The sequence below is a fragment of the Gemmatimonadaceae bacterium genome (assembly GCA_037721215.1).
In the GTDB taxonomy this organism is placed as follows: domain Bacteria; phylum Gemmatimonadota; class Gemmatimonadetes; order Gemmatimonadales; family Gemmatimonadaceae; genus UBA4720.
In genome coordinates this window covers 57,672-152,468 of sequence record JBBJNV010000005.1, presented here as the reverse complement: position 1 = coordinate 152,468, position 94,797 = coordinate 57,672, and the positions used below count along the sequence as shown (strand labels likewise).

The following is a 94,797-nucleotide window of genomic DNA, read 5'->3' as shown; positions in this document are numbered from 1 at the left end:
TCAGCGGACGGCGTGTCCTCAGCCTGGCTTTTGGCCCCATACCTGACCCACTACCAAATCGGGTTGCGGGACACATGGATTGTGAAGACCATGGGACGCTGCCGGGCAGGACCGCGATTCACGGACTCGGATCCAGGACCAAATGCCGATCGTTGATGGCCGCTAGTCCTGGATCCGGAAGAGCGTTGCAATGAAGCGCACCTCGGATCACTTTTCATTTTGCCCGTATCGCAACGCTGTGGGCCACGCAGTTGCGGCTGCCACAATTATCAAGGGAAACAGCATGAGAGATTACAAAGTGAAACCAGTCGTTTTTGCGGTCATGACAGCCGCCGCTGTTGCAGTGGCGGCAGGTTGCAACAGCGGCAACTCGACCGGCGGGTTCGACGTCGATCGAAGCTTCAACATCCCGTTGACAACCACCGAGGAAGTCCCGACTCCCAAGCCAAGTCCGGCGACCGGAACCGCTGAGGTCGTCATCTATCCGCAGGAAATTCAGTACCGCCTGAGCGCCACCAGCATGATGAACGTCACCGCGGCGCACATTCATGTTGGAGCCCCTGGAGTCGCGGGCCCGATTGTAGCCGGCCTCTTTTTATCGGCGGCGGGTGGAACAGGGCCGATCAACGGCCAGTTTGCACGGGGTACCATCACTGCTGGCAGCCTCACTCCGTCGGTATCCCTCGATTCTCTGAAGAATCTTCTCAAGAGTGGCAATGGCTATGTAAACGTGCATACCATCGCAAATCCGGCTGGCGAAATTCGCGGTCAGGTGCGGTAGGCGTTATTGAACGACGCGTCTGGCCCCGCGGACGCGGCGGCCAGGCGATGCAGTTTGCACGGACCTCAGTAACTGCGAACCTCAGCAGCCACCAACTCGAGCAGCCCCCAATCCGGAGCCCTGAATCATGAAGACGCGTTTCCTGATCGTATTTGCCCTGCTGCTGGGTGTCACTGGCGCGCTGCAGGCGCACGATCTCTTCCTTCGCCTCGATAGTTTCTTCATCGAGCCAGGGGCATCCGCCCGCATCCGCGTGCTGAACGGCACGTTCAGCAAGAGTGAGAATTCGGTTACGCGGGCGCGTCTGCGGGATCTCAGCGTGGTTGGCCCTGCCGGGATCACCCATCCCGATACGACGACGTGGATGGACAAGGGCGACACGAGCATCTTCACCGTAGCTACCGGGGCGCCAGGGACGTACGTGATTGGAGCGTCGCTGCGTCCGAGTCAGATCACGCTCAAGGCGAAGGACTTCAACGAATATCTGGCGAGCGATGGTATCCCGGATGTTCTGGCGGCAAGGCGTCGCGCCGGGGAGCTTGGCACGGATGCTACCGAGAAGTACGCGAAGCACGTCAAGGCTCTGATACAGGTGGGCGCGGAGCGGACGCCGGGATTCGATACTGTGCTGGGCTACCCGGCCGAGCTCGTTCCTCTCAACAATCCCTACTCGTCGCGACCGGGGGGATGGCTCCGTGTTCGAGCCATTGTGGACGGCAAGCCAATGGCGAATCAGCTCGTGGTGTCGGGCGGGAGGCCGACGCGGGGCGGGCGGATGGCCGTTCGCAGCGTCAGAACAGACACTGACGGCGTTGCCCGTATACGCGTCAGCGAGCGGGGACAGATGTACGTGAAGTTCATTCACATGGCGCCAGTCAGCGGTGACCCCGCGCTGAACTACGAGTCCAAATGGGCGACGCTTACATTCCAGGTGCGTTGACCAGCCACCAGGTAAAACGTAAGGGAGCCCATGTAAATTGGTGTAACGCATGGGAACTTTATAATCGCTGATCGCCCGAATGTGAGTGTGGGGGCGTTCGCCGGCAACGGTGATAATGACCGCTGTCGGTTTACACGTTGAATCTGAACAGCAGTACGTCTCCATCGGCAACGACGTATTCCTTGCCTTCGGATCTCACTGCTCCTTTCTCGCGTGCGCCCTTCCATCCGGAGTGTGCAATGAAATCGTCGTACGCGACCGTTTCGGCGCGAATGAAGCCGCGTTCAAAATCGGTGTGGATGACCGCCGCGGCTTTTGGCGCGCTGTCCCCGCGGTGAATGGTCCACGCCCGTACTTCCTGTTCACCGGCGGTGAAGTACGTCTCGAGCCCAAGCAGTTTGTAGCCCGCATGGATGAGGCGGTCGAGGCCGGCTGATTCGAGACCCAGAGATTCGAGAAATTCAGTCCGATCCTCCGGTGGAAGCTCTGCCAGCTCGGCCTCGATCTTTGCGGAGAAGGGAACTATCTCCGCGTGCTCGCCACTCGCGTTCACGGCCTGGCGAAGTGCGGTGAGATGAGTACCCTCATCGCCCGTCAACTCCGCATCGCTCACGTTGGCGGCGTAGAGCACGGGCTTGCTCGTCATCAGCGTCAGCGGCGCCAGCACGCCCAGTTCCTGGATGCTCAGATTGGCTTCCCACAATCCGCGGCCATCTTTCAGAAAACCGTGCGCTCGCTCCAGCACGGGGAGCTCAGCGAGAGATTCCTTGTCATTGGTCCGGGCTGCCCGCCGCGTCTTGTCGAGCCGTTTCTCGACTGCGGCTAAATCCGCCAGCGCGAGCTCGAATTCGATCACCTCCCGGTCGCGCACCGGGTCCACGTCGCCCATAACGTGCGTGACGTCTTCATCCTCGAAGCAGCGAACCACATGGACGATCGCGTCCGTCTCGCGGATGTTGGCGAGGAACTTGTTGCCGAGGCCTTCGCCATCAGCCGCACCTTTCACCAGGCCGGCGATATCGACGAACTGCACCACTGCCGGCACCGTGCGTTTCGGCTGCACTATCTCCCGCAGCCGGTCGAGTCGCACATCCGGCACCTCGACCATTCCCACATTTGGCTCGACGGTGCAGAAGGGGTAGTTCGCCGCCTCGGCTTTAGCCGACGTGAGGGCGTTGAAGAGAGTGGACTTGCCGACGTTCGGCAGTCCGACGATTCCAAGCTTGAGCATCCGTTCGGCCCTGAGAAACGTTAGTTGTGCGCGTTCATCGCGCTCTCGATTCCATCGCGGCGCCAGCTTTCGACTGCCGACTCCACCTTCGGCATCAGCCCGATGATGTCATCGCGCTCATCTCGCGCAAATGGTGCGAGGACGAAATCGGCCAGATTGCCATAAACATTGCGCCGCTCTTCGTCGGGACCGACACCGATCCGAAGCCGTGAATACACCTGGCTCCCGAGCGCGGCTTCGACACTGCGCAGCCCGTTGTGCCCGCCTGCACTGCCCCGCGACCGCAGTCTGAACCGACCGACCGGCAATGCAACATCATCAACGACAACGAGCAACTCATTGGCCGCCGACCAGAAGGGACGCCGGGTATAATTTTTCAGCACCTGTCCGCTGAGATTCATGAATGTCTGCGGTTTGATCAGCCGCACGCGCGCTCCGTCCATGACCAGCGTCGACACAATGGCCTCGCCATCGCGCTTCCAGCCATTGAAATGCCAAACGTCGGCCAGGTAGTCGAGTACCCACCAGCCGACGTTGTGACGTGTCGCTTCATAACTGCGCCCGGGATTCCCCAGGCCGAGTATGACCTTCAGCAATTTGAAGGGCTACTTCTTGGCGCCGGCGCCCTCGTCCTCATCGTCTTTCGCCTTGCCGATCACTTCCGGCTCATCGCCAGTCTCGCCTTCGGCGGCGGCAACAGTTTCGATCGCCGCGCGCGGGGCAGCGACGACGCATACCGACGCATCAGCTTCACCAACGACCTCCACACCATCGGGAAGCACGATGTCGCTGACGTGGAGCGAGCTGCCGATGATCAGGGCACTGACATCGACTTCGACGTGATTCGGAATGTTCGCGGGATCGACTTCGACTTCGAGATCGCGAAGCGTCTGATCCAGCACACCACCGTCCATCCGCACTCCTTCAGGTACGCCCATGAGGATGATTGGGAGGCGAACGATGACTTTCTCGCCCGCCACCAGTTCCTGGAAGTCCACGTGCAGAATCTGCTTTTTGAACGGATGACGCTGTATTTCACGGATCAGCGTCCGCGAATTTCTGCCGTCGAGAGACAACTCGATGACAGTGTTTTCAGCGGAAATGTGCTCGAGCAGCTTCTCGAGCTCGCGGGTATTTATCGCCAGCGACTGCGGCGCGCGCTTGTGGCCGTAGATCACCGCTGGGACCTGCCCGTCGCGGCGCACCGAGCGTGCAGCGCCTTTGCCCCTGCCGGAGCGAACCACGCCTGAAAGTTGTGCAATTGCCATCGTTGTAGTCTCCCTTTGCTACTGTTCGAAAAGCGAGCTGACAGATTGCTCGCTGTGGATATATCTAACCGCTTTCGACAACAGATCGCCGACGGACAAAACGTGGAGCTGCGGAAACCGCTTGGCCTCCGGAATGTTCACCGTGTCTGTAACCGTCACTTCTACTATCGGCGCCTCGCTCAATCGCTCCACGGCGGGGCCGGAAAGCAATGCGTGCGTGGCGCAAACGTAAACATCTTTCGCACCCAGACTCTTGAGCGCGTGAGCCGCTTCAGAGACTGTACCGGCTGTATCGATCATATCGTCGGTAAGGAGACAATCGCGCCCCTCGACCTCTCCGACGACGTTCACTATCTCACTTTCATTCGGCCGCGGGCGCCGCTTGTCGATGATGGCCAGCGAACCGTTGAGACGTTTCGCGAACCCGCGTGCCATCTTCGCCGACCCCACATCGGGGGCGACGACGACGAGGTCGTGCAGATGTTTCTTTCGGTAATGCGAAACAAAAACCGGCGCCGCATACAGATGGTCAACCGGAACGTCAAAGAACCCCTGCAGCTGATGCTGGTGAAAATCGAGCCCCAAGACGCGGTCGGCACCAGCTGTTACGATCATGTTGGCGACCAGCTTCGCGCCAATCGCCACCCGCGGCTGATCCTTCCGGTCCTGCCTCGAATAACCGTAGTACGGCATGACGCACGTGATTCGGGCAGCCGAAGCCCGTCTCGCCGCGTCTATCAGGAGCAGCAGCTCCATCAGGTTGTCGGCCGGGGGGTTGGTCGGCTGCAGAATGAAAACGTCGTTGCCGCGGACGTTTTCATCTATGCGGACAAAAATCTCACCGTCGGCGAACCTGCTGATGGTGAGCCTGGCCGGTTCTACGCCGAGACCGCTTGCGATTTCCTTTGACAGCCCGGGGTTGCCGGTACCGCAGAGAAGTTTGAAGCCGTGACTCGGTACGGAAAGTCCGTCCATTGCCGCTATAGCCCTGTAAGGTAAGTGAGCAGCATAATCAGCCGCAATTGCCCCCGGTGGATTCGAACCACCATTCTCGGATCCAAAGACCGATGTCCTGCCATTGGACGAGGGGGCAGGTGAGCGTAAGCTACTCGATACGAATGGGCTGAACAACATCGATGGCAGACATCGTGCTGCGCGCCCGATGGCGATGCTCCGCCGGCACCTTGGCGAAGTCGGCCGGTCCGTCGAGGATCCCAAAAATGGTCGAACCCGAACCAGTCATCCCGGAAAAGATCGCACGCGAGTGCCGCAGGCGGCTCAGCATCTCGCCGAGCTCAGGGTGCCGGGCGACTATCACCGGCTCGAAATCGTTACTCGCCCAGGTTGCCAGTTTCTCCCAGCTCTGGAGCTGCGGATTCTCGACGGCAAACGCGGTTTCGAAATGATCCGCGGCGACAGGCGGCAATCCCGATCGGTATAGAGCCTGCATCGATCCCAGCGCGGACACATCGAAGTCTCTCGCGAGGAGCGTGTCCGCTTCCGTTCGGTCATCATCCAGCCAGCTATATGCTTCTGCGGTGGCAACCGAAAACCCGGGAGTCATCAGCAGAATATCCCGGCGCGGGAGGGCGGGGAGCGCGACCAGTCGCTCGCCACGCCCCGTTCCAAGCGCCATGACGGCATTTCCTGCGAGAAAGGGAACGTCAGATCCCAGCGCCCCCGCGATCCCGGCAAGTATATGGGCTCCCATAGGATTCGGCGCCAGCGAATCGAGCGCCCGCAGAACCGCTGCGGCGTCAGCACTGCCACCACCCATACCCGATCCAACTGGAATCCGTTTCGTCAGTTCGATATCAAAGCCGAGCGGCCAGCCGGATCGATCAGCATACGCCGCGGCTGCGCGAAAGGCGAGGTTAGCTTCCCGCGGTCCAGTGTCGGATCCTTCGACATCGATAGAGCGCCTGCCATCGGTGGCCCGAATCAGAATGTCATCGCCCAGATCGATGCGATGAAAGATGGTCTGGATGCCGTGAAATCCCGACGGTTCCCGCGCAAGAACGCGGAGGTGAAGGTTAAGCTTGGCCTGCGCTACGATGCGAGCGGCGGGCCCGCCGCTCAAGAGGCGGGCTGAGCTGCCGCGGAATTGCCGGCGTTTCCGATCTCTCTGAACCGGAGCCCGAGGCGGGTGAAATAATAGAGGCCGATGACGGTAATCGGTATGAAACTCAGGATGTGAAATCCTATCGCCCAGCTCGTCGCCTGATTCGCGCCGATCCCGTAGATACCGAGGCCGACGGTTGCGAGCTTCTCGAAGAATCCGAAGAATCCGGGTGCCGATGGCACCGCCACGCCGATTGCAATCAGCGTCTGGAGAAACACCGCCGCCGAGAATGGCAGCTCGATTCCCACGGCTTTGAATCCGAGCCAGAACGCGAATGCATTCAACAGCCAGTGAGCCAGCGTCCACGCGAACACCGCTCCAAACCGACGGGGGCTTTTGAGAACCGAGAGTCCCTCGCTGAAGCGAACGAGCGCCGCCTTGCCGCGCTCCTCGATTTTCGGCGAGACTTTTCGCGCAAATACTTCGAAAGCACTTACAAGGCGGGACGGGAAGAACGCAAGGCAATAAAGCGCCCCGATCAGAAGTGCGACAAGTACGATCGATCCCTGCGCCAGGTTGCCAATCGACTGTCCGCCGATCTCTGCCGAGCGCGGAAATGCGGGGTCGAGAAACGCTGCGACCGCCATCAATAGCAGAACCAGCATGTCGAAAAGCCTGTCCACCGCCAGCGACGCGATTGAGGTCGCAAGCGGCACTGCCGTCTCGCGCGTGAGAGCATAGGCCCTGGCGATCTCGCCGGCGCGGGCAGGGACGAGATTGTTCACCATCATCCCGATCGCGGTCGAGCGCCATAACGGTCCGAACGGCAGATCTTTCGCGACGGGCTGCAGGATTGTCCTCCACCGGCGTGCCCGGAGCGGGAAGATCAGCGTCGCGCATACCGCCGAAGCCAGAAACAGGGGAGCACTCGACCGCGACAACTCGTGAACCACCGTCGACAGCGATACATCGCGCAACGTCCACCATAGCAGTATCGCGCTCAGCGCGATACCGATCGTGCTCTTAACCCCTGTCTTCACTGTTGCTCTGATATCGCCAGACCGATGAGGTCCAACAGCTCGTCGACCGTTTCGGGCGACGCCGCAATGCCGCTGGACCGGACGTCGTTACGGATCTCGAACGCGCGCTCGAGTGCGCCGCTTCCGGAGTAGAGAAGCGTCTGGATGTCGACGGGCGTCGGCCGGGGGGGCGTCTTCCGTTTCGTATCGCCCGACACGCCGCCCAGCTGCGCGATGCTTGCGTTCAGCAGGTCGTGCAGGTCCTGACCGCGCGCCGGCGTAAAAGTGCCCGCAGGCCTGACTGGATCCTTGCGCCCGGGGCTCACGATATGCGGACCGGCATCGTCGTAAAAGAGCCGGGAGATGGGAATTATCTCATCGCTTTGAGCGTTCATACCGCAATCTCCCCTGTTTGGCGCGCAGCGTCCAATTTCGCCCGGATCTCACGCACGGCGTTTGCCATGCCGATCATCACTGCCCGACTGACGATTGAGTGGCCGATATTCAACTCCTCGATCTCCGGAATCGCCGCCACGGCCGCCACATTCGCGAGTGTGAGCCCGTGGCCTGCGTGCACGCCGAGCCCCAGAGCCGCGGCGCGCCGGGCTGCTGACTGCAGGTTCTGGAGCGCGCTGATATCGTGGGGGTTGCGGGCGTATTCGCCGGTGTGAAGCTCCACCGCATCGGCGCCAAGCGCCTTCGAGTCCTCCACCGCCTCAACAGTCGGATCGATGAACAGGCTCACCCGGATACCGGCCGCCCGAAGCTGCCTCACGGCGTGTGATACCCGTTTGCGCTCGCCTGCGATGTCGAGTCCGCCTTCCGTCGTGACTTCCTCACGTTTTTCGGGAACGAGCGTGACCTGCTGAGGGTGGATGCGGATTGCGATGTCGATCATCTCGTCAGCGCATGCTGCCTCGAGATTGAAGTACGTCCGCACACTGGTTGCGAGCTCGTCAACGTCGGCGTCCTGAACATGTCGGCGATCTTCGCGCAGATGTGCGGTGATCCCATCGGCGCCCGCGGCTTCGCACAATGCCGCTGCTTCCGCCGGACTGGGCTCCAGTCCCCTGCGGGCCTGCCTTATCGTGGCGACGTGGTCTATGTTCACATACAGCCGCTGATGTTTCGATGGCATTGGTCTCGCCGTTCAGGTTCGCGTCAAACTTCGTGGAGAATCCGGTGAAGAAATTCCTGCTCGCCCTCGTGCTGCTTTCGGGATGCGCCCGCGCTTCGACCACTCCCGTTCCAAACACACCAGGCCCAAGGGGTGCGGCCGGAAACCCCCAGCTCAATGGCGCGGTTACGCCTCGTCTGGCCGTCGAGCAGTTTCTAACCGCGGTCCGTGCACAGGATATCCAGGCGATGGGAGCGAATTTCGGAACATCGCGCGGCCCGGCCCGCGAAAATATCGAGCGCGAAGAGCTCGAGAAGCGGCTCATCGTACTTCAGTGTTTCTTCAACCACGACAAATTTCGCATTGTCAACGAGAATCCGGGAGAAGGCGGCCACCGTGTACTGGGGGTGGAGCTCACCCTCGGGTCACAGACGCGCGTTCCCAAATTCTACACCATCCGCGGCCCTGCAAATCGGTGGTACGTGGACAACATGGAGATCGCAGCCGTAAATGACTTCTGCCGGAAGGTCCCCGGCAGGTGAGCTGGATTGGCGACTTGAATTGTAACTGGCCAACGGCCCTCAGTTCGGGGTCCTGAAACAAAAGTCACCCGGAACCGGCGTCGTGCTCCGTTAGTTCGATAAGCACGCCGCCCGTCGACCCTGGATGGATGAACGCAATCCGCTTCCCCTCAGCGCCAATCCGCGGTACCTCATCGATCAGCCTCAATCCCGCGGCGCGGCACCGCTCCAGCATTGCATCCAGGTCGTCGACAGTGAAGCAGACGTGATGGATTGCCGGACCACGGCGGGCGATGAATTTTCCAACGGGACTGTCAGGCGTTTCCGCCTCGAGCAGCTCGACCAGCGACTCGCCCGCCTCAAATCCAGCGATGCTTGCGCCATCCGAGTTGTCCAGCACTGCCTCGCTCATCCCCAGGACATCCCGATAGAATGGCACCAGCTCGGCAATCGAGCGGACGGCGATGCCAATGTGCGCAATGCGCGTGCCTCTGGGGCTTGGTGTTTGCATTAGATTTCAATCCTGAAATGAGAACAAACTCGTCTCGCTGAGTCGGACGGGTTTTCCAGCCAGAAAGGAGCTTGAATGTCTAATGCGGTCGATGTGACGGACAGCGATTTCGAGACCGAAATCGAGAATCACCCGGGTCTGGCAGTGGTTGATTTCTGGGCGACCTGGTGCGGACCATGCCGGGCGGTTGCGCCCGTTCTGGATCAGCTCGCGGGTGAGTATGCTGGCAAGGCCAAGGTAGCAAAACTCGACGTCGATACCAATAACGCGACGGCGATGCGGTTCAATGTACGCTCGATTCCGACCATCCTTTTCTTTAAGGACGGCAAGCTCGTCGATCAGATCATCGGTCCTTCGAAATCGATCCTCGACGCAAAATTCCGACAGCACGCCGCTTAACGTCTAGCCGCTGAGGAGTAAGTGAGCGCCGCCGCGATTTCCGGCGCTCTTTACGTCGTGAGTACTCCCATTGGAAATATGGGAGATATGTCTTTCCGCGCGGTCGAGGTGCTTTCCTCGGCCGCGCTTGTCGTTGCCGAAGACACTCGCCATTCCCGCCGGTTACTCGATCACTACCAGATCAAGACGAAGTGCTCCTCGTACCACGAGCACAACGAAGCACGCGAGACACCTCGACTCGTCAAGCGGCTGGAGGACGGAGAGTCCATTGCGCTGATTACCGACGCGGGGACACCGCTCGTGTCGGACCCGGGGGCGCGGCTGGTGACCGCGGCGATCGAGGCAGGCATCGCGGTGGTGCCGATTCCCGGCGCGTCGGCGCTGCTCGCGGCGCTCGTGGCGTCGGGCGTTGCGGGAGAAAAGTTTACTTTTTTCGGCTTCCTCCCACGGAAGGGAAAAGAACGACTGCTCGCACTAACCGAGATCATGCGGATGAACCACACCGCAGTGATTTATGAAGCGCCCTCGCGGGTGGGCTCTACCCTTTGCGAGCTGGCCGAATCCGGTGCCTCGAAACGCACTGCCGTCGTCGCACGCGAGCTGACGAAGCGATTTGAGGAGTTCGCCCGCGGAACCATCGATGAGCTCGCAGAGCGGTTCACAACCGCGAGTGCGCGAGGCGAAGTCGTCATTCTGGTGTGCGGTGCGGAACGTGATGAAGTCACTGAAGATTCATTGCGCGAACACGCACGCCAGATGCGCATGGACGAAATGACTCCGCGGGCAATCATCGATCGGCTGATAGACGAGCACGGGGCTCCCCGCAACATTGCTTACCGCCTGGCACACGAGGCGTGATCGCGTTTCCCGAAGTAGCGATTACGATGGATGCCGCAGAGCCCAGGCTCGATCCAGACGCGCTGAACGACGATCTGGGCCCCCACGGCCCGGTGGCGGTTGCGATGCGCCTCTACGAAGACAGGCCAGCGCAGCGTGACATGGCTCGCGCAATCACTGAACTCTACAATGACGGGGGCGTGGGACTGATCGAAGCAGGAACGGGCGTCGGCAAGTCGCTCGGCTACCTGATGCCTGCCTTGCGCTGGGCAGCGTTGACCGGCGAGCGAACGGTGGTGTCGACCAACACCATCAATCTGCAGGAGCAGCTGGTACGAAAGGATCTCCCGTTCCTGGCCGGTGCGCTTGCGGATGAGCAGGACGTGCGCTTTGCGCTTCTCAAAGGCTGGCGGAATTATTTGTGCATGCTACGCCTGGAACAGGCGAAAATCATCGGTCCCACTCTGCTCGACGATCCAGACCAAGGCCTCGACAGCGTGGCGCGCTGGGCAACTCACACGAGCGAAGGCTCGCTCAGCGATCTGCCGTTTCAGCCGAGCGCTGAGCTGTGGGACGAAGTGGCGGCTGAACCTGACCTTTGCACACGATCTGCATGCCCTCATTTCGAGCCCTGCTTCCTCTTCCGCGCCAGGCGGAATGCAGCGAAGGCACATGTGGTAGTGGTGAATCACCACCTGCTCATGTCCGACATTGCAGTGCGACGGGCGCAACAGAACTGGGATGATGCGGCGGTAATCCCGGCGTATTCACGGCTGGTGGTGGACGAAGGCCATCACCTCGAAGACGCCGCTGCGGCCCACCTCGGTGCATCCGCCACCCGGCGCGGAATGCAACGCCTCATGGCGCGACTGGTTCGCGGGTCAGCTGGCCGTCGCGGTGGCCGCGGCCTTCTTGCCGCGCTTGAAGTACGGCTTCGCGTCGGTGAGAATGACATTTTCAACAAGGCAAGTCTCGACCTGCTCCACACGCGAGTCATTCCCGCCCTCGATGCAGCGCGCGAAAAGGGAGGGGCGGTTTTCGATCTGCTCGAGGTGTTTCTGAAGCAACATGCCCAACCGGTTGTGCGGCTCACCGACGATTTCGCGACTCATGAAATCTGGCGCGGCGGTCTGACAGCGGCGCTCGCTGATTTCCTCAACGAGACGTCGGTTCTGAGTACGAGCGTGGCGGTGATTCGGGAACGGATGGAATTGGAAGCAACGCGCGACGACGCTGTCGCGCTGATCGTGAACGAGTTGCGTGGTGTGGGGAGGCGCCTCGAGGCGCTCGCCGATGCGCTAAGCGGTGCGCTTGACGCAGGCCCGGATGCGCACAAGCGCGTCAGATGGGTAGAGTCACGCGGACGCGAAGGCAATATCGGAGTGACATGGGTTCCCTTGGATCTTGCACCCGTGCTTCGGGACGATCTGTTCGGAAGGGTACGCACGACGATCGTGACCAGCGCAACACTTTCAAGCGACGGCCGGTTTGGTTTCGTGAGTGGCCGGCTTGGCGTTGATTACCTGCGCATCCCGGCAGTCATGGAGTCATTTCCATCACCCTTCGACTTCAATCGACAGGCGATTCTCGCCGTTCCAACAGACATCCCGGCGCCAAATGCCGATGCGCCGGGACACTTCAACGCGCTGATGCGGATAGCTCAGGACTTCACCGAGGCATCCGATGGCGGCATTTTCGTCCTGTTCACCAGCCATCGCGATGTCAGGGAAGCCGCGATCGTTCTAAGGGCGCGGGGAGTGGCTGCCGAGCGACCGCTGCTGGTGCACGGCGAAGATTCGCGGGATTCGCTGCTCGCAAGGTTCAGGGAATCCGGCAGGGCAGTTCTGCTCGGAACTTCGTCGTACTGGGAAGGTGTCGATGTTGCCGGCCACGCTCTTCGCGGGCTCCTAATTGCGAAGCTGCCATTCCGCGTTCCAACCGAGCCCCTCACTGCTGCACATTGCGAAGCAATCATCGAGCGCGGCGGCGATCCATTTGCCGAGTACATGGTTCCGCACGCGGCCCTCAGATTGAAGCAGGGTTTCGGCCGATTGATCAGATCTGGCACCGACAGGGGCGCAATCGTGATCGCCGATCCACGGCTGGTAACGAAGTCCTACGGGGCAACGCTGATGCGCGCCCTCCCTTCCGCCCGGCGCATTTTTGCGGGATGGAACGAGACTGCCCGGCAACTGCGCGAGTTCTACGCTGTGTCCGAATGAAGTGAAACGCCCAACGAACGAGGCTTGTGGTGGCTGACCTTACAACCGACGATCCGCTCACCGGCGGCGGTATTCCGCTGCACGAGTCGAGCGCCCGCGTCTCACGTCCGGGAAAGATCGTATGCATTGGCCGCAATTATCGCGAGCATGCAAAGGAGCTTGGTAACGATGTTCCGGTCGAGCCGCTCTTGTTTCTCAAACCGTCTACCAGCGTGATCGGTGATGGCGCCTCAATCATTCTGCCGTCCCAGTCGGCGCGCGTTGAATTCGAAGGAGAGATTGGCATTATCATTGGTCGGCGGCTGAAGAAGGCAGCGGAATCTGAATGCATTGCCGCCGTGAGTGGCGTCGTTGCCGCGAACGATGTCACAGCGCGGGATCTCCAGCGGAAAGACAGTCAGTGGACGCGAGCGAAGGGGTTCGACACGTTCTGCCCGCTGGGAAATATCGCCGAAGGCTCGCACGATCTAACGAGGCTGACCGTCATCAGCCGGGTGAATGGCGAGGAGCGTCAGCGGGCATCTTCGGCCGAGATGGTATTTCCGATATCGATGCTTCTTTCGTATGTCTCGCATGTCATGTCCCTGGAACCGGGCGACATTGTGTTGACTGGAACACCGGCGGGCGTCGGCCCACTCACCGCGGCTGACATCGTTGAAGTCGAGATAGAGGGCTTGAGCAGGGTCAGCAATCCGGTGCGGGGCGAAGACTAGTGCCGCGTCCCTCCGCCCGGGTGCTTGCACTCCCGGATTATCCACTTGGGAAACTGCCGGAACGAAAGCGCGAGCTGATCGCGCGGGGAGTCGATGTTATCGATCTTGGAGCCGGTGATGCAGACCTTGCTCCTCCCGACGTGGCTGTAAGGCGTCTTGCCGAAGCGGCCGCCATGTCGCCGATGAGCCGGTACGGTTTCGGCACCGGACTTGTCGAATATCGCCAGGCAGTGACGCGCTTTATGCTGCGCCGATTCGGAATTGCCTTTGATGCAATGCGCGAAGTTGTGCCGCTTATCGGATCGAAAGAAGGAATCTCCCACCTTGCGCTCGCATACGCGGAGGAGGGCGATACTACAATCATTCCGGAGCCCGGGTATCTCGCGTACCTCGGCGGCACGCAGCTCGGAGGCGCCGAGCCTTACCGCTATGCGCTGAAGCCCGGCAACGGCTTCCTTGTTGACCTCGATGAGATTCCTCGGGAAGTTCTTGACCGGACCAGGATACTGTACCTGAATTATCCGAATAACCCGACTGCCGCCATCGCTCCAATCAGCTACCTCGAAGAAATGGTTCAGCGATGCAGGGAACTGGACATCCTCCTGGTGTATGACAATGCGTACTCGGAGATGGCCTTCGATGGCTACATGCCGCCAAGCATTTTCGAGGTGGATGGTGCCCGCCACGTGGCGATCGAGTTTCACTCCATGTCCAAGACCTTCAACATGACCGGCTGGCGTTGCGGCTGGGCTGTTGGCAGCGCCGATCTTATCGCGCCGCTCGTGAGAGTCAAGTCATTCATCGACACTGGCGCGTTCATGGCTGTACAGGCCGCAGCCGCGGCGGCTCTCGACGATGCGGAGAGTTTTGTCGCGGGCAATGTATCGGTGTTCAAGGAACGGAGAGACGCCGCTGTGACGGCGTTCCGGGACAACGGCTTTGCATGCAGCACGCCGATGGCGACGATGTATCTCTGGATTGCGCTTCCCGGGAATATTCCCAGCGCTGCGTTCGCCGAGTCACTGATGGAGGAGGAAGGAGTGATCGTATTGCCAGGCTCGTCGCTGGGTGTCGGCGGTGAAGGCTTTTTTCGCGTGTCGTTCGTGACTTCGCCTGACAGAATTCGCGAAGCTGCGTTGCGCGCGGGAAAGGTGCTCGCGCGAATGGGTGCTGCCGCTAAGTGACTATACGTGACGGGCTTCTGTGAACACGCTCCGGGGGTCAAGAGCGCCAGCGCATGATGCTGTCGGGAGTCCACGGCCGTCGCGGTCATTCGTGGTATCCCTTGCTGTACATATCTTTCTGGCAATTGTGCTTGTCAAGTTCCTGATCTCGCCGAATGCATTTTCGATGGTCTTCGGGCGGACTGCCTCGCCTGCAGTGCCGGCGGAGAGGATCGGATTCCTGGCATTGCCCAGAGCCGCGGGCCCCGCGGTCGAGGGCAGAAGTGGAGGCGATGGCCGGCCGGCAAGCGTTACCCCGCGCCGGCCTCTTGTCGCGCCGACGTCTGTCCCGTCGATGATCCCTGAGTCGCCACCTGGTGCCCGCCCCGAGACCGACGGGGGAACGGGGCCTCTGGTTGGCGGTGGTGGCCCCACGCGCGGCATCCGGCCCCGATACTCCGACCCCAGGCTATGGGCTGCCCCGGGCGATATCATTGCCGCCCCGAAAACGGCCACCCAACGTCTCGACAGCGTGATTGCGACAATTATCCAGCCGTTCAACGACTCAGTGAGAATTGCCTCGGGCCAGAAGAAACCCGGCGACTGGACATTCGAAAAGGGCGGCCGCAAATACGGAATCGATCAGCAGTACATCCGGCTTGGCAAGGTGTCGATCCCGACCGCTTTGCTCGCAATGCTGCCGATCAACACAACAGGAAATCCAACGGTCAATGACCGGAACCGGCTCCAGAACCAGCTTCACTCGGACATTTTCTCGCAAGCTCAGCGAGGGATGAACGAAGCTGATTTCAAGAAAGCGGTAAAGAGCATCCGGGAGAGGAAGGAGAGAGAGCGTGCCATGGCGCTGAACTCACCGGATAAAAAAACGGGACCAGCTGAGCAGCCGGTCCCGGGAAGCCCGCCGCCGCGCGACTAAGCGGTGCGGGGGATAGCCGCGGCCGCCATTACTTCCATGGTGCCGAGCGGCCTGAAGACACCGCAGATCACGCCGAGGATGCTGAAGTCATCGTCGGGCTTGATGACAATCTCTCGTTCGGATGGATTTGCAGGCTCAAGCACGACTGCCCCGTCCTGATGTGTCAGCGTCTTGACAGTTGCTTCTTCGCCGATTCTTGCCGCGATGATGTCATTGTCCTTAGAGCTGGCGGACGGGTTGACCATGACGAAATCGCCGTCGTTGATCGAACGGCCGATCATGCTGTCGCCTTTCACCTTCAGGAAATACACTTCCTCGGCCGGAATGAACCGGCGATCCATCGTGATGTAACCGTCTTTGTGCTCCGGCAGAAGCGTAGGCTCTCCGGCGTGAATCCGCCCGTAGTATGGAACCGGATTGGTCTTGCTTCCTCCGGTGAACCCCAGTAATCGCACCCCGCGCGAACGGGTGGGGTCGCGCTCGATATATCCTTTTTTGGCGAGGGACTGAAGCAGGTCGGAAACTGTTTTCGTCGACTTGATGTGAAACTGCCTGCCGATGTCGCGAATGCTCGGCTGGTATGTGTTTTCAGCGGTGAAGTCGAGCAGATACGTGTAGACCGAGCTCTCGATGGGGGTCAATGTCTCAGCCATTGTGACTCCGGAAATTGCGATGCGAGGGACTGTGAAACGGCCGTTTGGCCATCGCAAATCTGCAATGGACGGGTGGCAGCGTCAACATCATGAATGCGATCGGGCTGTGTCAACCGGGAGTGCTGGTCAACCATGCTTCAGCGTCGGCAAGGCGGCTAAGCGAGAGCCCACGGCCCATCATCACGAGCACCTCAAACATCCCGGGGCTCACGCTCATACCTGTCAGCGCGGTTCGCAACGGTTGAAAAACCTTGCCTGCGGATATCCCCCGTGACTCCGCAAGATCACGCAGTGCCGCCTCAAGCGTGCCGGCTTCCCAGCTCTCGATTGACGCTAGTGATTCGCGGGCTGATCGGATGATGCCGGCCGATGCCTCAGAGTCTTTCCAGCTTTTCGCGATCGACTCTGCGTCGTATTCGATCGGCTCCGGAAAGTAGGGCCTTGCCTGTCGCACGATGTCGTCGATGGTTCGCGCACGAACGCGAAGCAAATCGAGGAGTGACAGGTACCAATCGCGGCGATGCGCGATGGTGTTCTCGTTCACCAGCCCGGCACTCATCATCGCCACTGTGACGCGCGGTTCGAGCTCAGCAAGAGGAATGCGCGACAGATGCTGGCCGTTCATCCAGTCCAGCTTCTGCGGGTCGAAGATGGCGGCCTTACGCTGCAAGCCCCGCGGCGTGAACAGCAAGATCATCTCCTCCATTGTCATCACTTCGCGGTCGCCGCCGGGAGACCAGCCGAGGAGCGCGAGAAAATTGAGCATGGCGCCGGGCAGCAGGCCCAGGTGCTGGTAGTCTCCAACTGCGGTTGCACCGTGCCGCTTGCTCAGCTTTTTACCATCGGTGCCATGGATCATGGGCAGATGCGCGAACTGTGGTTCCCCGGCGCCGAGTGCGCGGTAGAGCAGAATCTGTTTGGGCGTGTTGGAGATGTGGTCATCGCCGCGCATCACCAGGGTGATGCCCATCGCTATATCGTCGGAGACAACAGCGAGGTTGTAGATGGGCGTTGCGTTGGAGCGGAGGATCACAAAGTCGTCGAGATCCTTGTTGGGGAATGAGATGGTTTCGTGGACGAGGTCGTCCCAGTGAGTGGTGCCTTCCGGAATGCGGAAGCGCACGACATGGGATTCGCCGTCCGCCACCCGCCTCTCCACTTCGTCTTCGGCGAGACGATCACAGCGCCTGTCGTACTTGAAACTCTCCTTCCGTCCATCGGATTCCTTGCGCCTTTCATCCAACTCTCCGGGAGTGCAGAAGCAACGGTAGGCAGCGCCGTTGTCGAGCATGGTCAGCGCATCGCGGCGATGGCGCTCGAGGTTCGCGCCCTGATAGACTACTTCCTCATCCCAGGCGAGACCGAGCCATTCGAGCCCGTCGAAGATCGCGCGGGTGCTTTCATCGGTGCTGCGGGCTTTGTCGGTATCCTCGATACGGAGCAGGAAGTCGCCGTTGTTGTGGCGGGCATACAGCATGTTGAACAGCGCCGTCCGTGCGCCCCCGACATGCAGGTAGCCGGTGGGCGAGGGTGCGAAGCGCAGACGTGGGCGGCGTGCAGTATCGTTCATTTCGCGGGGAGTGCGCGGGTTCCGGGTAACAAAACGGGTCCGCCTTCCCGATGCGGACCCGCATTCAAAACGGAGAGAGAGGGATTCGAACCCTCGATACGCGTTTCCACGTATGCCGGTTTAGCAAACCGGTGCCTTCAGCCTCTCGGCCATCTCTCCGGGAGGTGTCGCAACGTATTGAAACAGCAGGGCTTTCTCAACCCCGGCGTCGGCACGAATCTGGCCTGTGCGACTACCAATGAGTCGACTATCGCGGAACTCTGTCATACTCGCGGCCGTGATGCTGTCGCTTGCCTGCGCACCCCGTGGCTCATCGCGCGTGTCGCCGGCAGTGCCGGACCAGTTCTGGAGCTCGCTTACCGAACTCTGCGGCAAAGCCTACACGGGACGGCTGGTGCAATCCGTTCCCCGGGATACGACATTCGAAGGGAAGTCGCTCGTGATGCATGTGCGTCGCTGTACAGGGACGGAAATTCGGATTCCATTCCACATCGGATCAAACCGTTCGCGCACTTGGGTGATTACGCGGACCGGCACTGGATTGCGACTGAAACACGATCACCGCCATACCGACGGATCAGAGGACCGGATAACGCAGTATGGTGGTGACACTCGACACCCGGGCGTCCCAGGCGTTCAGGAGTTTCATGCGGATTCGCTGACCGCATCGCTCATTCCCGCCGCGATCACGAATGTCTGGACGCTCGAGATCAGAGGCGGCGAAACATTTGCTTACGCTCTTCGACGAGAGGGAACCGAGCGGCAATTCCGCGTGGAATTCGATCTCACCCGCAGTGTGCCGCTACCGCCGGCGCCGTGGGGCGCCAGCCCCGATTGAGGCAGAGGTTGAGAAACAAATTAGTTCAGGCCTGAATAAAAGATGGCATTCACCGGGCGCGTAAAATTGCTATCGGCCCGGTATCCGGCTGCGTTGCCTGAATGCGATCAAATTCCGAATGCCGCTACTTACCCGCAGAAAAAATCTGCAGAGCGGCGATCTGACTCCAATGCAGCATGATCTCGTTTCCGGGCACCAGCTCTATCCGACGAAATGCATCGGGCTTCGTCTCGAGGAGCTCGATCAGCTCGTCAATCGGCTGCGACCCGAGCTGGAGTTGATGCCCTCCGACGAGATACAGCTTTGCACCGGTAATCTGTTTTGCCATTGCGCTACCCAACAGGCATTTTTGTGGCCACTGATTGGCTGGGCTGGCTTGAGTGATGGACCGATAAGCCGCCAGTCGTACCTCAGCGGCCCTGCCCCGCCCCGATATGTGAGCTCTCCGGCTCTTTCTCTGCGCTCTATCCGGTCTACCCACTCGGCGTCCTGAGCCACTGCGTGATCCATGTTACTCACGTCCAGGGCAAATAGGCGAACCTGGCGACTGGCTGATGGTGCATATTTGTGCATATAAGATGTAGTCGGGGATCAGGTGCTGCCGCGGTAATGGTCCGCGGTGGCGCATCGTACATGCATCTTCCACAAGTTATATCGGCCCCGATGGACTGCGATGCGTGCTCATCCGCGCATGTGCATGCTGTCCTGAAACAGGCGGTTTGGACCATGAGCAGATGTTGAAAAAGTCCGAAATAGTTCCCGGGAATGCCCCGCTCCACGAGGCAATTGTTGCTCTCGAAGCAATGCTGAGGGAAATGCGGCTTTGTGACGAGATATCGGTAAAACTGTTTGGAGTCACTGCGGCGCAGTTGCGATTGCTATGCGAGCTGGCGGTCACGGATGAGCAATCGGTGACGATGCTGAGTGCGGCGCTCAATTCGAACCAGAGCACGGTTTCCGAACTGCTGACAGCTCTGACCAGGAAAGGCCTGACCCTCAAGCGTCCGGTCGCAACCGACGATCGCGCTGTGGCAGTCAAACTCAGCGGGCGGGGCAGGAAGATCGCCCTGAAAGCTCAGGGGGTGGGGCGGCCTCTTCTGATGGGGGCGTTATCTGAAATGCCTGTCAGCGGCGTCGCGACTCTGGTTGCATCGGTGAGGCGGCTGACCAACGAAATGGAAGCGCAACGGGACCGGCTGGCCCGCCCATAGCTGCAAAGTTCAGAGCGGCGCCCCGACACGCGTAAGGCTCCGCGCGGTCGTAGCGTCAGTCGCATGAGAGGAGCGGCGGGGGATTGCTCGAACGGAATGTTGGCGTAATCCGATGCCGACAGTTATATATCGGCGCCGATGCAAAATCTTTCTTCTGGCCTCCACAGCGATGCGGCAGGTAAACGCAGGAACGAAGCGCTGCGGGCCGATGTCGCCCGACGGCTCCGCAACGTCTGCCGTGACTGGCCGGACGAAGATTTTGCAAGGATCGTAGACAAGATCACGCGCACGGCGATCAAGTATGCAGCGCCATTGCGGCTTGACGAGTAGCTGCATTGCGGCGAGCGTTGTCGGCGTCTTGTTATCCTCATGCTGCGTTCCGCTGGCGATGACAGGGCGCCGAGGCAGAGCCCCGGCTGATCAAGTACAGCGAGTCAGGAACCGGCGGTCACATGCTTCTTCTGTGCATCGAACGCAGCCAGTGCCTCCTCATCACCGCTTCTTGTATTCCTCCGTGTGCCATTGCTTTAGCTCAGCGATGGCATTAACGACCAGCGGATTTCAAGAATCCGGTCGCTGAACCGGTCGACCACCGCTTGCGATGGCGTACACTCCGCCAAGCCGTTCGTAAAGGGCTTGCTCTGGCATCGTTTCATTCTCCCTGAATCACGAGCTGAGTTGATCAACTGAGCTTCGGCGCTGCGTGCGCTAGTTCACGGCAATCCTGCCAGAGATGGACGTGCCGTGAATCCGGCAGTGGTAAGGGTACGTGCCAACCGCCGCGAAAGTCCGTACACAAGTACCATTCGCCTGCACGCCTGAGGCAATCCCGTGGTCAAAAACCACCTCGTGCTCCAGCCATCGGGGATCGGAGTGGTCTCGAGTGCGCGCCCTGTGCATGATGATGCGGGGCGTTGAGAAACAGAACTTGAGGACGATCACTTCGGCGCTGCGCGGAGTGTTTCGCGACGATCCAGCACGCGTGCCGAGTTCCTGCGTCTGGCGCACGCATCGTCCGAGAGTTGTTGAGTACGCCGATTACCGCAAGACGCGCCAGCTGGCGCCGGGCGCGTAATGGCACGCTCGTGTGCATCGTCGCTTCGGCGCAGATTGGTTGCTTACCGCGGGCAACCACCCAGGCGGTGACGATCCGGGCTTTTGCATTTTCGCCGTCGGCAGATACGGTGCGGGTGGGCGACACACTCGTATGGCGAAACCGGGACCTCGTGCCGCATACCGCAACGGCGCGAGATGAGACGTTCGACTCCGGAAGTCTCGAGGCTGATGCTTGGTGGCGCCTCATCGCGCGTACCCCGGGGGTGTATCCGTACATCTGCACTTTTCACCCGGCCATGGCTGAACGATCGTCGTACGCTGACGCGTCGTCCGCACTATCCCCCTAAACACGTTATCGACAGGAAACTCTCATGACGAAACTCTTGCTGCCAGCTTCCCATCATCCTCGCTCTGGCCGCCTGCAGCGGCACTGAAACTGACCGGACACAGAGCGGGGAAATTGATACTGCGTTGGCCCCGGCCTCAGCGCCTGAGACCGCCCCGCGGCATCCACCTCGGTTCCGGCCGTTACCGATCCCCAGATCGCCGCGATCGTTGTGGCGGCCAATAATGTGGCCATCGAAGCCAGCAGCTCGCGGGGTCGAAGCATCCGATCAAAGGTCAGGTCGTTCGCCCGGCAAATGGTCACCGACCATTCCGCGGTGAACAAGGCGGCCACGGCACTTGTTACGAAACTCGGCGTCACGCCCGAGGAAAACGCGACGAGCCGTCAGCTCATCGAGGCGGGTACGCAGAACCTCAAGACGCTGGAGGGAAAGTCAGGCAAGGACTTCGTTCAGGCGTACATCGACAACGAAGTCTCGTACTACCAGACCGTGCTGGACGCGCTCGACAACACGCTCATTCCGAATGCGCAGAACGCGGAGGTCAAAGCCCTGCTCGTGCAGACTGGGCCGGCGTTCGTCGCGCACCACAAGCTTGCTCAGGACATCCAGAACTCGCTTAAGCGCTGATAGATGGCTTGTATCATTGTACAAGGCGATGTGCGGGCGGTGAGCTTGGAACGGGCCTCCGCATTGCCGCCTCGTGGCTCACCTCGAAGCGACCCCCTTGGCGCTGTGAGAAAAATTGTATGGTCGAGACGCAATCGGTTTGGGTGCCGTAGCCTTGACAAAATTGTTTTTTTGTATAGCCTAATCCACGCTCGGTTGGCGGACCAAGGCTACTCGCTTTTCAGGCGCTGAGGAAAACAGCTGAGCGGCGGCCTCAAGATTGCAACCCGGCTCGAAATTAACCGACCCGGGCATCGACCCGTGGGCTCTTAAAGAGAGGTCAGAGTTGGCGAGTGATGACGGTGGAGACGCGAAGGTAGCGGCCGCAGTCGCGGTGACGGCTGCAATATTTTCGCCGCGCGTGCGTGAGCTGCTGCGCCGAGGTGCCGTTCAGGGGCTTGCCGGCGCGCTCAAGGCGGGTGACGCGCTTGCCTCGTTTGCGCGCGGAGTGAGTCATGGTATTCAGGAGTCCACCGAGCCACCCCGTCCGGCCGTCAATTCGTCTGCTGCGACTGGAGAAGGGGTACCCGTGGGCGTACCCATTGCCCGAGCTCCCACACCACCTGTCGGGGCAACGGCCACCGGTGCGGGAGATAACTCTGCGCCGGGGGTTCCCATGCGTCCGCCCATCAAGGTGCGGCGTCGTGGAGCGAAGACCGCGAAATCTGCCGCGAAATCAAGGGCCGCGCCGACGGATCAAGGAAACCCACGAAGTGGCGGATGACTGAGCGCGGGCCTGCTGCTGAGAGTGTAGCTTCACCAGTTCCTCCAGCTGCTGCCTCATCCGGGGATGCCGCGCGGGAGCTTGGAGAAAACGTCGGTCGTTTGGCCGCCCTCACGCTGCGGCGGTTCCGGTCATTGGCTGTCGCCGGTCTGGCAACTGCCAGGGCGCCGACCGCGTCCGGAGCCTCCGAACCAGCCGGTTCTCCCGAAAGCGGGCCCGCAAGCGCCCCGACGCCTGCCGCGACAGCACGTGCAGAGGAGATCATAAGCCGCGCTGCTGCTCAGTTCAGTGCGGTCGCAGCTACTGGCGCCGACCGTTTGAACAGGGCGGCGGCACTTGCCCGCGAGGAGGCGGAGGACATCTGGGTCGACGCAGAAGAGCTTCGGCGGCGCTCTTCCCGCACCGATGCCAGCGACATGCCGTGAGCTCGATCCACCGGTGAGGCCAATCCCGCGACCCGAAGCTCTGGGTGCCGCATCAATTCATAGGTAAGACCGCTGTCGCGACGTAGACCGCTGTCGCGGCACGTGAAATGACCGCCAGCGCAGTTGCGGCCGATCCGCGTCTGGTGCATCGCGCCTGCGGTCGGGTGCGGGTGCATCTTCCCGGATGGACAGGAGCTGCTCAGGCGACGCTGGAAGCTCGTGTGTGTCGCGAGCCTGGTATTCGCAAAGTCCGGGCGAACTCGCTCACCGGCAATATCCTCGTGCACTTCGATCCCGAGCTGACCGACGACCTGCGCGTACTTTCAATGCTGCGCAGCACCCGCCTGTTCGCCGAGGCCCACCCTGCACGGGCCAGCGATGACGGGCATAGGGATGTTGCGGTGCTTGCCGGGCGCCAGCGATCCAGCCGCCGGGTTCGCGCCGATGTCGTTAGTGAGGCTGCGAGAACGACTCCGCACGCTGCTAAGAGCGAGATGGTGCCTCCTGGTGCACTTCGCACTGACGATCTTCGTCGGAGCGCGACGCGCACTGCCGGGGCGGCGCTCGGACTTGCGATGCTGTTCGGACGACGGCTGGCCGGGGCCGGCGGGCCCCCGGTCACGTCGGGCGCACCCGCCGTAGTCGCTGGCACTATAAGCCTGATCCAGAGCTTCCCCGCGCTACGCGAAAAGGCTCACGAGCGGCTCGGTCCCGAGGCTGCCGAAGTGCTCTTCGACGTTGCAAGCATCGTAAGTCTCACGCTCGCCGGCGGCACCTTTGGGCTACTGCTCAACGGCCTCACGGCCGGACGACTTCTCAGTACTGCTATTGCCGGCCGCGCTGCCCGGCGGCGTTTCGAGGAGAAGCTGGAGCAAGGGCCCGCACCCGTTCCAGGCGCCATAATCCGGCTCGAAACCGGCGAGCGGCTCCCGCTCCCCGGTACCATCGCGGACGGCGTGACGACCTGGATCGGCGTGGACGGCCTGCCGGTTGCCGTGGAACCCGGCGGCCGCATTCCCGCTGGCCAACTGCTCCTTAGTGGACCGTGCGCGGTGACGTTAGCCCGCCCGCTACGCAATGCTCTGCCTGCGCCGCGCCCCTTGCCCCCCCCAGAGCCGCGCTATGACCGCTATCGGCGAACATCGGGGTGGGTGTCGCTGGCCTATGGGGGCGTCACCGCGGTGGCGTCTCGCTCACTTGAGCGCACGTTTGCGGCGCTTCTCCTGGTCAACCCCCGCGCAGCACTTACCGGCGAGGATGCGGCAGATAGCGGAGCGCTGGCTCGCGTCCTGCGCGCCGGCGTGACAGTTGTCGACCCCGGAGCGAAGCACCTCATGCGGCTTCCTGACGCCATCGTCCTTGGCAGCCCGCGTTTGCTGGCGAGCGGGATTGAGCTTCACGCCGCCGTGCCGGTCTCGGGCACCGATGCCGCCGAAGTCACTGCCCTCGCTGCTGCCGTTGCCGCAGCCGCGGAGGCGCCTTGGAGCGCCGCTTTTCGAAATGTCGCCAGGACAGCGGTGTCGGTGGAAGACGGTCACTTTGACGGGGTGGTTGGCAGCGCTACGCGCGACGGCGTGCGGTATACGCTTCGAGCCGCTCGCGAGAGCGATCGAATTGCTGCATCAATCCGCCTGCAGCATCGCGAAGATCAACTGCTGGTCCTCCGGCGGGTAGGGCAGCGGCGACCACTTGGTGTGCTGGCAATTCGTCCCAGAATCTCCGAGCGCGCCACGGACCTTGTGCGGACATGTGGCGAGCGCGGAGTCCAGCTAGCCCTGCTCGCCGCAGGGGACTCTGCGGCGGCGCAGGGGGTTGCGGCGCGGGCAGGAATTGCTTTGGCCCCAGATCCGGATGCAGTGTCCGTGATCTGTCGGTGGCAGGCGGAGGGGCAGCGAGTAGCGTTTGTTGCGGACACGCCCGACGCGGCTCCCGCGTTTGCCGCCGCTGATCTCGCGATTGCGGTAAACAGGGGGCGGTCACCGTTCGCTGCCGGCGTCGACCTGTTGGCGCCCGATCTCGGTGCCGTTGCATGCATTGTCGAGGCGGCGGCACGGCGCGACCTGGCGGCGCGCGACTCGGTGGGTCTCTCTGCCCTGGCCAACGTAGTCGGTGCTGTGTGGGGACTTCGCGGCCAACCCCCCATGGCACTGGCGACGCTGCCCGTCAACACCGCGGCGCTCACTGCGCTTGCGGCAGGATGGGCACGCCTGCGCGGAGGCGAGCGAGCCACGTCCGTTGTGGGGGAGACGGCCGATCCCCGTCCGGAGAGATGGGGACGGCAGAGCGCCGAGGAAGTACTCCGCGTATTCGAGACCACGGACATGGGATTGTCCAGCGTAAGCGCCGCGGCGCGGCTAAAGGTGATACCGTTGGCCCGCCGCCCAAATCCGCTCCTCGTTGCCGCCCTCGACCAGATCAAATCGCCCCTAACGGCCATCCTTGCGGCCGGCGCCGGACTCTCACTCTTCCTCGGCTCCCCTGCAGACGCGGTCATGATTGCAGCAATGCTCGTGGCCAATGCAGCCGCAGGAGTCTGGCAGGAGCTGCGCACGGGTCAGGCGGCAGATGCCCTGGAGCAAATGAGCGCACCAACAGCGCGCGTGTTGCGTGATGGTCACCCCAGCTCGCTCCCTGCCGGCGAGATCGTTCCGGGCGACGCGCTGCTCCTCGCCCGCGGCGACCGTGTGGCAGCCGACGCGCGCCTCATCGCTGCGCACCGGCTGGAGGTGGATGAGGCGTCGCTGACCGGCGAGTCGTTGCCAGTTTCCAAGACACTCGTGGGCGCTCGGGAGGCAGACCGGGTAGTGCTCGCTGGGAGCGACGTCACTCTCGGCACCGGGCAGGCCGTGGTCACCGCCGTAGGGCCGGATACGCTAATGGGCGCAGCTATCGCCGCGATGGCCGCTGGCAGCCCCTCCCGGCAAACGCCGCTAACGACGCGGCTGCACCAGATGCTTCGCCAGGTGCTGCCGATCGCAGGGGCGGGTGGCGGCATCGTCGCTGTGTCGGGCCTGTTGCGCCGCGAGCCGGCCCTCCCAAGCCTAGCCCTCGGCGCCACCGCCGCACTCGCGGCGGTGCCGGAGGGACTACCGCTCCTGGCGTCGCTTGGCGAGGCTGCGGTGGCCCGGCGTCTCGCGGCTCGCAATGCGATCGTCCGACGCCCCTCCGCAGTCGAGGCACTGGGGCGTGTCGACACCGTTTGCGCCGACAAGACCGGAACCATGACCGAGGGACGGCTCGCGCTCGCGCTCATCGCAGACGCGGAGCGTGAGCTTCGCCTGCCTGGCGACCTCCCGCCGGAACTGCAACTGGTACTCGTCACGGCCGCCCTTGCTGGCCCGCACCCAGACGCGCCGGATGCCGATGTCGACCCAACAGACGCTGTTGTCGCCAGAGCTGCGGACACCGCCGGACTTGGCGACGCCGTGAGGGCAGCCCGCGCTGCGGATCTGCCTTTCGAGTCGGCGCGCCTTTTTCACGCGTCCATCGTCGAGAATAGACTCTGCGCCGAGGGCGCCGCTGAAGCTCTTGCTCCTCTATGTGACCGCGTGCGACGCGGCGGTGTCGACCACTTCCTCGACGACGCGGGCAGGGAGGCGCTGCTCGATCGGGCGCAGCAGCTCGCCGCACAGGGGCTGCGGGTGCTCATGGTTGCCGAGGGCGCGGCGCAGGTTCCGCTCCAGGAGCCACACAGCCTGGTCGCGCTCGGCTTTCTGGGGCTGGCAGACCCATTGCGCGCCGGTGTCCTGAACGCCGTGCGGCGCTGCCACGCGGCAGGTATCCGCGTAATCATGATCACCGGCGATCACCCGGCAACGGCCCGCGCGATTGGGCGCGACGCGGGGCTCGTTGACGACGAGGGACTCGTTCTTACCGGTGCCGACATCGTCAACCTCGAGGAGCGCGAGCTTGACATGATGCTCGAGCAGGCGACGATCATTGCGCGCGCTACCCCGGTTGACAAGGTACGTATTGTCGAGAGCCTTCAGCGACGCGGGCACACCGTAGCCATGACGGGCGATGGTGTAAACGACGCGCCGGCGCTGCGCTTGGCGGACGTGGGCGTCGCCATGGGGCGGGGCGGGACTGAGGTCGCACGCCAGGCCGCTGATGTGGTGCTCACTGACGACGACTTCGCTACGCTGGTTGAAGCGTTCGTCGAGGGGCGCACATTCTGGCGCAATATCCGCCGGTCGCTCGGGCTTCTCCTCGGGGGGAACCTGGGCGAGCTCGGCTTGGTTGTGGGGGCCAGCCTCCTCCGACTCGCATCGCCGCTGACGGGTCGCCAGATCCTGATGATGAACCTCATGACCGATGTGCTCCCGGCGCTTGCTGTCGTGCTCGCGCGGCCGAAGCACCATGACCTTGCAGCGCTCGCTCGCGAGGGCGCATCGGCGCTCGGCAAACCGCTTCGGAACGAGGTGTTCGCCCGCGGCGGCGCGACGGCTGTGCCATCTTTGGTGATCTATCTCATTGCGCTCCGCGCCAAGGGTGCTGCAGTTGCCCAGACCGTCGCCTTCGCGAGCATCGTCTCCACCCAGCTCGCCCAGACGCTCGACGCCGGTTCCAAGGAAGGGGACGCGGGCCCGTCGATCCACCGCGTAGTCGCGGGTACGGCTGGCGTACTTGCGGCGATGCTCATTCTGCCGGCCTTCCGCGCCTTTGCGGGTCTCGTCGCGCCGACTCCGCTCGGATGGGGGCTGATCGGTGCAAGCACTCTCACGTCGGTGATGCTCGCCCGCACGTTCGCTGTAGACCCTGTTTTCAATGCGGTCGGTCCCACCCCGCTGAAGGAGATGGCCGAATCCGTTCCAGGAAGGGGCGCGGACGGGCCCACGCGAACAGAGGCGAAAAATCTGTGACTTCGATCAGCACCCTCGAGTGCTTTTGCATGAACTTTGGAGCGAACCAGGACAGCTTCGGGCTTGCATGACGGAGGGTGAGGGACTCGAACCCCCAAGCGGTTGCCCGCGCCAGTTTTCAAGACTGGTGCAATAGCCATTCTGCCAACCCTCCCGTACTGCAATCCAGACTCGCGGAAGCTATGCGCGATACACTGGATTCTCAACCTTGCAGGCCGTCAGGGAAACTGTATGGGAGCCCATAGATTTCCGGCCAGCAGCCCGCGGTGCTCTAATGCCGGAACTGCCGCTGGCCCGTAAACACCATCGCAATGTTCTTTTCATCGGCCGCTCCTATCACCTCCGCATCCCGCACCGAGCCGCCCGGCTGAACGATGGCCGTGATGCCGGCTTCCGCCGCCTGGTCGACGCCGTCACGGAACGGAAAGAAAGCGTCCGACCCCAGCACGGCTCCAATGGTCTCATGGCCGGCAATCCGGGCTTTGTGAACCGAAAGAAATGCCGCGTCCACTCGCGACATCTGCCCCGCGCCAATACCGATCGTCGCGCCGTCCCGTGCAAGCAGGATTGCATTTGACTTAACGCTGGCCACCGCCCGCCACGCGAAGCGCAGATCCACCTGCTCATCTTCGGTCGGTTGCCGCTTCGTGACGACGGTCCACTCAGCGGTCGACGTCTTTGTATTCGCACGCTCCTGAACAAGGAATCCCCCGCGTACGCGCTTGTAGTCGAGCGCATGGTCCTTCCACACCGCCCTGCCTTCAAGCACACGCAGATTCTTCTTCCGGCCCAGGATCTCGAGCGCTTCGACGCTGAACTCGGGCGCGACAATGCACTCGACAAATAGACTCGATACAGCCTCCGCCGTTTCAGCGTCAACCGCTACGGTGAGTGAAATTACCGACCCAAACGCCGACAGTGGATCGCAGGCAAGGGCCTTACGGTATGCGTCAATCGCGGTCGATCCCGTTGCAAGTCCACAGGGAGTGGTATGCTTGATGATTGCGCAGCAGATCTCACCCTCGAAGGAATCTGTCGTCAACAGCGCCCCTTCGAGGTCGAGGAGATTGTTGAATGACAACTCCTTGCCGCCCTTCTGCGTCAGACCGGCAAGGCCGTTGCCGCTCGGTTCGATGTAAAAAGCGGCCCGTTGCCCTGGATTCTCGCCGTAACGGAGCGTCTGCGCACGATGGAGTGATACAGTCGTCCGATCTGGAAACTCCTCCGCGCGCTCACACGCGAACCACCTCGAAATCGCCGCGTCATATCCGGCAGTGTGCGCAAAAACCTTCTCGGCCAGCAATCGGCGCAGGTCAACGTCGTCGTCATTGGCGGAAAAGGTTGCGAGGACACGGCCATAATCGGCAGGGTCTACAACGACGGTCACCGAGGCGAAATTTTTTGCTGCCGATCGCAGCATTGACGGTCCGCCAATATCGATGTTCTCGATAACAGTCTCGGCCTTCACACCCGGCTTCGAAGCGGTCGCTTGAAACGGATAGAGATTCACCGCCACCAGATCGATCGGCGAGATACCATGTTCCTCGGCCGCGGCCACATGTGCGGGGATGTCCCGCCGGGCAAGCAATCCGCCATGAACCAGTGGATGAAGCGTTTTCAACCGGCCATCGAGAATCTCGGGGAATCCGGTAAGCTCGCTCACATCCCTCACTGACATTCCCGCCGCCCGCAGCGCCTTGGCGGTCCCGCCCGTGGAAACCAGCTCCCACCCCATACCGGTCAGTCCCTGCGCGAAATCGACGAGACCGGTTTTGTCGGAAACAGAAAGAAGGGCAAGCGGCATGTCAGAAGTCGGCAGAATATTCGGAATCATTGAGCGCGGCCACCATATCGACCACGCGAGGATATACGAGATGTTCGATAGCAAGCACGCGCCTGGCCAGTGACTCGGCCGTGTCATCAATCCGCACGCGCATCTGCCATTGAGCAATTACAGGCCCCTGATCAAACTCATCGTCAACGAGATGAACCGTGACCCCTGTCATGGTCGCACCAGATGCGAGAACGGCTGCATGCACCCTCGCGCCGTACATGCCGGCACCGCCGAAATCAGGGAGCAATCCCGGATGGATGTTCACGACGCGCCCGTGAAACGCGGCTATCACAGAAGGAGGGATTCGTTTGAGGTAGCCCGCCAGTACCACCAGGCCGATAGAGAAACGTTCGAGCAGATTCAGGAGCGCACCACCGTCATCGGTTGCGTCAAAAATCTCCGCCGGAATGCCGGCGGCCCGGGCGCGGAGTAACGCTCCGGCCGAGTCACGGTTTGCCGCGACGAGAGCCACTTCGGCGGTCGCTGACGGTCGTTGGGCATAAAAGTCGAGAATGGCCTGGAGGTTCGTGCCCCCGCCAGACGCGAGCACTGCGATACGAACTGACATGCCGCGATTCTACCGCGCCGAAGCGGTCCCAGTAAGAGTCAGACCGGGCCCGATACACGAACTTGACAACCCGTGTCCCGAGAGTAGCGAGGGCCCGCGCCACACATCACGCGTTGGACCCGCTATTCATCAGCGGGCGGCAAGATACCAGTCGAGGACCTGGCCCATTGATTTCGCCACGCATGCTGTTTCACCGGCAAGATCGATCTCACTGCGAGGAGTCTCCGGGCTCGGCACCAGCACGCCAGTGCCGCCAAACGCAATGCCCGGCGCGATGTCACGCCAGCGATCCCCGATGTAAAGCGAGCAGCCCAGGTCGATGCCAGGCCGCTCCCTGGCTGCCTGCTCGAACAAGGCTCCTCCCGGCTTTCTGCAATTGCACAAGTCGTCCGGCGCATGAGGGCAGTAATACGACGCATCGAGATGAGCGCCATGTACCGCAAGCATTTCTTCAAGATGTATCACCAGCCGCTCGTAGTCAGCGATGGTGAAAAATCCTCTGCCGATTCCTGACTGATTAGTGACGACGATTACCGGAATCGAGGCTGCATTGATGCGGGCAATTGCAATGGCGGCACCATCGATGAGCCGGACCTGATTGAGCCGCGAGATGTAATGACCATCCTCGATGATGGTCCCGTCACGATCGAGGAATACGGCGCTGGGCGGTTTGTTCAGAACTCTTCTGTGCCGAGCGCGGAGACCACCGCGCGAGTGAAGGCTGCATCGTCGCTGACGGGAACGGTGCGCATGTCGAGAAGGACTCTGTCATCGGCGATGCGCGCGATGACCGGAGTGGCGCCGCTTCTGAGTGCAAGCTCGATCGCTTTCACGTCACCGGCGAGTGAAACTCCGGCCGAAGGGATTGCAGCCGTCGGAAAAGCTCCGGCGCCGACACTGGCAACCGTGTCGACAACCGCGCCGCATACACCCGCGCCGGTCAGCGCCGTGACCAGTTTCGAGCAGCGCGACCGAACGCTCGCGACGCTGGCGGTGATCATCGCCAACGCTGGAATCTGGCTAATGGCGAGCTGAGGTTCACGATACAACGCGAGTGTGGCGCCGAGGGCGGCGATCGTCAGCTTGTCGACCCGCATTGCCCGCGCGAACGGATCCTGCCGCAGTCGGTCAATAGCACGCGCTCGGCCGACGACGATCCCCGCCTGCGGACCACCCAGCAGCTTGTCACCGCTCATGAGAACGAGCGTTGCGCCAGCCGCCAGAGCCATTCGTGCCGTCGGCTCGCCGCTGAGGCCGTATTCCCCGAGGTCCAGCAGCAGCCCGCTGCCAAGGTCATGAATGATGGGGATATCGTGCTCGCGCGCGATCGGCGCCAGCGATTGCACGCTGGTGTCGGCGACGAAGCCGGAAAGCGCGAAGTTGCTGCGATGAATTTTCGCGATGGCACCGGTTCGCGGCGTGAGAGCGCGGCGATAGTCGTCAACGTGAGTGCGGTTGGTCGTGCCGACTTCGACGAGCGCGGTGCCGCTCCGCTGCATGATGTCGGGCACGCGAAAACTACCGCCGATCTCCACCAGCTCACCTCGCGAAACGATCGTTTCACGCCCGCGGGCGAGCGCACTCAGTGACAGCACCAGTGCCGATGCACAATTGTTCACCACAATTGCGTCTTCGGCGCCCGTCAGTTCGCGCAGCAGCGATACACAGTGCACGTAGCGAGAGCCTCGCCGCGCTTCAGCAAGATCGTATTCAAGATTCGTGAACCCGGCGGCTGTTTCCACAATCGCGGAAATCGCGCATTCGGCCAGGGGAGCGCGACCAAGGTTGGTGTGCAGGACGACGCCAGTGGCGTTGAATACCCGTCGAAGTGATGAGCGCGTGGATGTCTCGACCTGGCGGTCAATCGCGCTGTCCCAATCGGTGCCTGATTGATGGCCCCCCGGCGCGTCGCGAACCAGCTGCACGGTCTGCCTGACAGCGTTTACAATGAGACTCCGCGGATGGCGTTCGAGCAGAGAGCGAACATGCGCTGTTTCGAGCAGGGAAGTCACGCTCGGTAGCGCCCGCCGCGCATCAGTCATCTTCGGACGGGCGTCGGCTTCGGTATTTCGCGGACTGGCGCCGGCGGCTTCGCCGCAGGCGGCGAAACGGCAGGAGGCAAGGGAATCGTGGCGGTGCGCTCGCTCGATCTCGCTACTCCGACAAGGCTCCTGATGTCGATTGCGCGAACGCGATAATCGATGCCAGCGCGGAGGGGAGCACCGAGTGCAACGACGAGTGTTCGCGGGGGCACCGGTTTCGATGGCCGTGTCGTTTCTACAATAACGCCGGGGGTCTCGAACACAGAGTCACGCGCCTCCGCAGCCGACCTCACGCTCACCACCGGCAACCGGGTGGAGTCGGGTGCAGTCACAGTCACAGACGCGGCAGTGAAAGCCGCCGGGACAAGAATCGGCCCGTCGAAATTCAATACCAGCGTCACCGAATCGCGAATTGAAACTTCAGAAATGCGCGGTCCGACTGAATCGTGGACAAACGCCAGCAGCTCGACACTCGCGGAGTCGGCAAGGCTGATGGCAACTGAATCCCACAGTTCACGCTGGTCGAGACCGCGGTTGGCGTTCTCGTCGAGAAAGCCCCGCACTGTGTACAGGCCCGACGGAAGGTGTGGAAACAGGAACCGTCCGAGGGAGTCTGTAGTGGTCACATAGATGAAACTTGTGTCGGGTTGCGACACTGCCTCCACGACGGCGCGAGGTGCAACCGCGCCCGCCGGCCAGTTGAACAATCGTCCCGTAAGCCGTGTCTGCGGTATCGAGCGGCCGGTCGAAAAAATCGTCACTGCGCCTGTGTTCCTGACATTGCCGCGGATGTCGGACATTCCCGGTAACAACGTTACGGTGTAGGTGGTGTTTCTCCGCCAGCCTTTCTGCGGTCGAACGGCCACCTCGTCCCGATTCCAGTCCACTTCAGGGGTTCCCTGACGTGGGGAAATCAGAAAGAGTGCTGCGAGAGAGGCTGCGCCGACGGGTCGCTCATTGACTACCTCGTCAAATCGAAAGATCACGTCCCGCGGAGTGACGCCGGTACGCCCGCTATCGGGGGCAATCCGTACTACCTGAGGCGCGACGGTGTCAGGAGGCCCCCCGGGCGGCACGCCTGGGGACGCGCAACCGCCTATCGCTACGAGCGCGGCGATCGCGCCTGAGATCACTCGCACAGTGACTTCACTTTCAGGACCAGCTTTTCGCGCCGTGCCATCCAGTCCGCCGCCTTGTGTCGCTCGGCGGCGACTACATCGGCGGGTGCACGCTCGGTAAACCCAGGGTTTTCCAGCCGGGCCGTGAGTGAATCGAGCTGTTTCTGAAGCTGGGCCAGCTCTCTGGTCGCCTTTGCGGATTCCTTCGGAATGTCGATGAGGCCGGCCAGCGGCACGAGAATCTGCGACCCGCTGCCAAGCAACAGTGATGCGCCCGAAGTCGGGGACGCGCCCTCCCCGGATTCAGTTTCAGCCAGGGATAGATCGCACCGGGCGAGCCGTCGTATGAATGCTGCCTCCTCCGAGAAAATCTTGCGGTCGAGCTCTGCGTTAGCGTTACCGGCGGTTACCAGCGATGCCGCAATCACATCACCTGGAGTAACCGCATAATCAGAGCGCAGCTGCCTGATGGCATTGATTGCCTCGCGAACGAGCTCGAACTCCGGTTCAGCGCCAAAGACAGAATTCTGTACGGGCCATGCAGCTTTCGCGAGCCATTTCTCCCGCGTTCCATTTCCGCCAGGCAACCTGCGCCAAAGTGTTTCGGTAATAAACGGAACTATCGGCTGGAGCAGCCGAAGCGCCGCGTCGAACGCGTGGATGAGAACAGCGCGTGCCACGTCTCGATCAGCGCCTGGCGTGGCAAGCCGGACTTTGGTCGATTCGAGATACCAGTCGGCGAGATCGTTCCAGACAAATCTTCGGGCGCTCTCAGCGTAGTCGCTGAGTCGCAGGCCGGCGCGAAGCTCGGCTTCAGTCCAATGGCCATCGCGCGGCCGCACGGGTCCGAGTGCGGCATCGCATTCGGAGATCGCGACGTTGAGGCGGCCAAGTATCCACCGGTCAGCACGTGCGAAGCACGAGACATCGATCGATTCGACATCATCGACGGCATCATCGCCGACATTTGCAAGCAGGAACCTCCCAATATTCCAGAGCTTGGTCGCGAAGTTTCTCCCCGGGCCGAACGATCTTGCGAGGTCGTTCGGATCGAGCATCAGATCGGCGCCAACACCAAGGCCCGAGATCACCGTATAACGCAACGCATCGGCGCCGTACAGGGCTACAACGTCCAGCGGATCGATGCCGTTGCCGAGTGACTTCGACATCTTGAGGTGGTTCATGTCCCGCACGGTTCCGTGCAGGTAGATCGTGTGAAAGGGCGCATCTCCCATGAACGCGTAGCCGCCCATGATCATTCGGGCTACCCAGAAAAAAAGGATCTCGGGCGCCGTGACGAGATCATCGGTAGGATAGAACGCCTTGAGATCGGCGGAATCCCTGTCCGGCCAACCGAGTGTCGAAAACGGCCACAGCCACGACGAAAACCAGGTGTCGAGGACGTCCTCATCCTGGCGCGTTGTTCCCCCGCAGTGAGGGCACGCGTCGACGTCATCCCGGCTCACAGTGGTCTCGCCACAGCCGTCGCAGTACCACACCGGAATGCGGTGGCCCCACCACAGCTGCCGCGAAATGTTCCAGTCGCGAATGCTCTCGAGCCAGTTGATGTAAACGGCCTCGTGCCTTTCTGGCAGAATGCGTATCCGCCCGGATCGCACAGCTTCGAGCGCAGGTTCAGCGAGCGGTTTCATCTTCACGAACCACTGGTCCGACAGCCGCGGCTCGACAACCGTGTCGCAACGATAACAGTGTCTCACCGCGTGCGAATGCGGCTCTGTCTTTTCGAGCTGGCCTGCTTCGCGCAGCAGCGAGACAATCCGCGTCCGCGCCTCGAAGCGGTCGGCGCCGAGAAGCGATGCAGGCACCCGTCCACCGGCGTCGGCACCATTCATCATGGTGGCATCGGGTGAAATCACGACGGGCATCGGCAGAGAATGACGTTTGCCCATCTCGAAATCGTTGAGGTCGTGGGCAGGCGTGATCTTGACCGCGCCGGTTCCGAACGAAGGGTCAACACCCTCGGCGTCGGCGATTATCGGGATCTCGATGTTGGCGATTGGCAGCAGCAGCGTGCGCCCGATGAGGTGCTGGTAGCGATCATCATCCGGATGGACGGCCACCGCAACATCGCCAAGCATGGTTTCAGGCCGCGTAGTTGCGATCGTTATGCCATCTGTCTCGCTGCCGGGAGTGGAATACCTTATGTGATAAAGGTGGCCCATTTCATCTACGTGCTCCGCTTCTTCATCGCTCAGCGAAGTAAGACAGCGCGGACACCAGTGAATCACGCGGTGTCCGCGGTAGATCAGTCCCCGCTCGTGTAACTGAACGAAGGCCTCGCGCACCGCGAGCGACAGTTCCGGTGACAGCGTGTAAGCCGTGCGCGTCCAGTCACATGAAGCTCCGATAGCTCGCAGCTGATCGAGAATCGTACCACCGGTGGCTTCGACAAAAGCGGTGGTTCTTTCAACGAAAGCCTCGCGGCCGAGGTCGAAGCGCGTGCGTCCCTCGGCGGCGAGCTGCTTCTCGATCACATTCTGGGTTGCGATGCCGGCGTGATCTGTTCCCGGCAGCCAGAGGCACTCGTCACCCTGCATCCGCCGCCATCGTGCCAGTACATCCTGGACGGAATTATTGAGGCCGTGCCCCATGTGCAGAACCGCCGTCACATTGGGCGGCGGCATCACGATCACGAATGGGTTGCGACTGCCGCCCGAACCTCGCGACCGGCTGGGCTGTGCCGTGAAAACGCCGGCGTCCTCCCACTCCCGAGAGAGCGCAGCCTCGACGGCGGCCGGATCATACTGTGCCGGCAGATCGCTGCGCGGAGGATTATGGGTCATCTCATGCGCAAGTTAACCGCCGCATTTTCCTGCTGTAAGACCGCGGCGGCCAACTGTCAGCGACAACTGCTGGCGCCGCTACTCGTCGGGAACCACGTCGGTTGGCGCGTCGAGCGGGTTGGCAACGTGGTCGCTCTTGGGAACCCCGCCCGGTGCCAGTGGCGATCCGTCTGAGCGCCCGCGTTTTGGCGACTGCTTCGTTCGCGCACGTCGTTCCGCTTTCGTTTCGCCTTCATCATCGGTATCGAGAAATACCTGGTCGAGTACAGATTCCTCGAGCTCGACGCGAGGATCATCATGCCGGTCGATGTCGGCCGACGATCCCTGCCGGCTGCGGCCGGTCCCGATGTTCTGTCCTTCCCAGTGGCCTTCGGTTAGGGCGGCATCGCCGTTCTCGTAACGATCAGCGGTTTCCTGAAGCAGTTCTTCCTCCGACCGAATGGCGAGCCGGTTGACGACCGTCTCCACGCCCGGCGTTCCGCGTGTGACGACAACCGCGTGATCTGCTTCACTTTCCGAATTCACCCATCCCGTCAGTTCAACGATTCCGTCGTCGATCGCGCCAATATCCACTGCACGCTCGCTGAGAACCGGATCGTTGCGGAACGCCTCGAGCACGCGCTCTTCCAGCTCTTCCGTTGGCTCGAGGGGTTCATCGTCTGCCTCGTCGTCGTAGCCATCGTCGAACGCATGAGCATCAAGAGACGGCTCGGAATCACCCATTGCAGCATCGCCGGTAATTCCGCCCAGCCGATCCTTGAGTCTGGATGTTAAACCCGACAAACCGCCGTACTGTTGCGCAACGACTACACCTGCCGCAAAACCGGCAAGCGCGCCGAGTGCTACGTAAAGTGCGCCTGTGGCAGAAGATTCTTCGTCGCGATATCGAAAGGGAGACATGTCAGCAAACCCTGTGGCTAATGGTATTCTCGAAGGATAGCTTAACGGGGAGCAAGATAAAGGCCACCCAGGATACAGAACTTTCGATGTCTGCAATGCTGACACTCACCCTCCCCGACGGCGCGACGCGCCAGGTAGAGGAGGGAACTTTGCCGCGCGATGTGGTAGGCTCGATTGGCCAGCGGCTGTTGCGTGATGCCCTCGCGGTCGAAATCGATGGCGAGGTACAGGATCTCGTCACGCCCATAAGAAGGGGAGGTGGCTTCAAGGTTCTGACGTCGAGGGACCAGCGGGCACTCGACGTACTCAGGCATTCGGGTGCGCATATTCTCGCGACAGCCGTTCGACGTCTGCGCCCCGACGCCAGGATTGGCTTTGGCCCGTCGATCGAAGATGGCTTTTACTATGACTTCGAAGTCGCGCAACCGTTCACTCCGGAAGACCTCGACAGGTTCGAGGCCGAGATGCGGAAGGTCATCGCCGAAAAGTTTCCATTTGTCCGCGAAGAGGTGGGCCAGGAGCGCGCGAGGGACAGGTTCGCCGACGATCCGCTCAAGCTCGAGCGATTGTCGGAGTTCCCGGAAGACGAAGTTATCTCGACATATACCGACGGACCCTTCATCGATCTCTGTCGCGGCCCTCATGTACCCGACACTTCGTATCTGAAGCATTTCAAGCTGCTGCACACCGCTGGCGCGTACTGGCGCGGCGACGAGAAGCGGCAGATGCTACAGCGAATTTACGCGACCGCGTGGTTCAACAAGGAGGATCTGGAGGCGTACCTCCACCGGCTGGAAGAAGCCAAACGGCGCGACCACCGAACGCTCGGACAACAGCTTGACTTGTATTCGACTGATCAGCGCGTTGGCCCCGGGCTCATCCTCTGGCACCCGCGTGGCGCAATCATCCGCAACGAGATAGAAGCCTACGAGCGCGATCTCATTCTGCGTCACGGATACGATCTCGTCTACACACCGCATATTGTGAACGAGAAACTTTTCGAGATCTCAGGGCATCTCGAGAATTTCAAGGACGGCATGTTCAGCGCGATGGACATCGAGGGGTCGGCATACCGTCCCAAGCCCATGAACTGCCCCGGCCACATCTGCATTTTCCAATCGCGCCCCCGCTCCTATCGAGACCTTCCGATACGGTACGCGGAGTTTGGAACTGTCTACCGGTATGAACGAAGCGGAGTTCTGCACGGAATGCTGCGGGTACGCGGCTTCACGCAGGACGATGCACACGTGTTTTGTACCCAGGAGCAGGTGCCATCCGAGATCGAGCGGCTGCTCGATCTGGTCGATGAGATGTTGCAGGCGTTTGGTTATCCCTACACCATTGAGCTTGCAACCCGCCCCGAAAAGGCCCTCGGCAGCCCTGAGTTCTGGGAGCGCGCGCAGGACACGCTTGCCGGGGTTTTGAAAAAGCGCGGCAAGGATTACGAAGTCGACGAGGGCGGAGGCGCGTTCTACGGGCCGAAACTGGACTTCAAGCTGATCGATGCCATCGGGCGGAAGTGGCAAGGCCCGACGGTGCAGCTCGACTTCAATCTTCCCGAGAGATTCGAGCTCGAATACACTGGTGCCGACAACTCGCCACACCGCCCGATCATGCTGCATCGCGTGCTTGTCGGGTCGATGGAGCGATTTGTCGGTGGCCTTATCGAACACTATGCGGGCGCCTTTCCGCTGTGGCTCGCACCCGAACAGGTGAGGGTCATTCCGGTTTCCGACGACGCCGCGGACGCCGCCGCGTCAATCGTGGAGCGTCTCAAGACCCGAGGCGTGCGGGTGCACCTCGACGTCCGCTCAGAGACGCTCAACTACAGGATCCGCGACGCCGAAACGCTGAAGATCCCGTACATGGCCATCGTCGGGCGCAGGGAAGCGGAAAGCGATTCACTGGCGCTGCGAGTGAGAGGCGCGGGGAAGAAGCAGGAAATCATGACGGTGCCGGATTTCGCGGCGATGGTGGAAGATCAGATTGCAGGCAGGGCTTTGAAGCCCTGACGCTGAACGGGCCCGCACTCATCGAGCGGCGCCGGCTTCGATCAGATTAGCTTTGAAGGTGTCGCCATCGAAGCGAGATCGCGGCACCACTCACGACAGCGCCCAAACTCAATGCCTGATACCTCACGCAGTCCGGTCATAGTCTCCGCAGTACGTACACCCATTGGAAAGTTCCTCGGCGGACTTTCGTCGTTGTCGGCACCCGAGCTTGGTGCTCTCGCCATCAGGGAGGCGCTTCGGCGCGCGAACGTATCCCCCGATGCAGTTGAGGAAGTCATTATGGGCCAGGTGCTGCAGGGCGGCGCGGGACAGGCTCCGGCACGCCAGGCTGCCCTCAAGGCCGGGATCCCCGCAGCCGTTCCGTCGCTGACGGTGAACAAGGTCTGCGGCTCCGGTCTGAAGGCAGTGATGCTCGCAGCACAATCGATCAAGGCGGGGGATAACCAGGTTGTCGTCGCCGGCGGGCAGGAATCGATGTCCAACGCCCCGCATTACGTGTACGGCATGCGCAACGGCGTCAAGCTCGGCGATCAGAAAATGGTTGATGGCATGATAAAGGACGGGCTCTGGTGCTCATCGTGCGACGTTCATATGGGCGGGCATGCTGAGCACACGGCCCGCAAGGCCGGTGTGAATCGTCAGCAGCAGGATGACTTCGCCGTCGAGTCGCATCGCAAGGCGGTTGCTGCCATCGAGAACGGGAAGTTCAGGGATGAGATAGTTGCCGTTGACATCGCCGGACGTAAAGGCAACACCGTAGTGGATACTGACGAAAGCCCGCGCAAGGACGCGACGACAGAAAGTCTCGCGAAGCTCAAAGCGGCATTTCCCGGCAAGGGCGATGCTTCCGACTTATCGGTGACTGCGGGTAATGCTTCGTCACTCAACGATGGTGCATCCGCACTCGTCGTCGTTTCGGAGGACTACGCGCGCACCAACGGCCTCGAGATCCTCGGTCGGATTACTGGTTACGCAACCGGGGGGACCGAGCCGCAGGACTTGTTTTTCGCTCCGATCTTTGCCGTGCAGAATCTGATGACCAAATCGAAGACGCAAATCGGCGACTACGATCTAATTGAAGCCAACGAGGCCTTTGCGTCCCAGGCGCTGGCCAATGGAAGCGGCCTTGAGTGGGACTGGGACCGTGTCAACGTAAATGGTGGCGCAATCGCCCTCGGGCATCCCATTGGTGCCAGCGGGGCTCGTGTCCTCACCACGCTTCTGTACGCAATGAAAGACCGGGGCGCCGCTACCGGTCTGGCGACCCTCTGCCTCGGCGGTGGTAACGCTGTCGCACTCAGCGTCGAACGAGCCGGGTAACGCGTCAGCCCGTAAGCGTCCGCGGGCAGCGGGACACTTGAGAGCAGACTCGCTCCTGTTCACGCCGGAGCGCCGGTTACGCGCGCCCTGGCGGATCCTGATCTTTGTTCTCGCCGCGGTTGTGGGGATGCTCGTTGCCGCTACGGTCGAGGGCATGGTAGTTTCAGGCGCCGCGGCGCTTGGCTACCGGCTTCTGATCACTCAGTGGAGTGCTCCTCTCGGCCTCCTGCTGGCGCATTTGATAGTGCTGAAGTCGGTTGATGGAAGACAGTGGGAATTCGTAGGGCTTCATCGCCGCGCGGCCCGTCCGGCGCTCCTGGCTCAAGGGACAGCGTTGGGCGCGCTGACCATTGGCATTCCGTCGGCCATCCTTCTGTTGACCGGGCAGCTCGACGCTGTGCCTTCGGCACCAGGGAGCTCGCTCGCCGCCGCCGGCGTCACGTTCGCGACACTCCTGCCCGCTGCCTTCAGCGAAGAACTGTTGCTGAGGGGCTACGTCTTCGCGGTGCTGCGGGAGTCCATTGGCTGGCGCTGGACGCTCATCTCGACGAGCGTAGTTTTCGGGCTGTTGCACATTGCCAATCCGGGAGCCAATGGTCAGTCTGTGCTGCTGGTTATGCTTGCCGGCATGTTCCTCGGCGCCATCTTCATTGCCACAGGCAGTCTGTATGCCGCCACTCTTGCCCATTTTGCCTGGAACTGGTTCATGGCCGCAGCGTTGCATACTCCGGTCAGCGGGCTGCCTGTGTCAGCGCCTGATTACCGGGTAGTCGATTCTGGCCCCGACTGGCTGACTGGTGGTGGGTGGGGTCCCGAGGGTGGCATTGCCGCCGCGCTCGGGATGTTCGTTGCACTGATTTACCTGAATTGGCGGCTGATGCGCCGCACGGAGCGATAGCTTGACCGAACGAATCGCGGTGATCGGAGCTGGGCAGATGGGAAACGGAATCGCGCACGTTTTTGCGCAGTCCGGGTTCCCGGTGACGATGATCGATGTATCTCAGCAGGCACTCGACCGGGGACGCAGCAACATCGAGAAGAATCTCGAGAGGCAGGTAAAGAAAGGTGCTATCACCGCCGACGCGACGGCTGGAATCCTGGGCCGGATAAGCCTCTCGCCGTCGCTCGACGCCGCCAGCGATTCGACCCTCGTCATCGAAGCCGCGACGGAGAATGCGGAACTCAAGTTCGGACTGTTCACCCAGCTCGACAAACTGTCCAGTGAGAATACGATTCTCGCGACGAACACCAGTTCGATATCCATCACCGAAATTGCCAGTCGTACGAGCAGGCCGGAAAACGTAGTCGGAATGCACTTCATGAATCCCGTGCCGGTGATGAAGCTCGTGGAGATCATCCGTGGTCTGGCCACATCGGACGATGCCACGAATCGGGTGATCGACTTGAGCCGCCAGCTCGGCAAGACGCCGGTGGAGGTGAACGACTATCCTGGCTTCGTGTCCAACCGGGTGCTCATGCCAATGATCAATGAGGCGGTTTATTGCCTGATGGAAGGCGTCGGCAAGCCGGAGGCAATCGATCAGGTAATGACGCTGGGGATGAACCATCCCATGGGACCCCTTGCATTGGCAGACCTGATTGGCCTCGACACATGCGTCGCAATTCTCGAAGTGCTGCGCGACGGACTTGGAGATCCAAAGTACCGCCCGTGCCCGCTCCTGAAAAAATACGTTGCCGCCGGATGGCTCGGGCGGAAGTCCGGTCGCGGCTTCTATACCTACGGCTGATGGCAAACGATCTGCTTCATCTCACCGAGGAGCAACGCGAGATTCAAAGCCTCGCGCGCGACTTCGCCCGGCAGGAGATCGCACCATTCATAGCTGAATGGGACGAGAATGCGCATTTCGAGCCCACGCTCGTCAAAAAGATGGGAGACCTTGGATTTCTCGGCATGTTGATCCCGGAGGAATACGACGGACTGGGTGTCGATACTGCCACCTACCTCGTCGCGCTGGAGGAGATTGCAACCGTCGATGCGTCGGCAGCAGTGATGATGAGCGTCCACAACTCGCTGCCGACCGGAATGATTTTGAGGTTCGGCAGCGACGAGCAAAAAAATCGGTTTCTCAGGCCGATGGCGCGGGGTGAGCTCCTCGGCGCCTTCGCTCTTTCGGAGCCCGAGGCGGGTTCTGACGCCGCATCCCTCGTTACACAGGCGAAGCTCGATGGGGACTGCTGGGTGCTCAACGGAACCAAGAGCTGGGTTACAAGCGGCAATCACGCGGGCGTGATCCTGACAATGGCGCGGACCGATACCACGGAGAATCGCGCGGGTGCGCGGGGAATCGGCACTTTCATTGTCACTCCCGACCTTCCCGGATTCAGTGTCGGCAAAAAGGAAGACAAGCTTGGATTGCGCTCATCGCCAACAGTTCAGCTTACGTTCGACAACATGAGAGTCCCTGTCGCGAACCTCCTCGGGGAACCGGCGATGGGTTTCATCTATGCAATGCAGTCACTGGAAAACGGGCGGCTCGGCATTGCGGCGCAATCGATTGGAATTGCCCGCGCCGCGCTGGAAGCGGCGACCGCCTATGCCGGCGAACGAAACCAGTTCGGTAGTCCGATCCGCGACTTCCAGGCGATTCAGTTCAAGCTTGCCGACATGGCTACACGTATCGCTGCATCCCGCACACTGTTGCACGCAGCGGCGCACGCGAAAGACCGCGGCGAGAACGTCAAGCAGGCAAGCTCTATGGCCAAGCTGTTTGCCAGTGAGACAGCGATGTTCGCCACCAATCAGGCTGTGCAGATCTTTGGTGGATACGGCTACGTAAAGGATTATCCGGTCGAGCGTCTTTTCAGAGACGCGAAAGTCACCGAGATTTACGAAGGCACTTCGGAAATTCAGCGAATCGTCATCGCCCGGGAGCTGTATGCGAGCGACTGATTTTGACGCAGGCCGGATACACTGCCCACCCGATTCATACCCAGAACGCTTATATGGAAATTTTTGATACACTGTCCGAGATGGGCCACGAAGAAGTGGTCATGGCGAGCGACCCTTCGTGTGGGTATCGCGGGATCATCGCCGTTCACAGCACGGCGCTTGGACCAGCTCTCGGCGGAACCCGGTTCTGGAATTATGAGTCCGACCAGGCGGCGATCACCGGTGCGCTCCGTCTCTCACGGGGGATGACATACAAGAACGCCGTCGCTGGGCTCGATCTGGGAGGAGGGAAATCCGTAATCCTGGGCGACAACCGTACGGAAAACCGTGAGGCAATTTTCCGCGCCCACGGCCGGTTTGTCGAGAGCCTCGGCGGCAGGTATATCACCGCTGAAGATGTCGGCACCGGAACGGCGGACATGGATTTCGTTCACATGGAGACGCAGCATGTGGCGGGCCTGAAAGCGAAATCGGGAGACCCTTCGCCGGTTACGGCGCACGGAGTTTTCCGCGCGATCCAGGCCTCCGCGAAGCACAAATGGGGGTCCGACGACCTGACGGGCAAGGTCGTGGCGATACAGGGTTGCGGGAATGTGGGAAGCTACCTCGCCGCCGAGCTCCACGAGGCCGGCGCCAGGCTTATCGTTTCCGACATCGACCCCGAGCGGACAGCCCGTGTTGCCCGCGACACTGGCGCCGAGGTGGTCCTGGGCGACGCCATCTATAATGCCACTGCAGACATCTTCGCGCCGTGCGCCCTCGGCGGCATCCTCAATGACACGACCATACCGATGCTGAGAGTCGAAATCGTAGCTGGCGGCGCAAACAATCAGCTCCTCGAGGCGCGACACGGAGACGTTCTCGAAGAAAGGGGCATCGACTACGCGCCAGATTACGTTGCCAACGCTGGCGGCGTCATCAATGTGTTTGGCGAAGTCGCGGGCTGGGATTCCGACCGCGCACTCCGCAAGGCGGACGATATTTACGACACAGTCCTGAAAGTTTACGAAATCGCGAGTACCGATGGTATTCCGTCGTACGTGGCTGCTGATCGTCTTGCTGAACGCCGGCTGAGGCTGGTTTCAAAGAAATGGTCCGCTCCGAAATGACAAGCGGAGGGGCGGGTCTGACCGATGACGATCCCGCCACGTCGATTCAGATTGCTTCTGACCATGCCGGGGTCCGTATGAAAGCGAGGATGGTCGCCGAAATGGAACGTATGGGATACCATGTAAATGACATGGGGACGGCTAGCGAAACCGCCAGCGATTATCCTGATTTTGCACATCCGCTTGCGGAAAGTGTATCAAGCGGCAGTGCTGAACGCGGCATCCTGCTGTGCGGCAGCGGTATCGGGGTTGACATCGTTGCCAACCGCTACCCACGCGTTCGCGCGGCACTCTCATGGATGCCGGAGATAGCCGAGCTTTCCAGACGTCACAACGATTCGAATGTACTTGTGGTGCCCGCGAGGTTCGTATCGGAAGATGACGGTGTCGAAATCATGAAACGCTGGCTTGAAACGGACTTCGAGGGCGGGAGGCATGCCCGGCGTGTCGACAAGATCGACCGCGCTGGAACTGAAACCGGTGCTGATGGAGATGGTGATGCAACAGGTTGAGAACGAGCGCTCTCAGATGACGGCGCTCACCGATTACGATCCGGATATCGCAGCTCTCATCCGGCTGGAGGTGGAGCGCCAGCGTCACGGCATCGAGCTCATCGCAAGCGAGAATTTTGTCTCTGAGGCAGTTCTCGAGGCGATGGGAACTCCTCTGACCAACAAGTACGCCGAAGGGCTTCCGGGAAAGCGTTATTACGGTGGTTGCGAGGTCGTCGATCAGATCGAGCAGATTGCGATCAACCGCGCCAGGCAGCTGTTCGACGCGGAACACGCCAACGTTCAGCCCCACTCCGGAGCTCAGGCGAATGCAGCAGTGTATCTCGCGTTTCTCAAACCTGGCGACACAGTGCTTGGCCTCGACCTTTCGCAGGGCGGGCATCTTACCCACGGCTCACCCGTCAACTTTTCGGGATTGCTGTACAACGCCATTCATTACGGCGTGGGCGATGACGGCCGCATCGATTATGCTGCAATGCAGGAGATTGCGCGCCGCGAACGGCCGAAGATGATTATTGCCGGCGCGAGCGCATATGCGCGCATAATCGACTTCGAGCCGTTCGCCGAAGTCGCAAAGGAAATTGGCGCGAAGTTCGTTGTCGACATGGCTCATATCGCTGGTCTCGTAGCGACGGGACTGCATCCTTCGCCTCTTCCGCATGCCGATGCGGTAACGACGACGACGCACAAGACCCTGCGCGGGCCGAGAGGTGGACTGATTCTTTGCAGGCAGGAGCACGCCAAGGCCATCGATAAAGCAATGTTTCCGGGAACACAGGGCGGACCGCTCGAGCACGTGATTGCCGCGAAAGCTGTGTCATTCAAGGAGGCGCTCGATCCATCGTTTGCCGGCTACTGCCGGCAGATCATCGCAAATGCGAAGTCACTCGCCGAGGCGCTCACGGGTAACGGCTTTGAAATCGTTTCGGGCGGCACTGACAACCATCTCATGCTCGTCGATCTGCGGAACAGAGATCTCACCGGAAAGATTGCCGAGAAAGCCCTGGATGCGGCCGGCATAACCGTCAACAAGAACACGGTGCCGAAGGAAACCCAGTCGCCTTTTGTCACCAGTGGTATTCGCATCGGGACACCCGCCGTCACCACGCGGGGAATGAAGGAGCCCGAGATGAAGTTGATCGCAGCGTTGATCGATCGCGTGCTCAGCGCTCCCGGCGATGACGCGCTTTCGCTGCAGGTGAGTGCGGAAGTGCGGGCTTTGATGGAAGGCTTCCCCTTGTATTCCGGCGCATTCACATCGCGGGGAGCTGAAATCGGTGGCTGAGCTGGCTTTTCGCGATGGAGTGATGGACCGGATTCGACTTCGAGAGTCGCGGTATGACGAGCAAGCCTACCTTTTCGTATTGTCGGCGCTCGAATACACTCAGGGCAGGCTGGACGCGCGACGCCACATCTCCGCCGCAGAGCTGGCCGGCTCCTGCCGCGACCTGGCGCTCGAGCGGTACGGCGTCATGTCGCGCATTGTGCTCGAGAAGTGGGGAGTGAATGCCACAATGGACATTGGGGAAATCGTGTTCACGCTGGTCGAGCTCGGATTTCTGGTGAAACAGCCGAACGATACTCGCGAGGAATTTGCCGGAGTGTTCGATTTTGAGCATGCGTTTGAACGCGAGTATCCGTGGAACGCAGCGCCTTCCGCGTGACGCCCTGACGAGGCAAACTCAGCACCGGACACAGCGCGCAGACCGAGGCAGTGGCACGTGACAGTACGTATCGCGACCGCCGCCGAATCGATGGAGTGCGAGATGGCGACCATGGCAACCGGGATCGCCCCCAGAACTCTTATGGAGCGTGCCGGCCAGGCAGCGGCCGAGGCAATCGTCAGCCGGTTTCCTCTCGGTCAGTGGACGCAGGTTACGGTTGCGACCGGCCCCGGTAACAACGGTGGCGATGGATGGATTGTCGCCGGCTTGCTTGCAGCTCGGGGATATCGGGTGCGAGTGGCAGAGGCGGTCAGCGCGCGGTCGCCCGATGCGATCGGCGCGCGGGATCGTGCACTCGCAGCTTGTACCGACTCACCGGGCTCTATTGTCCTTGAAGACAACATCGGATCGTCGCGGCTGATCGTCGATGCACTGCTCGGTACGGGCTCTACCGGGACGCCACAAGGAAAAATTTCTCCGACCATAGAATCCATCAATTCGGCGCATGCAGCCGGGGTTTGGGTAGTTGCGCTCGACGTGCCAAGTGGTGTGAATGCGACGAACGGGAGCGCGGACGGAGCGATCCGGGCTGATCTCACGCTTGCGTTCGGCACTCTCAAACGCGGCCATTTGACGGCGCGCGATTTCTGTGGCGAGGTGCTGGCTCTCGACATCGGGTTGACTGAGAGCCCGGCGATGGCTGCTTTGCCGACGCTGATCGACACCGCCTGGGCACAGTCTCACATCCCCGTCATTCCCTGGACCGCTCACAAGGGTACGCGCAAACGGCTGGCCGTAATCGGCGGCGGCGTGGGAATGGCGGGTGCGGCGCTTCTCGCGGGTCGCGGTGCGCTGCGTTCCGGAATCGGGCTGCTGCATCTCATTGTCAACCGCGAAAACATCGGCCCGGTCCACGCAGGCGTGCCTCAGGCGCTGGTGTCCGCGTGGCCGGAGGTTGCCTCTGATACAGCGCGGGTCGCGGAATCGTCTGACGTCATCGCGATTGGCCCGGGCCTGGGTCGGTCGGATGCGACCCGCGAACTTGTCGAGCGCGTGATGCTGGCCTTCAATGGACCGTTGGTGCTGGACGCCGATGCGCTCAATGTGTTTGAGAATGATGCCGCGTCGCTTGCGACCCTGATCGGGAACAGGCTTGCCATTCTGACCCCTCATCCCGCGGAGCTTGGCCGGTTGCTTGGCACCAGCGTCGACGATGTCCTTGCACGTCGGTTCGATATCGGCATGGAGCTGGCCCGCTCGGTAGGCGCGGTGGTTCTGCTCAAGGGTACGCCAACGGTTGTATTCGTACCGGGCGGCGAGCGGTATGTAATCGCATCCGGAACTGCCGCACTCGCAACCGGCGGAAGCGGCGACATTCTTACCGGGGTTTGTGCCACACTTCTCAGTCAGATGAGCGATGCAGGCGAAGCCGCAGCATGCTCCGCATTCGTCCATGGCCGTGCCGCCGAACTTTGCAACGGCGTGCGCGGCATAACGCTCGACGATGTTCTGGAAGCGATGCCGGCGGCGTGGAACGAGAATGCGACTGAACTGCCCGCAGGAGTTCTTGCAATGCTGGACGCCCGTAAATGACAGCCGACAATAGTGACGAAGCTGTGGCTCCATTGTTTGCGCACACTCTCCGAAACCAGACCTTTCTGCCGCACACGCCCCTAGGAGGAGGTCGCGAATTTGACGCGATCAGACGGCTCCTCGAACGGTGGGGGCCGCGAGCACGCTGCATTGGCGACGATGCCGCAATACTCACCGCAATGGGCGGCATGACTGTCGTGAGCATGGATACAAGTGTCGAGGACGTCCATTTCAGGCGAAACTGGATTACACCCGCCGAAATCGGGTATCGCTCGGCCGCTGCTGCGCTGAGTGACATCGCGGCTATGGGCGCGAAGCCGATCGGAATGCTCGCAGCGCTGACCATACCGGAGTCATGGAGCTCGGCACTTGACGAGATCGGAGACGGGATCGGTGACGCCGGTGCGCGCTGTGATGCTCCTATCCTGGGGGGTGATCTCAGTCGGGGAGACAAGCTTTCACTGACGTTCACAGTGCTCGGCACGGCCGCAAGAACGCTGTGCCGCTCCGGGGCAAGGGCTGGGGATCGGGTTTACATGACAGGTGCGGTAGGCGGATCGCTCGCCGCATTACGTGCTTTTGAGCGCGGCACCGAGCCGCTGCCAGATGCCCGGCGCAGATTTGCGCATCCCGAGCCGAGAATCAGGGAGGCAGCCTGGTTGTCCACAGCAGGTGCTACTGCCGCGATAGATATCTCGGACGGACTGGCCTCCGACCTTGGGCATATCGCTGCGGCGAGCCGCGTTGAGATCTCGATCGATCTGGAACGGATACGAACGATGGCCGGGCTTTTTCCATTTGATGCCGCGAGCAGTGGAGAAGAGTACGAGCTTCTCGCGACCGTCCCCGATGACCTCGATCTAGCCGGATTCGAGCGGGAGTTCGGCATCGAGCTGACGTGGATTGGAACTGTCAGCGCGGGCGCTGCGGCGGTTCGCGTGTTTTTTCAGGGTGAAGAAGTTGAGGCACCGACCGGTTACCTTCATTTCAAGGCAGACCCGCCGCAGTGACAATCCCAAGGCGCGGCGCCGATCCCGATTCATCCCCCAAATGATCATCGTTTCACTGCTGCTCACCCTCATAACGCTTGTTGTTACGCTGGTGGCGACGACGCTGATGGGCACTGCGTGCATCATCGCCCGGCTCGCCGGCGTGAAGGACCGGGAAGGCTCCATTTTTGATCACACGCCCAGGGTATGGTCAAAGATCCTGCTGGCAGCATCGGGCACCCGGGTGGTGCTGCACAATCCGGAGCGCGCGTGGGGCCAGGGACCTCAGGTATTTGTCTCGAACCACATGAGCTGGTTCGACATACCGACGCTGTCAGCCTCGCTCCCGCGGTACAAGTTCGTGGCGAAGGCGGAGCTGTTCAAGTTCCCGGTATTCGGCCCCGCCATTCGGGCGATCGGAATGGTGCCGATCCAGCGGGAGAATCGGAAAGCCGCGTTCGGGGCATACGACGAGGCCGCGGCGAAAATCAGGGAAGGCAACTCGGTCGTTGTATTTCCTGAGGGAACTCGAGGCAGTGAGTATGCGATCAGGCCGTTCAAGAAGGGTCCCTTCGTACTTGCTATCACAGCCGGCGTTCCGGTGGTTCCAGTGCTGACATACGGCACCCGGGAAGTGCTGCCACGAGGATCTTTTCTGATAAGACCGGCGACGGTGCACATTCATTTGCTTGAACCCGTCGTGGTCGAAAATATGGAGTACGCCGCACGTGGCGAGCTCGCGGAAAAGGTGCGAACGCGAATTGTGGAAGCGCTGGCCGAGCACTACGGAATTGAAAGCGTCAGCAGGCCTGCCACCGCAATTGCGGCGAGCGATACAATGCAAACTTCCAACAACGAATCCTGAAACGATGTCAACTATAATTGACGTTCGCGGCCGCGAAATCATCGACAGCCGTGGCAATCCGACAGTAGAGGCCGACGTGACTCTGGCCAGCGGCGCCACTGGGCGGGCGGCGGTGCCCAGCGGCGCCTCGACTGGCGAACATGAGGCGCTCGAGCTGCGCGACGGCGATGCCGATCGCTACCTCGGCAGGGGGGTTCAACTTGCTGTCCAGAGTATCGAAGAGCGGATTGCTCCCGCTCTGAGCGGTCTGATTGCCGCAGATCAGATAGTAATTGACCGGGCGATGATCGAGCTGGATGGGAGTACGAACAAGGGTAAGCTTGGCGCGAATGCAATTCTTGCAGTCTCCATGGCGGTGGCCCGGGCGGCGGCTAATGACATGGGCATGCCGCTCTACCGGTATCTCGGTGGTCCGATGGCTCGCACCCTCCCGGTGCCGATGATGAACATTCTCAACGGCGGTGCGCACGCGACCAATACCGTTGACTTTCAGGAGTACATGATCGTTCCGGTCGGCGCAGATAGTTTTGGTGAAGGTCTGCGAATGGGAACCGAAGTCTTTCACGCGCTGAAGAAAGTTCTTGTAAAGCGCAAACTGTCCACCGGCGTCGGCGATGAGGGCGGGTTTGCTCCCGATCTCGCCAGTGATGAAGACGCGTTGAAAGTAGTTGTCGAAGCGATCGAAGTTGCGGGTTATGCCCCCGGAACGGAGATCGCGATCGCCCTCGACTGCGCGGCATCCGAACTCTTCAAGGGAAAGACCTACACCTTCAAGAAGAGCGGTGCAGGGTCGAAGAGCGCGGATGCAATGATCGAGATGTATACGGCGTGGCTGGACGAATATCCGATTGTGTCGATCGAGGATGGTCTGGCCGAGGACGACTGGGCCGGCTGGGCGAAGCTCACTGCTGCGCTTGGTGACAGACTGCAGCTCGTTGGCGACGATCTTTTCGTCACCAGTACGGAGCGTCTCGCGCGCGGAATCCGGGAAGATGTCGGGAATGCCATTCTTATCAAGCTGAATCAGATTGGCACTCTGACCGAGACGCTCGAGGCTATCGAAATGGCGCGTGCGAACGGCTATCAGTCCATCATCTCGCACCGGTCTGGCGAGACTGAGGACACCTTTATCGCCGACCTGGCAGTTGCGACGGGAGCGGGACAGATAAAAACCGGCTCAGCAAGCCGGACGGATCGTGTCGCGAAGTACAATCAACTTCTGCGAATCGAGGAAGAACTTGGTGACGTTGCCGAGTATCCCGGCGGGGCGATTTACGGGCTTCAGGGATAGCGCGAATCGTGCTGGCGCGCGTCGCTCTGTGGATGATCATGGCGGGTGCGCTTTATTTTGCGCTGCAGGGTGGCGAATGGAGCACCACCGATTTGTGGAAGCAGCGTGCCAGACAGAAGCAGCTGAGCGCAAAGACCGATTCATTGAGCAGGCAGGTGGACAGCATGCGGCGGCTTCTGCGCGCGATACAAAACGACCGGTCGGCGCAGGAGAGAATTGCGCGCGAGCAGTTTGGAATGGTGAAGGGAGACCGGGAGATTCTCTATCGCTTTGGGGCGGCTGCGGATACAGCGCCTCGATGATGCGCGTTGGGCGATTGGACCGCTTGACTTGGCTCCTCTGGCGGGTAGATTCCGACTTCTATCGCGGGGTGGAGCAGCCTGGTAGCTCGTCGGGCTCATAACCCGAAGGTCGCGGGTTCAAATCCCGCCCCCGCCATGATGGAAGTTCCAGCGTGCGGCCGGTCCGAGAGGGCCGGCCGTTTGCGCTTTGCAATGAGGCTTCAGTGGTCGAGAGGTCTTGCTGCACGATGATAAGGGCAGGGTAGCTCAGCTGGCTAGAGCGCACGACTCATAATCGTGAGGTCGAGAGTTCGAGTCTCTCTCCTGCTATTCGTTTCCTGCCGCGACGTAAGCGTGAGGGCTGCGACCCGGGCAGCAGCGGGTTGGGGAACCCGACTTTCCATCAATCCTTGTACGGATCAAATTCTTCCGCACCCGCCATGACGACGATAAGTGGCGTGAGCGTGTGCAGAACTTGAATGGTGTCGCCCTGTTCCCTCAGAACATCGGGCAGGCGGCGGTATGCGTGGGGTGATTCATCCAGTCCGCCCCCGCGGAGAATAACGCCGCGCTCCCTGACCCACTCGTCCATCATTCCCTGCGAAACCAGTCCCGGCGACACGATGCGGGCCTTGGCACCCCAGCCCTTCGTCTTTCCCCGCGCCTGCGTGCGCGACATCACCCGGCCCGCGCCGTGGACCGTGGAGTAAAGTGCACTAGCCTGTGCCGGACTGCTGGACGTACCCCGCACAATTACCGCGTTGTCACCCATCGATCCGCCGATAAACCCTTTCTGGCCGGGGAACGCGGGCGTTGCGCCCTTCCGTACCACGACCAGCGATTCACCGAAGTGATCTTCGCGCCACGCAAAGTTGTGGTGGTTATGGATCAACTCCACCTTCTGGGCGCCGATCATTTCGACAACCTTCCGCGCCACCCATTCGCGACCTGCATATGCGTATTCCCCTGCGAGATTCATCAGCGACCAGTAGTCCGAGCCGATCGGAGAGTCCAGATCGAATATCGCTTCCCGTTTCCCTGACCGGCGTGCCCCACTTTTCGCCGGCGCCGAGCGAGAGAAATCCGGATGCAATCGTATGCCCCAGACCGCGCGAACCGAAATGAACGCCAACCCAGATCGCACCTTCATCGTCCGCGAAAATGTCGACGTAGTGATTGCCGCTGCCCACGGTGCCGAGTTGAGAGCGTGCCTTGTTCCTGAGATTGTGGCCTTGCGCTTCGCGCGGAAGGAGTGACCACGCACCAGATTCGAATAACGAATGATCCGTCGGCGCATCATCGGCGCGATTGGTGCGGCCAACGCCAAACGAGACCGTCCGGGCTATCTCATCGGCCAGCAGGGTCAGGTCCCGGCGATTGTAATTGTGGACGCTGCGGTCAGTGCGTATCGCGGCATTCCCGCATGCGATATCATAGCCCACGCCGGGTACGGACACCTGGTTGCGGAAGGCAGCCACACCACCGATTGGCATGATGTAACCGACATGGCCGTCGGCCATCAATGCTGCGTAAGCGGCCCGTGAGGCTACATCGTGCAGCTGGGCCAGCGTTTTTTCGTCATGTGTACCGAAAATCGCCGTGACGTTCGCAGTCATCCGTGGTCCTGGGCAGGGCCTAGGTGCGCTTCAGCGAATCCAGTGTAGCCTTTGCCGCGCGTGGGTGTAGTGGATCGAAAGATGGATTAACGGCAAGGGCACGCGTCAGATAGTATCGGGCGCGCGGGTTGTCACCCAACGCGCGCTCTACCATTCCCGCATGATAGAAGAGCAGACCGTCGCGTGTACCCATCCGCAGCGCGCGCGACATCGCAGCCCGTGCCTCCATGTTCTTTCCCTGTTTGTGCAGCGCCCAGGCAAGCAGATCATACCCGTACACATCCGGACGGGTAGCCAGTTCCTCCCGGGCTTTTGCCTCGATGACAGCAGCATCCCTGCCATGGTCGAGCAGGAATAGACCAGTCGCCCGATGGAATGCGCCGGGCTGGCCCGACACGGCAACCTCCATCGTGCGGTAGTACTCCTCTGCCTTGGTTGAATCGCCGAGACTGGCGTGTGCTTCGCCGATAATCCCAAGCGTTGCAGGGTCGAGGACAAGCGCAATAGTGCTGTCACCGAGCTTGACGGCCCGGCGCCAATCATTTCTCAACGCCGCCAGACGCGTTTGAGCTGCAAGAATCCGATAATCGCTGGGAAGAATTGCACTTGCCGCATCGAGAGCCTCGCCGGCACCACGGAGGCGACCGTTACGCATCTCGATGTCGGCCAACCGCAAACGGAACCAGGCCGCGTGCTCCCGCTTCAGGTGGGGAGTAGAGTCGGCGAGCGCAATCGTTCGCAGGATAAGCCTGCGTGCGGCGTCGTTACTTCCCTGAACCTCGAGCCAACGCGCAATCCGGGGAGCAATTCCAAGCGTTCCCCGTGACTCGGCGCTCAACGAATCGAAAGCTGCACGCGCGCCATCGTAATCACCTGCCTCCAGACTCACCTCTCCCAGAAGGGCAAGGTAATGGTCGAAGTCAGGGTCTCCACGAGATTGTTGCACGAGCAGCTGCGCGATTTCGCGAGCCTCGGCGAACCGGTGCTGTTCGACCAGGCTGTTGGCGAGGATCATATTCGTCGCGACGTTGTGGGCGGTTCGGAGCGCAAGCGACCTGCGTGCCAGCGTCTCTGCCCGAAGAACATCGGAGTAATCTCCGGTCTCCCGCGCGCGCTGCAGATAAAGTGCGGCGAGCTTTGCCCGATCTGTCGCGCTCAGCGTGTCATTCGCCGCACGACGTTCGTAGAACACGATGTCCTGTTCGAGCGCGGCAAACTCGGCAGCCGCCGCACCAAGGCCTGTATTCGATGAGCCGCGGCCAGCGGCCGTGAGACTCTCCACGGCCCACCAACCGGTTAGCCCGGCGCCAACGACGGCAGCAAACAACATTGCCTTGCTTCGATTAGTCATATGGCGATCCTAGATGCGACTTGGCCGGTTGCCCTCATTGCTTTGAGGACAACCGGCCATACCGATGCTCCGGTTCGCAACCCTTATACTTGACGCCCCGCTAGTTGCGGGCGGCGAAGTACGGGAAGTTCGCCAGGAACGCCTTGTCGTTGGCATCGACGTTGTCGGTGCACAGCGGCAGCTGGAACGGAGCGCACGAAGCGCCACGCGGGTCAAGCAGCGAGCTGAATACCGCGACCAGCGAAATGTCTACAACATCGTCAGACAGCTTCCGCCCGCCCCAGCCGTTGGCAAGCGCAATTGACTGGTAACCAGCGGTCTCTTCCGGCTGGAGAGTGTTGACCATGATCATATCCGGGTACAGCAGACCGGCAACCGTCGCGGCGTAGTCTGCCGGACGACCAGCAACGTCCCGGATAAACGCCTCCGTCTCCGGGCGGAACTCTGCCTCGTTGTAAGGCATCGTTCTGTCATACAGGACGTGTCGTGCCTTCACGATCGTCACTTCCTGCACGAGCGGGTTTCCAAGCTGCTCGACCTGGCGAAAGGTCGTCTGGGCCTGCACTGCGGCGGACACGTCTGGTCCGGCAATGTTGTCAGGCTGCTTGGTGCCTTCGCTGCAGCCGACGGCCACCAAAGCCAGCATCATAGCGGCCCCGGCCCGATTTTTCTTGCTCGACATTATTGTTGCTCCTTATCTGGGTATCTGGGATGGGCTGCTTAGAGGGCAGTGTTGCGGCTGGTAGTCGCCCAGACGCCGAAGCGAGGACGCGAGCCACCCGCGGTGAGCAGTTCCTTGGGAACTTCGATAGCGATCGACAGACCGTTGAAGCCGGCGATGAAATCAGGGGCCGGTTTTTCACGGAACGACGTCGCGTTCTGTTCGTTGGGCAGACTTGCCAGCGGCTCCGCAAACGCAGGCTTGCGATCGGGAACAATGCGGAAGAACTGTTCGAGATCGATGAAGAACGGATCTTCGGTCGCGCCCGCGAAAACCTGAATACCATCGGCCGAGCCGAGCAGCGTGTTGACGGGGCCGGTGGCGACGATGGGCGAAGTCAGGAGCGTTGCGTGGACGGTACCCGCTGCGTTGCCGACTTCATTCGGGGCAACCGGGCCCCTGACAGTGACGATCTGCGCGTTTCTCGGACCGGTGAACGTGATCTGGAAAACGAGATCTTCCTGGAGATCCTGATTGTTGTCGATCTTGATCTGATAGAGCTCTTCGCTGATATCTCCGAATGCGTGGGTGTCTGTCTGCGCCGGCGAAAGTGGCGAGCTGGTGGTTACCAGCAGGGAAACACGGTTTGGCTTTCCTGGAAAAACCCAGACATCGGTGATGTCGAATCTCGGGTTTACTTCCGTTACAACTGTCTGCTGGTGATCAGACGCCATAAGCGTCCCGCCGGCTACTGTCGCCAGCATGCCTGCCGCCAGCGCCGGCACGATCAGATCGCGCCTGGTAATCCGTACTTTCATCGCGTCTCCTGCGTACAAAAAGGTTTTGAAAAGGGAGGCATTTTCGCGGACCCTCCCGGTGCCCGTAATACCGTCGTCGAACCGAACATTTCCATCAACAACTTAATACGACACACTGTAGCCGTCCGGATTCATGCCAGGGAAACCATTCCAAAAGCAGGCCGGAATCGAACGATTCTCACAAGTTTGGATGTTCAGAAGGCATGTTCCGCGCCACCGGCCTTGAAAACGCCGGAAAACCGGTAATGATCATGCCACAACGCACCTGCCTCGCGTTTCCCTGAAATATCCGTACAGGAAGCAACGATATATTTATGCTTCAGGCACACCGCAACGCAAGGCCTTCTGATAACTCACCCGCGGACGTAAATACCTTCAGCCCCACACATGAATCACAGCCCCCGCAAATGCCCCAGCCAGCTGCTGACGAATGACATTTCCCCCGGACGATCTGGCCGGCGAGTCCGCAACAACTGCAAAAATACGGGCTGCGCTACTTGCAATTCTGCTGCTCGGAATGGTTGGAATTCTTGTCGAACTTTTTCTGATGGAACACACTGATGGCCTCTGGCAGATCGTCCCGATTGCGCTCCTAGTTTGCGGAATCTGTGCCGCAGGCGCGCACGCCGTTACCCGCACACACAGAAATGCCATCAGAGTGTTGCAGGGGGTAATGGTCGTCTTCGTGGTGAGCGGCTTCGCCGGAATGATTCTGCATTACTCGGGAAATGTTGAGTTCGAGCGCGAGATGAATCCGGAGACAGGTGGACTCGGTCTGATAAAGGAAGCGCTCATGGGGGCGACCCCAGCGCTCGCGCCGGGGACGATGATCCAGCTCGGTCTGCTCGGGCTCGCGTCAACCTATCGGCACCCCGCCACCGGTCGCCGATGAGCTCAACTGACAGGCGTGTACGGCGACTGGTCATGCATGCCTATGCCAACGTGCCCTACTATCGGCGCCTGTTCGACGAAAACGGGATACGTGCTCACAAGATTCGCGGGGCAGACGATCTGCAGGTAATCCCGATCAGCAACAAAAAGGATCTGCAGCGCGACCCCGGAGCCTTCATGGCGCAGGGACTCGAAAGTGCATCGCTTGTGCGGCACACGACAAGCGGGTCAACGGGGCAACCGGTCGCAATCTTCAACTCGATTGCCGAACAGCACGCGGTGAATGTTGGCAGATGGCGCCTCGCCTACTACTACGGAACGCGGCCAGGCGCGCGCTCGGCCTGGGTGGCCATCACGCGGCCGTCACTGCGACTGGAGGGACGCGCGCTCCGTGTGCTTACCGCCTCCCGGATGTACCACCAGACAAGAATCAGCTGCCTGCTGCCACCAGCAGAGATACTCCGGCAGTTGCGGGCATTCTCGCCTAGCGCCATCAACGGGTTTCCAGGTGTCATCGCGCAAGTAGCGCGACTCGCGCTCGATGACGGCGGCAGTGAAGTACGTCCACGGTATGTAGGGGTGGGAGGCGAGGTTCTGACAGCAGCCATGCGACAGACAATCGCCACGGCGTTCAATGCACCGGTTTACGATGTTTATGCATCTCACGAGCTGGGGGTGACGGCTTTCCAGTGCCGCAGCGAAAAGCTGTATCACATCCGACAGCGCGCGGTGGTTACTGAGGTGGTTGAAGGCAACCAGGGAGCGGCAGAAGGACGCAACGGCGAGTTGATTGGAACGAATCTGAACGCGTTCACCATGCCGTTCATTCGCTACCGCATCGGCGATGTGGTGACGAAAGGTCCGGCACGCTGCGCGTGTGGCGCCCATTCCCCCACGCTTGCGAGAATCGACGGTCGAGCCCTCGATTACTTCCGGCTTCCCGATGGCAGACTGCTGCATCCCTTTTCATTCAACCTGGGTCTCACCCCGTGGATCAGGAACTTTTCAATGATCCAGGAACGGATCGATCTCATCACTGCCTACGTGGTCGCATCATCCGAGCAAACCGGCGAACAGGTGACGGAGGTCGAGCGATCTGTGCGAAGCGTACTGGGACCGGGTGTCGCCTTCCACATGAAATTCGTCGATAGCATCTCGCCCTCGGCCAGCGGGAAATTCCGGCCGTATGCCGGGTTGGCGTCCCCGGTGTCCGCCGATGAGTGACACTGGACACGCTGCTGGTACACGCGGCGCGCGTCGACAGCGGGCGCTTCGATGACCCCCGCTCGGGAGTTGCAACCCACGGCGGCCGCGATGCCTTCCGGCATTATCGAAGCGATGAGTCGCATGAAGGACACGAACGTTTTTGTGCATGGCGTGACCTCGATTGGCAATCTGGCCGGTGTAAATCTCGACGATGAAGAATCACACCGCGCGCTGTTCCTCGCTGGTGAGCAGGACATCGTCGTTGTGCCATCCGCAGTCGACCGCGACTTCCTGGACTACATGCTGGAACTCGGTATGACGCCGCCGATCGACAGGATCGTCGTCGCGTCAGACGGCGCCGCCCCGTCACCGAACGGTTCGATGGCTGAAACTCTCATGTCAAACCCGGGCGCACTCTCGCGTCTCGGGACGATGTGCGGCGCATCGGCGGTAGTCCTCAACCCGTTCATTGCGACCGAAGTCGAATGGCGCCTCGCCGACGCTCTCGGAGCGACGATCGGCCGTTCTGTGCGGGTAATCGGCGCACCCCCCGACCGGGTCAGAAACGCAAACATGAAGCATGTCATTCGTGAGCGTGCTGCCCAGTGCGGAGTTCCAGTGGCGCCTGCGGCGGTGGTGCGAATGCGGCATGGGTCTCAGTCGGCCGACCAGGCACGACTTTCAGCGACATTGGCTGAGTGCCTTAGAGTAAGTGGCCGCGTTGTCGTCAAAGGTTCTTTCGGTGCGTCCGGTTCGTCGACGTTCATCGTCGAAGCCGATCGCGATATCGCCGCCTGTACGCAGCTCATCGCCAACCGGGAAGACAACGACATCTACATCGTCGAGCCTTTCTTCGACGTGATTTGCTCACCCAATGTCGTCATGTGGATCGATCCCGAAAGTGGCGACATCTCCTGTGTGAGTGTCAACGATCAGAGAGTGGACGGCCGCCTCGTTTTTGCGGGAAGCGTATTTCCGACAGTCGCATCGTTGCTGCCAGCGATGATCGATTCCGCTGCAAGGCTTACGAACGCTCTGAAGGAGGAAGGATTTTCAGGCGCCGCAGGTTTCGATTTCTGCGAGTATGAAAACAGCCAGACGGGCGTGCGGGAATATTTCCTGTCGGAACTGAACGCGCGTATCAACGGCGGTATGTACGCAACTGCGCTCATGGAGCGGGTAAATGGCATTCAGACGCAGCGCGGACTGAATCCCGTAACTGCGTTTCGCTCGGTCAATATCTTTGTCCCGCCGACCAACTTTGCCACCGTTCGGCAGCGATGCGGAGGGTTGATGTTCGACGGCGTTCGGGGGACTGGCGTGATACCATTCAACCCGGGGCGGCTGGCCGCGGGAAAGGTCACAGTTGCATGTATCGGGGCGGATGCTGGAACCGTCGAAGAACTGCTGACCGGCGTGCGAGAGGTGTTCAACTGATCGCACGTTATCAGAGTTGTTCGCCGGGCGTTCGTATTGATCCTCAACAGGTAGCATGCATATCGTCATGGGCCATCCAGACCCGCTAGCTTGACTATCCGGTCAGCAAGCCCGCGTGTCCGGGCAACATCTCTCTGACCGATCGGACCACCCGCATGGAAGACCAAACCGACAACGCCAACGGCTTCATCGCCCTCGGTATTGCCGATTCGATAGCCGGCACACTCAACGTGCTCGGATATGAAGAACCCACTCCCATCCAGCGCGAAGCGATACCGCCGCTCCTCGCAGGGCGCGACCTGCTTGGCCAGGCGGCTACGGGAACCGGCAAGACCGCCGCATTCGCGATTCCAATTCTCCAGCGCATTGCTGCCGATCCGGCACGAATTGCATCCAGACCGCTCGTAAGTGCTCTGATACTCGTGCCGACGCGGGAACTTGCGATGCAGGTGGCGGAAGCAGTTCACAAGTACGGACGGGCTTTTGGAGCGCGCGTGCTGCCGATATATGGGGGCCAATCCATTCACCAGCAGCTCACCGTCCTGCGTCGCGGGGTCGATGTCGTCGTGGCAACACCGGGACGTGCCCTCGATCACATCAAGCGCAGCACGCTGGACCTGAGCCATGTGAAAACCGTGGTGCTGGATGAGGCCGACGAAATGCTGGACATGGGCTTCGCCGAAGATCTCGACGCAATTCTCGATGCAACTCCAAAGGAGCGGCAAACCGCACTGTTCTCGGCGACGATAGCACCCCGAATCAAGTCGATCGCGAAAAAGCATCTCCGCGAACCGGCGAACGTAAAAATTGCCGGCGAGCGCGCAGTAGCCGGCACGCTTCCAAAAGTGCGTCAGGTTGCGTACATGGTACAACGGCAGCAGAAGCCAGCCGCGTTGGGCCGGGTGCTCGACGTCGAGAACCCGACGTCGGCAATCGTGTTTTGCCGCACCCGCACAGAGGTGGATGAACTCACCGAGACTCTTAACGGACGAGGCTACCGGGCGGAGGCTATCCATGGGGGGTTGTCGCAGGAACAGCGTGACCGGGTGATGCGCAGATTTCGTGAGGGCGGGGTGGAGCTGCTCGTTGCGACTGATGTTGCGGCCCGCGGCCTGGACATCGGGCATCTGTCGCATGTCGTGAATTTCGATGTGCCGTCGTCTCCCGATGCTTACGTGCACCGGATCGGGCGCACCGGCCGGGCCGGCAGGGAAGGGGTAGCCATCACGCTCGTCGAGGCCCGCGAGACGCGGATGCTGCGCAACATCGAGCAGCACACCAAGCAGAAGATCCGGATTGAGACGGTTCCGACCATTCTCGACCTCAAGGCGCGCCGGTTGGAAGCAACGCGGGCGTTGCTGCGCACAGCGGCGGGTTCGGAAGGTCTCGAGCCTTACAGGGCGATTGTAGAATCGCTCGCCACCGACCTCGATGTAATGGATGTTGCGGCCGCCGCGGTGAAACTTGCCCATGAAGCGTCAGCGGGTCCGGCAGGTAATGAGGATGACGTAGTTCCGGTGGCCGCGCACGCCGAGCGCGTCAAAGGGCTTGGCAGCAGCAAGCCATTGCGAAAGCGTGAGGATTACGACGCGACGGCGAGCGGGAAAGCCTCAAAGCGCGGTGCGGCCAGAGAAGATGCGTTGGCAGCTGGCAGACCCGGTGGCAAACCCGGCGCAAAACGGAGGGGCACGCGTCTTTACGTGGGCGTGGGACGGCGGACAGGAATTCGGCCGGCAGACCTCGTCGGTGCAATTGCGAACGAGGCCGGCATATCCGGCCGGGACATCGGGACCATTGAAATGGGCGACGGGTTTTCGCTGGTCGAGGTGCCCGAAGAATCTGTGGACGCTATCATCGGTGCGCTCACCGGAGCAAAGATTCGCGGACAGAAAATCACCGTACGGCGCGAGCGGGAGCTGACCACAGGCAGAAAGCCGGGGAAAGTAGGCCGGGGCTGACCGTTGCGGATCGACGTGTCTCGCGTGCATCGTGACCGCATGACAGCACATCCTGCAGAGCAGCCTTCTCAGCCGGCGGCACCTGACACCGACGAAGTTGCAGAGGCGGTTGGCCCGTGGATATGCCGCCTCGCTCGCGTCGGCTACGCCTCCAAAGGTGTGGTCTACGTGGTCATGGGATCGCTTGCCGCGCTTGCGGTCGCTGGCCTCGGCGGGCAGACCACAGATGGCAGAGGCGTTGTATCGATGATACTTCAACAGCCTTTTGGACGCATCATCGTTGCGTTGTCGGTCGTCGGGCTGCTGGGTTACGCGGTGTGGAGATTTATCGCCGCCTGGCGTGACACTGAGCACCGCGGCAAGGCCTTCAAGGGCGTCGCGCTGAGGCTGGGGCAGGCCGGAAGCGGCATCATCGCGGTCGGGCTCGCAATTCAGGCCTGGCGGGTGGTGAACGGTGACATCGGCGAGAGCCAGACGACGCGGGAATGGACCGTTCGCTTCCTTGCTGCCCCGGCGGGGCGCTGGCTGGTTGCAACCGGGGGCGTCATGGTGATTGCATACGCATTGTTCCAGTTCCGGAAAGCATTTGCGCGCGACGTCAACAAGCATCTTCATCTCTATCGGATTGACGATCACTGGCACGGCTGGATTTCCAAAATGTCGAGGTTTGGGCTCGCTGCGCGCGGGGTAGTATTTCTCGTAATCGGCTGGTTTATCGTGATCGCGGCAGTCAAATACAGCGGAAGGCCGGTGAAGGGAATCGATGGGGCGCTCGATACCGTTGGACGCCTTCCCTACGGGCGTGCCTTGCTTGGGGTAGTCGCTTTCGGGCTCGTTGCCTACGGATGCATGCAGCTCGTCAACGCACGATGGCGCCGCGTAGAGGTCGATTGACCGGCAGCACGGTGCGCTGTCCGTGAGCCACCGGTACGTCCTCGGCATTTCCGCATTTTATCACGACAGCGCTGCATGCCTCCTCCGGGATGGACAGATCGTTGCCGCCGCGCAGGAAGAACGGTTCACACGAATCAAGGCCGATGCATCCTTCCCGGCGCGTGCGGTTGCGTATTGTCTGGAGAACTCGAACATCGGGGCGAACGATCTCGAGGCGGTCGCCTTCTATGACAAGCCGCTGCTCAAGTTCGAACGAATTATTGAGACCTGGCTCGGTGTCGCTCCACGAGGGTTCGGATCGTTCCTGAAAGCCGGACCCGTGTGGATCAAGGAGAAGCTCTACACAGACCGCGCAATCCGGGAGGGACTGGGAGGTTACAGCGGACGGGTTCTTTACGCTGAGCATCACGAGTCGCACGCGGCAAGCGCGTTTCTGCCGTCGCCGTACGACGAAGCTGCGATCCTGACTATCGACGGCGTGGGCGAATGGGCTACTGCGTCCGTCGGTCACGGGCATGGATCAGAGATCGACCTGTTGCTGGAGCTGCACTGGCCCGATTCGCTCGGGTTGCTCTACTCGGCATTTACCTATCACGCGGGTTTCAAGGTCAACTCGGGCGAGTACAAGGTCATGGGTCTCGCTCCATACGGGACACCGAGGTACGTAGACGCGATTTACCGCGAGCTCATCGATCTCAGGAGCGACGGCTCCTTTACGCTCAACCAGCGGTATTTCAACTACCTGGCCGGGCTCACGATGACGAGCCCGGCGTTCGATGAACTTTTCGACGGGCCGCCGCGCGCTCCCGAGTCGAGCCTCACCCAGCGAGAGATGGATCTCGCGCGCAGTGTGCAGGACGTTTGCGAAGAAGTCGTGCTTCGCATGGCGCGAACCGCGCACGACAGGACGGGTAGCCGGGTTCTATGCCTTGCCGGAGGGGTCGCATTGAACGCGGTGGCGAATGGCAAGGTGATGCGCGAGGGTCCATTCGATAGAGTCTGGATACAGCCTGCCTCCGGCGATGCGGGCGGTGCGCTGGGTGCCGCGCTTCTCGCATGGCACCGGTATCTCGCGCAGCCGCGCGTTGCGCAGACGGACGATGCAATGGAGGGCTCGCTGCTGGGGCCTTCGTTCGACGACGTTGCGATCGAGCAGGCATTGACCCTGTGTGGTGCCCGCTACCAGCAAATGACGCAGGATGAAATCATCGTTCACGCCGCGAGTCTGCTGGCCCAGGATCAGGTCATCGGCTGGTTCGAGGGACGAATGGAATTCGGTCCTCGAGCGCTCGGCGCACGAAGCATTCTCGCCGATCCCCGCAGTGCCCGCATGCAGGCCTCCATCAATCTCAAAGTGAAGTTTCGGGAAGGATTCCGGCCGTTTGCGCCGAGCGTGCTGCAACGCTCCGCAGATGAATATTTTGAACTGGAAAGTGAGTCTCCATACATGCTCGTCGTCGCGCCCGTCGTTCAAAGCCGGCGTTGCCCACCGTCGCCAGCCGACAGCGAGCCTTGGGGCATCGATCGCCTGAATATTCCTCGATCTGATATTCCAGCAGTCACCCATCTCGATTATTCCGCCCGCATTCAGACGGTGACGGCGGAGCGGAGCCCGGCTTACCATTCGCTGATCGAGGAGTTCAATCGCCTTACTGGCTGTCCGGTACTGGTGAACACCTCTTTCAACGTTCGTGGAGAGCCCATCGTCTGCACGCCTGAGGACGCCTACCGCTGCTTCATGCGCACGGGGCTCGACCATCTGATCATCGGGTCGTTCGCAGTTGCCAAATCTGATCAGCCGATGAGTGATGCCGGGGCATGGCAGCAATCGATACCGGCCGATTGACGTCGCCGATCGGTACAGAAAAAAACGCCGCGTATTCGGCGGCGGATGGCCGACGATTCGGGTTTACAGTCGGATCCGCGTTTGCTGCTTTGGCCGCCATTCTCTACTGGCGGCATCGCGAGACCGCCGCCACGATTTTCGCCATTCTCGCCTCGCTTCTGTACATTGCGGCGTTCGCGGCACCGATTCATCTCCGGGGCGTAGAGCAGGCCTGGATGCGGCTTGCAGGTGCAATGTCCAAAGTGACGACGCCCATCTTCATGGTCGTGATCTATTTTGGCGTGCTGACGCCATTCGGTGTGGTTCGACGCGCTTTCGGAAAAAATGCGCTCGACCGCAGCAACGATGCGGAGACCTGCTGGGTAACTCGCGGGCCGGAGGATGCCGAGCGTCGGCGGCTCCGCATGGAACGGCAGTTCTAGGAGGCGACTGAGCATGGGATTCTTCGGGTTGGTCGGCGAGCTGTGGGCTTTCATGAAGGAGCGAAAGAAGCTCTGGCTGCTTCCCATCTTCATCATGCTCCTGCTCGTCGGCGGCCTCCTGGTGTTCGCACAGGGTTCGGCACTCGCTCCGTTCATCTACACAATTTTCTAGCATCTCTTGAAGCAGCGCATCGCGGCGCAAAACAAATCATCAGCCTCGCGAGCCACGGCCCATCCGCCCGGCAAACCGATGTCGAGCGGAAAAGCCGCGGTCTTTCTGGGAATCACGTTGCTCATTCCCGTTCTGCTGTTGCTCGGGATGGAGGTCGGGCTGCGAGCTGCAAGGTATGGCGGAAGCGTGTCGCTGTTCGAAGCACCCGCGATATACAAGGGCCTTTATCTCATTCCCGGTTCCAGTGTTGGAAAGAGATACTTCCCCAGCGAGCGTTTTCCGCCCTCCCCTCCTGCAGACGAGTTTCTGGCAGTAAAGCCTGCGAATTCGCTGCGGCTGTTCGTTATGGGCGAATCATCCGCGGCCGGATTTCCATATCCTCCAAACGCGACATTTTCCCGGCTGCTGCGAGACGCTCTGCGCGACGTGCTGCCGGGCGACACGGTTGAGGTAGTCAATCTCGGCATGGCCGCCACCAACAGCTACGCGATTGCAGACCTTGCAGATGAGGTCATCGAGCAGAAACCAGACGGTGTTCTGATTTACGGTGGTCACAACGAGTTCTATGGCGCGCTGGGTGCGGGCTCGACCGAAACTCTTGGCGCATTTCCCGGCTTCGTTCGACTCTACCTGCGACTTCAGCGTTTCAAGACTTTCGTACTGTTCCGCAATGTCGTCAATGCGGGGATCGCTGCCGTCGGCGGTAAACCTTCAACCGCTGAGATGGAGGCCGACCCCAGCCGAATGGAGAGTGTCGTTCGCGACCAGCGAATCACACTGGGCGGCAAGACCTACGAACGAGGCAAGCGCCAGTACGAGAGTAATCTGAGGTCGGCGATCGGAGCTTTCAGGGCGGCAGGTGTGCCGGTCTTCATCGGCAGCACGCCGAGCAATCTGCGCGGTATCCGGCCCTTCGGGACGCTCGCGTCGTCGGAGGGCAAGGCTGCCCAGGTGACGTTCGATTCGGCAACAGAGATGCTGTCACGTCGCGATACCGTCAATGCGGCAGTCCGGTTTGCGAGGGCGCGAGATCTCGACCCGATCCGATTTCGTGCTCCCGGTGAGTTCAGGCGGCTCGTTGAACGAATAGCGCGCGAAACCGGCTCTTACTATGTACCGGTTGAAGAGACTTTCAACCAACAGGCGGCCTACGGCATTCCGGGCTCAGACCTCTTCCTCGAGCATGTTCATCCAGACCGCAAAGGTTATGCGTTGCTGGCAAATGCCTATTTCGACGCTCTGGCGCGCGCACGTTTTCTGGGCAGACGCTCCGACGTAACACGCATGGCGTCATGGGACGATTACCTGCGTGGCACGAAAGTGACGCCGCTGGACGAACGAATCGCGTACCACACCGTCAAAACGATTACCACGCGATGGCCGTTCGTGCCGATCGCTTCGCAACTGGACTATCGAGGCGGCTATACTCCCGTTGATCTGCTCGACAGCATTGCGTTCGCGGCGTCGCGTGGACAGATGCCGTGGGCGAGCGCAAAGGCCGAGGCGGCAGTGGCATTTTTGCGGCGAGGCAATGTCGACGCAGCGGTCGCCGAGTACGAGGGCCTGATCCGGGATGCCCCGCGGGTCGAGATTGCCTACCGTCTGACAGGAGGTGCGCTTGTCGCTGCCGGCCAGCCCGAACGCGCCAAACCGTACCTCGAGGCTGCATACAGGATAGAGCCGAATGCAGTGAATTCGTTTTCTGTGGGCGTGCTGGCTCTACAGGCGAAGGACGCCCAACGCGCAATTCCGTTTCTCGAGCAGGCCTTACGTCTCGAGCCGACCATGCTGGTTGCGATGTATCAACTGAGCCTCGCCTACGCTCTGTCGCGCGATCTGCAGCGCGCGAGAGACGTCGCCATCCGGCTCGCCCGCGCCAACGCGGCGTACCCTGGACTGGCCGAGTGGATGCAGGCATTGGGGCTTGGTCCGGGGTGAGCGCACGTTCCTTGCTTTCCCGGTATATCGTTCCTTGCTCGCCCAGTGAATCGTTCCTGAATGGCTTCGTACTCACATTCCGAGGAAATACATGTTCGCATTCTCAGTGTCAGCTTCACGCATCGTCGCAGCGGGCACCCTCGCAGCGATGATCGGGTGCGCCAGCGCCCCTGTGCTATCGGGCGGTCGCGTTGCAGTCGCCAGTGCCCTTATTGTCAGTGCGGCGGGCGAGCCTCGCGGAACCGCCGAAATCTGGCAGGACGCAAACAACATCGTCCATGTGGAGGCGCAGCTTCGCGATCTGCCGATTGGCACGCACGGAATACATTTTCATGCCGCAGGGCTCTGCGAAGGGGCGGCCGCAACGCCGTTTGCTTCTGCGGGAGAGCACTTCAATCCGCTGGGGCGAATGCACGGGCTCGATAATCCGGGCGGCCCGCATGCCGGCGATGCGCCCAATTTCACCATTGGCGTCGACCGGCTCGGGCGAGCCAGCTTTACTACCGATCGCGTATCACTTACGCCCGGCTCGACGACGCTCTTCGATGGCGATGGATCCGCTTTAGTCATTCACGCGACCGCTGACGATCAGATATCGCAGCCTGCAGGTAACAGCGGCGGTCGGATCGCTTGCGGGGTCGTAAGGCGGAATTAGAGTCGTCGGCTGCCCGTGTCTGGTGACGCGGTGGACAGGATGTGCCCGCCCGCTACCTGCTGGTACGCCGCCTCGTCGCCGCCAGCACCTGGCCGCGATAATGAACGGACTCGATCGCGTCGATCGCGTCGATCGCCCGGTCGTATGCCGGTCTGACCGCGTCGTCAATTGGATATGCGTTGACAACGTCGTCAGCAGCTCACTGAGATAACTGTCAGATCTAATTTTCAGAGCAGCTGAAAGCACTCCGGTGACAATTTCCCTGGTCAGCGGCTTCAGGAGATCTGCTCCCGGCAACGCAGACGGATCGGCTAGATTAGGCCGAATGACGGCTCTCCGCGCGTTCCTCTCCGAGATGATCGATTACGCGGGCCTGTTCCCGCCGGCGGGGCTCAGCATGTCCGAGGCGGTAAAGAACTATTCAGAATACCTGACAGGGGCCGACAGCGATCTCCTTGGGAGATTTGTCGTGCCGGCAGATCGCATTGACGAATTTGCCGACGCAGCGATGAATTTCCTGCCGCGCAGTGAGCGTGCAACACCATGGCGCGTCAGCGCCATCGCGAGAGGTGACCTAGCCGCGGTGAAAAAGGATCTGCTCGAATTCAACTGTAGCCACTGGAGCGGGTCAGACCTCGGCCACGCAGTCATTGATTCGGTGGAGATTGCCGTCAATGGGGAGACGGAAATAGAATCGGCTGCCATGACAGTCTCCGGCGCCTTCGAAACCTTCCTGGAAATACCCGCCACACTCGACCCATCGAGCCTCATCCACGCAATCGGCCGTTCCGGAGCACGCGCCAAAATCAGGACTGGAGGAGTCGTGTCGGAGGCCTTCCCGAATGCGGCAGCGGTAGTTCGGTTTATTACTGCCTGCAACGCGCAAGGCGTCAGGTTCAAGGCCACAGCCGGCCTTCATCATCCCCTTCGTGCGAGCTATGCGTTGACCTACGATGCTGGAAGCCCAACCGCGCCTATGTTCGGCTATCTCAATGTCTTTCTCGCGAGCGCATTCGTTCATGTGGGTTTTCCGGAAACAACAGTCACCGAGGTTCTGGAGGAGGGCGATTCCCGAACGATGACTTTTGACGACCATGGAGTTGAGTGGCGCGGGCATCGTATCTCCCGCGAGCAGCTTTCCGCGACCCGAAACGAGCTTGCACGGTCATTCGGATCGTGCTCATTCCACGACCCCGTTGCTGAAGCGCGACAACTCGGAGCACTATGACTCACACGCTGAACGCGACCCATGACACGGATCTGCGAAGCTGGGTTGAGAGCGCGGGGGATTCAGGTTCGGACTTTCCCATCCAGAACCTCCCTTATGGGGTGTTTACTATCGCGGGATGGGATGCGGCGAGAGTTGGAGTGGCGATTGGAGACCAGATTCTCGATGTGGCTGGCTGTGTAACAGAGAATTTGATCCCGGCCTCGCGCGCCGCGGACGCGTGCGCCGGGTCTTCGCTCAACGGGCTGATGGCGCTCGAGGCGAACGAGCTGTCGTCTTTCCGGTCCCGGATCAGCGAACTGCTGGCGGTCGACACATCCGCGGGCAGGGAGGCAAGGCGGGCACGAGACCGCCTTCTCGTACCAATTGCTGCGGCGAAAATGTACCTGCCGGCTCACATCGGCGATTACACTGACTTTTACGCATCGCTTCAGCACGCGACAAACGTCGGCAGCATGTTCCGGCCGGACAATCCGCTGTTGCCCAACTACAAATATGTGCCGATTGGATACCACGGCCGGGCGTCATCGATTGTCCTCTCGGACACCGCCATCCGTCGGCCCTCCGGCCAGACGAAGGATGCCGCCGCTGCGGAACCTTCGTTTGGCCCGACGACGATGCTCGATTATGAATCCGAGCTGGGTTTTTTTGTCGGGCGCGGTAATTCCATGGGATCGCCGGTGCCGCTGGCTACGGCAGACGAACACATCTTCGGCTTCTGCCTTGTGAACGACTGGTCGGCGCGCGACATCCAGGCGTGGGAATACCAGCCCCTCGGACCCTTTCTGGCCAAGAATTTTGCGACGACAGTTTCACCCTGGGTCGTTACCGCCGAAGCCGTTGAGCCGTACCGCATTCCAGCTGCAGGCCGCCAGGACGGGGATCCCGCGCCGCTTCCATATCTGACCTCTAAACGGGACGCCGAACGCGGCGGGATTGACGCGTTGCTGGAGGTCTACATTGCGTCGGCGCGAATGCGGGAGGAGAGCATACCTCCCGTGCTGCTGTCCCGCGCGCCCTTCTCGCTCATGTACTGGACCGTTGCGCAGATGGTTACACATCATTCCGGCAATGGATGCAATCTGAGAGCGGGCGATCTTCTTGCCAGCGGTACTGTTTCAGGCATCGCCGCTGATTCCAGGGGTTGCCTGCTCGAGCTTACCCGGCGCGGCGCTGACCCTCTGTCATTGCCCACAGGCGAGACCCGCAGATTTCTGGAGGATGGCGACCAGGTGATAATGAAAGGATATCTCCAGGCTGAATCCAGGCCACGCATTGGGTTTGGCGAATGTCGCGGCATCATTCTTCCCTCTCACAGCGACGCATGAAGCAGAACGGCACCAACACCCGCAACGGAAACGGCGGCGAACCTCCGGCCGGCAAACTGTACGAGATTCGAAGGTCGTCGATACAGGGGCGCGGAGTGTTCGCGACGCAGCGCATCCGGCCGGGCCAGAAAGTAGTCGAGTACGCCGGGGAGCGAGTGACGAATGCCGAAGCAGACCGCCGCTATGACGAAGAGAATATGTCGCGCCATCACACTTTCCTGTTCACGCTCGATGATGAAACAGTGGTCGATGGCCGATGTGAGGGCAACGATGCACGGTACATTAATCATTCCTGCGATCCGAACTGTGAAGCCGTCATCGAGAACCAGGAAATCTGGATTTACGCGTTGCGCAACATTCAGCCCGGCATCGAGCTGGGATATGACTACCAGTATGAACGAACGGGTGAGAATGACGATGAGCTCGAGAAATTCTATCACTGCCTGTGTGGATCCCCGAAATGCCGGGGAAGTATCATGAAGCCAGCCCGCAAGCCCCGAAAGAGGAGATCGAGCACCTAGGATGACAGAACGATCCAATAATCCAAAGCGGAGTTTCAGAATGAGCTGCAATAAGACCTGGTTCGCATCGCTCGCCGCTGTCGTAGTGGTGTCGGCCACCGCAGGCGCTCAGGGCACATACCGGCAGACGGTGCCAATCGACCCGGCCAACCTCGACCGCGCCGCCAGCGCGTGCACCGATTTCTACCAGTTTGCGAATGGTGGCTGGCTCAGGAACAACCCGATTCCGGCCGCATTCTCCCGCTGGGGGAGCTTCGATGAACTTGGTGAAAAAAATCAGGAGTCACTGACGTCGCTGCTTGTTGGTGCGGCGGACGATGTCGATGCCAAACAAGCTCCGGCTTCCCGAATGCTCGGTACCTACTACAGCTCATGCATGGATTCGGCGGCCGCGGAGCGACAGGGAGCAAGCGCGTTGCGTCCGCGTCTGTCGCGGATCGCGGCGGTGAGTGATCGCGCCGGGCTCCAGCGTGAAATCGCCCGGCTGCACCGCGAGGGTGTACCTGTTCTCTTCAACTTCGGATCATCGCAGGATTCGAAGAACAGCACGTCGGTCATTGCGGGCGCGTATCAGGGCGGCCTCGGGCTGCCCGACAGGGACTACTACAGTAAGACCGATCCGGCGTCCGCTGGAATTCGCGCCAGCTACACGGCGCATGTCCAGCGAATGTTCGAGCTTTCCGGAGTGCCGGCAGCGCAGGCTGCTTCCGATGCCGCTCGCGTGACCGCCATTGAAACAGAGCTTGCAAATGCGTCGCTGACGCGGGTTCAGCTCCGCGATCCGGTGGCGACATACAACTATCGCACGCCGGCACAGATGGCTTCGATGACGCCGAATTTCAACTGGAACCGATACTTCGCGGATGTTGGCAACGCCAGAATCCCTGCGGTCGACGTCCAGAATCCTCGCTTCTTCATGACTGTGGATACCATGCTGGCGCGAGTGCCGCTCTCTGACTGGAAGGCCTACCTCCGGTGGAAAACCATCAAGTCGTCCGCGCCGCTGCTTAGCTCGGCGTTCGTGAACGAAGATTTCCGCTTCAGCAGCACGCTATCCGGCGCCAAGGAACTGCTTCCTCGCCATAAACGATGCACCCGCGCCGCTGACGGCGGACTTCGTGACGCACTTGGTGAAGCTTACGTCGGGAAAAACTTCACACCTGCCGCAAAGGCGCGCGCGCTCGAGATGGTCCGGAATCTTCAGTCAGTGTATCGGGATCGGATCAATGCGTTGCCGTGGATGAGCGACGTGACGCGTCGTGAGGCGTTGGTCAAACTCGATGCTTTCGCAAACAAGATTGGTTATCCGGACAAGTGGCGTGACTACTCGACGCTCCGGATCAAGGACGGCCCCTTTCTCAACAACGTGATTGCGGTTTCCGAATACGAGACCTCGCGCGACATGGCGATGATCGGCAAGCCCGTAGACCGGATGGAATGGGGGATGACTCCGCCGACGGTAAACGCCTACTACAACCCGTCGATGAACGAAATCGTCTTCCCTGCCGGGATTCTGCAGGCGCCATTTTTTTCGGCGAGCGCGGACGACGCCGTTAACTATGGCGGTATGGGAAGTGTGATCGGGCATGAGATCAGCCATGGCTTCGACGATCAGGGCTCGCAGTACGATGCGAAGGGTAATCTCAAGAACTGGTGGAGCGCGGACGACCTTGCGAAGTTCAAGGAGCGCACCACCATGGTCTCCAACCAGTATGGCGCGTATACCGTCCTCGACAGCGTTCGCGTCAACGGCGAGCTGACGCTGGGCGAGAATATCGCCGACCTCGGTGGATTATCCGTTGCTTACGCGGCGTTGCAGAAAGCGATGGCGGGGAAGCCGCGGACCCCGATTGACGGATTTACGCCCGAACAGCGCTTTTTCCTCGCCTGGGCGCAGATCTGGCGGCAGAATATCACGGAACAGGCGCAGCGCCAGCGGATCATCACCGACTCACATGCGCCCGGCCGGTGGCGGACAAATGGTCCGCTGTCGAACATGCCCGAGTTTGCGCAGGCGTTCGGATGCAAGGACGGCGACCCGATGGTTCGTGGCGCCGCCACACGGGCATCCATCTGGTAGGCCGGATCTGATTCGTACAGCCGGGTGGCGTCTGCAATCCGGAGACGCCACCCTGCTGCGCTCCCATGCCTCCTGCATTCTACTACAGGGAATCCTTCGGGATTCGGATATCGGTGCGGCCGACGTATCTCCGGAATCAATCGGAGCCGTCGGCCAAACACTACGTGTTCGCTTACTTCGTGAGGATAGAGAACGTTGGAACGCAAGCGGCTCAGCTCGTATCGCGCCGGTGGCTCATTCACGATTCTCCGAGCGACGACACCGAGGTCAAAGGGGAGGGGGTAGTGGGCGAGCAGCCGTTCATCGGTCCTGGCGCGGTGCACGAGTATCAGAGCTTCTGCATTCTGAAATCGGGTGAGGGTTACATGGAAGGGCACTACGATTTCGTTCGCGCCGATGAGACGACATTTCAGGCCGTCATTCCGCGGTTCGTGCTGAGCGCAAGCGCCCCGACAACGCTCCCGTCATAGCAGAGGCTGGTCGGGGAACGCCACCACGCCGAAGTCCGGTACGACTGTTGCCCTCGAACGGGCAAATGGCCCGCATCTACGACGTGTCTGTTCCTATCCATAATGGCGGTTTCGTTTATCCGGGTAATCCCGAGATAAAAATCGAGTCGCATCAATCGATCGAGAAGGGTGCCGGCGCCAATGTTTCCTCGCTCGCCTTCGGATCCCATACTGGAACGCACGTCGATGCGGCGAAGCATTTCTTCGACAACGGTCAGACGATCGACCAGATTCCGCTGGAAATCCTGATGGGTCGCGCTATCCTGCTTGCTTTCGACGACGAACTCATGTCCATAGGGGCAGCTGAGCTGCAGACGCAAGACATTGGAGATCACATACGTGTGTTACTGCGTACGCGAAACTCAGCATTGCTTACGCGGCCGGACTTTGTGAGGAACTACACTTACCTCGCCCCCGACGGTGCTGCATACCTCGTTTCGCGAGGTGTAAAACTGGTTGGGGTCGATTACCTCTCCATCGAGCAGTTCCGATCCGGCCATCATCTCACCCACCGGACACTTCTCCAGCAGGACGTGGTTATCGTCGAGGGCCTCGACCTCTCCGCGCCACCTCCTGGCGAATACAGTCTGGCCTGTCTTCCTTTGCGCCTGGCGGGCCTTGACGGGGCCCCGGCCCGCGCCGTCATCACTGAGCTAAGCGACTGATGTCAATCACCCACGTCTTCTTTGATATTGGCGGAGTCCTCGGCACCAACGGCTGGGACCGGGAACAGCGACGCCATGCGCTCAAGCATTTTGCCATCGATGAGAGTGACTTTCAATACCGTCACGAGGAGACTGTCGGGACACTCGAGTCCGGCCGCCTGACCCTCGACGAGTACCTCGACATTACGGTGTTCGGTACGCAGCGACACTTCACCAAGGAAGAATTTCGTGCGTACATGAAAGCCCAGAGTGAACCGTTTCCCGATTCGATTGCTGTTGCCCGCGCAATTGCCGGCGGAGGCAGGTATGCGGTTTTCACGATGAACAATGAATCTGACGAGCTGAATCGGCATCGCATCGAGCATTTCGGGCTTTGCGACATCTTCGATGCATTCCTTTCATCGTGCTGGCTCGGTGTCCGGAAACCGGCTCGTGCTTTCTACGACCGCGTGCTGTCGATTACGCAGGCCGATCCTGCACGCTCCGTCTTTGTAGACGACCGTGAGCAGAATCTGGAGCCCGCGCGGATGCTCGGAATGAACGTCATCCATTACGCCTCTGCCGGGCAGATGAGCAGGGAACTCGTTGCTGCCGGCGTCGACTTCAAACTCAAGGAAGGATAAGCATGCAGCTCGCGATGATCGGCCTGGGCAAGATGGGTGGCAACATGTCTGAGCGACTCATGAGAAACGGCCACAAAATGGTGGTCTTCGATCGCAATCCGGAAACCACGGCGCACTATTCGGGCATGGGGGCGACGAGCGCTGCCGATGCAGGCGACGCAGTGGCCAGACTGGCCGGCCCGCGGATAGTGTGGATCATGGTTCCTGCAGGCAAGCCGGTCGACGATACAATTGCCAGCCTGCTGCCGGGCATGTCGCAGGGTGATGTAATCATTGATGGCGGTAACTCCAACTTTCACGACACCATGCGCCGCGGGACCCAGCTAAAAGCGGAAGGCATTGAGTTTGTGGACTCGGGCACGAGTGGCGGCATCTGGGGTCTCGAAAACGGATACTGTCTGATGATAGGTGCATCTCCGGAAGCATTTGCATTGTGTGAGCCGATATTCAGGTCGCTGGCACCCGAAAACGGTTACGCTCATGTCGGTCCGACGGGTGCCGGTCATTATGTGAAAATGATCCACAACGGAGTCGAATACGGAATGCTTCAGGCTTATGCTGAAGGTTATGAGATCCTTCATGCCTCGAAGAGTTTTGACCTCGATCTGCACAAGATCGCTTCGGTGTGGAATCGCGGCAGCGTCGTTCGCTCGTGGATCAACGAGCTTGCCGAGATCGCCTTCAAGCGGGAGCCGGATCTCGATTCCCTCGAGGGCTATGTGGAAGACTCCGGCGAGGGCAGATGGACAGTTCAGGAAGCCATCGATCTCGACGTGCCCGCCCCGGTGATTACGCTGTCGCTGCTGGCGCGGCTGCGTTCCCGCCAGAGTGACTCGTTCTCGGGCAAGGTAATCGCCGCACTGCGGAACGAATTCGGCGGTCACGCCGTGAAAAAGACGTGACGTTTCCGAAGGTTACAGGCTATCCGGCAGTCATGGGAAGGGACAGCAACTTCGAAAGGCGAGCCCATCCATGCACGGTAGTGATCCTCGGCGCCGGTGGAGACCTCATGCGCCGAAAGCTGATGCCGGCGCTTTACTATCTCGCTCATCAGAAACTCCTTCCCGAACATTTCGGTCTGATTGGTGTCGGCCGCGACGCAATGGGAGACGTGGAATTCGCTGCGTCGATGAGAGTCGCTCTCGAGCAGTCCGACGAAGTGCGTGGAGTAAGCGATGAAACGTGGTCGTGGTTGTCTGGAAGAATCCGGTACGCGTATGGCGATCTGACCGGCGACCAGGTGTACGATGAGATCGGCCGGAGCCTCGGCACACTCGAACAGGCTGTTCCAGGAGAAGAAAGGAACCGGCTATTCTACCTTGCCATTCCGCCTAGCGTTTTTGAAGGGACGCTGGAGCATCTGTCTCAAAGCGGCCTTGCTCCCCGCACCGCCGCGGGCGACGACCAGCCCTGGGGGCGGGTAGTGATCGAGAAACCATTTGGTCGCGACCTCCAATCAGCACAGGCGCTCAATCAGGTTGTTCTCGACAGGTTCGGCGAGCATCAGATCTATCGAATCGATCACTACCTGGGCAAGGAAAGCGTTCAGAACATTCTCGTGTTCCGCTTCGCCAATCCGATCTTCGAACCGCTCTGGAATCGTCAGTACATCAAGCAGGTGCAGATTACCGTGGCGGAATCGGTAGGCATCGAATCGCGAGGCAAGTATTACGAGGAAGCCGGCGTGATTCGCGACATGTTTCAGAATCATCTGCTGCAGCTGTTGACACTGGCCGCGATGGAGCCGCCCGTCGCCTTCAGAGCCGACGATGTGCGCGATGAAAAGGTGAAAGTCCTGCGCTCGCTGCGACCGCTGCTTGCCGCGGGCGAGCCACCGGTTGTTCTCGGACAGTACAGCGCCGCGGAACTCGGCGGAAAAAGTGTGCCTGGCTATCGTCAGGAGAAGGACGTCGCTCCTGATTCCGTAACGCCTACTTTCGCCGCGGTAAGGTTTGCGATCGACAACTGGCGCTGGAAACACGTTCCGTTCTACGTGCGTTCGGGGAAGAGATTGCCGGCGAGAACTTCCGAAATCGCAATCCAGTTTCGCGCGCCACCGGTGCTCATGTTCGGACAACAGGAACTGGAAACAAAAAACCCAAGCGTGCTCGTGATGCGGGTGCAGCCGAACGAGGGCATCTCGCTGCGGTTTCAGGTAAAGACGCCAGGGGCGTGCAATCAACTGACACCGCAATTCGAGATTTCACCAGTGGACATGGATTTCACCTATGCGGAAGCATTCGGCGACGAATCGCCGCCTGCCTATCAGACCCTCCTGCTCGACTGCATGCTGGGCGATGCAACGCTCTTTACACGGAGCGATGAGGTAGAGGAGGCGTGGAAAGTCATCGACCCGTTGTTCCGCTATCTGAAGGAAAACTCGCGTGCGCCGATTCCCACTTACCCCGCAGGTACCTGGGGACCGGAGGAAGCGCACGATCTTCTGCGCGGAGCGCAGACGCAGTGGCGTTAGGGCAACAGGATGCGGCAGGGGGAAGATGACCTACCGCAAGGCGACCATCGGGGCGATCGCGGCAGCCACGCTTTGGGCGGCTGGCTGCACAGGAGGAGGGGAAGCCCATACGGCTTCGGCTGCCTCATCGGTAAAGAGTGATACGACGCCCGTTCCAGGGACATCGAGCGCGGCTCGCGCCGTAGTACTCCGCGCGCGGGCGTTCGACCGCGCCGATCAGCTGGACAGTGCACGCGCCCTGTATGCAGATGCGGCGAAGCAGGCGCCGCTCATTGGCGACTGGCTATATCTGCGGGCGGCGGGCGTCACCCCTTTGAAGTCGGCCCGTGACGATTATCTCGGAAAGATTCGCACCGACGTGGCGCGGGACAGGGTGCCATCAACCGTGGCGATTGCGATGGAGCGCGGAGGCGATGTGGATGGCGCGATTGCAGCCTACACCGCCGCCAATGATCGCCTTGCCGCGTTGCGGCTTGGTCTGGCGCGGCCGGGAGATACCGCGCGGGTTGCCGCGGCCCGCCGCGGCCTTATCAGTTTTCTCGCGGGCAGCCCGAGTCGTGAAGACGCTCGTGACGCTGCCGCATTGATCGATAAGGTTTTTCCGCGGCGATCTCCGGGAGAAGAACTGGTAATCGCGCGGGCTGCTTTCAATGCCGGGCTGACGGCCCGTGCGATTTCGGGTTTCAACAGGGCCTTTGCGGGGGGACGCGGAACCAGCGCGGACCATTTCTCCAACGGCATGATGCTGGCTCGTGACAACAAGGATGCGGAGGCTGCGGCGGAATACTCCCGTGTCACCGCTCCGCAGTCTCTTGCAGCAGCGGCGCGCTACCAGCGCGCCCGGGCACTGCTGGCGCTCGGCCGACGCGACGACGCGAAAGCCGCGCTGCGCCAGCTCACCACCACCCATGCCACCGACACCAGCGCAGCATCGGCACTCCTTCTCCTGTCCGACCTTGCGACGGATGATCTGCGCGACTCTGACGCGCGTGCCACCTTGCTTACCGTCTCTCAGCGGTTTCCGCAATCGCGGCATGCACCAGTCGCGCTGTTTCGTGCGGGGCTCATCGCATACGTGCGTGGTGACTACGCCGCGGCGTCTGCAGAGTTTGACTCTCTCGTTCGACGATATCCGGCTGGTGAAGACGCCCTGGCGGCCGGTTACTGGAGCGGGAGAGCGTGGAAGCAACGGGGAGATACATCGGCCGCCAATGCGCGGTGGCGTGCAGTTCTGGCTCGCGAGCCAGGCTCCTATTATTCGGTGTTGAGCGCGAAGCGGCTTGGCACCAGCGTGCTCGGCGACAGCAGTGCTGTGATCAGCCGATATCCCGTCATTGCCGATATCTCTGCTGCCATGCAGCGCATCGCGATTCTGAAAGACTTCGGCATGGATACCGAAGCAAAGTTTGAGTACGACCGCATTTTCCGAGACGTAAACAAAACCCCCGAACGGCTGGTTGCGACAGCTCACGCATTGACCGGTACTGACCAGTCGTCGCGGTCGATGGCGCTTGGACGACGGGCGGTGGCTGAAGCGGGCCGCACGGCGCAGAACTATCGGCTGATGTATCCGGTCCTCGAGCGTGAGACGCTGATCGCAAGCTCCCGCGCGAACGGTCTCGATCCGATTCTCGTAGCATCGCTCATCCGCCAGGAATCGAGCTTCAATCCGCGAGCGACATCGCCCGTTGGTGCGCGTGGTCTGATGCAGCTTATGCCGAGCGTTGGCCGATCTCTGGCAGGGTCGCAGCGAATTGCGGGGTACACTGACGAAAGTCTTTACGACCCTGCGGTGAGCATTCGCCTTGGCACTCGGCACCTGAGCTCGCTTTTCCGGGGCGGCAACAGTGTTGAGCGCGTCCTTGCGGCGTACAATGCAGGGGAGTCGCGGGTAACTCGATGGTCACGCAAGGCAGGAACGGCAGATGCGGAGCTTTTTACGGAAAGAATCCCGTTCGTGGAGACCCGGGACTATGTTCGCATCATCGTCCGGAACAGGGCGTTTTACAAAGCTTTGTACGCCTGGTAATCAGATCTATTGCGGGCGCCTTCCGTCGACCCTGACGACCGGTTTCGGTGCCCGTGGATCACCCTTTTTGCCACGCTTCCTAGCCTGCACCTTGTCCATTACCCACGTTCCGGGGATGATGAACAGCGGCGTCAGGAAAATCCCGAGTAACGTATTCAGCCAGATGAGCGCCAGGTAGAATCCGATCAGTCCGAACGAAACCCAGAGTGTGCCCAGCGGACCGTGCGTTTCCATGCGTAACTCCGAAGCGGTGTGATTTAGATTCAAAGTATCATGGAACAGCGCTTCGATGAAGGGCCGGATATTACTCAGATCGCTCGACAGGCACTGGTCGGTCGCGGGCGCCTGTTGCTGGCTGTGTCCGGTGGGCTCGATTCCATGGTGCTTCTCGATGCAGCGGCTCGGGTAGTCAACCGCGGGGATCTGAGAGTGGCGACGTACGACCACGCAACCGGGCCGCATGCAGCGCGTGCCGTGAAACTGGTATTGCGTCGATGCCGCGATCTTGGAATCATGTGCGTGTCGGGGCGAGCGACGAAAGCTGGTACGCGTGAGAGCGAGTGGCGCGCCGCACGGTGGACTTTTCTCCGCGGCGAAGCCGAACTCTCAGGAAGCACAATAGTCACTGCGCACACCCTCGACGATCAGATCGAGACTGTTTTCATCAGGGTTCTTCGCGGGGCCGGGGCACGAGGCCTAGCAGGACTGTACGCAGAGTCGGACATCGTTCGTCCATTTGTCGCGCTCGCGCGTGATTGCATTGCCCGCCATGCAGCGCGATTTGGTGTAACGTGGGTTGACGATCCGTCGAATTTTTCCCGGCTGCATTTGCGGAATCGGGTCCGTCACGATCTGCTCCCCGCGATTGTCAGATTGCGGCCGGATTTTCCTGCTCAGCTCATCGACATTTCCCTCGATGCGGCGCAATGGCGCAGATCGATGGTCTCTCTGGCCGACGCCGTGACCACTGCAGCCGGATCCGACGGTTCGCTCCGCATTGCGAGGGCAGCCCTTGCCGGGTATGATGCGGAGGGGCTGCGGGCGCTCTGGCCATCGCTTGCGGCGAGATCGAATGTGGTTATGGACCGGCGCGGAACTCACCGGCTCGCTGAGTTTACAATGAACGGACAAACCGGTGGGTCAATTCAGCTTTCCGGAGGCATAGAAGTGCGAATGTTCCGCGATCATCTGCTTCTCCGGCGATGGGACACCAGAGGTGTGCAGCGGGCGCGCAATGCGCGGTTGCTCCGGCTCGGAATGCAACTGCCTGCGGCGCTCGAGAGCCTGCGTTGACGGCACCCGCCGCGGCTGACCCGCGCCTTTCCGGACGTGTCCTGCGAAGAGTGGCTTTTGACGAGACAACCATCGCCGATCGCGTGGCTGAACTCGGCGACGAGATCACGAGAGCATATCCGGACGGCGATTTGCTCGTCCTCGGGTTGTTGAAGGGAAGTTTCATTTTCCTGAGCGATCTCGTTCGGCATATAAGGAGGCCGCTGCAGGTCGATTTTCTCGTCGCATCGAGTTACGGTGACGGTACGGAATCGAGCGGGACGGTGCGACTTCTTTACGATCCGGAAACGACCCTCGAGCGCAAGCACATTCTGCTGGTCGAGGATATCGTCGACTCGGGACGCACGCTGAACCGGCTGATGAAACTGCTCCAGGCGCGCAGCCCACGTTCGCTCGAAATTTGCGCGCTGCTACACAAGCGGATTGCCGATGAGTTGGAGCACGACACCAGGTTCATCGGGTTTGATGCGCCCGATGAGTTTCTTGTGGGGTATGGATTGGATCACGCGGAAAATTTCCGCCATTTGCCATATATAGCGAGTTTGCAGTAATGCCATTGTCAATGCCACAAAATTCGAAAGGACCACGAAACTGGGGGAAGCTGTCGAAGACGCTTTCTTTCTGGGTTCTGATCACTTTGCTAGCGGGAATGCTTTTCACTTACACCTCGAGCACCAACGAGGCGGCGCCCAAGATCGAGTATTGGGTATACGATGAACAGCTCGAGGCTAACAACGTTGCGGCCGTTACAATTCAGGCCGGCAGTCAGGTCATCGGCGAATTCAGAAACAAGATCGCGGTGAACCGGCGTTCAATCGGCCGGTTCACTGTGTTGCTGCCGGTCGAGAATTCGGAGGCCGAGGTCGCCCGGTTGCGTGAGAAGAAAGTGCGAATCAGCGCGGAGAAGCAGGGAGCCTCGTTCGCGGGAATCCTCGTGATGCTGCTGCCCTACATTATCATCTTCGGTATCTGGATTTTCCTGCTGCGGCAGATGCAGGCGGGTGGCGCGAAGGCATTTTCCTTCGGCAAATCGAAGGCAAAGCTTCTCACGGCAGATTCGCCGAAGGTCACGTTTGCCGACGTTGCCGGAGCGGACGAAGCCAAGGTCGAGCTTGAAGAAATCATAGAGTTCCTCAAGGATCCTCAGAAGTTCACGAAGCTCGGTGGGCGTCTTCCCAAGGGTGCACTTCTCATCGGTCCCCCCGGAACTGGCAAGACACTTCTCGCGCGCGCTGTTGCCGGAGAGGCGGGGCGCCCGTTTTTCTCGATGTCCGGCTCTGATTTCGTCGAAATGTTTGTTGGCGTCGGCGCCAGCCGGGTGAGAGATCTTTTCGAGCAGGGCAAAGCCAATGCGCCGTGTATCATCTTCATCGACGAAATCGATGCCGTCGGTCGCCATCGCGGCGCTGGCCTCGGTGGGGGTCATGACGAGCGCGAGCAGACTCTCAACCAGTTGCTGGTCGAGATGGATGGATTCGAGTCGAATGAGGGCGTGATCCTGATCGCCGCCACCAACCGGCCGGACGTGCTCGATCCGGCGCTGCTTCGGCCGGGTCGATTCGATCGCCAGATTGTGGTCGACGCGCCCGATCTCCGCGGCCGCGAGGGTATTCTCAAGGTGCACACGCGCAACAAGCCCCTGGCTGATGACGTCAGCATCACGACGCTCGCCCGCGGAACCCCCGGTATGTCGGGTGCTGACCTTGCGAATCTTGTGAACGAAGGCGCGTTGCTCGCTGCACGCCGGAATCATGACAAGGTCTACATGAACGACCTCGAAGATGCGAAGGACAAGGTCATGCTCGGCGCTGAGAGAAAGTCGATGGTGATGAAGGACGAGGAGCGCAAGCTGACCGCGTATCACGAGGGCGGTCATGCTGTCTGCACTGTGATGACTCTCGGCAATGATCCGCTCCACAAGGTGACTATCGTACCGCGAGGTCGCGCACTTGGACTCGCGTTTACGCTTCCCGAGGATGACCGCGTCTCGATCACCCGTGAGCAGCTCGAAGCCCACCTCGTTCGCATGTATGGCGGACGTGTTGCCGAGGAACTGGTTTTTGGCCGCGGGCGAGTTACCACTGGCGCGTCGAGTGACATCCAGCAGGCAACTGGTCTCGCCCGCAGGTACGTGACGCAATGGGGACTTTCCGATGCAATCGGACCTATTCTCGTTGGAGACAACGAACAGGAGCTCTTTCTGGGGCGCGAACTGCAGACCCGAAGAGAAGTTTCCGAGCGCACGGCCCAACTCGTCGACTCTGAAGTTTCGCGCGTGATCAAGGAGGCCTACAACCGCGCGAAGGAGACGCTGACAGAGAATCTCGATCTGCTGCACCGCGTTGCTGCAGCGTTGCTCGACCGCGAGACGCTCACTGGGGAAGATGTGCAGAAGCTCGTGCGTGGGGAGACCCTGCCGCCGAGAATTCATCCGCCTTCGACTCCGGCGGCGCCGGTCAAGGAGCTGCCGGTGGCGCAGCCCAAGCCCGCAAAACCGCCGCTGTTCGGCGGCCCGGAAGTCGCTCCGGCGTGATCGCGCGGCGCAAGCGACAACCGGCCGGCCGGTGAGGCTCTGGCCGGCTGGGACGCTTGCGTGAAGGACAGGGGGATCAACCACAACCGGAGCGGGGGGCAACCGCCGCTCCGATCGCGGTCGCCGCGGTATTGCTTTTCGTTTATGTAGCGACACTCGCCCCAACGGTTACCTATTGGGATTCGGGCGAATTCATTGCCGCCGTAAAAACTCTCGGCATTCCTCACCCGCCTGGAACGCCGCTCTACATACTGATTGCGAACGTCTGGGCGACGCTGGTTTCGCCGTTCGTCGGTTATGCCTACGCAGTGAATCTTCTCTCGGCGGTATCCACCGCCGCGGCGTGCGGTGTTCTTACATGGTTGATGGCGACGTGGACGCGTGATCCGTGGTCGGCGGCTGCGGGGGGGCTTCTCGCAGGGCTGATGTCGAGCGTCTGGCTGAATGCCAATGAAACCGAAGTTTACGCTCCATCGCTTCTTTTTTCCGCGATCCTGCTTTTCGTTGCGAATCGCGGGCGTGAAACGGCAGAGGCGAAGTGGCTGGTGCTGCTTGCTTATCTCATTGGGTTGGGGTGGACGCTCCAGCTTTCCGCACTGGTCGCGGCTCCGGCAGCGATCGTGCTGGCATTCTCAGGCAGACGCCGTTCTTACCATGCCTCAGGCCGCGAACCTGGCCGTGCGATCTGGACCGGCGTGCAAGGCGTCGCGATGATTGCGCTCGGCGCCTCTGCAGTACTGTTCATGCTCGTGCGAGCCAGTCACGATCCGGGCGTGAATCAGGGGAACCCGGATACATGGCGTTCGTTCATCGATGTCGTTACGAGGGCCCAGTATCAGCCCGTTCCGATATTGCCCCGACAGGCGCCGGTGTTTCTTCAGGTCGGCAACCTCTTCGAGTATGCCGATTGGCAAATTGCGCTCGGTCTCGCGTCCGAAGCTCCTCCGTCGTGGCGCCGTACGCCTTTTTCGATCGCGTATGCGCTGCTGGGTGTCGCCGGGTTCGCATGGCACCGGCGTATTCATCGCCCCAGCTGGCTGGGAATGTCGATGGTATTAGCATGCGCGTCACTTGGCATCATTGCGTATCTCAACATGAAGGCCGGCCCTTCCTACGGATACGGCTTTCTGCCGGAGGGTACGAAACGCGAGGCACGGGAGCGCGACTACTTTTTCGCCTTGGCGTTTGCGTGCTGGGGGCTTTGGGCCGGCGCGGGGGCGATGCGGGTTTTTGCCAGGGGCGGCAGCCGTGGCAGGTGGATCGGTGTCGCCGTAGCGATGCTGCCGGCCCTGCTCAATCGGAGTGCCGTCGACAGGTCACGTGTGCCACTCGCCAGTGCAGCCGCTGACAGCGCACGAAGAATTCTGGAACCGGCGCCCGCCCGCGCTGTCGTGTTCGCGTACGGAGACAATGACACCTATCCCGGATGGTTCACGCAGCAGGTGGAAGGCGTGCGGCGCGACGTTACTCTCGTGACAGTACCGCTGCTTGCGGCCAGGTGGTATCGGGCAGAACTGGCCCGACGTGAGCGCCTCCTCGACGCAGAATTCGTCGGTCGGTGGCGCGGGGTGCCGTCCACTATCACCGCGATCTGCACTGCCGCTGCTCGAATGCAAAGACCTGTCATTGCAAGCCCGTTACGCCATGACTCACCTGTCCCTGCGCAATGCGCCGGATGACGTAGCGGTCGAAATCCGGGATACTATTGCACTGCTGAAGGAAGCCTGAATGATTTAAGAGAGAGGGCACGAAGTCGGATTCGACTTCGTGCCCTCTTCTTTTACGCCCGATTACAGTATCGCACCAGGCGACGAGCCTAGTAGCGGTAATGGTCAGACTTGTACGGTCCGTTCATCGGCACACCCAGATACGCTGCCTGATCGTCGGTCAGCCTGGTCAGGACGACACCGAGCTTGTCCAGATGAAGCCGGGCAACTTTTTCATCCAGGTGCTTGGGGAGAGTGTACACCCTGCACTCGTACTTGCCCACATTCTGGTGCAATTCAATCTGGGCCATGACCTGGTTGGTGAAGCTGGCAGACATGACAAAGCTCGGATGCCCCGTGGCGCAGCCGAGGTTGAGCAGGCGACCCTCGGCAAGAATCATCACGCTGTGTCCGTCGGGAAACACATACTCGTCGTATTGCGGCTTGATGTTGACGCGGGTGACGCCCTTCATCTTTTTCAGCCCGGCCATGTCGATTTCGTTGTCGAAGTGACCGATGTTCCCGACAATCGCCTTGTCCTTCATGCGAACCATGTCGCGCGCAGTGATGATGTTCTTGTTGCCGGTAGCGGTAATGAAGATGTCCGCGGTCTCCATGACCGCATCGAGCGTGGTCACCTGATAACCTTCCATAGCTGCCTGTAATGCGCAGATGGGATCGATCTCCGTGATGATCACGCGCGCGCCCTGACCCTTCAACGCCTGTGCGCAACCTTTACCGACATCGCCGTAGCCGCAGATCACCGCCACCTTGCCCGCAAGCATTACGTCTGATGCGCGTAGAATTCCATCCGTCAACGAATGACGGCAGCCATACAGGTTGTCGAACTTGCTCTTGGTTACCGAGTCGTTGACGTTGATGGCGCAGAAAAGCAGCTGTCCGGCTTCCATCATCTGGTAAAGGCGGTGAACGCCGGTGGTGGTTTCCTCAGATACTCCGCGGAGATCCCGTGCCATCGTCGTCCAGCGGGCCGGATTTCTCGCGTATTCGTTCCGCAGAAGATCGAGTATGACGCCGTATTCCTCCGAGTCACGGGCTTCGTCGAAGCCGGGAACCGCACCGGCCTTCTCGAACTCAACGCCCTTGTGCACCAGAAGCGTGGCATCGCCGCCATCATCCAGCAGCAGGGTTGGTCCCGACCCATTGGGCCAGACGAGTGCCTGATCGGTGCACCACCAGTACTCTTCGAGAGTCTCACCCTTCCACGCGAAGACCGGCACGCCCTGCGGATTATCCTGTGTTCCGGATTTTCCGACCACGACTGCCGCGGCTGCATGGTCCTGCGTCGAGAAAATATTGCATGAAACCCACCGAACGTCTGCGCCGAGCTCGACGAGCGTCTCTATGAGTACAGCGGTCTGAACCGTCATGTGAAGCGATCCCATGATCTTCGCACCCGCGAGCGGGTTTTGACCCCGATACTCATCACGGAGCGCCATCAAACCGGGCATTTCATGCTCGGCGAGACGGATCTCGTTACGGCCAAACTCGGCGAGTGAAAGATCGGCGACCTTGAACGCCGGCCGGCCGCTCACGGCGAACCGCCCTTCTGCTGAGTTCTGCATTGTCGCGGTATCCGGAAACTCTGCTACGCTGGTCATGATTTGTTTTTCTGGTGAATGTGTTGGTAGTGATTGCACTTCATGCCGTCAAAGCGAGAACGGCGGGAGCTTCCGCCGCTATGGTGTCGCCGCCGGATGATTCCATGTTTGTCGAGGCGTTCGCCCGGCGCGCCACGGCGGCAAAGAGAGCGGGACCTCTCGCGGCCTCATCGGGCGGCAGCGCTCGATATCGGCTCGCCTCAAAACCAGCAGCCTCGAAGAACGACGTTATCTGGTCTTCGCGAAACCCTCGCCACAGGTGACCCATTTCGTGCAGCAACTCGTCGCGTTCGTGCGGCATCATGTCCACGATCAGTAAGCGGCCACCCGGTTTCAAAACGCGAAAAGCCTCGGATACCGCTGCCGCGGGTTCAGGTATGTAATGGAGCACGAGAAACAGAATGGCTGCGTCGAGTGATGCATCGTCGATGGGCAGCGATTCGAGGCGGCCGGCTCTAACGGCAACGTTCGGCACCCTCGCAAGCCGTTTCTTTGCGGCTGAAATCATCGCCGCGGAGTCGTCGACCGCAATGACATTGCCCACGAAGGGCGCCAGCGACTCGGCAACCTGGCCAGTGCCGCAACCGAGGTCACCAACCGTCCAGTCGTCGTCGAGTAATCCGACGAGGCCAAGGAGGTCAGCGCGTCGCCCGTAGAGCTCGGCGCGCAGGCGGTCCCACTGACCTGCAGCGCTTGAAAAAAACTTCTGCGAACGGGTCCGCCGGTGGGCGAGCACCATCTGGACTCGCCGCGAATCCTGGCTGGCAGCCGGCGTGATGCTGACCTGTTCCCGGACCAGATGCCACAATCGCCGGCTCGGAGGATCAAGCTTTTCTGTAGCCCGGTATCGCCGGCTGGTTCCGTCGGCGCGAGACCCCACCCAGTCGTGGTCAGCCAGGATCTTGAGATGCCGGCTGACGGTGGACTGTGGCAGCTGCAGAACCGACTTCAGTTCGCTGACGGTCAACTCATGCCGGTCGAGGACCAGCAGCATGCGGCTTCTGGTAGAATCGGCCAGCGCCGTCATGCGGTCGAAGAGTGCGATAGTGAGAGAAGGTTGCATCCGTATATCCGGATATAATGATGGTAGGTGCAACGATGCATGTCAAGTGATCAGTCAGGGTGCAGAACCGCCTGGATGCGCTTTGTTTCTGACGCTGATTGAGGCATATTCAACCTATCCTCGTAGTGTCCCCGGCAGCTTCCTCCGAATGACGTTTGAATCCAACATCGCACGGCTCGATCAGATCGTATCGCACCTTGAAACGGAGCGCCTCGACTTGAGCGTTTCCCTCAAGCTGTTCGAGGAAGGAATCGAGTTGCTGCGACTTGCGTCCGATGAGCTAAGCGAGGCGGAGACGCGCGTGAAGGAGCTGGTCGAGCGCGCAGATGGTGTACTGGAGCTGCGGGATTTCGCAGGCTAGGGCGACGGATGTCGCAGCGCGAGATGATCGGGCTACCGTTGAGCTCGAAATCTTGCGACTCATCAGGGGAGAGCTTGCCGCCGTCAGTGGGGGGACCGGTGACGTCGTGCGATATGCTCTGGGAGGCGGCGGGAAGCGGCTTCGCGGAATGCTTGTACTGGCCGCCTACCGTGCCGCGGGCGGCACAGGTGATGCCACGGCACTCGCAGCCTCGGTTGAAATTGTTCACGCCTATTCACTCGTTCATGATGACTTGCCTTGTATGGATGACGACAACATGAGGCGCGGACGTCCGTCCGCTCACATTCAATTCTCAGTGGCCCATGCAACTATTGCAGGCGCCGCCATGATCCCGCTCGCCGCGAGCATGGCGCATCGCGGCGCACGGGATCTTCGGTTGCCCGATGACGCGTGCTGTACGATAGTTAAGGTGTTGATGCAGGCTGCCGGCGGCGGAGGAATGATTGCCGGTCAGCTTCTCGATCTCGAGGGTGAAGGGAAGATGCTGTCGCGTGCGGGGCTCGACGAAGTCCACTCGGCAAAGACCGGGGCGCTCATTGCTGCCTCTGTGCTAATTGGCGGAATCGCGGCCGGCGCGTCCGAATCAGGACTGAAAGCTTTCGAGCGCTATGGAAGTTGCGTCGGACTGTCGTTTCAGATCATGGATGACGTTTTGGACGTCACATCGTCGAGCGACAGACTGGGAAAAACGGCGGGCCGGGATATCGCCCTCGGAAAGAGCACGTATCCCGCGCTTCTGGGCATCGAAGGCGCGGTTGCGGCGGCAGGAACGTTGATTGATGAAGGTCGCGCGGCTCTGCAGGAGAACGGACTGCTCACCTCCGAGCTGGACGGTCTTGCGTGGTTCATAGTTTCGCGCAGTCACTGAGGACATTATTCAACCAATGTCACTTCTGGATGAAATTGGATCTACCGCTGCTTTAAGGGGAATGTCGAGGGACCAGCTTCGCGCTGTCTCCGCCGCGATTCGCGAGCGCATGATCGCTGTCTGCTCGCACACCGGCGGACATATCGGCGCCGGGCTTGGAGTAGTTGAACTTTCTGTTGCGATACACGCGGCGTTCGATACGCCACGTGATCAGGTTGTGTGGGATGTCGGCCACCAGGGCTATCCTCACAAACTCCTGACCGGCCGTAACCGGGGCATGGACACGCTGCGGCAGGAAGACGGGCTATCGGGCTTCCTTAAACGCAACGAGAGCGAGTACGACACATTTGGGGCGGGCCATGCGGCAACGGCGATCTCAGCGGGGCTTGGAATGGCAACGGCCCGAGACATCAATGGCGAAAACTTCAAGGTCGTATCGATACTCGGCGACGGCGCTCTGACCTGCGGACTTGCCTACGAAGGACTGAACAACGCTGGCGCGTCAGGACGTGATTTTGTCGTGATTCTCAATGACAACGAGATGTCCATCGCTCCGAACGTCGGCGCGATGTCGAAGTATCTCACGTCCATCCAGCGCAATCCGTTGTACAATCGCGTTCGGTCGAAGATTGGCTCGGTGATGGATTCAGGGCCCGGCAAGCTTGCCAGTGTTGGCGCGCTCGTTCGGAAGTGGGAAGAAAGCATGAAGGCTTTCCTTACGCCCGGAGTTCTATTCGAAGAATTGGGGTTCCGTTATTTCGGCCCAATCGATGGCCACGATATCGACGTGCTCATGGATACCCTTTCGGCGGTGCGTGATTTTACCGGCCCCCGCTTGATCCATGTCATTACGCAGAAGGGCAAGGGCTTCCCGGCCGGCGATTCGGTCGAAAAATGGCATGCACTTCCTCCCGGACACGATCCGGCGACTGGCAAGCAACTCAAAGTGTCTTCGGCCAATGCCGGCTATACAGCAACGTTCGGAAAAGGGCTGAGCGAGCTGGCGGACGAAAATTCAAAACTGGTCGCCATCACTGCGGCTATGCCGAGTGGCACGGGCACGGGGCTTTTCGCGAGTTCACATCCGGACAGGTTCTTCGATGTAGGTATCGCCGAAGGACATGCCGTGACCTTCGCGGCGGGTCTGGCGACGCGCGGTATTGTGCCGGTGTGCGTCATTTATTCGACATTCCTGCAGCGCGCGTACGACAATGTGATTCATGATGTGGCAATTCAGCACCTGCCTGTTGTTTTCGCGATGGATCGCGCGGGACTGGTGGGAGAGGACGGGCCAACGCACATGGGGCTGTACGACATTGCCTACATGCTCGCTGTTCCGGGGATGACGGTAATGGCACCAAAGAACGGCACCGAGATGCTGGGCCTGCTTCGCACCGCGGTGTCGCACCTCACGGGCCCGTCGTGTCTGCGCTATCCGCGCGACGCGGCTCCTGATATTGCTCCACCGATAACCGAAATAGATGCCGTGGAATACGGGTCGTGGGAAATTATGCGGCGCGGTGCAGGGTCGAGGGATGCTGCCGGCGGCGTTGCGATTCTCGCGGTTGGAACGATGGTGCTGCCCTCGGTCGCGGCGAGTGAGATTCTGGCTCAGGAAGGCATCAGCTCGACTGTTGTCAACTGCAGATTTCTCAAGCCATACGATGAGGCGGTTCTCGACTCACTCGTAAAGGACAACAGATATCTCCTTGTTGTCGAGGAGGGAACGGTCGTCAATGGATTCGGTGCCTACATGGCTTCGGTCGTCGCCAAGCTCGACAGGAAGGTGTGCGTAATCGCTCACGGCGTGCCGGATGAATTCATCGAGCAGGCTTCCCGCGTGAAACAGCTTGCCAGCGCGAGACTCGACGCGGCCGGCATCGCTGCGCGCGTGAAACAGATCAGGCAGACCGACGCGCCGGGTGCGCAACTCCGCGCGGGCTGATGCGGCTCGGAGTAATCGGCCACACGGGATACCAGGCTCTTCCCGAGATACTGCAGACACTTTTTACCACAGCGCCCTCACTTGGCATTGAGCTGCTGTTCGAGCGCGAGCTTCATGAGGTAGCCGGTGCCGGAGAACGCCTCGACGATCCAGGCGGCATCGACGCGCTCCTGACGCTTGGCGGTGACGGAACGTTGCTGCGCGGGGCCAGATTCCTCGCTGGCAAGCCTGTCCCAGTGCTCGGCGTAAACCTCGGCCGACTGGGATTCCTCACCACCTGCCGGAGCGGCGATCTCGATGAAGCTCTGCGGCTGCTGGCTTCGAACCGGTACGAGGCGCAGGCGAGGATGACCATTAGCGGAAGTGCGGTGGACGCCAGCGGAGCCGTTCGCCAGAGCTGGCTGGCGCTCAATGATTTCGTGCTGCACAAGGGAGGTTTTGCGCGGGTCGTGCGGCTGGCGATATCAGTGAACGGTGACTCCATCGGCACGTACGCGGCCGATGGTATCATCATTTCCACACCCACCGGCTCGACAGCATACAGTCTCTCGGCCGGCGGGCCAATTGTGGTACCCACCGTTGAGTCCATAATTCTCACGCCCATATCGGCGCATACTCTGGCGGTCCGGCCACTCGTCATCGGCCCCGATGCCGAGATATCGGTCGAGACCGACGAAGGATCGGAGGAGCTGCTTGTCACGGTCGACGGGCAGGTGGGAACTCATCTGGTGGCAGGCGAGAAGCTCATCGTGAAGCGGGGCGAACATCCAGTGCTGATCGTGCGATTGCCGGGAGCGAGCTTTTTCGAACGGTTGCGCGTAAAACTTGGATGGGGAGGATTGCCGGAGCGGGATGAACCGCGGCAATGCTGACCGAGCTCCGGATCACAAATTTCGCGATCATAGAATCCCTGACGCTGCCACTGGCCGGTGGCTTCAACGTTCTTTCGGGCGAGACTGGCGCCGGGAAGTCGATCATCGTTGGTGCCCTCGGCTTTCTGCTCGGAGAGCGTGGCAACGCGGACCTCATTCGCACGGGGGCTTTGAAGGCGACGGTTGAAGGGGTGTTCGATATCTCGGCGTCGGCCACCATCGCGACGATGGCCGACGAACGCGGCATTGACGCCGATGACGGAACGATGGTGTTGAAACGGGAAATATCCGCCCAGGGACGTGGGCGGTCCTGGGCCAACGGTTCGCCCGTGACCGCTACTCTGCTCGGTGAAATTGGGCGCTCGCTCGTGAATCTTCACGGTCAGCACGAGGCGCAGACGCTCCTCGATGGGGAATCGCAGCGTCAGATACTCGACGCCTTTGGCGGAGCGGCCGCCCAGGCGGGGAAGGTTCGCGCTGCCTACGCCGAACTATCTGCTATTCGACAGAAAAAAAAGCTGCTTTCGTCGCGCCGTGCCGACGCGGAAAAAAGAGCTGACTACCTTGCCCACGTTGCGCGGGAAATCGAAGATGCGCATTTGATCGCTGGTGAGGATACTCGACTGGAGGATGAAGCTCGTGTGCTCGAAAATGCAGACGAGCTGAGGAATCTGGCCGACGGTATCGGGCGCTCGTTGAACGCGGACGACGAGGGCGTGATTGACCGGCTCAGAACAGTCGGCCGCTCACTCAGCGCGGTGGAGCGTTTCGACCCGTCAGCGGCCAGACTGCGGGAGTTGTTCGATGCAGGCTTTTATGCCCTGGATGAACTGGGGCGTGCAATCGACGATTATTCGCACTCGGTGGATCTCGATCCGGAGCGGCTCGAGGCCACACGGCGCCGTCGAGACCTGATCTACTCGCTGGTAAAGAAATACGGGCCCACGCTCGACGAAGTTGTCGAGATGGGGCGGAGGTCACGAGCAGAGCTCGAGCTGGTGAGCTCGGCATCGTTCGACCTTGCTCAACTTGCTCAGCAGGAGTCGGCGGCTGCGGAGTGCCTTCGCTGCGACGCGGCCCAGCTGTCGGCGATGCGGAGCGCCGCCTCATTGAAGCTTGCAGCGGCGGTCGACGTGGTTCTCCCTGAACTCGGAATGGGCGTCGGCCGGTTCAGTGTCTTGCTGCATGGCAAGCCCATGTGTGATGCGGAGGGCGCCGAGGACATCGAGTTCAGGGTGGCACTCAATGTCGGGTACGAGTCAAGGCCGTTAGCGAGAGTTGCATCGGGCGGTGAACTGTCGCGGGTAATGCTTGCGCTGAAGACTATTCTGGCGCGAGCGGATGAGGTACCAACGCTGGTATTCGACGAAGTCGATGCAGGCATTGGCGGAACCGTCGGTCTGCAGGTGGGCGACACTCTTCGACGCGTCGCCGAGCATCATCAGGTTTTTGCGATCTCGCACTTGCCGCAGATCGCAGCTCGTGCGCACACGCATATAGTGGTTGCGAAAGCTTCCAGGGGAGGAGTGACAACAGCCGACATAACCGTTCTGGAAGGGCCAGCGCGCGTCGTCGAGATTGCGCGGATGCTCGGTGGTGATCCGGAGAGCAAGCTGAGCCGCGCTCACGCAAGGGAGCTGCTCGAGACTGCGGCGGCACGATGATCATACCCGCGCCGCAGATTCCCTGGCAGGTCACCGGAAACCACTGGTTGACGTTGCCTTGCATCCATCCGGCAGATGCGTCGATTCATCTGGTTGGCGTCGTACACGCGGGCGCGAGAGGCGCGGTGGAATTTGCCGGGGGCGTCGGCTATGCGGATGGCAACGCCGATCCGCTGGCGAGAATTGTACTCGTAATTGACGGCGTTCGGCATACGTTGGGCGCTACGGGACTCGCGTGGGAGCGTGAGCTGGGATGGCTTCCCACATTCAGCTGCAGGATTGGGGACGTTGCAATCCGTGGCACCATCTGCGCCCCTCACGGCCCGGATGCGGATATTGCCGGTGCAATTGTGGCGATAAGCATTGAGAACAGGGCGTCCACTTCTACGAGTATCCAGCTTGCGATTGAAGGCACACTGGGCCATCGCCAGTTGCGCGTCCGGACCCCCGGCGTGTTCAAGGACTCCCACAGAGTTACCGGTATCGCAGCGGGTGTGGTGATCGATGGCGACAGCGCTGTGAGCCATCTCGCGGTCGCCATCGGCGGTTCGGATGATTCTGTTGTCAGCGTCAAGCACGGCGACTTGCCGTCGTGGACGATCGAGAGCGGTTTCACCATAGATGCAGGTGAAATGCGCGAGGAGGCGTTCTTCGTTGCCGCCGGTTCCGAACGGGACGGCGCGACGGCGACACTTGGCGCTCTCAAGAGGCGGGGATGGCGCAAGCTCCTGGACGCAACACGCGGAGCACTCCGGGTGATGGAGCCCTCCACAGGCTCGGTGACAGCGGACCGTCTGATAGCGCGCAACATGTTCTTCGCCTACTTCTGTGCTGTGGCGCGCGCTCTCGACGACGCGCATGTATATGTCGTAAGGAGCAGGCTGCCGTGGAACGGGCGGGGCATGACGGTTCGCGACTGGGATGCACTGATGTGGGTGCTTCCTGCGATTCAGCTGGCCGATGCCGGTCTTGCGAGGGAAGTTCTGCTGAGGATATGCGAGCTTCACGGCCATTCGCCCGGCGGGGGTGTTCATTATCTCGACGGTTCGGTATTCGAGGCCGGCTTCTCACTCGAGGGTGCGGCTGCTTTCCCCATCGCGGTCGATGCCTATATCGTGAACACCGGCGATGACAAAGTCGTGGAAGATCCGGTTCTCGCAGACTCCCTGTACGGCGCGCAGGAAGATATCGGGGCGCGCCGCGACAGCCGGCTTTCTCTGTACTCGACTGAGGTCAATCCGGACGGGACAGTTCCGTCGAAGCCGTGCACTGCTCACGGCAACGCCGTCGTAGCGCTGGCACTGGATATCCTCCGCCATACGCTCGACGAAAAAACTGCAGAAAAAATTCCTGATTCGGCGGCGATCCGCGCCGCGACGCTTCGCCAGTTTTCGGACGCCGCGCAGCCCAAGCATGCATTTGCGGCGGCTTCCGATTTAGCGGGAAGTGTTTCGCTGACCGATGAGCCGGGCGCGTCATTGTATTGGCTCCCATATTATGACCTCGTGAGCCGCGACGATTCTGCGTACAGGCGGACTGCGAAGCGGCTTGATGCCGAGGCCCCTGATGCGCTGGTGGTTCGTTGTGCGCGGCTGGTGGGTGTGGATAGTTCGGCCGCGCTCGACTGGCTACGTCGCGCCCC

88 protein-coding genes and 5 tRNA genes (1 of these 93 cut by a window edge) are annotated in these 94,797 nt (G+C 60.8%); 63 read left to right on the top strand and 30 right to left on the bottom strand.

All coding sequences use genetic code 11. The features are described 5' to 3' along the window. The first annotated feature begins 283 nt into the window (after positions 1-283). Positions 284-781, top strand: a complete 498-nt coding sequence (locus WKF55_04050; GenBank protein ID MEJ7758746.1) for a CHRD domain-containing protein — start codon at positions 284-286, stop codon at positions 779-781. 127 nt (positions 782-908) lie between these two features. After that, positions 909-1,721 carry a DUF4198 domain-containing protein gene (locus WKF55_04045; GenBank protein MEJ7758745.1) on the top strand — a complete coding sequence of 271 codons (813 nt, stop codon included), beginning with the start codon at positions 909-911 and terminating at the stop codon, positions 1,719-1,721. 130 nt (positions 1,722-1,851) lie between these two features. On the opposite strand, the gene ychF is transcribed toward WKF55_04045, so the two are convergent. From ychF to WKF55_04000, 9 genes are all read right to left on the bottom strand, one after another. Continuing rightward, complete coding sequence (ychF, locus tag WKF55_04040) at positions 1,852-2,952, bottom strand: redox-regulated ATPase YchF (protein ID MEJ7758744.1); 1,101 nt, start codon at positions 2,950-2,952, stop codon at positions 1,852-1,854. A 20-nt stretch (positions 2,953-2,972) separates the two neighbouring features. Beyond that, entirely contained in the window at positions 2,973-3,548 is a 576-nt protein-coding gene (gene pth, locus WKF55_04035; GenBank protein ID MEJ7758743.1) for an aminoacyl-tRNA hydrolase, read from the bottom strand. Between the two features lie 9 nt (positions 3,549-3,557). Then, entirely contained in the window at positions 3,558-4,220 is a 663-nt protein-coding gene (locus tag WKF55_04030) for a 50S ribosomal protein L25 (protein ID MEJ7758742.1), read from the bottom strand. An 18-nt stretch (positions 4,221-4,238) separates the two neighbouring features. Then, entirely contained in the window at positions 4,239-5,195 is a 957-nt protein-coding gene (locus WKF55_04025) for a ribose-phosphate pyrophosphokinase (protein MEJ7758741.1), read from the bottom strand. 47 nt (positions 5,196-5,242) lie between these two features. Further along, positions 5,243-5,313 (bottom strand) — tRNA-Gln (locus tag WKF55_04020). 12 nt (positions 5,314-5,325) lie between these two features. Further along, entirely contained in the window at positions 5,326-6,300 is a 975-nt protein-coding gene (gene ispE, locus WKF55_04015; protein MEJ7758740.1) for a 4-(cytidine 5'-diphospho)-2-C-methyl-D-erythritol kinase, read from the bottom strand. Beyond that, the gene (locus tag WKF55_04010; protein ID MEJ7758739.1) at positions 6,297-7,322 is read right to left on the bottom strand and encodes a lysylphosphatidylglycerol synthase transmembrane domain-containing protein; all 1,026 of its coding nucleotides are present in this window, start codon (positions 7,320-7,322) and stop codon (positions 6,297-6,299) included. Before WKF55_04010 ends, ispE begins: the two co-directional genes overlap by 4 nt. Further along, positions 7,319-7,696: a hypothetical protein gene (locus tag WKF55_04005; protein MEJ7758738.1), complete on the bottom strand. Its 378-nt coding sequence runs from the start codon at positions 7,694-7,696 to the stop codon at positions 7,319-7,321. Before WKF55_04005 ends, WKF55_04010 begins: the two co-directional genes overlap by 4 nt. Further along, a complete protein-coding gene (locus WKF55_04000; GenBank protein MEJ7758737.1) occupies positions 7,693-8,439 on the bottom strand; it encodes a pyridoxine 5'-phosphate synthase in 747 nt (248 codons plus the stop codon). The genes WKF55_04005 and WKF55_04000 overlap by 4 nt, the downstream gene beginning before the upstream one ends. On the opposite strand from WKF55_04000, the gene WKF55_03995 reads away from it, so the two are divergent. Next, positions 8,433-8,960, top strand: coding sequence for a hypothetical protein (locus WKF55_03995; GenBank protein MEJ7758736.1), 528 nt, complete (start codon positions 8,433-8,435; stop codon positions 8,958-8,960). The genes WKF55_04000 and WKF55_03995 overlap by 7 nt on opposite strands. A gap of 64 nt (positions 8,961-9,024) precedes the next feature. On the opposite strand, the gene mce is transcribed toward WKF55_03995, so the two are convergent. Continuing rightward, the gene (gene mce / locus WKF55_03990) at positions 9,025-9,450 is read right to left on the bottom strand and encodes a methylmalonyl-CoA epimerase (protein ID MEJ7758735.1); all 426 of its coding nucleotides are present in this window, start codon (positions 9,448-9,450) and stop codon (positions 9,025-9,027) included. A 75-nt stretch (positions 9,451-9,525) separates the two neighbouring features. Between mce and trxA the strand changes: the two genes are divergently transcribed. From trxA to WKF55_03960, 6 genes are all read left to right on the top strand, one after another. Continuing rightward, complete coding sequence (trxA, locus tag WKF55_03985) at positions 9,526-9,849, top strand: thioredoxin (GenBank protein ID MEJ7758734.1); 324 nt, start codon at positions 9,526-9,528, stop codon at positions 9,847-9,849. A 21-nt stretch (positions 9,850-9,870) separates the two neighbouring features. Further along, positions 9,871-10,707 carry a 16S rRNA (cytidine(1402)-2'-O)-methyltransferase gene (gene rsmI, locus WKF55_03980; GenBank protein ID MEJ7758733.1) on the top strand — a complete coding sequence of 279 codons (837 nt, stop codon included), beginning with the start codon at positions 9,871-9,873 and terminating at the stop codon, positions 10,705-10,707. Next, positions 10,704-12,908, top strand: coding sequence for an ATP-dependent DNA helicase (locus WKF55_03975; GenBank protein ID MEJ7758732.1), 2,205 nt, complete (start codon positions 10,704-10,706; stop codon positions 12,906-12,908). The genes rsmI and WKF55_03975 overlap by 4 nt, the downstream gene beginning before the upstream one ends. A gap of 29 nt (positions 12,909-12,937) precedes the next feature. Beyond that, entirely contained in the window at positions 12,938-13,621 is a 684-nt protein-coding gene (locus WKF55_03970; GenBank protein MEJ7758731.1) for a fumarylacetoacetate hydrolase family protein, read from the top strand. Next, entirely contained in the window at positions 13,621-14,805 is a 1,185-nt protein-coding gene (locus WKF55_03965) for an aminotransferase class I/II-fold pyridoxal phosphate-dependent enzyme (GenBank protein ID MEJ7758730.1), read from the top strand. The genes WKF55_03970 and WKF55_03965 overlap by 1 nt, the downstream gene beginning before the upstream one ends. 91 nt (positions 14,806-14,896) lie before the next feature. After that, positions 14,897-15,721: a hypothetical protein gene (locus tag WKF55_03960; GenBank protein MEJ7758729.1), complete on the top strand. Its 825-nt coding sequence runs from the start codon at positions 14,897-14,899 to the stop codon at positions 15,719-15,721. Here the strand turns inward: WKF55_03960 and lexA are convergent. From lexA to WKF55_03945, 3 genes are all read right to left on the bottom strand, one after another. After that, positions 15,718-16,374, bottom strand: a complete 657-nt coding sequence (lexA, locus tag WKF55_03955; protein MEJ7758728.1) for a transcriptional repressor LexA — start codon at positions 16,372-16,374, stop codon at positions 15,718-15,720. The genes WKF55_03960 and lexA overlap by 4 nt on opposite strands. 109 nt (positions 16,375-16,483) lie before the next feature. Next, positions 16,484-17,944: a glutamate--tRNA ligase gene (gene gltX, locus WKF55_03950; protein MEJ7758727.1), complete on the bottom strand. Its 1,461-nt coding sequence runs from the start codon at positions 17,942-17,944 to the stop codon at positions 16,484-16,486. Between the two features lie 70 nt (positions 17,945-18,014). Next, positions 18,015-18,103, bottom strand: a tRNA-Ser gene (locus tag WKF55_03945). Positions 18,104-18,182: 79 nt separating this feature from the next. On the opposite strand from WKF55_03945, the gene WKF55_03940 reads away from it, so the two are divergent. Continuing rightward, positions 18,183-18,782: a hypothetical protein gene (locus WKF55_03940; protein ID MEJ7758726.1), complete on the top strand. Its 600-nt coding sequence runs from the start codon at positions 18,183-18,185 to the stop codon at positions 18,780-18,782. Positions 18,783-18,906: 124 nt separating this feature from the next. Here the strand turns inward: WKF55_03940 and WKF55_03935 are convergent, their stop codons facing one another. Then, positions 18,907-19,110 (bottom strand): hypothetical protein, encoded by a 204-nt coding sequence (locus tag WKF55_03935; GenBank protein ID MEJ7758725.1) that lies wholly within the window; start codon positions 19,108-19,110, stop codon positions 18,907-18,909. 406 nt (positions 19,111-19,516) lie between these two features. On the opposite strand from WKF55_03935, the gene WKF55_03930 reads away from it, so the two are divergent. The 7 genes from WKF55_03930 (at position 19,517) to WKF55_03900 (ending at position 28,073) form a co-directional block, all read left to right on the top strand. Further along, positions 19,517-19,993 (top strand): MarR family transcriptional regulator, encoded by a 477-nt coding sequence (locus WKF55_03930; GenBank protein ID MEJ7758724.1) that lies wholly within the window; start codon positions 19,517-19,519, stop codon positions 19,991-19,993. Between the two features lie 138 nt (positions 19,994-20,131). After that, on the top strand, positions 20,132-20,323 hold the full coding sequence (locus tag WKF55_03925; protein MEJ7758723.1) for a hypothetical protein: 192 nt from the start codon (positions 20,132-20,134) through the stop codon (positions 20,321-20,323). A 695-nt stretch (positions 20,324-21,018) separates the two neighbouring features. Further along, positions 21,019-21,396, top strand: coding sequence for a cupredoxin family copper-binding protein (locus WKF55_03920; GenBank protein ID MEJ7758722.1), 378 nt, complete (start codon positions 21,019-21,021; stop codon positions 21,394-21,396). A gap of 195 nt (positions 21,397-21,591) precedes the next feature. Continuing rightward, positions 21,592-22,023 carry a DUF4142 domain-containing protein gene (locus WKF55_03915; GenBank protein MEJ7758721.1) on the top strand — a complete coding sequence of 144 codons (432 nt, stop codon included), beginning with the start codon at positions 21,592-21,594 and terminating at the stop codon, positions 22,021-22,023. Positions 22,024-22,348: 325 nt separating this feature from the next. Further along, positions 22,349-22,786 (top strand): hypothetical protein, encoded by a 438-nt coding sequence (locus WKF55_03910; protein MEJ7758720.1) that lies wholly within the window; start codon positions 22,349-22,351, stop codon positions 22,784-22,786. After that, positions 22,783-23,211, top strand: a complete 429-nt coding sequence (locus WKF55_03905; protein MEJ7758719.1) for a hypothetical protein — start codon at positions 22,783-22,785, stop codon at positions 23,209-23,211. The genes WKF55_03910 and WKF55_03905 overlap by 4 nt, the downstream gene beginning before the upstream one ends. A 107-nt stretch (positions 23,212-23,318) precedes the next feature. Then, positions 23,319-28,073, top strand: a complete 4,755-nt coding sequence (locus tag WKF55_03900) for an HAD-IC family P-type ATPase (protein MEJ7758718.1) — start codon at positions 23,319-23,321, stop codon at positions 28,071-28,073. Positions 28,074-28,144: 71 nt separating this feature from the next. Here the strand turns inward: WKF55_03900 and WKF55_03895 are convergent. The 8 genes from WKF55_03895 to WKF55_03860 form a co-directional block, all read right to left on the bottom strand. Further along, positions 28,145-28,227, bottom strand: a tRNA-Ser gene (locus WKF55_03895). Between the two features lie 117 nt (positions 28,228-28,344). Further along, positions 28,345-29,907, bottom strand: coding sequence for a bifunctional phosphoribosylaminoimidazolecarboxamide formyltransferase/IMP cyclohydrolase (gene purH, locus WKF55_03890; GenBank protein MEJ7758717.1), 1,563 nt, complete (start codon positions 29,905-29,907; stop codon positions 28,345-28,347). Beyond that, positions 29,879-30,475 carry a phosphoribosylglycinamide formyltransferase gene (locus WKF55_03885; protein MEJ7758716.1) on the bottom strand — a complete coding sequence of 199 codons (597 nt, stop codon included), beginning with the start codon at positions 30,473-30,475 and terminating at the stop codon, positions 29,879-29,881. Before WKF55_03885 ends, purH begins: the two co-directional genes overlap by 29 nt. Before the next feature lie 129 nt (positions 30,476-30,604). After that, entirely contained in the window at positions 30,605-31,153 is a 549-nt protein-coding gene (locus tag WKF55_03880; protein MEJ7758715.1) for an HAD-IIIA family hydrolase, read from the bottom strand. Beyond that, complete coding sequence (gene selA / locus WKF55_03875) at positions 31,150-32,517, bottom strand: L-seryl-tRNA(Sec) selenium transferase (protein MEJ7758714.1); 1,368 nt, start codon at positions 32,515-32,517, stop codon at positions 31,150-31,152. Before selA ends, WKF55_03880 begins: the two co-directional genes overlap by 4 nt. After that, entirely contained in the window at positions 32,514-33,656 is a 1,143-nt protein-coding gene (locus WKF55_03870; GenBank protein ID MEJ7758713.1) for an Ig-like domain-containing protein, read from the bottom strand. The genes selA and WKF55_03870 overlap by 4 nt, the downstream gene beginning before the upstream one ends. Further along, a complete protein-coding gene (locus tag WKF55_03865; protein ID MEJ7758712.1) occupies positions 33,647-36,439 on the bottom strand; it encodes a valine--tRNA ligase in 2,793 nt (930 codons plus the stop codon). Before WKF55_03865 ends, WKF55_03870 begins: the two co-directional genes overlap by 10 nt. A gap of 78 nt (positions 36,440-36,517) precedes the next feature. Beyond that, the gene (locus tag WKF55_03860) at positions 36,518-37,339 is read right to left on the bottom strand and encodes a BON domain-containing protein (GenBank protein MEJ7758711.1); all 822 of its coding nucleotides are present in this window, start codon (positions 37,337-37,339) and stop codon (positions 36,518-36,520) included. A 95-nt stretch (positions 37,340-37,434) separates the two neighbouring features. On the opposite strand from WKF55_03860, the gene thrS reads away from it, so the two are divergent. From thrS to WKF55_03780, 16 genes are all read left to right on the top strand, one after another. Then, positions 37,435-39,351, top strand: coding sequence for a threonine--tRNA ligase (thrS, locus tag WKF55_03855; protein MEJ7758710.1), 1,917 nt, complete (start codon positions 37,435-37,437; stop codon positions 39,349-39,351). Between the two features lie 111 nt (positions 39,352-39,462). After that, positions 39,463-40,671 (top strand): acetyl-CoA C-acetyltransferase, encoded by a 1,209-nt coding sequence (locus tag WKF55_03850; GenBank protein ID MEJ7758709.1) that lies wholly within the window; start codon positions 39,463-39,465, stop codon positions 40,669-40,671. 37 nt (positions 40,672-40,708) lie between these two features. Then, positions 40,709-41,569, top strand: coding sequence for a type II CAAX endopeptidase family protein (locus WKF55_03845; GenBank protein MEJ7758708.1), 861 nt, complete (start codon positions 40,709-40,711; stop codon positions 41,567-41,569). A gap of 1 nt (position 41,570) precedes the next feature. Continuing rightward, on the top strand, positions 41,571-42,419 hold the full coding sequence (locus tag WKF55_03840; protein ID MEJ7758707.1) for a 3-hydroxybutyryl-CoA dehydrogenase: 849 nt from the start codon (positions 41,571-41,573) through the stop codon (positions 42,417-42,419). Then, positions 42,419-43,582, top strand: coding sequence for an acyl-CoA dehydrogenase family protein (locus WKF55_03835; GenBank protein MEJ7758706.1), 1,164 nt, complete (start codon positions 42,419-42,421; stop codon positions 43,580-43,582). Before WKF55_03840 ends, WKF55_03835 begins: the two co-directional genes overlap by 1 nt. A 53-nt stretch (positions 43,583-43,635) precedes the next feature. Beyond that, a complete protein-coding gene (locus WKF55_03830) occupies positions 43,636-44,691 on the top strand; it encodes a Glu/Leu/Phe/Val dehydrogenase (GenBank protein MEJ7758705.1) in 1,056 nt (351 codons plus the stop codon). Beyond that, complete coding sequence (locus WKF55_03825) at positions 44,673-45,203, top strand: RpiB/LacA/LacB family sugar-phosphate isomerase (GenBank protein MEJ7758704.1); 531 nt, start codon at positions 44,673-44,675, stop codon at positions 45,201-45,203. The genes WKF55_03830 and WKF55_03825 overlap by 19 nt, the downstream gene beginning before the upstream one ends. Then, a complete protein-coding gene (glyA, locus tag WKF55_03820) occupies positions 45,136-46,488 on the top strand; it encodes a serine hydroxymethyltransferase (GenBank protein MEJ7758703.1) in 1,353 nt (450 codons plus the stop codon). Before WKF55_03825 ends, glyA begins: the two co-directional genes overlap by 68 nt. After that, positions 46,481-46,867 (top strand): Minf_1886 family protein, encoded by a 387-nt coding sequence (locus tag WKF55_03815; GenBank protein MEJ7758702.1) that lies wholly within the window; start codon positions 46,481-46,483, stop codon positions 46,865-46,867. The genes glyA and WKF55_03815 overlap by 8 nt, the downstream gene beginning before the upstream one ends. A 57-nt stretch (positions 46,868-46,924) precedes the next feature. Next, positions 46,925-48,460, top strand: a complete 1,536-nt coding sequence (locus WKF55_03810) for an NAD(P)H-hydrate dehydratase (GenBank protein ID MEJ7758701.1) — start codon at positions 46,925-46,927, stop codon at positions 48,458-48,460. Then, the gene (gene thiL / locus WKF55_03805; GenBank protein ID MEJ7758700.1) at positions 48,457-49,470 is read left to right on the top strand and encodes a thiamine-phosphate kinase; all 1,014 of its coding nucleotides are present in this window, start codon (positions 48,457-48,459) and stop codon (positions 49,468-49,470) included. The genes WKF55_03810 and thiL overlap by 4 nt, the downstream gene beginning before the upstream one ends. Positions 49,471-49,510: 40 nt before the next feature. Further along, entirely contained in the window at positions 49,511-50,314 is an 804-nt protein-coding gene (locus tag WKF55_03800) for a lysophospholipid acyltransferase family protein (protein ID MEJ7758699.1), read from the top strand. A 4-nt stretch (positions 50,315-50,318) separates the two neighbouring features. Then, entirely contained in the window at positions 50,319-51,605 is a 1,287-nt protein-coding gene (eno, locus tag WKF55_03795; protein MEJ7758698.1) for a phosphopyruvate hydratase, read from the top strand. 8 nt (positions 51,606-51,613) lie between these two features. Further along, entirely contained in the window at positions 51,614-51,907 is a 294-nt protein-coding gene (locus WKF55_03790) for a septum formation initiator family protein (protein MEJ7758697.1), read from the top strand. A 62-nt stretch (positions 51,908-51,969) separates the two neighbouring features. Next, positions 51,970-52,043 (top strand) — tRNA-Met (locus tag WKF55_03785). 99 nt (positions 52,044-52,142) lie between these two features. After that, positions 52,143-52,216 (top strand) — tRNA-Met (locus WKF55_03780). Positions 52,217-52,289: 73 nt separating this feature from the next. On the opposite strand, the gene WKF55_03775 is transcribed toward WKF55_03780, so the two are convergent. The 5 genes from WKF55_03775 to WKF55_03755 all read right to left on the bottom strand — a co-directional run bounded on the left by WKF55_03775 (position 52,290) and on the right by WKF55_03755 (position 56,332). Continuing rightward, positions 52,290-52,865, bottom strand: a complete 576-nt coding sequence (locus tag WKF55_03775; protein MEJ7758696.1) for an RtcB family protein — start codon at positions 52,863-52,865, stop codon at positions 52,290-52,292. Next, the gene (locus tag WKF55_03770) at positions 52,768-53,502 is read right to left on the bottom strand and encodes an RtcB family protein (GenBank protein MEJ7758695.1); all 735 of its coding nucleotides are present in this window, start codon (positions 53,500-53,502) and stop codon (positions 52,768-52,770) included. The genes WKF55_03775 and WKF55_03770 overlap by 98 nt, the downstream gene beginning before the upstream one ends. A gap of 19 nt (positions 53,503-53,521) precedes the next feature. Beyond that, positions 53,522-54,853 carry a tetratricopeptide repeat protein gene (locus WKF55_03765; GenBank protein MEJ7758694.1) on the bottom strand — a complete coding sequence of 444 codons (1,332 nt, stop codon included), beginning with the start codon at positions 54,851-54,853 and terminating at the stop codon, positions 53,522-53,524. A 100-nt stretch (positions 54,854-54,953) separates the two neighbouring features. Further along, on the bottom strand, positions 54,954-55,535 hold the full coding sequence (locus WKF55_03760; GenBank protein MEJ7758693.1) for a DUF4331 family protein: 582 nt from the start codon (positions 55,533-55,535) through the stop codon (positions 54,954-54,956). A gap of 38 nt (positions 55,536-55,573) precedes the next feature. After that, positions 55,574-56,332 carry a DUF4331 family protein gene (locus WKF55_03755; protein ID MEJ7758692.1) on the bottom strand — a complete coding sequence of 253 codons (759 nt, stop codon included), beginning with the start codon at positions 56,330-56,332 and terminating at the stop codon, positions 55,574-55,576. Between the two features lie 430 nt (positions 56,333-56,762). Between WKF55_03755 and WKF55_03750 the strand changes: the two genes are divergently transcribed. The 20 genes from WKF55_03750 (at position 56,763) to WKF55_03655 (ending at position 79,207) form a co-directional block, all read left to right on the top strand. Then, entirely contained in the window at positions 56,763-57,224 is a 462-nt protein-coding gene (locus WKF55_03750) for a hypothetical protein (protein MEJ7758691.1), read from the top strand. Further along, positions 57,221-58,447 (top strand): hypothetical protein, encoded by a 1,227-nt coding sequence (locus WKF55_03745; GenBank protein ID MEJ7758690.1) that lies wholly within the window; start codon positions 57,221-57,223, stop codon positions 58,445-58,447. The genes WKF55_03750 and WKF55_03745 overlap by 4 nt, the downstream gene beginning before the upstream one ends. A gap of 90 nt (positions 58,448-58,537) precedes the next feature. Next, positions 58,538-59,866, top strand: coding sequence for an ATP-grasp domain-containing protein (locus WKF55_03740; GenBank protein MEJ7758689.1), 1,329 nt, complete (start codon positions 58,538-58,540; stop codon positions 59,864-59,866). A 155-nt stretch (positions 59,867-60,021) separates the two neighbouring features. Then, entirely contained in the window at positions 60,022-61,824 is a 1,803-nt protein-coding gene (locus WKF55_03735) for a DEAD/DEAH box helicase (protein ID MEJ7758688.1), read from the top strand. A gap of 39 nt (positions 61,825-61,863) precedes the next feature. Further along, positions 61,864-62,718, top strand: a complete 855-nt coding sequence (locus WKF55_03730) for a DUF1206 domain-containing protein (protein ID MEJ7758687.1) — start codon at positions 61,864-61,866, stop codon at positions 62,716-62,718. A 22-nt stretch (positions 62,719-62,740) separates the two neighbouring features. Then, complete coding sequence (locus WKF55_03725; protein ID MEJ7758686.1) at positions 62,741-64,564, top strand: carbamoyltransferase; 1,824 nt, start codon at positions 62,741-62,743, stop codon at positions 64,562-64,564. Next, positions 64,537-64,986 carry a hypothetical protein gene (locus WKF55_03720; GenBank protein ID MEJ7758685.1) on the top strand — a complete coding sequence of 150 codons (450 nt, stop codon included), beginning with the start codon at positions 64,537-64,539 and terminating at the stop codon, positions 64,984-64,986. Before WKF55_03725 ends, WKF55_03720 begins: the two co-directional genes overlap by 28 nt. Positions 64,987-64,999: 13 nt before the next feature. Next, a complete protein-coding gene (locus tag WKF55_03715; protein ID MEJ7758684.1) occupies positions 65,000-65,158 on the top strand; it encodes a DUF5989 family protein in 159 nt (52 codons plus the stop codon). Between the two features lie 78 nt (positions 65,159-65,236). Beyond that, positions 65,237-67,096 carry a hypothetical protein gene (locus WKF55_03710; GenBank protein MEJ7758683.1) on the top strand — a complete coding sequence of 620 codons (1,860 nt, stop codon included), beginning with the start codon at positions 65,237-65,239 and terminating at the stop codon, positions 67,094-67,096. A gap of 91 nt (positions 67,097-67,187) precedes the next feature. Beyond that, the gene (locus tag WKF55_03705) at positions 67,188-67,751 is read left to right on the top strand and encodes a superoxide dismutase family protein (protein MEJ7758682.1); all 564 of its coding nucleotides are present in this window, start codon (positions 67,188-67,190) and stop codon (positions 67,749-67,751) included. Positions 67,752-68,076: 325 nt separating this feature from the next. Continuing rightward, positions 68,077-68,979, top strand: coding sequence for a hypothetical protein (locus WKF55_03700; protein ID MEJ7758681.1), 903 nt, complete (start codon positions 68,077-68,079; stop codon positions 68,977-68,979). Then, on the top strand, positions 68,976-70,307 hold the full coding sequence (gene fahA, locus WKF55_03695) for a fumarylacetoacetase (protein MEJ7758680.1): 1,332 nt from the start codon (positions 68,976-68,978) through the stop codon (positions 70,305-70,307). Before WKF55_03700 ends, fahA begins: the two co-directional genes overlap by 4 nt. Further along, positions 70,304-70,828 (top strand): SET domain-containing protein-lysine N-methyltransferase, encoded by a 525-nt coding sequence (locus WKF55_03690; protein ID MEJ7758679.1) that lies wholly within the window; start codon positions 70,304-70,306, stop codon positions 70,826-70,828. Before fahA ends, WKF55_03690 begins: the two co-directional genes overlap by 4 nt. 40 nt (positions 70,829-70,868) lie before the next feature. Beyond that, on the top strand, positions 70,869-72,908 hold the full coding sequence (locus WKF55_03685; GenBank protein ID MEJ7758678.1) for a M13 family metallopeptidase: 2,040 nt from the start codon (positions 70,869-70,871) through the stop codon (positions 72,906-72,908). Between the two features lie 65 nt (positions 72,909-72,973). Beyond that, positions 72,974-73,378 (top strand): Co2+/Mg2+ efflux protein ApaG, encoded by a 405-nt coding sequence (gene apaG / locus WKF55_03680; GenBank protein MEJ7758677.1) that lies wholly within the window; start codon positions 72,974-72,976, stop codon positions 73,376-73,378. Positions 73,379-73,443: 65 nt separating this feature from the next. Beyond that, positions 73,444-74,082, top strand: coding sequence for a cyclase family protein (locus WKF55_03675; protein ID MEJ7758676.1), 639 nt, complete (start codon positions 73,444-73,446; stop codon positions 74,080-74,082). Continuing rightward, complete coding sequence (locus WKF55_03670; GenBank protein ID MEJ7758675.1) at positions 74,082-74,705, top strand: HAD family phosphatase; 624 nt, start codon at positions 74,082-74,084, stop codon at positions 74,703-74,705. Before WKF55_03675 ends, WKF55_03670 begins: the two co-directional genes overlap by 1 nt. A 2-nt stretch (positions 74,706-74,707) precedes the next feature. Further along, positions 74,708-75,607: a phosphogluconate dehydrogenase (NAD(+)-dependent, decarboxylating) gene (gene gnd, locus WKF55_03665; protein MEJ7758674.1), complete on the top strand. Its 900-nt coding sequence runs from the start codon at positions 74,708-74,710 to the stop codon at positions 75,605-75,607. Next, positions 75,604-77,178 (top strand): glucose-6-phosphate dehydrogenase, encoded by a 1,575-nt coding sequence (gene zwf, locus WKF55_03660; protein MEJ7758673.1) that lies wholly within the window; start codon positions 75,604-75,606, stop codon positions 77,176-77,178. The genes gnd and zwf overlap by 4 nt, the downstream gene beginning before the upstream one ends. Before the next feature lie 25 nt (positions 77,179-77,203). Continuing rightward, positions 77,204-79,207, top strand: coding sequence for a transglycosylase SLT domain-containing protein (locus WKF55_03655; GenBank protein MEJ7758672.1), 2,004 nt, complete (start codon positions 77,204-77,206; stop codon positions 79,205-79,207). A gap of 6 nt (positions 79,208-79,213) precedes the next feature. Here the strand turns inward: WKF55_03655 and WKF55_03650 are convergent, their stop codons facing one another. After that, positions 79,214-79,441 carry a hypothetical protein gene (locus tag WKF55_03650; GenBank protein ID MEJ7758671.1) on the bottom strand — a complete coding sequence of 76 codons (228 nt, stop codon included), beginning with the start codon at positions 79,439-79,441 and terminating at the stop codon, positions 79,214-79,216. A gap of 39 nt (positions 79,442-79,480) precedes the next feature. On the opposite strand from WKF55_03650, the gene tilS reads away from it, so the two are divergent. The 4 genes from tilS to WKF55_03630 are packed head-to-tail and all read left to right on the top strand — an operon-like array spanning position 79,481 to position 84,712. Further along, positions 79,481-80,500, top strand: coding sequence for a tRNA lysidine(34) synthetase TilS (tilS, locus tag WKF55_03645; protein MEJ7758670.1), 1,020 nt, complete (start codon positions 79,481-79,483; stop codon positions 80,498-80,500). Next, positions 80,497-81,051 (top strand): hypoxanthine phosphoribosyltransferase, encoded by a 555-nt coding sequence (hpt, locus tag WKF55_03640; protein MEJ7758669.1) that lies wholly within the window; start codon positions 80,497-80,499, stop codon positions 81,049-81,051. The genes tilS and hpt overlap by 4 nt, the downstream gene beginning before the upstream one ends. An 11-nt stretch (positions 81,052-81,062) precedes the next feature. Then, positions 81,063-83,033, top strand: a complete 1,971-nt coding sequence (ftsH, locus tag WKF55_03635; protein MEJ7758668.1) for an ATP-dependent zinc metalloprotease FtsH — start codon at positions 81,063-81,065, stop codon at positions 83,031-83,033. A gap of 56 nt (positions 83,034-83,089) precedes the next feature. Next, entirely contained in the window at positions 83,090-84,712 is a 1,623-nt protein-coding gene (locus tag WKF55_03630; protein MEJ7758667.1) for a DUF2723 domain-containing protein, read from the top strand. Positions 84,713-84,849: 137 nt separating this feature from the next. Here the strand turns inward: WKF55_03630 and ahcY are convergent, their stop codons facing one another. Next, a complete protein-coding gene (ahcY, locus tag WKF55_03625) occupies positions 84,850-86,361 on the bottom strand; it encodes an adenosylhomocysteinase (GenBank protein MEJ7758666.1) in 1,512 nt (503 codons plus the stop codon). Between the two features lie 40 nt (positions 86,362-86,401). Continuing rightward, on the bottom strand, positions 86,402-87,424 hold the full coding sequence (locus WKF55_03620; GenBank protein MEJ7758665.1) for a metalloregulator ArsR/SmtB family transcription factor: 1,023 nt from the start codon (positions 87,422-87,424) through the stop codon (positions 86,402-86,404). A gap of 148 nt (positions 87,425-87,572) precedes the next feature. Between WKF55_03620 and xseB the strand changes: the two genes are divergently transcribed. The 6 genes in view from xseB to WKF55_03590 are tightly spaced (at most 52 nt apart) and all read left to right on the top strand, a layout consistent with a single transcriptional unit that may run on beyond the window. Next, complete coding sequence (gene xseB / locus WKF55_03615; GenBank protein ID MEJ7758664.1) at positions 87,573-87,785, top strand: exodeoxyribonuclease VII small subunit; 213 nt, start codon at positions 87,573-87,575, stop codon at positions 87,783-87,785. 52 nt (positions 87,786-87,837) lie between these two features. Beyond that, complete coding sequence (locus WKF55_03610; protein MEJ7758663.1) at positions 87,838-88,674, top strand: polyprenyl synthetase family protein; 837 nt, start codon at positions 87,838-87,840, stop codon at positions 88,672-88,674. A 16-nt stretch (positions 88,675-88,690) separates the two neighbouring features. Next, positions 88,691-90,619 (top strand): 1-deoxy-D-xylulose-5-phosphate synthase, encoded by a 1,929-nt coding sequence (dxs, locus tag WKF55_03605; GenBank protein MEJ7758662.1) that lies wholly within the window; start codon positions 88,691-88,693, stop codon positions 90,617-90,619. Further along, the gene (locus tag WKF55_03600; GenBank protein ID MEJ7758661.1) at positions 90,619-91,491 is read left to right on the top strand and encodes an NAD(+)/NADH kinase; all 873 of its coding nucleotides are present in this window, start codon (positions 90,619-90,621) and stop codon (positions 91,489-91,491) included. The genes dxs and WKF55_03600 overlap by 1 nt, the downstream gene beginning before the upstream one ends. Then, a complete protein-coding gene (recN, locus tag WKF55_03595) occupies positions 91,485-93,155 on the top strand; it encodes a DNA repair protein RecN (GenBank protein ID MEJ7758660.1) in 1,671 nt (556 codons plus the stop codon). The genes WKF55_03600 and recN overlap by 7 nt, the downstream gene beginning before the upstream one ends. Further along, positions 93,152-94,797: the 5' portion of a hypothetical protein gene (locus WKF55_03590; protein ID MEJ7758659.1), read on the top strand. The gene runs 136 nt beyond the window's last position; only the first 1,646 of its 1,782 coding nucleotides appear in the window; the start codon lies at positions 93,152-93,154; its stop codon lies beyond the right edge, outside the window. Before recN ends, WKF55_03590 begins: the two co-directional genes overlap by 4 nt.

What these genes read in the sequence shown, in the direction of transcription:
- WKF55_03700 (MEJ7758681.1), top strand. Translation starts at nt 68,077, where the DNA reads ATGACGGCTCTCCGCGCGTTCCTCTCCGAGATGATCGATTACGCGGGC.
- WKF55_03710 (MEJ7758683.1), top strand. Translation starts at nt 65,237, where the DNA reads ATGTCGAGCGGAAAAGCCGCGGTCTTTCTGGGAATCACGTTGCTCATT.
- recN (MEJ7758660.1), top strand. Translation starts at nt 91,485, where the DNA reads ATGCTGACCGAGCTCCGGATCACAAATTTCGCGATCATAGAATCCCTG.
- WKF55_04030 (MEJ7758742.1), bottom strand. Translation starts at nt 4,220, where the DNA reads ATGGCAATTGCACAACTTTCAGGCGTGGTTCGCTCCGGCAGGGGCAAA.
- WKF55_03600 (MEJ7758661.1), top strand. Translation starts at nt 90,619, where the DNA reads ATGCGGCTCGGAGTAATCGGCCACACGGGATACCAGGCTCTTCCCGAG.
- xseB (MEJ7758664.1), top strand. Translation starts at nt 87,573, where the DNA reads ATGACGTTTGAATCCAACATCGCACGGCTCGATCAGATCGTATCGCAC.
- WKF55_04045 (MEJ7758745.1), top strand. Translation starts at nt 909, where the DNA reads ATGAAGACGCGTTTCCTGATCGTATTTGCCCTGCTGCTGGGTGTCACT.
- WKF55_03715 (MEJ7758684.1), top strand. Translation starts at nt 65,000, where the DNA reads ATGGGATTCTTCGGGTTGGTCGGCGAGCTGTGGGCTTTCATGAAGGAG.
- WKF55_03885 (MEJ7758716.1), bottom strand. Translation starts at nt 30,475, where the DNA reads ATGTCAGTTCGTATCGCAGTGCTCGCGTCTGGCGGGGGCACGAACCTC.
- WKF55_03930 (MEJ7758724.1), top strand. Translation starts at nt 19,517, where the DNA reads ATGTTGAAAAAGTCCGAAATAGTTCCCGGGAATGCCCCGCTCCACGAG.
- WKF55_03940 (MEJ7758726.1), top strand. Translation starts at nt 18,183, where the DNA reads ATGAGTCGACTATCGCGGAACTCTGTCATACTCGCGGCCGTGATGCTG.
- WKF55_03865 (MEJ7758712.1), bottom strand. Translation starts at nt 36,439, where the DNA reads ATGACCCATAATCCTCCGCGCAGCGATCTGCCGGCACAGTATGATCCG.
- WKF55_03750 (MEJ7758691.1), top strand. Translation starts at nt 56,763, where the DNA reads ATGACATTTCCCCCGGACGATCTGGCCGGCGAGTCCGCAACAACTGCA.
- WKF55_03685 (MEJ7758678.1), top strand. Translation starts at nt 70,869, where the DNA reads ATGAGCTGCAATAAGACCTGGTTCGCATCGCTCGCCGCTGTCGTAGTG.
- WKF55_03760 (MEJ7758693.1), bottom strand. Translation starts at nt 55,535, where the DNA reads ATGTCGAGCAAGAAAAATCGGGCCGGGGCCGCTATGATGCTGGCTTTG.
- WKF55_03650 (MEJ7758671.1), bottom strand. Translation starts at nt 79,441, where the DNA reads ATGGAAACGCACGGTCCGCTGGGCACACTCTGGGTTTCGTTCGGACTG.
- fahA (MEJ7758680.1), top strand. Translation starts at nt 68,976, where the DNA reads ATGACTCACACGCTGAACGCGACCCATGACACGGATCTGCGAAGCTGG.
- WKF55_04050 (MEJ7758746.1), top strand. Translation starts at nt 284, where the DNA reads ATGAGAGATTACAAAGTGAAACCAGTCGTTTTTGCGGTCATGACAGCC.
- purH (MEJ7758717.1), bottom strand. Translation starts at nt 29,907, where the DNA reads ATGATTCCGAATATTCTGCCGACTTCTGACATGCCGCTTGCCCTTCTT.
- WKF55_03830 (MEJ7758705.1), top strand. Translation starts at nt 43,636, where the DNA reads ATGGAAATTTTTGATACACTGTCCGAGATGGGCCACGAAGAAGTGGTC.
- WKF55_03720 (MEJ7758685.1), top strand. Translation starts at nt 64,537, where the DNA reads ATGGCAGCAATCGATACCGGCCGATTGACGTCGCCGATCGGTACAGAA.
- WKF55_03730 (MEJ7758687.1), top strand. Translation starts at nt 61,864, where the DNA reads ATGACAGCACATCCTGCAGAGCAGCCTTCTCAGCCGGCGGCACCTGAC.
- WKF55_03775 (MEJ7758696.1), bottom strand. Translation starts at nt 52,865, where the DNA reads ATGAATCTCGCAGGGGAATACGCATATGCAGGTCGCGAATGGGTGGCG.
- WKF55_03705 (MEJ7758682.1), top strand. Translation starts at nt 67,188, where the DNA reads ATGTTCGCATTCTCAGTGTCAGCTTCACGCATCGTCGCAGCGGGCACC.
- gltX (MEJ7758727.1), bottom strand. Translation starts at nt 17,944, where the DNA reads ATGAACGATACTGCACGCCGCCCACGTCTGCGCTTCGCACCCTCGCCC.
- mce (MEJ7758735.1), bottom strand. Translation starts at nt 9,450, where the DNA reads ATGCAAACACCAAGCCCCAGAGGCACGCGCATTGCGCACATTGGCATC.
- WKF55_04000 (MEJ7758737.1), bottom strand. Translation starts at nt 8,439, where the DNA reads ATGCCATCGAAACATCAGCGGCTGTATGTGAACATAGACCACGTCGCC.
- WKF55_03690 (MEJ7758679.1), top strand. Translation starts at nt 70,304, where the DNA reads ATGAAGCAGAACGGCACCAACACCCGCAACGGAAACGGCGGCGAACCT.
- dxs (MEJ7758662.1), top strand. Translation starts at nt 88,691, where the DNA reads ATGTCACTTCTGGATGAAATTGGATCTACCGCTGCTTTAAGGGGAATG.
- WKF55_03800 (MEJ7758699.1), top strand. Translation starts at nt 49,511, where the DNA reads ATGATCATCGTTTCACTGCTGCTCACCCTCATAACGCTTGTTGTTACG.
- WKF55_03770 (MEJ7758695.1), bottom strand. Translation starts at nt 53,502, where the DNA reads ATGACTGCGAACGTCACGGCGATTTTCGGTACACATGACGAAAAAACG.
- WKF55_03905 (MEJ7758719.1), top strand. Translation starts at nt 22,783, where the DNA reads ATGACTGAGCGCGGGCCTGCTGCTGAGAGTGTAGCTTCACCAGTTCCT.
- thiL (MEJ7758700.1), top strand. Translation starts at nt 48,457, where the DNA reads ATGACAGCCGACAATAGTGACGAAGCTGTGGCTCCATTGTTTGCGCAC.
- WKF55_03735 (MEJ7758688.1), top strand. Translation starts at nt 60,022, where the DNA reads ATGGAAGACCAAACCGACAACGCCAACGGCTTCATCGCCCTCGGTATT.
- WKF55_03825 (MEJ7758704.1), top strand. Translation starts at nt 44,673, where the DNA reads ATGGTCCGCTCCGAAATGACAAGCGGAGGGGCGGGTCTGACCGATGAC.
- ychF (MEJ7758744.1), bottom strand. Translation starts at nt 2,952, where the DNA reads ATGCTCAAGCTTGGAATCGTCGGACTGCCGAACGTCGGCAAGTCCACT.
- WKF55_03860 (MEJ7758711.1), bottom strand. Translation starts at nt 37,339, where the DNA reads ATGTCTCCCTTTCGATATCGCGACGAAGAATCTTCTGCCACAGGCGCA.
- WKF55_03925 (MEJ7758723.1), top strand. Translation starts at nt 20,132, where the DNA reads ATGCAAAATCTTTCTTCTGGCCTCCACAGCGATGCGGCAGGTAAACGC.
- WKF55_03655 (MEJ7758672.1), top strand. Translation starts at nt 77,204, where the DNA reads ATGACCTACCGCAAGGCGACCATCGGGGCGATCGCGGCAGCCACGCTT.
- thrS (MEJ7758710.1), top strand. Translation starts at nt 37,435, where the DNA reads ATGCTGACACTCACCCTCCCCGACGGCGCGACGCGCCAGGTAGAGGAG.
- trxA (MEJ7758734.1), top strand. Translation starts at nt 9,526, where the DNA reads ATGTCTAATGCGGTCGATGTGACGGACAGCGATTTCGAGACCGAAATC.
- WKF55_03935 (MEJ7758725.1), bottom strand. Translation starts at nt 19,110, where the DNA reads ATGGCAAAACAGATTACCGGTGCAAAGCTGTATCTCGTCGGAGGGCAT.
- WKF55_03900 (MEJ7758718.1), top strand. Translation starts at nt 23,319, where the DNA reads ATGACCGCCAGCGCAGTTGCGGCCGATCCGCGTCTGGTGCATCGCGCC.
- WKF55_04005 (MEJ7758738.1), bottom strand. Translation starts at nt 7,696, where the DNA reads ATGAACGCTCAAAGCGATGAGATAATTCCCATCTCCCGGCTCTTTTAC.
- apaG (MEJ7758677.1), top strand. Translation starts at nt 72,974, where the DNA reads ATGCCTCCTGCATTCTACTACAGGGAATCCTTCGGGATTCGGATATCG.
- WKF55_03835 (MEJ7758706.1), top strand. Translation starts at nt 42,419, where the DNA reads ATGGCAAACGATCTGCTTCATCTCACCGAGGAGCAACGCGAGATTCAA.
- ahcY (MEJ7758666.1), bottom strand. Translation starts at nt 86,361, where the DNA reads ATGACCAGCGTAGCAGAGTTTCCGGATACCGCGACAATGCAGAACTCA.
- eno (MEJ7758698.1), top strand. Translation starts at nt 50,319, where the DNA reads ATGTCAACTATAATTGACGTTCGCGGCCGCGAAATCATCGACAGCCGT.
- WKF55_03670 (MEJ7758675.1), top strand. Translation starts at nt 74,082, where the DNA reads ATGTCAATCACCCACGTCTTCTTTGATATTGGCGGAGTCCTCGGCACC.
- selA (MEJ7758714.1), bottom strand. Translation starts at nt 32,517, where the DNA reads ATGACTGATGCGCGGCGGGCGCTACCGAGCGTGACTTCCCTGCTCGAA.
- WKF55_03995 (MEJ7758736.1), top strand. Translation starts at nt 8,433, where the DNA reads ATGGCATTGGTCTCGCCGTTCAGGTTCGCGTCAAACTTCGTGGAGAAT.
- WKF55_03755 (MEJ7758692.1), bottom strand. Translation starts at nt 56,332, where the DNA reads ATGAAAGTACGGATTACCAGGCGCGATCTGATCGTGCCGGCGCTGGCG.
- gnd (MEJ7758674.1), top strand. Translation starts at nt 74,708, where the DNA reads ATGCAGCTCGCGATGATCGGCCTGGGCAAGATGGGTGGCAACATGTCT.
- WKF55_04025 (MEJ7758741.1), bottom strand. Translation starts at nt 5,195, where the DNA reads ATGGACGGACTTTCCGTACCGAGTCACGGCTTCAAACTTCTCTGCGGT.
- WKF55_03745 (MEJ7758690.1), top strand. Translation starts at nt 57,221, where the DNA reads ATGAGCTCAACTGACAGGCGTGTACGGCGACTGGTCATGCATGCCTAT.
- lexA (MEJ7758728.1), bottom strand. Translation starts at nt 16,374, where the DNA reads ATGGCTGAGACATTGACCCCCATCGAGAGCTCGGTCTACACGTATCTG.
- WKF55_03765 (MEJ7758694.1), bottom strand. Translation starts at nt 54,853, where the DNA reads ATGACTAATCGAAGCAAGGCAATGTTGTTTGCTGCCGTCGTTGGCGCC.
- WKF55_03675 (MEJ7758676.1), top strand. Translation starts at nt 73,444, where the DNA reads ATGGCCCGCATCTACGACGTGTCTGTTCCTATCCATAATGGCGGTTTC.
- WKF55_03850 (MEJ7758709.1), top strand. Translation starts at nt 39,463, where the DNA reads ATGCCTGATACCTCACGCAGTCCGGTCATAGTCTCCGCAGTACGTACA.
- tilS (MEJ7758670.1), top strand. Translation starts at nt 79,481, where the DNA reads ATGGAACAGCGCTTCGATGAAGGGCCGGATATTACTCAGATCGCTCGA.
- WKF55_03740 (MEJ7758689.1), top strand. Translation starts at nt 58,538, where the DNA reads ATGCCTTCCGGCATTATCGAAGCGATGAGTCGCATGAAGGACACGAAC.
- WKF55_03620 (MEJ7758665.1), bottom strand. Translation starts at nt 87,424, where the DNA reads ATGCAACCTTCTCTCACTATCGCACTCTTCGACCGCATGACGGCGCTG.
- ftsH (MEJ7758668.1), top strand. Translation starts at nt 81,063, where the DNA reads ATGCCACAAAATTCGAAAGGACCACGAAACTGGGGGAAGCTGTCGAAG.